Raw genomic sequence first — 84783 nt, 5'->3', positions numbered from 1 at the left:
TAGAGTCTGTCAGACCTACGTTGAAACGTATCCTGCATGCCTGAGATAGGCGGCGCATTCGTGCGGGCTGAACGCCTTGAGAGCTTCGCCGACGCGCCGCCATGTCGCCTCGACGCTACGCTCGTCGGCCTTGCGCAGCAGGGTCTTGAGTTTGGCGAACATCATCTCGATCGGATTGAGGTCGGGGCTGTAGGGCGGCAGGAAGAACAGATGGGCGCCGGCGTCGCGGATGGCGCTGCGCGCCGGCTTGCCCTTGTGGCTGCCGAGATTGTCGAGGATGACGATATCCCCGGGGTTGAGGGTTGGCGCCAGGCATTGCTCGACCCAGGCGGTGAAGGCAATGCCGTTGATCGGGCCGTCGAGCACGAAGGGTGCGACGATGCGGTCGTGACGCAGCCCGGCGAGGAAGGTCAGCGTCTTCCAATGGCCATGCGGTATTCTGGCGATCAGCGGCTGGCCGCGCTGACACCAGCCGCGGCTGCGCGTCATGTTGGTTTTGACCCAGGTTTCGTCAACGAACACCAGGCGGCGCGGATCAAGTCGATGTTGATGGGTCTTCCAGCGGCTTCGGAAGCGCGCCACCTTCGGCCTGTCCTGCTCGCTGGCGATCAGCGTTTTTTTTAAATGTCTTGCCTTCGCGGCGCAGAAACCGCCAAACGGTGTCATGCGAGACATCGATCCCGGCCGCCTTCAGATCGGCGGCAAGCGCCCGCACCGTCCAATCGGTTTTGGCCGCCAGTCGGCGGTGAACCTCATCGGCCGCCGCGCCCCGCAGCATGGGTTTGACATGGCCCCCCATCTTGGCCGGCGCCAAACCGCGGCCGGACCGGTCGAGCTGGCCGATCCGCACCGCCGTCGCCGCCGATATCCCAAAGCGCAAGGCGGCCGCCCGCACCGTCATGCCTCCGGCCAAAGCGGCGGCGACGCGCTGGCGTAAATCAAGAGAAAGAGGTCGCGCCATCATTGCTGGCCTCCTCACCAGCAATGATCTTGAATCACAATCCCAACAAAAAGGGAATCCTGTTTCGATTCAGCTTAACGCTGACCGACTCTAGCGTGCAGCCACAGTAGGCCTTCCCCTGAACATCCCGCCCTCAAAGTGGAAACACGAAAAAGCGGAGAAGATGTTCTGAAGAAGAGCGCCGGGCGTCCCTTTGATAGGCGGGCGCCAGTGGTGCGGGCGGCCCCGGTCGCATGAAGCATGGCCGGTCTTGCCTTCGCGGCATGTCCATCATTTCCCGCAACTTCGTCCGTCGCCTGCAGCGATCGATCCGCTATGTGCGGGAAATCTCACGAGCTCATGTCCGGCGAAGAATGCCGGCCACTCCAGAGGGAGCCCTTCCTTGTCTAAACGATCGAATCTCATGACGCGCATTCTCGTTGCTGCGTCCTGCGTTGTCGTCGGCGCCTTTGCAGGCTTTTCCGTCTATATCGATACGCTGCAGAACAGCGCGACGACAAAAGCTGTCGAGGAAAATATCGCCTCGTCCGGCAACCAAGCGGCCCAGAGCGTCGCCAACTGGCTGAACGGCCGCGTGACGCTGACGGCCATGGCGGCGGATGCCGCCGGCCGCGTCGCCGACGAAGCCGCCGTTCAGAGTGTCTTGAAGAACGATATTCTCACCTCCGAGTTCATCTCCACCTATGTCGGCAACGAAAGCGGCAAGTTCATCACCTGGCCCGAAACGCCGATGCCGGAAGGCTACGATCCGCGGCAGCGCCCGTGGTATCAGCAGGCCGTCAAGGCCGATGCGCGCGTCCTCACCGAACCCTATATCGACGCCTCCAGCGGCGATCTGATCATCAGCGCGGCCGTGCCGGTCAAGCACGATGGCAAGCTCTATGGCGTGGCCGGCAGCGACTTCTCGCTGAAGACCCTGGTCTCCATGGTCAAGGCGATCGACGTCGGCGGCGAAGGCTTTGCGTTCCTTGCCAGCAAGGACGGTCAGATTCTAGTCCACCCGGATGCCAAGCTGGTGACGAAGACGCTTGCCGACGCCTTTCCGGTCAGCACGCCGAAGATCGGCAGCGGCATCGTCAACACCGAACTCGACGGCAAGCCGATGCTGGTCAGCTTTGTTCCGGTGAAGGGGCTCCCCTCGGTCGAGTGGTATGTCGGCTTTGTCGTGGACGCGGACGTCGCCTATTCTACGATCGGTGAGTTTCGCGTCGCTGCTACCGTTGCGACGATCCTTGCCGTCGGTGTCATGATCGCTTTCCTCGCGACGCTGCTCAGCCGTCTGGTCATCCGGCCGATCACCGAAATGACCGGCACGATGGAAAAGCTGGCAGCCGGTAATATCCAGGTCGAAATTCCCTGCGAGGGTCGCCGCGATCAGATCGGCTCGATGGCGGCAGCGGTTGCCGTGTTCCGCGCCAACGCCGTCGAGCGTGCACGGCTCGAGGACGAAGCGGATGCGAACCGGTCGCTCTCCGAGCGCGAGCGTCTGGACCGAGAGGCCCAGAAGGCGCGCGATGCGGCGGAAGTACAGCACGCCGTCGACGCGCTTGCGACCGGCCTTGGCCGGCTCGCCAACGGCGATCTCGCCTTCCGCATCGACAGCCCCTTTGCCGATCGCCTCGACCGTCTGAGGGCCGATTTCAACAATTCGGTCGCCAAGCTGCACGACACACTCCGTGCGGTCGGCGTCAACGCCCGTGCGATTGACGCCGGCGCAAGCGAGATCCGTTCGGCCGCCGACGACCTTGCCCGTCGCACGGAGCAGCAGGCAGCCTCGGTCGAAGAGACCGCTGCAGCGCTCGAGGAGATCACCACGACGGTGAAGGACTCGGCTCATCGGGCGGAAGAGGTGGGAGCACTCGTCGCCCGTACCCGCGCCGGCGCCGAGAAGTCCGGTGAAGTCGTCCAGAACGCCGTGCAGGCGATGCACGCGATCGAGAAGTCCTCCGGCGAGATCTCCAACATCATCGGCGTCATCGACGACATCGCCTTCCAGACCAATCTTCTGGCGCTCAACGCCGGCGTCGAGGCGGCCCGTGCGGGCGAGGCCGGCAAGGGCTTTGCCGTCGTCGCCCAGGAAGTGCGCGAGCTTGCCCAGCGCTCGGCCAATGCCGCCAAGGAAATCAAGGCGCTGATCACGACCTCCGGCGACCAGGTGCGTTCCGGCGTGACGCTCGTCGGAGACACCGGCCGCGCACTGGAAGCGATCGTTGCCGAGGTGCAGGAGATCAACACGCATGTCAGTGCGATCGTGACCGCGACGCGCGAGCAGTCCACGGGTCTTCAGGAGATCAATACCGCCGTCAACACCATGGACCAGGGCACGCAGCAGAACGCGGCAATGGTCGAGGAACAGACGGCGGCAAGCCACGGCCTCGCCCAGGAAGCGGCCGCGCTCAACGCGCTTCTCGCCCAGTTCAATCTCGGCGAAACACAGGTTGCCCATTCGAGCGCCGCAAGCTACCGCCGCCGTGCGGCCTGATCAGAGGCGACTGGGAAACATTTGGAGGCTCTGCATTTTGCCGGGCCTTCGTCATTTCTGGGGTTTTTCGAGGGTCGCGACCGCTTCCACATGCGCTGACCAGAGAAACTGATCGATCGGCGTCACCGACGTGATCCGATATCCCGCGCCGGTCAGAATTGCGAGATCGCGCGCAAGCGTCACTGGATTGCATGAAACGGCTGCAATCTTCTTCACGCCCGAGCGGGCGAGCTCGTGGCATTGAGCCTCGGCACCGGCGCGCGGCGGATCGAACACGACGGCGTCGTAGGATTTCAACTCCTGCGCCATCAACGGTCGGCGGAAAAGGTCACGCTTTTCGATCGTCACCGGCTTCAGGCCTTGCGTGTTGCGCGCGGCAAAGTCCAGCGCCTTCAATGCCTTGTCGTCGCCCTCGACGGCATGCACGCGCGCCCTTTGCGCGATCCTGAGAGCGAAGGTGCCGATGCCGGAGAAGAGGTCGGCGACGTGTTTGGCCTTGCCGACATGCTCAAGCACGAGCTTTGCCATCTCCTCTTCGGCAGGCCGCGTTGCCTGGGTGAAACTTCCCGGCGGCGGTGAAACGGTCACGCCGCTAAAGTCGATCGCCGGTTTTACGGGTTCGACAATGATCTCGCCGTTGAGGCTGACGCGGGCAATGCCGCGTTCTCCGAGCACGGCCTCGACGGTCAGGCGCCGCTGCCGGTCGGCGAGCTTGATGCCTTCGAAGGCAAGATCGAGGCCGGAGTTGGTTTCGAGCACCGTGATGCGGAACGGCTCGGCATTCGTCGCCATTGCGGCCGCGATCTTGCGTATGGTTGCGAGCCGGGAAACGATGCCCGGGCTCGTGATGGGACATTCGCTGATCGACACGATGTGATGGCTCTCTGCCTGGTTGTAGCCAAGCAGCATTTCCTTTTCGGTTCGCCGCGCGGTGAACACGGCACGCCGCCGCTCGCCCACGTGTGCGATCACCAGCGGGGCCACGTCCGGCGTCAGCCCCTTCGACTTCAGGGCGTCGATGACGAGATTGCGCTTGAAGGTGTGATAGAGATCGTCCGAGGCATGCTGCAGCGTGCAGCCGCCGCAGGCGCCGTTGACGCCGTCCGGACCGAAGTGCCGACATTTCGGCTCGGCACGGTCGGGGGACGCCTCTTTCAGCGAGATGAGCGTGCCGTGCGCCTTGTTGACGGCAAGGGCGACGGTTTCGCCGGGGAGCGTGAACGGCGCATAGACCGGACCTGCTTCGGTCTGCGCGATGCCGTCGCCCTGTGCCCCAAGGCGGGTGATCGTGACGGTTTGCGTGCTCATGGCTTCACACCGGCAAGGAGGAATTCTGTATTACCGTCGCCACCGGCGATGGGGGAGGGGATGAGACCGAGGCTTCGCCAGCCCATGTCCGCCACTAGCCAGCGCTCGAGTTCGGCGGCAACGGCAGGGGCGCTCTCCGGATCCTTGAGCAGCCCGGCCTTGCTGATCGCCTCGCGGCCGGCTTCGAATTGCGGCTTGACGAGCAGCACGCAATACGCGCCGGGTTCGGCCATGCCGAGCGCGGGTCGTAGCGCGAGTTTCAACGAGATGAAGGAGACGTCGGAGACGACGAAGGTGATGGCGTGGTTGCCGACGTCCTCCATTGTCATCGCCCGGGCGTTCAGCCCTTCGATATTGGTGACGCGAGGATCTTCCGCGATCCTGGGATGCATCTGCCCGTGGCCGACGTCGACAGCTACGACATGGCGGGCACCGCGCGTGAGCAGAACCTCGGTGAAGCCGCCGGTCGAGGCGCCGATATCGATGCAGGTCTGCCCGGATGGGTCCAAGCCGAAATGGTCGAGGGCAGCGACGAGCTTCAGCGCGGCACGGGAAACATAGGCCTGCGCCGGATCGTCGATCGTGATGGCGACACCTTCGACGAAGCTGGCGGCGGGCTTGGTCACCGTGCGGCCATCGACCTTGACGGTTCCGCGCTGGATGGCGTCGCGCGCACGGGCGCGGCTGGCAACGAGCCCGCTGTTCAGCAGCAACTGGTCAAGACGGATGGATATCTTTGCTTCTTCGGACATGCAGTCTCGTCGCGCCTTGGCGTTGTCTTTTCGTTGAAGCGTATACCGAAAGGGCTCAGCCAGCCGCCCCGAGGCCGACCGCGTGCTTCTGGCCAAGCGCCTTGAAGACGGTCGAGACGATTCCGGCCCGATCGAGCCCGGCCGCCGCATACATGGCTTCGGGTCTCGCCTGTTCCATCCAGGTGTCCGGCATCACCATCGGCCGCACCTTGAGCCCGCCATCGAGCAGGCCGTCCATCGCAAGGAACTGCAGCACGTGGCTTCCAAAGCCGCCGACAGCGCCTTCTTCGATGGTGATCAGCACTTCATGGTGACGGGCAAGCTGGCGGATGAGATCGTGGTCGAGAGGCTTTGCAAAACGCGCGTCGGCAACGGTCGTCGAGAGACCGGCGGCATCCAGATCCTCGGCCGCCATCAGACAGTCGGCAAGCCGCGTGCCGAACGAAAGCAGTGCGATCTTCGAGCCTTCCTTGACGATGCGCCCCTTGCCGATCTGCAGGATCTGCCCGCGTTCCGGCAGGTCGACGCCGACGCCCTCGCCGCGGGGGTAGCGGAAGGAAATCGGGCCTTCGTCATAGGCGGCTGCGGTGCGCACCATGTGTTTCAGTTCCGCCTCGTCGGCGGCGGCCATCACCACGAAGCCGGGTAGTGTCGCGAGATAGGTCGTGTCGAAGGAACCGGCATGCGTCGGCCCGTCGGCGCCGACGAAGCCGGCGCGGTCGATCGGGAAGCGGACCGGCAGCCCCTGGATCGCCACGTCATGAACGACCTGGTCGTAGGCGCGCTGCAGGAAAGTGGAATAGAGCGCCGCGAATGGCTTGTAGCCCTCTGCCGCGAGCCCTGCCGCGAAAGTCACTGCGTGCTGCTCCGCGATGCCGACATCGAAGCACCGCGATGGATGGACCGACGCAAACCTATCGAGACCGGTGCCCGAGGGCATCGCAGCCGTGATCGCGACGATCTTGTCGTCAAGGCTCGCCTCCTGGACGAGCGCTTCCGCGAACACCGACGTGTAGGCCGGCGCATTCGGCTTCGCCTTCGCCTGGGCACCCGTGATCACGTCGAACTTGTTGACGCCGTGGTACTTGTCAGCAGCCGCTTCCGCCGGCGGATAGCCCTTGCCCTTCTGCGTCACCACGTGGATCAGCACCGGTCCTTTGGCGTTGTCCCGGACATTGCGCAGCACGGGCAGCAGGTGATCGAACGAGTGACCGTCGATCGGACCGATGTGATAAAAGCCCATTTCCTCGAAGAGCGTGCCGCCGGTGACGTAGCCGCGGGCATGCTCAACGGCACGCGTGATCGCCCGATCGACGCTCTTGCCGAGATAGGCCGTCAGCTTCTTGCCGACCTCGCGGATGCCCATATAGGTGCGGCCCGAAGCAAGGCGCGCGAGATACGCACTCATCGCGCCGGTAGGCGGCGCGATCGACATGTCGTTGTCGTTGAGGATGACGATGAGGCGTGCGTCGAGCGCACCGGCGTTGTTCAACGCTTCGTAGGCCATGCCGGCCGAGAGCGCGCCGTCACCGATCACGGCAATCACGTTGCGGGACTTGCCGTCGAGATCGGCGGCTACCGCCATGCCGAGACCGGCGGAGATCGAAGTCGAGGAATGCGCCGCGCCGAAGGGGTCGTATTCGCTTTCGGCGCGCCGCGTGAAGCCGGAAAGGCCGCCTTCCTGACGCAGGGTACGGATGCGGTCACGCCGCCCGGTCAGGATCTTGTGCGGATAGCACTGATGGCCGACGTCGAAGATCAGTCGGTCATGCGGCGTGTCGAAAATCTTGTGAATCGCGATCGTCAGTTCGACGACGCCAAGGCCGGCGCCGAGATGGCCACCTGTGCGCGACACTGCATCGATCATTTCCGCGCGCAATTCACTTGCCAGCTGCGGCAGATCCTTGTCCTCGATCTTCTTGAGATCGTCGGGGAACTTAACCTGATCAAGCAGGGGCGTCGCCGGCATAGGATTGGTTGGCAGTTGTGTCACGCTGCATGCCTCATGCGCGCCGAGGACGGCGCGCGAACTGTTGATGGTGTTCGTCGAAGTGGCTCTTTAGACGCAATCGCGGTTGAATGCAAAATTAGGCTTTCCTGCGACTTCAACCAAGAGCTTAACGAAAATTAGCTTTCGGGCAAAGGTATGAACTCTTCCTCGTCCCCCGGCACGATGTCGAAGCGCCCGCTGCGCCACTCTTCCTTTGCCTTGTCGATCCGTTCCTTGGACGAGGAAACGAAGTTCCACCAGATGTGACGCGGCGAGCCGAGAGCGGCGCCACCGAACAGCATGACGTGACAGCCAGCGGGTCCGGCGGTCACCGTAATTTGATCGCCGGGGCGGAAGACGAGCAGCTGGTTGTCGGCAAAGTGATCGCCGGAGATTATCGCTTCCCCGGAGAGGATATAGAGCGCCCGTTCTTCCCAATTGGCGGCAAAGGGGGCGCTCTTGCCCGGTTCGATCATCAGGTCGACATAGATCGTATCGGTAAAGGTGGAGACCGGCGAGGTTGCACCCTCGAAGCCGCCGATGACGACACGCGCTTCTACGCCACCATCGGAAAGAACCGGCAGCATATGCTTTTCGGTGTGATCGAAGAGCGGGTCGATTTCTTCCTTGTGGTCAGGGAGCGCCAGCCAGGTTTGCAGGCCGGACACCGAACGTTCGTGGTCACGCTGATTTTCCGGAGAGCGTTCGGAATGCACGATGCCGCGGCCGGCGGTCATCAGGTTCACGTCTCCGGGTCGGATCACCATTTCGGTGCCGAGGCTGTCGCGATGCTTGATCTCGCCGTCGAAGAGGTAGGTGACGGTCGAAAGGCCGATATGCGGATGCGGGCGAACATCGATCGCCTGGCCGGCCCGAAGCAGCGCCGGCCCCATCCGATCGAAGAAAATGAAGGGTCCGACAAGGCGGCGCTTGGCGGTCGGCAGTGCCCGGCGGACCTCGAGGCCGCCGATGTCGCTGGTGCGCGGAATGATGAGATGTTCGATGGCATCGCAGGCCGGCTTGTCACCGGCGAGCGGATCGGGACCAGGAAAAAACGACATGGCAATCACTCCGTTGGTGCGCGTCCTTTCGGGAGAGTAGCGCCAATCCCGCCGGGGCGGTAGCGGGCGTCGGAAGACACTGCGTTTATCGTTCCGCGTCAACGATCGCGGTCATTCGCAAAGGCAGAAAACATGAAGGCGCGCTTCGCCCCTTACCCCGCGGGCTGGGAAGGAGACCTCGGGGCAGAGAGCCGCCGCGAGTTCCCTTCTCCCCGCTAGCGGGGAGAAGGTGGCCGGCAGGCCGGATGAGGGGCGAAGATCGGCTCAACCCCTCCCGCCAACTCACTGATCCGCGTCGAGCGGTTCCACGCCCTGCGGCCTGCCGGCGCGGTCGAGCCGGATCTTCTCGATGCGGTCCTCGGCGGCCTTCAAAAGCATCTCGCAATGCTTCTTCAGCGCCTCACCGCGCTCGTAGATCTCGATCGACTTGTCAAGTGCGACGTCGCCGCGTTCGAGCGCCGAGACGATGCGCTCCAATTCTTCGACGGCCTGCTCGAAGGAGAGGGCGGAAACGTCCTGTTGCGTGGTGGTGTTCATCAATTACCCTCTCATCAATCTCAGAATATGCATGCCCGCCGACTCGGCGAGTCCCTGCAGGTCATAGCCGCCCTCGAGCAGGCTGACGATACGGTCGCCGGCAGTCCTGCCGGCAACTTCCATGAGGCGGCCCGTTGCCCAGTCGAAATCCTCGGCCACGAGGTTGATCTGCGCCAGCGGATCGCGGTGGTGGGCATCGAAACCGGCGGAGATCAGCACGAAGTCGGGACGGAAATCATCAAGCGCCGTGAGCACCCGCGTGCGGAAAGCGTCGCGGAAATGCTCGCTGCCGCTGTTCGGCGAAAGCGGAGCATTGACGATATTGCCATCGGCACCCGTCTCGTCCTTGGCGCCTGTGCCGGGATAGAGCGGCATCTGGTGGGTCGAGCAGAAGAGCACCGACGGGTCGTCCCAGAAAATGTCCTGCGTGCCGTTGCCGTGATGGACGTCCCAGTCGACGATCGCGACGCGCTCGGCTCCGTGCGCCTTTTGCGCATGGCGCGCGGCAATCGCGATCGTATTGAAGAAGCAGAAACCCATCGCCCTCTTTTTTTCAGCATGGTGTCCCGGCGGACGTGCTGCGACGAAGGCGTTGTGTGCCTCTCCGGCGAAGACGGCGTCCACCGCCGCGACGGCGCCGCCGATACCCGTCAGCGCCGCGACAAGGCTCTGCGGACTGGCACAGGTATCCGCCTCGAACTGGTTTATATCTTCTTCGGGAATCTCCCGGACGATCGACCTCAGATGTTCTTCCGGATGGGCGAGCAGAACAAGATCCTCGCTGCCCCTTGGCGCCCTGATCCGTTTGAGTTCGGCGAAATTCGGGTGCTCAAGCGCCAGGTTCAGCGCCCTCAGCCGGTCCGGCCGCTCCGGATGCCCCTCGGGAACCTGGTGCTCCAGGAAGACCGGATTTTCGTAGAGGAACGTAGCCATGGCGGAAAACTAGTGCGCAGACTGCCAGAGGTCCATGGTACACGCGGTGAAAGTGCCGATTTTCAACAGCGCGGATCGAGCAGAATCTTGCCATCGCGGCGCGGGTCCTCCTGATGCGCCAGGGCTTCGGCGAGACGGCTCAACGGATAAATGGCTGCGATCGGACTCGCAAACAGCCCATCACGCAGACCCGCAAAGCTTCGCTCGAAGGCGACTTCGAGCGGATTGCGGCCGGCCGAATGCACCCAGGTCCTAAGCCAAAAGAAGGTGAAACGCACATCGGGCCGGCCGCTGATTGCCGCCTGCGGCACCGGCACACCGCTCAAGGCACCGTACTGGATGAAGATCCCACCAGGTTGAACGCAGCGTGCGATCAACTCGCCGGCCAAATTCCCGCCGACGGCATCGAGCGCGGCGTCGAAAGTGAGCCGCGGCGGAAGGTTGACGCCATCCGCGACAATGACCCGGTCCGCATCGCCAAGGTGGCGCACGCTCTTTTCGCTTCGAACGATGGCGGTGGTCGTCACGTCCTCCATTGCGAGCAGGCGCAGCAACATGCCGCCAATTGCAGAGCCGGCCGCAGTCACGCCGACGCTGCGGCCCTTCAGCGACCCGAAATGCTCCCGCAGTTGCTCGAAGAGCCTCAAAGCCGTCAGCGGGTTGACGTAGCTGGTGGCGGCCTGCTGGTCGTCGATGTCGTCAGGAACGGCAAAACACCATTCGGCCGGGCGGACGAGAAACTGCTGCCACAGGCCGCTCGCGCCGATCGGAACGACCCGATCTCCGGGCTTCAGATCCCTTACGCCCGCCCCGATCCGGGTGACGACCCCGACGCCCTCGAAACCGGGAACGAAGGGCAGCACGGTACGTGCGCTGTAGGCTCCCGTGACGGGGATCAGGTCCGATGGATTGATGGCCGAAAGCGAGATGGCGATCTCGACTTCCCCGGCCCCCGGCGCGGCGCGATCGATATCGACGAGCTCGATCACTTGTCCGGGATCCCCAAACTGTCTAACCAGAGAAGAACGCATCGTGAGGGCCTCGCATGGACGGCACGCAACGGGAAAATGTCACGGAAATCCGCATTCCGTTTCGCGATATAGACATGCACGGCCATATGCACAATGCGGCCTACTACGCCCATGCCGAGGCCGCCTTGTCCGGCCTGTGGCGCCACCGGCCGACCGTCAGGAACGAGCCTAGCTATCTCGTGCGCCGATCGGCCTGCGTCTTCCATCGCGGTCTGCGTTACGACGAGCCGGCCCGTTTCATCGTCAATGTCTCGAAGATCGGCGGCAGTTCGGTGAGCTTTGCGGTGCGCGTGGAGGCTGCCGGCCAGCTTGTCGCCGAGGTCGAGATTGTCTGGGTGGCGGTCGATCCCGCCCGTCATGCCCCGGTACCGCTGCCTGTCGCCACACGCGAATGGCTGACCACCTATCTTGCGTGACCGGGCCCAAGGCTGCGGAAGTGAGCGACCGCGCCCATGCCGCCGCCGATCCCGATCATCGCCAGGCCCTCTGTGTCGGATGGGGCCGCAAGCATCTGTGAAAACAGCCTGACGACGAGTATTGTCCCCGACGCGCCGTAGGGGTGACCAAGCGCAATCGCCCCGCCGTCGAGATTGACGCGCGCCGGCGCAATATCGAGTTGATCGAGGCTGCCGAGAAGCTGCGAGGCGAATGCCTCGTTGAACTCGATGAACTCGACTGCGGCGATCTCGAGCGCCGGATTGCGTGCGCGTAGTCTCGCCATCGCCGGAACAGGACCGAGCCCGAGGAGGTTCGGGTCAACACCCGCCGTCGCCGCGTCAACGAATTCCATGGCAAAGGGAACACCAAGCCGGCGCGCCTCGGCGAGGCTCGTCACCAACACCATGGCGGCCCCGTCATTGATCGGACAGGCATTGCCGGCTGTCACGGTGCCATCCTTGACGAAAACCGGCTTCAGCCGCGCAAGCGTCTCCGGCGCCGCGTTTGCCCGAGGGCATTCATCGCTGGAGACGAGACCAGTTGGTGTCGAGACCGGCACGATCTCGCGCTGGAACCTGCCGGCCGCCGCGGCCGCAACGGCGCGTCGGTGGCTTTCCAGCGCGAACTGGTCTTGCCGTTCGCGGGAAATGCCGCAGGCAGCAGCGACGTTCTCGGCGGCAACGCCCATGTCCGGATCGCCGATCGAATCGGGCGCCATCCGTGCCCGCCTGACCGGCTGAAGTTCCTCGTCGCGCTGAAGCGGCGGGCGAAGCCGGATATGGGCGCGGCTGGCGCTTTCGCTGCCGCCGGCGAGATAGAACCGGCCCGCTCCTGCCTGGATCTGCCGCGCCGCGAGGATGACGGCTTCGAGGCCAGAGCCGCATTGCCGGTCGACGGTGACGCCGGGGATCGCGACAGGCAGGCCGGCTTCAAGTGCGGCAAGCCGTGCGAGGTTGCCGGCACTGTTAGCGGCGTTGCCGAGCAGCACGTCGTCGATTTCATCGCGGTCGATGCCGATGTCGGCGATGATCCGGTCAATCAGCGGGGCGGCAAGCGTCGCCGGTTCAATCTTGGCCAGGCTGCCATTCACACGGCCGATCGGCGTGCGCAATGCGGCGATGATGACGGGTGTGCGGGCCGGGTCAGATGAGGCGTTCAAGGGCACCGTTTCCCTCCGCGATCCATTGCCGGAGCTCCTTGGTGGCGATCTTGCCGGAGGCCGTCATCGGCATTTCACGGCAGAGCCAGATCTTGCGTGGATGCTTGTAGCGCGGCAGGGCGGCGGCAAGATGACGTTCGAATGCAAGATGGTCGACAGCCTCGCCGTGCGGTTGGATGATGGCAACGAGCTCGCTGCCGAGGTCGGGGTGGTCGAGACCCAGCACCTGGACGGCGCTCACATTGTCGGCGGCCATGATAACGGCTTCGACCTCGGATGGATAAATGTTGTTGCCACCTGAGAGCACCATCCCTCCGGCACGGCCGATCAGATGCAGTGTGCCGTCGGGGTCGAGGAAGCCGAGATCGCCGACCGTCGCGAGATCGCCGTGCCGACGAAACCCTGCGCCATCGCCGCCCGCAACATAGCCATCGGAAATGAGCGCGCTTTCGACGAAGATTGTGCCGGTCTCGCCCGCTGGGAGGCTGTTTCCCGCCTCGTCGAGAATCTGGACTCGGACGCCGGGGAAGGCCTTGCCGACGGCTGTGGGCGTGTGTTTGTCCGCTGCACCGGCGACGGTAATGAAGCCGAGCTCGGACGCGCCGTAGTATTCGAGGACGCGCGCCTCCGGAAAGGCAAGGCGCGCGGCCTCCCGGTCCGCGGGCGTGAGCTTCGCGCCGGCGACGGTGATTGCTTCGACCGAGGGCAGGATGCTGGAGCCCCGCACCTGTTCGCACAGCCGCCGCAGCATCGTCGGCACCAGGACGAGCCGCTTGGCCTTTCTGGCCGTGATCGTCGCCACGGCTTGTCGGGGGTCGAAATGCCGGGCGCCGATAAATTCGGCGCCTGCCTTCAGGCTTTCGGCCAGCGCGTAGAGCGTCAGGCCGTGGGCAAGCGGCCCCGGAGCATAGGTTGTCGTTTCGACCCCGATGCCGAAAAAACGCTGGCCGGTTTCGAGGCTGAGACGCCAGGACCGGCGATCGCGGATGATTGCTTTCGGTTCTCCCGTCGTGCCGGACGTGAATACGATGAGGAAAGGTTCGCCGCCCTCTCCGACAGGGATGGTACCAACGCGATCGGGGGCGGTGTCGATGAGAGCGGTTTCTCCCGTCGCCGGCTGTTCGAGCCGCAGCGCATCGCCCTCCGGATGGACGACGATGTCGGGCCGCAGCTGCGCGATCATCCGCCGGCGCGTCGGCTCAGGCAGATGCGGATCGATGAGCGCGGCGCAATTGCCGCCGGCGGTCGCGGCGATGAAGGCAGCAGCAAAGAGCGGGTGATTTCCGGTCTGGAGCGCGATCAGCCGGGCGCGGCCGGACAGAATGCTGCTATCCGTCTCGGCCGATGACCGCTGCTCGATCTCGCGGAGGATGCGGCCCGCGTCGGCTGCAAGGTCTCCGAAAGAGAAGACCCGGTCTTCGAAGCGGAAAGCCGGGTCATGCGGGCGCTCACCCGCATGACGCATGATTGCTTCGGCGAGCGGCATTGGTTCAGGCGCGGACCGGCAGCAGCGGATAGCCGGCGTAGACGGCGCGGGCGGCAAGGGTCGCGATCGCCGCCTTCAAAAGGTCTCCGGGGATGAAGGCGAGCGAACCTGTCGCGGCTGCGAGCAGCGGCGTGCCGGTGACGGCGGACAGCCATGGCACGCCGATCCCGTAGAGCACGACGATGCCGCCGACGACCGAGGCCAGGAAGAACCCGCCGAACTGACGGCTCTCCGGCTGGTCCTCATGAATGAAGCGCTCGGCGATAAGGCCCGTGACGTAGGCGGCGACCGCCCAGCCGAGGATGAAGCCGCCCGAAGGGCCAGCCAGAACAGCGAGACCGCCGCGTCCGCCGGAAAGCACGGGCAGGCCGATGGCGACCAGGAGGACGAACAGCAGGAAGGCAAGTGCCCCGCGTTTTGCGCCGATGATGCAGCCGGCAAGCATCACGCCCATCGACTGCGCCGTGATCGGAACAGGGATGAAACCGAGCGTGATCGGCGGGATGAGGCCAAGTACGACGACGATCGCGGCAAAAAGCGCGACGAGGACGAGATCTCTGGTGTTCATGTGGTCCTACCCTTTTATTAGAAAGCGCGAATTTATTGCCGCCGAAATCCGCGAGCGTCAATGGCCGCGGCAATCGTATCCGCATCTTTGAGCGTGAGGATGATAAGCGGCCCGATGATCGTCAGCGGCCGTATCGGCAGGCCCCGCGCGCGATGCGCCTCGCGGATCGCCTCATAGCGGGCGAAGATGTCGGGAACGAAGCGTAGCACGAGGCCGAGCGCCAGGCTGACATCGGCGGCATTGAGCAAGCCGATGCGCTCGAGCGGCTTCAGAAGGATCGTGATCTCGTCCATGAAGGCGCTGATTGTCGTCGTTGCCGTCACCGCGGCGGCGAAGAACACCAGCGCCATCAGCCGCAGCATCAGCGCGGCGACTTCGGGGAGGGGCAGAAGGAAAAAGTTGACGGCAGCAAGGACGAGGATGGTGAAAAAAACGAGACCGATCCGCGCGAGTGCCTGGCGCAACGTCATGCCAAGCGAAAAGTAGAGCCATCCGCAGAGCAGGAAGGCGGGCACGAGCAGGTAGAGCGATTGCGTCGCGAAGAGCGAGAGGCTGAGGAGCAGGAGGGCAATGAGTTTCACGCGCACCGGCAGACGGTGAAACCAGCTATTGCCCTCCACGTAGAGGCTCGTCAGCATCCGGCCACCTCGTGATACCGCCGGATCGTTTCGGCGGGTTTGCCATCGGCGAGCAGCCGACCCTCGTGGAAGAGCAACAGCCTTTCGACGCCTTCGACAAGCGCAAGGTCGTGGGTGATGACGATGGTATCTTCGTCGAGCGTGTCGATCGTATCCGCGACCATGCGGCGGTTGCGGAGGTCGAGCTGGTTGGTCGGCTCATCGAGAATCAGGATCTTCGGCCCGGTAACGACGACGCTCGCCATGGCGACGAGTTGCGTTTCGCCACCCGAAAGCTCATGCACACGGCGCCGGCCAAGATGCGTGACGCCGAAGCGCGTCAGCGCCGCCTCGGTGCGTGCGGCGACTTCGTGCTGAGGCAAGCCGCGATTCTTCAGTCCGAATGCGATATCGTCGCAGACGATCGGCATGATCAACTGGTGCTGCGGATTCTGGAAGATGAAGCCTGCCTCGGCGAGAACGGCCTTCTCGTCCTTGACCGTATCGAGGCCATTGACCATCACCCGGCCCCTGGTCGGCTTGACGAGCCCGTTGATCAGCCGCGCGAAGGTCGTCTTGCCGGAGCCGTTGAGGCCAATGATGCCGATGCGGCGTTCGTCAAGGGCGAGTGTCAGGGGATGGAGCGCGACTCGTTCGCCGAAGCTGACCGAGCAATCGGTAAAGCGAATATCCAAGCCTTGTTCCTCGCGGTTTGCGTGGTGGCTCTATAGGCAAGTCGCTCAGGAAGGGCAATGCAGCCAAGCCTTTGCATCACGCATTTCAAAATTGGGAATAAAAGCCTACTCTTTCAAACCATGACGATTCGCCTCTCCAATCGCGATGCCCGGCGCATCTTCCTTGCAAAACAGGGCCTTTCCGCCGCGCCGCAACGAGCGCTCGGCAAGGACGGGCTGTTGAAGCTCATCCGCGACCTCGGTTTCATCCAGGTCGACAGCATCCAGACGGTCGAGCGGGCCCATCACCAGATCCTCTTTTCCCGCAACCAGACCTATCGTCGCGAACACCTCACCGAATTGTTGGAGAAGGACGGCGAGCTTTTCGAACACTGGACCCATGACGCCTCGATCATTCCGAGCGCCTTTTTCATCTATTGGAAACATCGCTTCAAATGGGAAAGCGAGACGCTGCGCGAGCGCTGGATCAAATGGCGGGGCGAGGGGTTCGACGACGGTTGCGAGGAAACCTACGAACGCATCGTCAGCAATGGTGCGGTGATGGCGCGTGATCTCAAGGTGGACGGCCACGCATCCGGCGGCTGGTGGAACTGGCATCCGTCGAAGACTGCGCTTGAAGTGTTGTGGCGCCAGGGCAGGCTGGCGATCGCACGGCGGGAGAACTTCCAGAAGGTCTACGATCTTACGGAGCGCGTCATACCTGCGCACCACTACGAGGGCGAGGTGAGCCACACGGAGTTCATCGACTGGGCCTGCCGCAGCGCTCTCGATCGACTGGGCTTCGCCACCCATGGAGAGATCGCCGCCTTCTGGGATCTGGTGTCGCCGGATGAGGCGAAAGCCTGGGTCGCCGCGCATCGGGACGAGCTTTCAGACGTCCTGATCGAATCCGCCAACGGCGGCAAGCCACGCCCGTCCTATGCGTTTTCCGGATTCCCCGACAATCTTGGCGACATTGCCGAGCCGCCGGCGCGCATTCGCGTGCTCAGCCCGTTCGATCCGTTGCTGCGCGATCGCAATCGAACGGAGCGTCTTTTCGGCTTCTTCTATCGTATAGAGATTTTTTTGTGCCGGAGCCGAAGCGGGAATACGGCTATTACGTCTTCCCGTTAATCGAAGGCGACCGCTTGATCGGCCGCATCGACATGAAAGCAGACCGAAAGCTCGGGCGCCTCGATGTTCGCCGCCTCTGGCTGGAGCCGGGCGTCAGGGCTTCGTCCGGCCGCATGGAAAAGCTGGCTGCAGAACTCGACCGCATCGCCCGGTTCACCGGCGTCGAAGAGGTCAACCTTCTCGACGGCTGGAATGCGTCCTTTTCCTGAGAATTTCCTTGGCTTGCGGTCCCTTGCTTCCTAAATGGAGGGCATACAGCGCCGCGCGTCTCATCAGACGTGCAAAGGTCGCTGTAGCACTTTGATTTGCTGCATGTTTCTTTCCTTAAATCGACTACGGTTTAAGGAAACATGCAGTGAGACCTCGAACCAGCGGGAGCGGACGACCATGAACACCGATCTGATAAGCCTCTTCGATGCGGACGAGGCTACGGTCCGCAAGGTTCTGTCCGACACGCTTTCCGGCGCAGATGATGGCGAGCTCTTTCTGGAACACGCGCAGGCCGAGGTCCTCTCCTTCGACAACGGACGCCTCAAGGGTGGCAGCTTCAACACCGACCAGGGTTTCGGCTTGCGCGCCGTCGCCGGTGAATCGGTCGGCTACGCGCATGCCGGCGAATTGTCGCTGGCCGCCTTGCGCAGGGCAGCAGACGCCGTTGGCCAGGTGACGCGCGGCTATGCCGGCTCCTATGCCGCAGCCCCTCAGCGCACCAACAAGAAACTCTATGGCGACGAAAACCCGATCGGTGAGCCGAGCTTCGAGTCCAAGGTCGCGTTGCTCCAGGAGGTTGACGCCTATCTGCGTGCCAAGGATCCGAAAGTCAGGCAGGTGACGGCTTCGATCTCCGCAAGTTGGCAGGTGGTCGACATTCTGCGGGCTGACGGTCATCGCGTCCACGATGTGAGGCCGATGACCCGTATCAACTTCTCGGTCGTCGTTGGCGACGGCGATCGGCAGGAAACGGGGTCGTTCGGGACTGGCGGGCGCTGTGGGTTCGGTGACTTCGTCACGGAGGAGAACTGGAAGCGCGGTGCCGACGAAGCGTTGCGGCAGGCGCTCGTCAACCTCGAAGCCATCGATGCCCCCGCGGGCACGATGGACGTGGTGCTCGCCTCCGGCTGGCCCGGCGTCATGTTGCATGAAGCGGTCGGCCACGGGCTCGAGGGCGATTTCAATCGCAAGAAAACGTCGGCCTTCGCCGGCCTCCTGGGTGAGCAGGTGGCGGCCAAGGGGGTCACCGTCGTCGACGACGGCACGATCGAGGCGCGGCGCGGCTCGATCTCGGTCGATGATGAGGGCACCCCGTCAGGCTACAACGTCCTGATCGAGGGCGGCAAATTGGTCGGCTATATGCAGGACCGGCAGAATGCACGGCTGATGGGCATGAAGGCTACCGGCAATGGCCGCCGACAGGGCTATGCGCACGTGCCGATGCCCCGCATGACCAACACCTACATGCTTTCCGGCGATCGCACGCCCGAGGAAATCATCGCTTCGGTCAAGAAGGGCATCTACGCCGTCTCCTTTGGCGGCGGTCAGGTGGACATCACCTCCGGCAAGTTCGTGTTCGGCTGCACCGAGGCCTATTTGATCGAGAACGGCAAGGTCGGCGCGCCCGTCAAGGTGGCGATGCTGATCGGCAATGGGCCGGATGCGATGAAGCGGGTGACGATGGTCGGCAACGACACGAAACTCGATACCGGCATCGGCAATTGCGGCAAGGCTGGCCAATGGGTGCCGGTCGGCGTCGGCCAGCCGCATCTCAGGATGGATCAGATCACCGTCGGCGGCACGCAGGCGTGAGCGAAGCGCCGGTTGAGGGATGAGGGATGACGCCATGACCGATGAGGCACCTGGAGCGGTGGAGATCCGCCGCTTTGCAGCTGCGGACGAACAGGGCGTCATCGACGTCATTCTGCCGATCCAGCGCGAAGAATTCGGCATTGCAATCACCATCGACGATCAGCCGGATCTGCGCTCGATCGCCGATTTCTATCAGAGCGGGACCGGAGATTTCTGGGTTGCCACCATGGACGACCGGATCGTCGGCACCCTTGGACTCAAGGATATCGGCGGTTCTCAAGCGGCAATCCGCAAGATGTTCGTCGCTCCCGATTTTCGTGGACGCAGCCATGGCGTGGCGGCGCGCCTGCTCGAAAACCTGCTTGCCCACGCCGAGCACCGCAAGATCGCAGCCCTCTTTCTCGGCACCACGGACAAGTTCCTCGCCGCGCATCGTTTCTATGAGAAGAACGGCTTTGCCGAGATCGCGAAGGATGATCTGCCGGCTGGCTTTCCCGTCATGAGCGTCGACACGAAATTCTACGTTCGCCGGCTCTCGCCCGCCGCATAGTTTGCGGCGCGCAAGATCCTCTTTCGGCAGCTAACCGCGGTCGGGCAGCAACGTGCAATCGTAGGATCGCTTCCTGAGAATGGCGCAGGCGGAATTGGCGGCCTCCCGGCTGGCGAAGCCGATGAAACGCGCCCGGTATTGCTTGGCGCTGCCGGTGCCGGACACTTCCGTATGAGGGGAGGCGCCGAGCAGGACCGCGCCACCGGCCGATTGCGCTTCGACCAGAATCTTCTTGGCGCCTTCTGCCGTTGCTGCCGTGGAGAGCTGAATTTGCCAGTGGCCGCTAGCGGCCGGTGTTACGCCTGCGGTGCCGTCGACGGCCGTGGGGCGATCCGCCGGCATCGCGGGTGCGGTGGATGCGGCAATGGCGAGGCCGCTTTCACTCGTCCGATCGGTATCGGTATAGGATAGCCGGACGCCCGGCAGCCCAGCCACTTCAACCGCGCCTTGCGAACTCGCTGCCGCGACCGGCCGGCTGCCGGCGGGCGCCGCCGCCCTGCCCAAATGCTGGTCGAGCAGGGAAGCCATCTTGTCATCCCGACCCTTCGCCGACCGACCACCAAGAACCACGCCGACGATGCGGCGGTTGCCATCCCTGACAGCGCTCACAATGTTGTAGCCCGATGCATTGGTGTAGCCGGTCTTGATGCCGTCCATGCCCGCGTATCGATACATCAGGTTGTTGTGACCACGAATCTTGCGGCCGCGAAAGGTGAATCCCTGGGCCGCGAACATGCGGTACTCGCCAGGAAAATCCCTCATGAGTGCAATTGCAAGCCGCGCCATGTCGCGCGCAGTCGTTACCTGCTCGCGTGCCGGCAATCCGGAAGCGTTGACGAAATACGTGCGGCTCATGCCGAGACGTCGCGCTCTTGCGTTCATCATCTGCGCAAAGCCGGCCTCCGAGCCCCCGAGCGCTTCGGCGACCGCCGCCGCCGCATCGTTGGCGGAGCGAACGATCATGCCGTAGACGGCCTCCTGAACTGTGATTGTATCGCCGGGCTTAACTCCGAGCTTGGTCGGCGGTTTGCGCGCGGCTGTCGGCGACATCACCACCCGGGTGCTCCAGCCGATCTTGCCCTGATGCAACGCCTCGAAGGTCAGGTAGAGCGTCATCATCTTCGTCAGCGACGCCGGATGATTGAGTGTGTCGGCATTTTCGGCAGAAAGAACCCTGCCTGTCCGCGCATCAAGAACGAGGGACGCGCTACCCGCCAGCGCATGCGCGGCACCGAACACGAAAGCGGCGATCGCCGCCAGGGCAAATCGAAAGCTTTTCATCGGATTTCCCTCTCCAAAGCACGCTCGTTAGGAACGGTGTTTCGCTTTGTGACAGGGTAGCCGCTCTGTTGCAATATCGAGGCTTATAACTGCTCCCCAAAATGCAGAACTTTGGCGGCAAATGCAGCGAAGTCAGCCAGATTCAGCAAGGCTTAACCGGCCGGCGCTAGTTTCGCTCCGCAGGGCAGGGTAACCGGATGAAGCAGGGCATCGCGCGGGTGGTCAGAAACCGAGTGAGGCGCGTCGCCATTGGCGGCGGGCTCGAAATCGCGCAACTCCTGGCGCGCTCCGGATTGATGACGGGTGCGCGTGGAAGCGGCGCGATCTTCACCCTGCATCATGTTCGCCCCAGGGCCCCGCGGGCCTTTGACCCGAACGCCCACCTGGAAATTACGCCCACGTTTCTCGAGGAGGCAATCCTCACACTGAAACGCGACGGTTATCGCTTCGTCGCGTTGCAGGATCTGCCGGAAAGCCTGGTGCTCGGCGACCCACGGCCCGTCGCTTGCTTCACGCTCGATGACGGCTACCGCAACAATCTCGAATATGCACTGCCGGTTTTCGAGCAACACGGCGTGCCATTCACCGTCTTCGTCTCCGGCGGCTATGTCGATCGCACCCACACGCTCTGGTGGGAAACGCTTGCCGACATGCTCTCACCCGTAAGGGATTTCCGTTTCGACTTCGGCTCCGGTATCGAGGCCATGAGAGCCGTAAGCAATGCCGAAAAGCAGGCCGTGTTCGACCGCATCTCCGCCTATGTTCGAGGTCACGACGAGGAGGGCGCCGTCGGCAAACTGAATGAGCTGGCGTGTGCCCAAGGCATTGATCCCCTTGCGATCACCACACGTCTGACGCTCGATGCCGCAGGGCTGCGTTGCCTGCTGCAGAACCCGCTGGCAAACCTCGGCGCGCATACGATCAGCCATCGCGCACTGGCGCCGCTGAGCGACGCGGAGGCGCAGCGGGAGATGTCGGAATCCGCCGCGCGTGTCGAGGCCATCGCCGGCCGTTGGCCGGCGACCTTCGCCTATCCCTATGGGGACAGGCATGCCGTCTCGGAACGCGACTGTCGTCTGGCCGAACGGCTCGGCTTCACGGTGGCGGTGACGACACAGCCCGCCACGCTTTCAGCCGACACCGTTTCAAATCTCCATACGCTGCCGCGAATCTCGCTCAATGGGCATTTCCAGAGCCGCCGCCACGTCACGGCGCTTGCCTCCGGAATTCCCTTTCGGCTGATGGCGGGATAATCCGTCGGCGCATCACGAATACATCTTCACGGATACATCCGAACCTTTGCCCAGCCGCCCTCCGGTGTTTGGCGACGGAACTCCACGCGGTCATGCAGCCGGAAGGGCCGGTCGTGCCAGAATTCGATCGAGGTTGGGCAGATGCGGAAGCCGGACCAGTATTCCGGGCGCGGGATTTCGCCGATGGCGTGGCGTGCCGTGTATTCGGCGACCGCCTTTTCCAGAGCGAAACGGCTTTCCAGCGGACGCGATTGCTTCGAAGCCCAGGCGCCGATGCGGCTCCCGCGCGGCCGGCTCCTGAAATACTCGTCCGCTTCTTCGTCGGAGACGATTTCGACCGGACCGCGAATTCGCACCTGCCGGCGCAACGATTTCCAGTGGAAGCACATGGCGGCTTTCCGGGCGGAAAGAATTTCACGGCCTTTCTGACTTTCGAAATTCGTGTAGAAGACGAAACCGCGTTCATCGAATCCCTTGAGCAGCACCATGCGGACGTTGGGCAGCCCATCCGGATCGACGGTCGCAAGCGCCACGGCGTTCGGATCGTTGATCTCGTTCTCTTCGGCGTCTTTCAACCATGTGCCAAAAAGGGAAAAAGGTTCGTTTGCTTCGGTGAAGTCACCGGTTATTAACTCATTCGCGGTCATAGTGCCTTCCAATGCCGTGATATCTGGCGCGGGACGCCTCGGGATGAGCCCGGTCGGTGTTTCCGCATCGAAAAGTGTCAGAGCCTGCCTGTGGACTTCCTCGGAAAACGTGCAGCTCTTGCGAGTCTGACAGGATTGCCGTGCAAGACATAGCAAAGTCGATCGATGGCAAGAAGGGATTTTCCTTCGCCTTGCTGCGCAGTGGAATGCTTTGCATGACACTTCTCGCCCTGCCGGGGTGCATGGGCGCGGGCCTCGACCTCTTTGGCGGTCCAAGCGTCGACCGTGTATCGACGGGAACCGTACCGGTCGCGAAAACCGCGGATGGTCTCTCGGACGCCGTCGCCGTGCGCAACGCCGTTTCCTCCGCCGATATCAGTCAGGGTGGCGACAGCCCGATTCCGTGGGCGAACGCGAGGTCCGGCAGCGCAGGCGTGATCAGTGCCATCCAGGAAGACCGTGCAAGCGGAATGCTCTGCCGGCGCTTCACCACGACCCGTCACTCCTTTGAAGGCATAGCGAAGTTTGATGGCAGCGCTTGCCAGCTCGGCAATGGCGAGTGGTACCTGACGAGCTTCGGCCCCCAGGACTGAAAATCCTCGATTAACCACGTTGTTTCAAAGCCGCGGAAAAGCGTCGCGACCGAAACGCTCGCTCCGACGCCGCATGCGTCGACTAACCGATATTTAGCAACTTCTCCAGATCATCGCCGAGAGAAGAAAACGGCAAGCCCGGCGTTCTTCCAATGGTCAGCACAAGGCGAGCATCAGGGAGAGGCCGCCGGTCGGAGAAGATGGTGACGAACCATGCGTGATCCCTATGCAATTCTCGGCGTGCGCCGCAATGCCGGGCAGGATGAGATCAAGGCCGCTTGGCGATCCGTGGCCAAAGCCGTGCACCCGGACCACAACCAGGACGATCCCTTGGCAACACAGCGCTTTGCCGAGGCGGGAAAGGCTTACGAACTGCTGCGCGATCCGGTGCTGAGGAGCCGTTACGATCGCGTTCGGCGTGAAGCCGAGCTGCGCCGCATGGAAGCGATGAAGCAGAAGATGCGTGGGCCGGAACCTGCCGAGGAACCGGTCGATGCCGAAACGGCGGAAGAGGCGATCTCGCGCATCTTCGGTGTCGAACCGCAGGCTCAGCCATCTCCCTCAAAACCAAAAGCAGCGCCTCAGCGGCCAGTCGACAAGGGCGAGGCGCCGGCGGACACCAGGACCGAGGCGGTCGCGGATTCGAAACGCGAGGAAGCGTCCAGGCTCGAAGCAACGGCCCTCCGGCGCTCCGCTGCACCGGCGGCGGATTTGGTCGCCGCGATCGTACGGCGAATTCGCGGTCGCATTGCAAAGCCTGCCGAGAAGGTGCCGGATCTGGCGGTCGACGTGAATGTGAGCATCGAGCAAGTCGTCAATCGCGCCCGGCTATCCGTCGAGCTTCCGGACGGCGAAACCGTGAAGCTCTCGATCCCGCCCGGCACAACCGACGGCCAGGCCATCCGGCTCAAGGAGCAGGGATACCGGGTGACGGGCATGGCGCGCGGCGATGTCCTGGCGACATTGCGGATCAACCAGGAGGGGCCGTTTCGAACGCAAGGTCTCGACCTGGTGACCACCCTGCCGCTCGATCTTGAAGATGCGGTGCTCGGCTGTGACACTGTCTTAGAAACGCCAAGCGGGTCGGTTACGGTTACCGTCCCGGCGTGGTCCGGATCCGACAAGGTGATCCGAATTGCCGGCGCGGGCTTGCGCGGTGCGGATGGAGAAGCCGGGGATCTGCTTGTCGAACTGCGACTGATGCTTCGCGAAAAGCCGGACGACAAGGTAACGGACCTGATGCGGTCCTTGCGCCATGGCCTTTATCTGTGACGGTTTTCTGACAAGCTGAACCAATATTACGGGGACTAACAGTTCCTGATCTGCGCCGCGCTTGAACCGTTTTAACGGCTATGCCATAGGCAAATGCTCGACAATTTGCCGCACTGCACAGACGCTTGTGCGGCGGCGTTGACATTCATGAACTCTCGCATCGGCGGCGGCCGGTGCAGCAGACAGTATTGGGGACATTCCATGGCTCAGGCATCGGGTCTGATGAATGGCAAGCGCGGCGTCATCATGGGCGTCGCAAACAACCGCTCGATTGCATGGGGCATCGCAAAGGCTTGCTCGGAAGCGGGCGCTGAAATCGCACTGACCTGGCAGGGCGACGCACTGAAGAAGCGTGTCGAACCATTGGCGCAGGAACTGGGCGCCTTCATGGCGGGTCACTGCGATGTGACCGACCTTGCAACAATAGACGCCGTTTTCTCAACCCTCGAAGAGAAGTGGGGCAAGATCGACTTCGTCGTGCATGCCATCGCCTTCTCCGACAAGGATGAACTGACAGGGCGCTACCTCGAAACGAGCCGCGACAACTTCGCGCGTACGATGGATATTTCCGTCTATTCCTTCACGGCTGTTGCCGCACGTGCCGAGCGCATCATGAACGACGGCGGCTCGATGCTGACGCTGACCTACTACGGTGCTGAGAAGGTGATGCCGCATTACAATGTCATGGGCGTTGCCAAGGCGGCGCTCGAGGCGAGCGTGCGCTATCTTGCAGTCGATGTGGGCAACCGCGGTATCCGCGTCAACGCGATCTCGGCCGGTCCGATCAAGACGCTTGCCGCATCCGGCATCGGCGACTTCCGCTACATACTCAAATGGAACGAGTACAATGCGCCGTTGAAGCGTACCGTCTCGATCGAGGAAGTCGGCAATTCGGCGCTCTATCTGCTCTCCGATCTTTCGAGCGGCGTCACCGGCGAAGTGCACCACGTCGATTCCGGTTATCATACGGTCGGCATGAAGGCTGTCGATGCACCGGACATTTCCGTTCTGAAGGACTGATTTCCTTTTTTGATGCGACGGCGGTGGTGACAGCTCGCCCGGAGTGAACGCTGTGCTCGTCTACATGGTTCGGCATGGACAAACGGATTGGAATGCCGAAAGCCGTCTGCAGGGACAAAAGGACATCCCCCTCAACGAAACCGGTCGCCGGCAGGCGACCGGGAACGGCCTCGCCCTGGCAGAGATCCTAGGGCGCGAAGCCAACAACTTCGATTTCGTTGCCAGTCCGCTCGGCCGCACACGCGAGACGATGGAGCGCCTGCGGCACGCCATGGGGCTCGACCCGCTCTCCTACCGGACCGACGACAGGCTGAAGGAAGTCTCCTTCGGCGACTGGGAAGGTTACACCCTGCCCGAATTGAAGCGCCAGGTACCACAGCGCATCGCCGAACGGCGCGTTGCCAAATGGGATTTCATCCCGCCCGGCCAAGACGCGGAAAGCTACGAAATTCTCTCATGGCGCGTCGGCGCCTGGTTGAAGGGCGTGATGCGGCCGACGGTCTGCGTCACGCATGGCGGCGTCATTCGCGTGCTGTTCAAGCTTCTCGGAGAAATGAGCGCCGACGAAGCGGCGGCTTCCGCCATTCCGCAAGACCGGCTGCTGAAGATAGCTGACGGGTCGATCGGCTGGGTCTAAAGCGCGTCGCGTTCAATCGGACATGCGACGCGCGCTTCTTGCAAAGGTGCTACAGCAGCGTCCTTGGTGCATCTTTTGAGACGCGCGGCGCTAAAAGACGGGCCTGATCACGGCTACTGGACGATCTCCAGGTCGTTGATGACGCGTTTGCCATCGATTTCGGTATAGAAGACGAGAACCTTGACGCCTGCCTCGAGGCCTTCAAAGTTGAATTCCTCGGGAGCCTGATAGCTCTTGCCGTCATCGAGCGAGAGGCTCAGGCGCTCGGTGTCCACGCTGGTGATCACCGCCTCCACATCGGCGCTTTCGGCATGCGCGGAAAGCGGAGAGAGCAAACCTGCAGTGGCCATGAGTGCGGCAATGACAAATCGCATCTTTCTTGCCCTCCTCAATGATTCCGCGAATATTTTTGTCATCACCATTTGATCCCTGATTGTGGCAAAAGTTGCCTTAAACCGTTGCTTTAGCGCAACTGTCGGCTGGTTTAGGACAGTGCAGCCGACGATCGGAGAGTGGACGCCGCCGCGGCGAATTTCAAGCCAACGAGGCTGATCGGCTGCCCGGCGGATGGACGTTGTCGCCACGTTTTCCAGTGAAATTTTTGCGAAAGCCTATTTTAAGACTCCAAGGCTACCGTGCGCCGCGGGGATTGGGGAAATCAATTGAGTATCATCGTCGCTCTGTGCCGCCGCGTTCGTGCGATTGCCGATTTTGCGAAGCCGTCGTTCATTCCGGCGTTGATCGCAGGTGCCGTGGTCTTCATCGGTGGCAATATCTATGAGCGCCAACACCGCGAGAACTTCCGCAAAGACCTCAAGGTCGATGTCGAAAACGAATTAAGCCTGATTGCGGGGCGTTTCCGCGGGGTATTCAACACCAATATCGCTGCACTCAATGGGCTGGCGAATGCGATCGCCGTCCAACCGGCGATGACGGAAGGCGATTTCAGCAAGCTGGCTTCGAAGCTGCTCCTGCAAAATCCTCAGCTCATTCGTGTTTCTGCGGCACCGGCGGGCGTCGTCACGATGACACTTTCGCAAGCGCGCCAACAATCCTTTGTCGGCACGGATCTGGGCAGATTCCGAGCGATGCGAGCGGCGCTCGATCGTGCTGCTTCAACGACAAAGCCCGTGGTCGTCGGACCGGTACGCCTGCCAAGCGGCCACGATGGCTTCGAAATCTTTGTGCCGGTCACCTCCAATGTCGGGGGACGAAATGCGTTCTGGGGCTTCGTTGAGGCCGTCCTTGATGAAGAGGCGCTCTATCGGTCGGCACGCCTCAATGAGGAAAGCATGGAAATTCACGAGGCTGACGGCCGCGACCCTCGGCATGTGCCTATTCATCTCGCCATTCGCGACGTTTCGGTCAGCGACAACGTTCTGGAACCGTTTCTCGACGAAACGGGCGTGTTCCTGAACTCGCCGATCGTCCGGGAGCTCTCTTTGCCCGGTGGCGTGTGGGAATTGGCCGCGACTCCCGTCGCTGGGTGGGCGCAGGAACCGGCAGATAGCCGCGACATCATGCTTGCGACCATCGCCGCTGTCGTGATCGTTGTCGTACCTATTCTTCTTGCCGGTGGTCTCGTCAATGAGCGGCAGCGCAACATCGCCAAGCTGAAGGCGCGCGAAGGCGAGGTGATGGCCCTGTCCCATCGGCTCAACCTGGCTCTCGACGCTTCGAAGATCGGGATCTGGGAAATCGACATCGCCACGCAGGAACGGTCCTGGGATGACCGGATGTTCCACCTGCATGGGCTTGTCCGCACCGGCCGCGATCCCACCCATGCGGAATGGCGCGCGACGGTGCACCCTGATGACACCGCCGCTGCCTCCAACGCCTTGTTCCGCAGCCTGGACGAAGGGCTTGAACATCGCTCGCAGTACCGCGTCGTGATGGCGGATGGCTCCATCCGTCACGTCCGCCATGTGGGCTCGGCCCACGACGGGCCGGACGGCCGGGCGAAAATCACCGGCATTAGCTGGGACGTCACCGACGACGTGCTGATGACCGAGCAGCTTAGGGCGGCCAAGGCGATCGCTGACATGAAGAATGCCGAGCTCGCGGATGCGAAGGATCGCATCGAGCACAATGCCCTGCATGATCCGCTGACGGGACTCGGCAATCGGCGGATGCTCGACAAGGCGCTGGATCGGCTCTTCGCGGCGAGCGCCGTAAAGTCGGAGAGCATCGCCATCCTCCATATCGATCTCGATCGCTTCAAGCAGATCAACGACACGCTTGGACATGCCGCCGGCGACGCCATGCTTGTTCATGCTTCCGAGATCCTGCGGTCGAGCGTCTCGGCAGATGACATCGTCGCCCGCATCGGCGGAGACGAGTTCGTCGTCGTGATCTCCGGAGCGCCGGACGATACGGCCTTGGCCGCGCTATGCGACCAAATAATCGCTCAGATGCGGCAACCGGTGGACTATGACGGCTTTCCTTGCCGCTTCGGCGTCAGCATCGGCGTTGCGGTGGCGCATCGTTCCACGGCGGACGCGCGCAAGCTGCTCGTCAATGCCGACATCGCCCTCTATCGAGCCAAGGAAAGTGGACGCAACCGCTACCAGTTCTTTACGCAGGCGTTGGAAGCCGAAGTGGTCACCAACAAGCGCATCGCCGATGAAATCCTGGAAGGGATCGAGCGCGACGAGTTCGTGCCGTGGTACCAGCCGCAGTTCGACGCCTCGACGCTGGCACTGTCCGGTGTCGAGGCGCTGATCCGTTGGCAGCACCCGCGCGAGGGAATCCTGACGCCGGACCGGTTCCTGAGCATTGCCGAAGAGCTGAACGTGACGGCGACGCTCGATCGGCTGGTTCTGCAAAAGGCTCTTGCCGACCGGATGCGCTGGGCCGCGGCCGGTCTCCAGGTACCGAAGATTTCCGTGAACGTCTCTGCCAAGCGCCTGCAGGAAAAGGATCTGCTCGCCTCGCTCAAGGGACTGAGCATCGTGCCCGGGCAGATTTCGTTCGAACTGGTGGAGTCAATCTTCCTCGACGAAAGCGACGACGTCGTCACCGCCAATATCGACGGGATCAAGAAGCTCGGCATCGACATCGAGATCGATGACTTCGGCACCGGGCACACCTCGATCGTCAGCCTCTTGAGGATCAAGCCGAAGCGCTTGAAGATCGATCGCCAGCTGGTGGCGCCGGTGCTTGGCGCCCGAACCGAGCAGGCGCTCGTGCGCTCGATCATCGACATCGGCCGCTCGCTCGGCATCGAAACCGTTGCCGAAGGCGTGGAAACCATGGCGCATGCGGAAATGCTCGGCATCCTTGGTTGCGACCTTCTGCAGGGCTACGCCTTTTCCAAGCCGTTGAGCAGCGAAAGTTTCATCGCCTTCGCCATGGACCGCGGATTCCGCCTCGCTTCCTGATCGATTTGGCGACAAAGCCAGCCGGTGCCGCAGAAAGTCTTTTCCCTTTGACGGCTTTCCACTAAGAGAGGGCGCGCGCCTGTTTTTGCGCGCGGTTGTCAGCAATTGGTTGTCGTCATGTCGCACAATAGCTTCGGTCACCTCTTCCGCGTCACCACCTGGGGCGAAAGCCATGGGCCGGCGCTCGGCTGCGTTGTCGACGGATGCCCGCCCGGCATTCGCTTCTCGCTTGCCGAAATCCAGGCCTGGCTCGACAAGCGCAAGCCCGGGCAATCCCGCTTCGTGACCCAGCGCCGCGAGGACGACCTGGTCAAGGTCCTGTCCGGCGTGATGTTCGACGAGGACGGCGAGACGATGATCTCGACCGGTACGCCGATCTCGATGATGATCGAGAACACCGACCAGCGCTCGAAAGACTATTCCGAGATCGCCAAGCGTTACCGGCCCGGCCACGCGGATTACACCTACGACGTCAAGTACGGCATTCGCGATTATCGTGGCGGCGGCCGCTCTTCGGCGCGCGAAACGGCAGCACGCGTCGCAGCCGGCGGCATCGCCCGCAAAGTGGTGCCCGGCCTGGTCGTCCGCGGCGCACTCGTGCAGATCGGCAAGCACAGAATTAATCGCGCCAACTGGGACTGGGCCGAGGTGAACAACAACCCGTTCTTCGCTCCGGACCCGGCGATCGTCCCCGTTTGGGAGGAATATCTCGATGGCATCCGCAATGCCGGTTCATCGATCGGGGCGGTCGTCGAGGTGGTTGCCGAGGGGGTACCCGCGGGGATCGGCGCGCCGATCTACGGCAAGCTCGACCAGGACATCGCCTCGAACCTCATGTCGATCAACGCGGTCAAGGGTGTCGAGATCGGCAACGGTTTTGCCGCGGCCGAGATCAGTGGCGAGGAAAACGCCGACGAGATGCGCATCGGGCCCGGCGGCGAGCCGGTTTTCCTTTCCAACAATGCGGGCGGCATCCTGGGCGGCATCGCCACGGGTCAGCCGGTCGTTGCACGCTTCGCGATCAAGCCGACGTCATCCATCCTGACCGAACGGCGCTCGATCGATAGCGACGGCAAGGAAGTTGATGTGCGCACCAAGGGTCGCCACGATCCTTGTGTCGGAATTCGGGCCGTGCCGATCGGCGAGGCAATGCTCGCCTGCACGATCGCTGACCATTACCTGCGCGACCGGGGTCAGACCGGGCGTCTGAAGTAGTTTGCGGGAGAATTTTGATGTCTTATGACCAGAAGCGCGTCGTCGACGCCATTCGCGCCTTCGAGGCCGGCGAGATCGTCGTCGTGACCGATGACGGCGGCCGCGAGAACGAGGGCGACCTGATCGTCGCAGCCGTGCATTGCACGCCCGAAAAGATGGCCTTCATCGTGCGCCACACCTCCGGCATCGTCTGTGCGCCGATGCCGCGCGAGGAGGCAAAGCGGCTCAATCTGAATGCGATGGTGGCGGAGAACGATTCCGCGCATACGACGGCATTCACCGTTTCGGTCGATTTCAGGCACGGAACCACCACCGGCATCTCGGCCGACGACCGGACGTTGACCGTTCGTAACCTTGCCAATCCGAACATCGGGCCGGCCGATTTCGTCCGCCCGGGCCATATCTTCCCGCTGGTGGCGCGCGAGGGCGGCGTGCTGATGCGTTCGGGCCATACCGAGGCTGCCGTGGATCTCTGCAAGCTCGCGAGCCTCCCGCCGGTCGGCGTCATCTGCGAACTCGTCAACGACGACGGCACCGTGATGCGCGGCCCACAGGTCGAGAGCTTCGCCGAGGCCCATGGCCTGAAACAGGTCTCGGTCGCGGATCTGATCGCCTATCGCCAGCGCAAGGAAACACTGATCGAGCAGGGCAGTTGCTTCGAGATCGATACGCCATACGGCAAGGCGAAGGGCCACACCTATTCGCTGCCCTGGGATCCGATGCAGCATCTTGCCGTCGTCTTCGGCGACATTCGCGACGGCGTCGACATCCCCGTCCGTCTGCACCTTGAGAATGTCGGGGCGGACGTCTTCGGCGGGGATCGTCACATCGACGCCATCATGAAACGCCTCGCCGGCGAGGGCAGGGGGGTCATCGTCTACCTCCGCGAGGGTTCCGTCGGTGTCGGCGTTTCGCAAACGGCGCGCAAGGGCAAGCATGACCGCGAGGTCCATTCGGAAGCCCAGGTGCGCGAAAGCGAATGGCTGGAAATCGGTCTCGGAGCGCAGATCCTGAAAGACCTCGGCATCTCCTCGATCCGCCTCATTTCCTCGCGCGAGCGCCACTATGTCGGCCTTGAAGGTTTCGGCATCAAGATTGCAGCGACCGAGATCCTGTAGGGACCTGTCTTTGCGCACCGCAAGAAAAAGCCGCGCTCTGAGCGCGGCTTTTTGATATCAGCGCCTCTAATGCAGCATCACTTCCCAAATCAGGGGAGGGCGTCGTAGCCCTCGCCGAAACCCTTGAGGTCGACCGGGATGCCGATACCTTCTTCCGGCGACTGGAAGACGATGAAGGTCGCGGTCGCTCCAGCGCGGAACGTCTTCAGGAGCTCGTCTTCGAGCACCACTTCAGCATAGCATCCGTCAGAGAAGCAGCGCACGAAATAGGCGCGACCAATATCTTTGCCGTCGACATTGAGACCAAGGCCGTTCGGCAGGAGCACGCCGAGCGGCGCCAGGACGCGAAGGATCTTTGCCTTGCGATCGGCGGTCTTCAGAACGACGACCGAAAGCCCGACTTCCGGCCTGTCCTCGGCGATGACGTTCTGCATCAGCGCGCATTGCTCAGCCGACGCACCCGCCGGCTGATCGCAGACGATCGACCAGGCACCGTGGTTTGACTTCACCGTTCCGGGCGTGCCGCCGGATTGCTGGGCCATGCTTGCGGTGGGGAAGGCGAGGGTGGCAATTCCGAGCGCGGCCAGAACCGGCAGCCGGGAGAAGAGGGACAGGCCCATGTAAACCTCAAAACGTCGAATCATCAGGGCTATTCTTGATGCGCGCGAAGATAAATGAAAAGCCCTGCGGGCTACATTCCAGCGCCATATGGCGGAAATTGGGCCCCTCGGGAAGCTCTGGAATGCAAATCCGAGACTGTCCGTCGCGCGGGCCGCGACAGGCCTAACCCAATTCGCGGACCGGGGCGAGGGTCGCCTGTGCGAAAAGCGGCCTTTGTGCAAAAATGCCGCACGGCGTCGATTGGACAGATGTTGCGGCGCTGGTCAAACTGTGGTTTGAAGCGCTGCAGCATCGCAGGGATTCTGCGATTTCGGTTTGATCCTGATCAAAGCGCATTGGGGAGACACATTGTGAAAAACAAGGCTTATGCAGTTCTGGCAGCGCTTGCCTGTCTGCTTTTTGCTTCGAGCGCCTTTGCTGACAAGCCTGTCGAATGGCAGACGCGTCTTCAATCGGCCGCTACGGGCATCATGGAAGAAATCACGTGGTTTGAACAATATACCCTGTGGTTCATCATTCCGATCACACTCCTGGTTCTCCTCCTGCTGATTGTCATCGTGGTCAGGTTCCGCGAGGGTGCCAACCCGATTCCGTCCAGGACCAGCCACAACACTCTGATCGAAGTCATCTGGACCGTCGGTCCGGTTATCGTTCTGCTTTTCCTTGCCATCCCGTCGTTCCAGCTTCTGACGGCGCAGCTGACGCCGCCGCAGAACCCTGACCTGACCGTCAAGGCGACTGGCAACCAGTGGTATTGGTCCTACGAGTATGAGGTTGGGGAAAACCCGCTTTCGTTCGACAGCCTGCTGATGAAGGAAGAGGATCGCGCAAGCCTCGGCAAGGAAGACAAGACCCAGTATCCGCGTCTTCTCGCCGTCGACAACGAAGTGGTCGTGCCCGTCGGCAAGACCGTGCGCATGCTCGTGACGGCTGCGGACGTTATCCATGCCTTCGCCATGCCGGCTTTCGGTGTAAAGATCGACGCCGTCCCGGGCCGCCTCAACGAAACCTGGTTCAAGGCGGACCGTGAAGGGCTCTATTATGGCCAGTGTTCCGAGCTCTGCGGCAAGGATCACGCCTTTATGCCGATCGCCATTCGCGTAGTCGCGCAGGATAAATACGACGCCTGGCTCGCTGCCGCCGCAACCAATATCGGCGAAGCGAACAAGGCGCTCATGGCGTCCATCGACGGCGCGGCCAAGGCCGTTGACGTCGCTGCCAACGCCGCAAAGTAATCGGAAGGGGAGCTTGACCCATGGCTGGAACAGCCGTTCATCACGATCACCGGCATGATCATTCCGATCATGCCCATGCGGACCATGCGCACAAGCCGTTGAGCTTCTTCCAGCGCTGGTTCCTGTCGACCAACCACAAGGACATCGGTACGCTCTATCTGCTGTTCGCGATCTGCGCGGGCCTCATCGGCGGCACCCTGTCTGTCTTCATGCGCGCCGAGCTGCAGGAGCCGGGCATCCAGATCTTCCATGGTCTGGCCCAGATGGTCTACGGCTTCGAGGGCGATGCTGCCATCGACGGCGGCAAGCACATGTTCAACGTGTTCACGACCGCGCACGCCCTGATCATGATCTTCTTCATGGTCATGCCGGCGCTCATCGGCGGTTTTGCCAACTGGATGGTGCCGATCATGATCGGCGCACCGGACATGGCTTTCCCGCGCATGAACAACATCTCTTTCTGGCTGCTCGTGCCGGCGTTCCTGCTCGTCTTCCTTTCGATGTTTGTCGAGGGTCCGGCGGGTGCCTATGGTGCTGGCGGCGGCTGGACGATCTATCCGCCGTTCTCGACCGCCGGCATGCCCGGGCCGGCGATGGACCTCGCGATTCTCGGCCTTCATATCGCCGGCGCGTCGTCGATCCTCGGTGCGATCAACTTCATCACGACGATCCTCAACATGCGCGCTCCGGGCATGACGCTGCACAAGATGCCGCTCTTTGCCTGGTCGGTGCTGATCACCGCCTTCCTGCTCCTGCTCTCGCTGCCGGTGCTCGCAGGCGGCATCACCATGCTGCTCACCGACCGCAACTTCGGCACGGCCTTCTTCGCGCCGGAAGGCGGCGGTGATCCGATCCTGTTCCAGCACCTGTTCTGGTTCTTCGGTCATCCGGAAGTGTACATCCTTATTCTGCCGGGCTTCGGCATCATCAGCCACATCGTCTCGACCTTCTCGCGCAAGCCGATCTTCGGTTATCTCGGCATGGCCTACGCCATGGTCGCGATCGGCGCGGTCGGCTTCATCGTGTGGGCGCACCACATGTACACGGTCGGCATGTCGCTCGACACGCAGCGTTACTTCGTCTTCGCGACGATGGTCATTGCGGTTCCGACCGGCGTGAAGATCTTCTCCTGGATCGCGACGATGTGGGGCGGCTCGATCCGCTTCACGACCCCGATGGTCTGGGCGATCGGCTTCATCTTCCTCTTCACGGTCGGCGGCGTTACGGGCGTTCAGCTCGCCAATGCCGGTCTCGATCGCGCGCTGCACGACACCTACTACGTGGTTGCTCACTTCCACTACGTGCTGTCGCTCGGCGCCGTCTTCGCGATCTTCGCTGCCTGGTACTACTGGTTTCCGAAGATGACCGGCTACATGTACTCGGAATTCATCGGCAAGCTGCATTTCTGGGTCATGTTCATCGGCGTGAACCTGATCTTCTTCCCGCAGCACTTCCTCGGCCTCGCTGGCATGCCGCGCCGCTACATCGACTATCCGGATGCCTATGCCGGCTGGAACATGGTGTCGTCCTACGGCTCCTACATCGCCGCCGTCGGCGTGCTCATCTTCCTCTTCGGCGTCGCTGAAGCCTTTGCGCGCAAGCGCGTTGCCGGCGACAACCCGTGGGGGGAGGGTGCGAACACGCTCGAATGGCAACTCTCGTCGCCGCCGCCGTTCCACCAGTGGGAACAGCTCCCGCGGATCAAGTGACGGGGAACGAACAGAAGCCGCCGGTTCCGGCGGCTTCACCCCGCCGGCCTGCCGGCAGAATGCGGCTGCCATGGCCGCAGCAGTTTCAAGGACCAGACATGACGCTCATCGACAATCACGAAGCAGTCGGCATGGAAGGCGCACCGCGCCTGTCCGAGGCCTCTGCGCGCGATTATTTCGAGCTCTTGAAGCCGCGCGTCATGTCGCTTGTCGTCTTTACCGCATTTGCCGGGCTCGTCCTTGCGCCAGGACAAATCAATCCGTTTATCGGCTTCATCGCCATCCTGTGCATCGCCGTCGGTGCCGGAGCCTCCGGTGCGCTGAACATGTGGTACGACGCCGATATCGATGCGGTGATGAGCCGTACCGCCAAGCGTCCGATTCCCGCTGGCAAGATCCTGCCTGAGGAGGCGCTCGCCTTCGGCCTGACGCTGTCAGCCTTTTCCGTGATCATCCTCGGGCTCGCCGTCAATTGGCTCGCAGCCGGGTTGCTCGCCTTCACGATTTTCTTCTACGCCGTGATCTACACCATGTGGCTGAAGCGCTCGACGCCGCAGAACATCGTTATCGGCGGTGCTGCAGGGGCCTTCCCGCCGATGATCGGCTGGGCCTGTGTGACCGGCGGTGTGTCGATCGAAAGCATTGTGCTCTTTCTCATCACATTCCTCTGGACACCGGCCCATTTCTGGGCGCTCGCCCTGTTCAAGATGCGGGACTATGGTGCCGTCGGCGTGCCGATGATGCCCAATGTCTGCGGCGAGGCGACGACGAAGAAGCAGATCGTCATCTACGCCGTCCTGACCGCTCTCATCGGCATCTGTCCCACCTTGCTCGGCTTCGCGAGCCTTGGCTATGGGGCGTTCGCGACCGTCATGGGCCTGGGCTTCGTCTGGTATTCGATCGGTGTCCTGCGCATGCCGGAGGGAGACGAGAAAATGGTTCCGGCCAAGAAACTCTTCGCCTTTTCGATTGCCTATCTTTTCGCGATCTTCTCGGCCCTGGTGGTCGACTACGTGATCGCGCAGATCTGGCTCAACGCCGGAGGTATCGCCTGATGGAAACCGTTAAACTCAGCGAGGCACAGCGCAAGTCACGGCGCAGCCGCAACATCGCTCTTGGTCTCGTACTCGCCGGCCTTGTGGCACTTTTCTACGTCGTCACGCTGATTAAATTCGGCAACGGCATGGTCCATTGAGAATGCCGCGCATGACCAACACTCCGCAATCGCAATCGAGCCGGAAAGAGCGCGCAAATGGCGTGATCGTCGGCGCGTGCATTGCCTTCGTGGTAGGTATGGTGGGCATGGCCTATGCCGCCGTGCCGCTCTACGACATGTTCTGCCGGGTGACGGGGTATAACGGCACGACGCAGCGGGTCGAGCAGGCCTCGGACGTCATCCTCGACGAGAAGGTCAAGGTTACCTTCGACGCCAATACGTCGGGCCTGCCGTGGGAATTCAAGCCTGTGCAACGCGACATCGACGTCAGGATCGGCGAGACGGTACAGGTCAGCTACCGGGCGAAGAACCTGTCATCGAAACCGACGACCGGCCAGGCAACCTTCAACGTGACGCCAATGGCGGCAGGCGCCTATTTCAACAAGGTGCAATGCTTCTGCTTCACGGAAATCACCCTTCAGCCGGGCGAAGAGCTGGAGATGCCGGTCGTCTTCTTCGTCGATCCGGAGATCGTCAAGGCGGTCGAGACCAAGGGCATCAAGACACTTACGCTGTCCTACACCTTCTACCCGCGCGAGCCGTCCAAGCCGCTCGCCGAAGTGAAGGCTAAGGCAGGGGAAGCTCAGAACAAACTTTGACACAGGGCCCGTTTCGGCTATGTCGGGCGGGCGACACGAGAAAGACCTATCGGGGATTACTGACATGGCCGATGCGCATCAGAAGAATCACGACTACCACATCATAGACCCGAGCCCGTGGCCGCTGCTCGCCTCCATCGGCGCCTTCGTCATGGCTTTGGGCGGCGTTGGCTTCATGCGCTTTGTCGCCGGTGGTTCGTTCAAGCTGTTCGGTGCAGAGCTTGCCACCCCCTGGGTTTTCTTCATCGGCCTGGCGGTCGTACTCTACACCATGTTCGGTTGGTGGTCGGACACGATCAAGGAAGCGCATGAGGGGCATCACACCCGCGTCGTGTCGCTGCACCTGCGCTACGGCATGATCATGTTCATCGCCTCGGAGGTGATGTTCTTCGTAGCCTGGTTCTGGGCCTTCTTCGACGCGAGCCTCTTTCCAGGCGAAGCGATCCAGGCCGCGCGCGCGACCTACACTGGCGGCGTCTGGCCGCCGAAGGGCATCGAGGTCCTCGATCCCTGGCACCTGCCGCTCTACAACACCGTCATCCTGCTGCTGTCCGGCACGACCGTTACCTGGGCGCACCATGCCCTGCTGCACAATGACCGCAAGGGTCTGGTTTCCGGCCTGACGCTGACGGTCCTGCTCGGCGTCCTGTTCTCGAGCGTACAGGCCTACGAATATGCGCACGCGCCGTTCGCCTTCAGGGACTCGATCTATGGTGCAACCTTCTTCATGGCGACGGGCTTCCACGGTTTCCACGTTCTGATCGGCACGATCTTCCTGCTGGTCTGCCTGTTGCGCGCAATTCGTGGTGACTTCACGCCGAAGCACCATTTCGGCCTCGAGGCGGCTGCCTGGTACTGGCACTTCGTTGACGTGGTCTGGCTGTTCCTCTTCTTCTCCATCTACATCTGGGGCAGCTGGGGTGCGCCGGTCGCCCACGGCTAACAGGCCGGCGACGGTGTACTGAATTCGGGGCGGCCTGCGGAAACGCGGCCGCCCCTCGCATTTGGAGGTTGAGCAATGACTGACGACAAGGCGCTCTATCCGCCAGTCGACCCGATCTTGACCGGCATCAGGGGGCACTGCCCGCGTTGCGGCCAGGGTCAACTCTTCGAGGGGTTTCTGAAGCTGCGCCCGGCTTGCAGCAATTGCGAACTCGACTATCGCTTCGCCGATTCCGGCGACGGACCTGTTGTCTTCGTCATTCTGATCGTCGGCTTCATCGTCGTCGGCGCGGCGCTGTGGATGGAGGTCAACGTCAATCCGCCGCTGTGGCTGCACTTCCTGCTCTGGATACCGCTCGCGACGATCCTTAGCCTCGCTCTGACGCGGATGCTGAAGGGCGTGCTGATCAATCTGCAATACCGCAACAGCGCGCGTCCGGGTGAGATCGATCGTGGTTGAAGAGCGCAAGCCGGCGGGGCGTGGCCGCCTCGGCAGGATTGCCGGCCTCATCCTGGTCGTTGCGGCTTTTGGCGTGCTCGTGTCGCTCGGCACTTGGCAGGTGCAGCGGCTTCAGTGGAAGGAAGGGCTGCTGGCTGCAATCGCAGAGCGGCGCACGGCGCCCCCGGTCTCGCTCAAGGAGATCGAGGCGATGGCTGCCGCGGGCGACGACATCGATTACCGCACCGTTAGCGTGTCGGGCACCTACGATCACGGCAAGGAGCGCCATTTCTTCGCCACCCACGAAGGCCGCACCGGCTACTATGTCTTCACCCCGCTGATGCTCGATGATGGCCGCGCCCTTTTCGTCAACCGCGGCTTCGTGCCGTTCGAGAAGAAGGATGCATCGACTCGCCCCGAAGGGCAGGTTGCCGGAACGGTAACGGTGAACGGCCTTGCCCGTCCGAGACTTTCGGAAAAGCCTTCCTCTCTCGTTCCCGATAACGACATCGCCAAGAACATCTTCTACTGGAAGGACCTCGATGCGATGGCTGGCTCGGCCGGCCTTCCGGCCGATCGGGTGGTTTCTTTCTTCGTGGACGCCGATGCCACCGCGAACCCCGGCGGACTGCCGATCGGCGGCGTCACGCAATTCGACCTCCCAAACAACCATCTGCAATATGCTCTTACGTGGTACGGCCTTGCGGCGGCGCTGGTGGTGGTGAGTGGCGTCTACTTCTATCGCCGCAGGCGGCAGCCCGACCAGGAAAATCCGGCCTCGGAGGTCTGATCCGGAGATGAGGCGCATGCGATCTGGTCAGGCGATCCCCGACACCGCATTTGCCCGGTTGAGGTGTTCTTTCTTGTGTGCGTTACCGTTGCCGCTATATATGGCGCATGGCCGGGGTAGCCCGGCTATGTTCGCCCCTGTTTGTTCTACCGTTTTGTGACTCATGGCCTCATCCGCGGCAGCAAAATCTCCGGTTACCATTCGCCTCTGCGGCCCGCGCGGCTTCTGCGCCGGCGTCGATCGGGCGATCCAGATCGTCGTTCTGGCGTTGAAAGAGTTTGGCGCCCCGGTCTACGTTCGCCATGAAATCGTGCACAACCGTTATGTTGTCGAGGGCCTCGAAGCCAAGGGCGCGATTTTCGTCGAGGAACTGGACGAGATCCCGCCGGAGCATCGTAAGCAGCCGGTGGTCTTTTCGGCCCATGGCGTGCCGAAGTCCGTGCCGGCGGACGCGGACGCGCGCAATCTCTTCTATCTCGATGCGACCTGCCCGCTGGTGTCGAAAGTGCACAAGCAGGCGATGCGCCACCATCGGCTGGGACGCCATGTCGTGCTCATCGGCCATGCCGGGCACCCGGAGGTCATCGGCACGATGGGGCAACTGCCCGAAGGCGCCGTGTCGCTTGTCGAAACCGTCGAAGATGCGGACGTCTACGTCCCCCCGGACCCCGACAATCTCGGATTCGTGACCCAGACGACGCTGTCGGTCGACGACACCGCCGGCGTCATCAAGAGGCTGCACGAGCGCTTCCCGAATCTGACGGCGCCGGCGGCCGATTCGATCTGCTACGCGACCACGAACCGCCAGGAAGCGGTAAAGCAGGCGGCGCCCGGCTGCGACCTGTTCCTGATCGTCGGCGCGCCGAATTCATCCAATTCCAAGCGCCTCGTCGAAGTGGCGCTAAGAGCCGGCGCAAAGAAATCGGTTCTGGTCCAGCGCGCGTCGGAAATCGACTGGGACGCGATCGGGGACATCTCTACGGTCGGCCTGTCGGCCGGCGCATCTGCGCCGGAAGTCATCGTCAACGAAATCATCGAGGCGTTCCGCGAACGTTACGATGCGGCGGTGGAGCTTGCCGATACGGTCGAGGAAAATGAGAACTTCCTTGTCAACCGGGAGCTCCGCCACGTCGAATTGACCGCTGCCGACATGGCCTTCGTCAACGGCGAATAATCAAGGTGCGGTCTTCCGCCCCCGGCCTGCTCCGACTACTCGACTTGCATTTCTGAAAGTGGCGAACCTTGGCAGTTTATACCGACATTACGGAAGACGATCTGATCCGTTTTCTGGCAGCTTATGACGTGGGTGCCCTGACCTCCTACAAGGGCATTGCGGAAGGGGTCGAAAATTCGAACTTCCTTCTCCACACGACCAAAGGCTCCTACATCCTCACGCTTTACGAAAAGCGTGTGAACGCGGACGATCTGCCGTTCTTCCTTGGCCTGATGCACCATCTGGCCGAACGGGGGCTGTCGTGCCCGCTGCCGCTGCCGCGCGCTGACGGCAAGCTTCTCGGAGAACTGTCCGGCCGTCCGGCCGCCGTGATCTCCTTCCTCGAAGGCATGTGGCTGAGAAAGCCCGAGGCGCAGCATTGCCGCGAGGTCGGCCGCGCACTCGCGGCCATGCATGTCGCCGGCCAGGACTTTCCCTTGAAGCGCGCCAACGCGCTCTCGGTTTCCGGCTGGCGTCCGCTCTGGCAGAACTCGGAGGCCCGCGCCGATGAGGTGCAGGCCGGCTTGAAGGATGAGATCGCGGCGGAGCTGAGCTATCTGGAGGCACGTTGGCCGAAGAACCTGCCCGAAGGCGTCATCCACGCGGATCTTTTCCCCGACAACGTCTTCTTCCTTGGCGATCGCCTGTCGGGGCTCATCGATTTCTATTTCGCCTGCAACGATTTCCTCGCCTATGATATCGCAGTCTGCCTGAATTCCTGGTGCTTCGAGAAGAATGGCTCCTACAACATCACCAAAGGCATGGCGCTGCTGTCGGGTTACCAGAGTGTGCGAAGGCTGACGGCGGAAGAAGTGGCGGCCCTGCCGTTGCTTGCACGGGGCTCGGCCCTGCGCTTCTTCCTGACCCGGCTCTATGACTGGCTGATGACGCCGCCCGGCGCGCTCGTCGTGAAGAAAGATCCGCTCGAATACCTGACGAAGATCCGCTTTCATCGCGCTATCCTGTCGAGCGCCGAATACGGTCTCACACGTCAAGAGGCATCGGCATGAAGCACGTCGACATCTTTACGGATGGCGCCTGTTCGGGAAATCCCGGCCCGGGGGGCTGGGGCGCAGTGCTACGCTATGGCGACGTCGAGAAGGAAATGTCCGGTGGAGAGGCGGAGACCACCAACAACCGCATGGAACTGCTTGCCGCGATTTCGGCGCTGAATGCGCTGAAACAGCCTTGCGAGGTCGATCTTCATACCGACAGCAAATACGTCATGGACGGCATCTCAAAGTGGATTCACGGCTGGAAGCGCAACGGCTGGAGGACCGGAGACAAGAAGCCGGTGAAGAACGGCGAGCTTTGGCAGGCGCTCGATGAGGCGAGGGGGCGCCACAACGTGACCTGGCACTGGGTCAAGGGCCATGCCGGGCACCCCGAGAACGAGCGTGCCGACGAACTCGCGCGCAAGGGCATGGAGCCATTCAAGAAATCGCGCCGCGCCGATGCGGTGAAATGAAACAGGCCCGCGCGGCCCGTATCAGCCCCTCAACCGCCTGCCGGCACCTTCTCCCCGCAAGCGGGGCGAAGGAGATCCGCGGCGCCCTCTCAAGTTCCCTCGCCCCCGCACGCGGGGAGAGGGTGAGGGGCAATTCCGCTCCAATTCTTGCGAGCGCGGCTTCACATCAAAGCTGTTCCAGCATGGCGGCGGCGCCCGAAACAGTCGCCTGGCCGGGGCTCTCCTCGACGTTCAGCGTCTTCACCACCCCATCTTCGACCAGCATCGAGTAGCGCTTGGAGCGGATGCCCAGCGTGCCGGCAGAAAGATCGATATCCATGCCGAGCGCCTTCGTGAATGCGGCGTTCCAGTCCGAGAGGAAATGGATCTTGCCCATGCCGCCGGACGCGGTTGCCCAGGCGCCCATGACGTGCAGGTCGTTGACTGCGACCACGGCAATCTCGTCGACGCCGCGGGCAAGGATCGCGTCTCGATTTTCGAGATAGCCGGGAAGGTGGTTGAGCGAGCAGGTCGGCGTGAAGGCACCCGGGACGGCAAAAAGAACGACACGCTTGCCCTTGAAGAGCTGGTCCGTCGTCACCTCAACCGGGCCGTCGGCAGTCTTTTCCTTGAAGGTTGTGGTGGGCAGCTTGTCTCCGACGGAAATAGTCACGGTTCTCTCCCTGATATGAGCGAAGTTCGGTGCGGTGGGAGCGACCGAACGCGTCAGGGACTATAGGTCGCCATCACTCAAAGGCAAGGGTCGTTTCCATGCTGCGGCTGCCGGCGCGCACAGTCAGCGCGATCGGCTTTCCGTTGATGTCCTTGTCCTTGCCGGAGAACTTCACCGGAATGTCCGCCGTGCGTTGAATGCCCGTTTCCACCCCGAACGCCGGCTTGCCGAAGCTGATACCGGAGGGGCCGGCGAGAAAGAGCTCCGGCTGGTCTGCCTTTGCTTCTGGCGGCAATTGAAGCCGGACCCGGATCGCTCCTGCAGCCGCATCGAAGCTTGCTGTCGCGACATTGAATTCGCTCGACGGGGCTTGCGGCAGCGCCGCTACGGCATCGGCGATGCGTGCCCCGTCGAGGGGATTGTCGAACTCGCCCTGCTTCAGGATAAGGTTCAGTTCGCCCTGGACCGGAATGCAGATCTCCTCGCAGATGCCCAGAAAGACCGACGCCCGGATGGCGAGATCGCCGTCGCCACGCGTCCTTTTCAGCACCAGTGGAAAAGCGACGGGCGTGTCGTAGCCGACATAGCGGCCCGCCCCCTCGCCGAATGTCTTCGGTGCGGGGAAATTGATAGCCTGGAGGACAACGCCGGAGGAAGGGTCGATCGTAATCTGTGGGGGGATTCCACTTGTGCCCGGATCTCGCCAGTAGGTCTTCCAGCCGGGCTTTAGCTTGACCTCGAGAATAGCCGGTATGGTGCCGTCCCCTTCGGGCTGCGCGGCGACGAGACGGATCGTGCCGCCGGCCGACGTCACCCAGTCGCTGGCGGCCGCATATGTTTTGGCTGGAAGAAAAAATAAAATCAGAAGACTTGCCGCAGCGACGCGTTGGGCCATCTTCTCTAGTGGAGGGCGCTTGGTCATGGGCTAAGCATTACCGTTCTTCGCCCCGTACCGCCAGCCGCCCTTGACTATGCCGGCGATCATAATCGCTTGATTGGCACGCGTGAGCGGCGCGCGTGCAAATTTTCGCAGCCGCCACGTAGAGGCGCTTTTCATTTCGCGACGAATTGGTAGGCTATACCCATTATGGCGACAACGGTGCTGCACAAGACACGCGAACGTGGTTTCCTTGACGGTCAATTCCTGATCGCCATGCCGAGCATGTTCGACGCCAATTTTGCCCGCACGGTCATTTTCGTCTGCGCCCATTCCGAGGATGGGGCGATGGGCTTCGTTCTTAATCGGCCCCAGCGGCTGACCTTCCCGGATGTCCTCTTGCATCTGCAGCTCCTTGACGAGGAGGAGGCGATCCGCCTCCCTCCGACGGCCAGGGACTTTCAGATACAGGCAGGCGGTCCGGTCGAGACCGGCCGCGGCTTCGTGCTGCATTCAGACGATTATCTGAGCGACTCCAGCATTCCTGTGAGCGATGACATCTGCCTGACGGCGACGCTCGATATCGTCAGAGCCATTTCGCGCGGCGAGGGGCCGCTCAAGGCGACGATGCTGCTCGGCTATGCTGGATGGGGTCCCGGCCAGCTCGAGGCCGAGATCGCCCAAAACGGCTGGCTGACGTGCCCCGCACGCGAAGAGCTCATCTTCGACCGCGCCTTGGACGAGAAATATGACCGAGCGCTTGAGCTGATGGGCGTCAGTTCCGCCATGCTTTCCACAGACGCCGGCCACGCCTGACCTTCCCCGCTTCGTCGCGGGCTACGCCCTCTTCATCAAGGGAAATCGTTCCTTCAGCAGGCGCAGGATCGATTCCGATCCGACCGGCGGACCGAAGAGGAAACTCTGGCCGTAATCGCAACCCATCTGCGCGAGTTGGATCGCATCTTCTTCGGACTCGATGCCCTCGGCCACCACTTGCATATCGAGTTCGCGAGCCATCGTGATCACGGAACGCAAGAGGATACCGCGCTTGTCGCTCGGATCGCGAACGAGCGCCTTGTCGATCTTGATCGTGTCGAAGGGGAAACGCGTCAGGTAGGAGAGCGACGAGTGGCCGGTGCCGAAATCGTCGAGCGCCAGCCGCAGGCCCGCCTCCTTGAGTTTTTCGAGGACGAGCCGCGCCTGTTCCGGGTTTTCCATCACCAGCGATTCCGTCAGCTCCATCTTGACTTTTGCGGGATCGCAGCGGTTCTTGTTGAGAACGGCGCGGATGTCGTCATAGAGCTCGTTGTTCAGAAGCTGTGCGCTCGAAAGATTGATCGCAACGAAAATCGGCAGGTCGCCCGTCTGTATCTGCCAATCGGTAAGATCGTTGGTCGCCTTTTCGAAGGCGAACATGCCAAGCTGATTGATGAGATCGGAATTCTCGGCGATCGGGATAAACTCCGTCGGCGAGACATTGCCACGCTTCGGATGATCCCAGCGCATCAGCGCCTCGAAGCCGGCGATTTCAGCATCGTTGAGCCGAACGATCGGCTGGTAGACCAGCGAAAGTTCCTTGCGCTCGATCGCCCGCTTGAGGTCCGCCTCGAGCTGCAGGCGGTCCGATCCCGATGTTCTGAAGGCCGGACGGAACGGTTCGACGCGGTTGCCGCCCGCCTTCTTGGCGCGGAACATCGCCAGCTCCGCGTCGTCCAGAAGCCCGGCTGCGCTCTGCTCCTGGTCGAGCCAGGAAACCAGGCCGATCGAGGCGGTGAGATTGATCTCGCGATTGCCGTAGTTGAGCGGGACCATGATCGCCTTGCTGACCGCATCGGCAAAGTCGGCGATTTTCGCCGGATCGCGCTCGGAGAGAAGGATGAGGCCGAACTGGTCGCCGCCGAGGCGTGCCAGAGTGTCCTGCGGGCGCAATAGACGGCGCAGACGGCGCGTCAACGCGATGAGAATGTTGTCGCCAGCCGCGATGCCGAGCAAATCGTTGACCTGCTTGTAGCGATCGATGTCGATCGCAAGAACGGTCGGCCGCACTGTGCTGGATCCGTCTGCCATCAGCAGGATTGCCTGCAAGCGGTCGAGAAACACCTGCCTGTTCGGAAGGCCGGTCAGATTGTCGTGGAGCGCGTTGTGCAGCAGCCGCTCGATCGAATTGCGCTGTTCGGTGATGTCGACGATGGTCCCGACGCAGCGGATGATCTCGCCGTTTGCGCCGAGCACGGGGCGCGCGCGGATCGACAGCCAATGATAGTGGCCATCTTCAGCACGCACGCGGAACTCATGGTTCAGCCGGCCGCGCCTATGCTCCAGCAGCACGTCGAGTGTCGCGCGGAACCGGTCGCGGTCGTCCGGGTGGAGGCGCGGCACCCAGTTGCGGACGGGGCCGTTCATGGTTCCGAGCGACAGCCCGAGCTGGTGCGAGATGTCCGGGATGGTCACGACGCGGTCGCGCGCGACGTCCCAATCCCACACGGTGTCGCCCGATCCGGTAAGCGCGAGCGACTGCCGCTCCAGATCGGAGAAAAGGCCCTGCTGATAGGCGCCGCCCGCAAAGGCATGTTGCATCACGGTGAAGCCGATCAAGAGCACGATCAGCACGAGGCCGCCGCCGAGCGCCGGCTGGACGATATCGTTGGCGAGCTGGCCCGTGACCGCGAGCCATGCACCGAAAAGCCAGACAAGGATCAATAGCCAGGCCGGAACCAGAAGGATTGCGCGGTCGTAGCGGTTGAAGCCGAGATAAGCGATCAGCACGATGCCGACGCTTGCCGTCAGCGCGAAGGAGAGGCGGGCAATGCCCGAGGCGATCGCAGGGTCATAGACGGCGACGCCGAAGAGCAGTGCCAGTCCGAGAATCCAGGCGAGCGTTGCATAGCCGAGATGCTGATGCCAGCGATTGAGGTTGAGGTAGGTGAACAGGAAAACGACCAGTCCCGCCGCCAGGAAGACTTCGGTACCCGCTCGCCATATTCGCTCATCGCCGGCGGTAACGCTGATCAGTTTCGACAGGAAACCGAAATCGACGCAGATATAGGCAAGCACTGCCCAGGCAAGCGCCGCCGTCGCCGGAAGCATCGAGGTTCCCTTGACGACGAAGAGGATGGTGAGGAACACCGCCAGGAGACCGGCGATCCCGAGCACGATCCCACGGTAGAGCGTGAACGCGTTGACCGTGTCCTTGTAGGCATCGGGCTGCCAAAGATAGATTTGCGGCAGATCGGGGGTGGCAAGCTCGGCGACGAACGTGATGACGGCGCCCGGATTGAGGGTGATGCGGAAGACGTCGGCCTCATCGCTCGGCTGCCGGTCGAGGGCAAAGCCTTCGCTCGGCGTGATAGAGAGGATGCGCTGCGACCCGAGATCCGGCCAGAACAGCTTTGAATTCACGAGCCGGAAATGCGGCGCGACGATCACGCGCTCGAGCTGCTCCTCGGAGACATTTGCGAGCGCGAAAACCGCCCAGTCGCCCTGGTGATTTTCGGTACTCGATCGCACCTCGATGCGGCGCACGATGCCGTCGGTGCCGGGCGCGGTCGAAACCTGGAACGCCTCGCCCCTTCCACTGTAGATCTCGGTCGTCGCCGTCAGATCGAGTGCCGTATCTTCGCGAGAGATCTTCACCGGTTCGAGCGCATGCGCAACGCCGCCGGCAAGGCCAATGGCGAAGACGGCGAATGCGACCAGAAACGCCGCCAGCTTTGCGGCTGGTCGCGCGAACGGCTTAGAGGTCAGGGGCATCAAAGGGGCATATTCCTGTTCGGTACGGCGTCTGCGGGCAGGAGGGAAAACATCAGATGGTCCCGCCACTGCCCGTTTATCTTCAAGTACTGTCTCAAATAGCCTTCACGCTCAAAGCCGGCCTTTTCAAGGAGCCGGATGCTCCGAGCATTCTCTGGAATACAGGCTGCTTCAATACGGTGCAACTCAAGGACCGAAAAGATGTAGGGAATCGTCAGCTTGAGGGCCTCGTACATGTGACCCTGGCCCGCAAATTTCTGCCCCATCCAATAGCCGATCATGCAGTTCTGGGCGGCGCCGCGCCGGATATGTCCGATGGTGAGGCCGCCGAGGAGTGTTTCGTCGGGCTTCTGGAAAAGGAACAGGGGAACGGCCTGGCCGGAGGCATATTCCTGCTCGTTGCGGATGACGCGGCCGCGAAACGCGCTCTCGGTCATTTCGTCGGCACGCCAGCTGGGCTCCCACGGCTCCAGAAAGGCGCGGCTCTCGCTGCGCAGCTGATACCATTGGCGATAGTCGGCGTATCGGGGAAGGCGGAGCAGATAGTCCCGGTTGGCGATCTCGATCGACTCGGGCTGCCGCGACAGAAACCGAAAAACCGATCGTGCCATATGTCCCTCCAGACCAGGATCGCGGCGGGGCGGGGCTGAAAGCCGTCTGGATTTTCCTCGTCCGTCCCAGCCATTTACGCGCGACGGGACGTATGCCTCCCGTCAACGGCGCCGCCGATCAAGCTTTCCGGTAGCGCCGCCGCACTTCTGAAACGTTGCACAACTTCGCGCTCGAATCGAATCCGATTTTCAGGAATTGTACAAGAAAAACACTTCGGTTTCGCCAGGTTAGGCCGTTGCTCGGCGGCAGATCCGGTCAGATCGCCACGGCATGAGTCTCGGCCGCCCTGGGGCTGAGAGACGACAGGATGTCGCCCATAGGAGCCAGATGTTCAAGCGGGCCGATCGCCGACAACGTCGGGACCGTATCGAAGAACAAGCGACCGGCGAGATCGGTAAGGCGCTCCTTCGTGATGCCGGAGAGCCGTTCCATCAATTCCTCATTGGGGATGGGGCGGCCGTAGAGCATCATCTGGCGGGCGATCTGTCCTGCGCGCGCCGCAGGGCTTTCCTGCCCCATGAGCAACTGCGCGCGGATCTGCGCACGGGCGCGCTCGATTTCCTGCTGCTCGATGCTCATCGATGATTTGCGCAGTTCGTCGACGATCACCGGCATCAGTTCCGGCAGGTTTTCACCGCCGGTGGCAGCATGGACGCCGAAAATGCCGGTGTCGGAGAAGCCCCAGTGAAAGGCATAGACGGAATAACAGAGGCCCCGGTGCTCGCGCACTTCCTGGAACAGGCGCGAAGACATTCCCCCGCCGAGAATGTTGGCGAGGATCTGCGAGCAGTAGAAGTCGCGTGCATGGTAGGCTTTCCCCTCGAAGCCGAGCAGGACCTGCGCATCCATGAGGTCGCGGCTCTCACGGCTGTCGCCGCCGGTGTAACGCGCGGTATCGAGAACGGGAGAGGAGTGCGGCAGGCGCGGCAGGGCGGAAAAGCGTGTTTCGACCTCGCGTACGAAGGCGTCGTGCTCGACCGCGCCGGCTGCCACGATGAAGATCCGGTCGGTCGTGTAGTTGCGGCCGAGGTAATGGCGAATCTGGTCGGGCGAAAACGACATGACGGTGTCCGGCGTGCCGAGGATCGGGCGGCCGACCGTCTGGTCGCGATAGGCCGTCTCGGCGAAGCGGTCGAAGACGACGTCGTCCGGTGTGTCGTCCGCGGCACCGATTTCCTGCAGAATGACGTGTTTCTCACGCCTGAGTTCCTCGGCGTCGAAGGTCGAGTCCGTCAGGATGTCGGCGAGGATGTCGACAGCCAGCGGCACATGATCCTTGAGAACGCGGGCGTAGTAGGAGGTCGTTTCGGTGGAGGTGGCGGCGTTGAGTTCGCCGCCGACATTTTCGATTTCCTCAGCGATCTGGCGGGCACTGCGCCGCCGGGTCCCCTTGAAAGCCATGTGCTCCAGCAGGTGCGCTATGCCGTGTTCATCCACGGTTTCGTTGCGCGAACCGGACTTGATCCAGACGCCGAGCGCCACGCTTTCGAGATGCGGCATTCGCTCGGTCACCACCGTCAGCCCGGAAGGGAGCTGGGTGCACTTAACTTTCATCATACGTTTCTTCTCGTTCTACTCCCGAACGCGGGTACGCTCGCCGATGAAGGTTTCGACGTTCTTAAGCTCCGGGTCCAGGATATCGAAACGCTCCGCCCTATTCATGAGATCAGCAAGCCACGTTGGAAGCGCGGGGTCAATACCACTTGCCGATTTTACTGCGTCGGGGAATTTCGCCGGATGGGCCGTCGCAAGCGTCACCATCGGTGCAGAGGATTTCTCGTGTTTGGCCGCCACGAACACGCCGATTGCTGTATGCGGATCAAGGAGATAGCCGCTGCCCTCAAAGGTCTTGCGGATTGTCTTCGCCACTTCTTTTTCCGAGGCGCGGGCCGCGCGGAACTCCTTGCGAATTTTTTTCAAGGCACCGTCGTCGATCGCGAAGGAGCCCGATTGCTTGAGGCCTGCCATGGCAGCACGCACCATGGCCGGATCGCGATCGTAAGCCTCGAACAACAGTCTTTCGAAGTTGGAGGAGATCTGGATGTCCATCGAGGGCGATGTGGTTGCCTTGACCTCGCGCATTTCGTATCGGCCGGTTTTCAGCGTGCGTGCAAGAATGTCGTTCTCGTTGGTCGCAATGATCAGCTTGTCGATCGGCAAGCCCATACGCTTGGCCACGTAGCCTGCGAAGATGTCGCCGAAATTGCCGGTCGGGACGGTGAAGGAAATCTTGCGGTCGGGGCCGCCAAGCGAGATCGCGGCGGTGAAATAGTAGACGATCTGGGCCATGATGCGGGCCCAGTTGATCGAGTTGACGCCCGAGAGCTTGACGCCGTCGCGGAAGCTCTGGTCGTTGAACATCGCTTTGACGAGATTCTGGCAGTCGTCGAAATTACCCTTGATCGCAATCGCATGCACGTTCGCGGCCGTGGACGTGGTCATCTGCCTTTGCTGCACCGGCGAGACCTTGCCGTGCGGGAAGAGAATGAAGATGTCGGTGCGTTCCCTGCCGGCAAAAGCGTCGATTGCCGCGCCACCGGTATCGCCGGACGTCGCGCCGACGATGGTCGCCCGTTCGCCGCGCTCCGCAAGCACATGATCCATCAGGCGGGCGAGCAACTGCATGGCCACGTCCTTGAAGGCGAGCGTCGAGCCGTGGAAGAGCTCCAGCACGAAGGAATTCGCCCCGGTCTGCACCAGCGGCACGACGGCCGGATGCCGGAAGGTGGCATAGGCTTCGTCGATCATCTCGCGAAACTTCGTGGCCGGAATTTCGCCGTTGGTGAAGGGCTCGAGCACGGCAAAGGCGATTTCCTGATAGGACTTGCCGCGCAGCGCCCGTATCTCCTTCTTCGAGAGCGTCGGCCATTCCTTCGGCAGGTAGAGCCCGCCGTCACGCGCGAGCCCTGCGAGGAGGGCGTCGCAGAAACCGAGGGGCGCCGCTTCTCCCCGTGTCGAAACATACTTCACCATTTTCACCCCTTCGTCCTGTCCACGCGTACGGCCCTGAGGTCCGCCCGACCCGGCCGCCTTATTGCGTCAATCCCCGGCAAAACACCCCGTCAATCTTGTCACCATGGCAATTCCGGCTGGCCACGCTCCCCCGGAATCTTCTTCATAGGACCGCTGACTGGATCGATTTTTCAAAACGCCGCTGCTATAGACGATGCCCGTGGGCCGTGAAAGGCCCTGACCGAACGTTTTCGGTCTACGGTGCCGCGCGCCTTAATCAGACGCGCAAAGGCCGCACTTTTGAATTGCTGCATGTCTTGGCCCTAGATCGGGTGCATCTAGGGAAACATGCAGTGGAGGCGCGATTGGGATAAAGGGGGGTCACTGCTCCATCGCGCTCTAACCTATTGAAATCGATCACGATGATTTTGGATTGATCCAGTCCAAACTCATCGTGATCTGGTGTTTAACCGGGTTCAGCAGAGGTTGTGTAACGTGTTTGGCAAAGTATCTCGCCGTGTTCTCGCCGTATCGCTTCTTGCGGCGCTCGCCGGCTGTAACAAGACGCAAACGGGCGGCGCCATCGAATCTGGCGGAAGTGCGTCCGCTGCTACGCCGGCGGTAATACAGGCGGCCTGCCCTCAGATTACGCTTCGGGACGGGACGTCCAGCTACCGCACCTATGCGAAGGGCGCGAAGGACGATCCGACCAAGGTCGTCTATCAGGCGTCGCTCGCCGACACCACGCGTCAATGCGTGCAGAGTGAAGATGCGCTCAAGGTAACGGTGGTGGTGCAGGGACGTGTCGTGGCGGGCCCCGCTGGAGGACCCGGCAAGGTGACCCTGCCGATCCGCGTTGCCGCGACGGACGGTAAAAAAACGCTTTATTCCGAACTCACCCAATTTCCGGTCGAGGTTCCGCAGGGCAGCGCCTCGACCCAGTTTGTTTTCACCAAGGCCGACGTGACGATTCCCGCTGGTGCCGGCGCCGAGGCCAAGGTTTTCGTCGGCTTCGATGAGGGACCGTACCGGACGCAGTGACTACTGCATGTTTCCTTAAATCGTAGCCGATTTAAGGATAAAAACATGCAGCAAAGCGCTACAGCGTCCTTTGCGCGTCTGGCAAGACGCGCGGCGCTGTAGGTGGACGCGAAATCCCACAGCGCGCAACAAAAAACGCCGGGGCATGCCCCGGCGTTTTTTTATCCGTTCGCGGCCGCCTTATTCGGCCGGGACGCTCTGGCCGGCTTCCCATTTGTAGAGCGAGAAGCTCGGCGAGGTGAGATCGCCGGTTTCGCCGTAGGTCAGCTTGCCAATGACGGTATCGATCGCGTCGCCGGACTTGATTGCCGTCGCGACTGCGTTCGGGTCCTCGGCGGAGCCCGCTTTTTCGATGCCGGCCTTGAGGACCTGCACGGCGGCATAGGCATTGAGCGTGAAGGCTTCTGCGGGGATGTTCTTGGCCTTGAGGGCCTCGATCACCGGAGCGGCTGCCGGGTTGCGGGTCGCGTCGCTTGCATTGGTGTAAACCGTGCCGCTCGCCGCTTCGCCGCCGATTGCCCAGAACTCGGTATTAGAGAGGCCATCGCCGCCGAGAAGCTGGGCGTTTACGCCCTGGTCGCGCATCTGGCGAACGAGCAGGCCGCCTTCGGCATGATAGCCGCCGAAATAGACGACGTCGACGTTCTCGGCCTTGAGGCGCGTGACGATGGCGCCGAAGTCCTTTTCGCCGGGGGTCAGGCCCTCGTAGACGACTTCGGTGATGCCGCCCGCGTTGATCGCGGCCTTGAACCCGTCGGCAAGCCCCTTGCCATAGGCGGCCTTGTCGTGCAGCACGGCGACGCGCTTGTCCTTTAGGTTCTTGATGACATAGTCGGCGGCAACGACCGCCTGCTGGTCATCCCGCCCGCAGGTACGCAGCACGTTCCACAGGCCGCGGGTCGTGAGGTCCGGCGTCGTCGCCGTCGGCGTGACCATCAGGATGCCGTTTTCCGCGAGCACGTCCGATGCCGGCATCGAGGTGCCGGAGGTTACCGGGCCGACAACATAGCGCAGGCCTTCGCCGGCAAGCTGGTTTGCAACGGATACGGCTTGCTTGGGCTCACCGGCGTCATCGACGATCTTGATGACGATCTTTTCGCCATTGATGCCGCCGGCATTGTTGATGGCCTCGACCGCCGCTTCGGCGCCGTTCTTGACCTGCTCGCCGAAGGCGGCGACCGGGCCCGTGAGCGGGGTGATCACGCCAATCGTGATATCGGCATGGGCGAGCGGTGCGAAAGCGACACTGGCCGCCAACGTCAAACCGGTCAATATCGAAAGACGCATAATGTCTCCTCCTTGGAAGTAACGCTTGTAGACTGCTTGATATAGCCCCTGGGCGCAGTGCGAAAGCCATGATTTTGAAGGAAGGTCAAGCGCAATCAATGCGGCATGGCGTCCTTGTGCAAAGTGAACGCGCCCCCATCGCAACCCGCGGGATTTTCCGTCCCGGCAGCAGCCGGGGCGAAAAGGATCGCACGGCCGTCAGGCCGTCATGGACTCCGACCATTCGGCGAGCGCGGCGATCACGCCGGGCAAAACCGCCATGCGGGAAATCACCGTCTCGGCGCCAGCTTCGGTCAATTTGTCCGCGTGCGAAGGATAGGTATGGGCACCGCCGGTGAAGCCGAGGACCCGCATCCCTGCGGCGCGTGCGCCATGAATACCATGCACCGAGTCCTCGATAACGAGGACGCGCGAGGGTTCGATACCGAATTGGGCGGCACCGTGCAGGAAGATATCTGGCTTCGGCTTGACGCGGTCCGGGCCGAGATCGCGCGCGGAATAGATATGCTTGCCGAAATGGTCCTTGATGCCGACCTTGCCGAGCATGATGGCAAGGCGCTCGGAGGTGGAGTTGGAGCAGACGCAGTGCGGCAGCGTCAGCTGCATCAGTGCCGGCTTGACGCCCTCGATGATCTTGACATCGCGGGCGAGCCGCTTGTCGAGAATGGCATCGACCTTGTCGATCAGCGATGCCGACAGTGGAATACTCGCCTCTTTCTCGATCGCCAGCAGCGTGTTGTGCCAGGTCATGCCGGCGAAACGCTCGGCCATTTCCTCGACACTGATCGGGTAGCCCGCTTCCGTCAGCAATCCGGCCTCGACTTCCGAGGCGATGATTTCCGAGTCGACGAGCACGCCGTCGCAATCGAAGATAATGAGATCGATACCGGTCATTTGGGGGTCAGTTCCTTGGGAGAAAATACGCCAGCGGCAGGGGGAGGAGTCTGGATCGCGGCGAAAGCGGCAGTCGAGCGAGCTTTATACGATGGCGGTCCAAAGCTCAACCTTTGGAAATCGCCGGATGCGCATGCGAGCTTGCTCGACAGCGTCGGGATGCACCTCTATCTGTAGCGCATGAACAAGGAACGTGACGACACGCTTGCGAGCCGCATCAGCCGCGTGCTTGCCGAAAGGATCATCTCCGGAGTGCTGCCGCCAGGCGAGCGGCTGCGGCAGGATCACGTTGCAGAGGAATTCGGCGCCAGCCATGTTCCCGTTCGCGAGGCCTTTCGTAGGCTGGAGGCGCAGGGGCTTGCCGTGAGCGAGCCGCGCCGCGGCGTGCGTGTCGCTGCTTTCGACCTCAAGGAGGTGCGTGAAGTGGCCGAGATGCGGGCCGCCCTGGAAGTCCTGGCGCTGCGCCACGCCGTGCCTCACCTGACGCCGGCGATCCTGGACAGGGCCGAGGCGGCAACGGCCGCGGCAGACAGTTCCAGAGATGTGCGCTCCTGGGAGGCGGCGAACCGTGCCTTTCACCGGATCATTCTCGAGCCCTGCGGTATGCCGCGCCTGCTCGCCGCGATTGACGATCTTCACGCGGCAAGTGCCCGATTTCTCTTCTCGGCCTGGCGGTCGAGTTGGGAGGCGCGCACGGATCATGATCATCGCGCGATCCTGACGGCTCTCCGTCAGGGGAAGGGCGACGAGGCGGCCGCCATTCTCGAGCGTCATGTCGGATGGATCGGCAAGACTCCGGTAAGGACGGCCTCAGGCGAAGTTCGCGACGCCTTTTCGATCGTCGGCTAGCGCACGCCCGACCGGGGTGGAGTGTTTCGAATTATCTATAATTTTAGAGCGAGGGCTCGCTGAAGGTCCGCCGGGGCCTTCCGGTAGCCTACTGCATGATTCCTCAAGTGGGAACCGATTGAGGAAAAAATCATGCAGTGATTCAAAGCTCTACGGCGCGATTTTGCGCGTCTCAAAAGATGCGCGGCATGTAGGGGCCGGCGATTTCGTGGCCTCTAGCTATTGATTGCACCTCTGCTTACGGGTATTGAGCGAATTATAGATAGTTCTAGAAATTATCTATAATCGTGAAATACTGGTTTAGGAGAACCCATGTCCGAACTCGTTTCTGCGTCTGCCTTCGATCCGCTTCGTCTCGGCGGTAAGGCGTTGCCGCTCAAGGCCCTGTTCGTGCTGGCAGGCACCGGCTTTCTTGCGCTTTCTTCGCAGATCAGCGTGCCGATGGTGCCGGTGCCGATCACCATGCAGACGTTCGCAGTCACCATGATCGGTGTTATCTACGGCTGGCGCCTCGGCGTGGTCGCGATCCTCGCCTGGTTGGCGGAAGCCATCGTCGGCTTGCCGGTGCTTGCAAACGGCGCCGGCGGCATCGCCCATTTCGCCGGTCCGACCGCCGGCTATCTTGTCTCTTTTCCGTTGATCGGCGGCCTTGCTGGTTGGCTGGCTGGCCGGGGCTGGACGGGCGATCGGGTGGTGCTGAGCTTCCTCGCGCACTTTTCCGCCAACATACTCTGCCTCGTCATCGGCGCGGCCTGGCTCGCGACGCTGATCGGCCTCGACAAGGCGGTCATGTTGGGTGTCGTCCCGTTCCTGCTCGGTGCCGTCCTGAAATCGGCGCTCGCCGCCGCAGTTCTGAAGGGAATCCAGGACCGTGTTCGTGAGCCGGCGGACCTGCTGTGACGGTTCGCCTGCGCGGGCATCACCTTCTGTGCCTGCTGACTTTCGTGGGCGAGGGCTATACGCCCTCGTTCACCCGCAACTACCAAGTCGTTGCCCGTCGCCTTTCCGCCGGCGAGCCGATCGAGATCGTCGAAGGGCCGGACGATATCTGTGCGCCGATGCTGGGTTTGGCCGAAGCTCATTGCCGCAACGAGAATATCCGCGGTCGCGACAGTCGGGCCTTGGCTGCAGTAGCCGACCTGCTTGGGTTTCCGCTTGGCCCAGGCTCCGTTCTCATTCTCGACGACCGGCGTCTTCAGGACATGCGCGGCGCCTTTGCGCTTGGTTCTGTCCGTGGTGCCTGCGATGAATGCGAATGGTCCGCCCTCTGCACGCGCGTCGCGCGCGATGGCTTTGCCGGCGCGGTCGTTCGAGCCGGGTGGGCGCCGCCTGCCTTATTGCGGGAAGAGCTCTGAGAAGGCTTTTTCGCCGGTATCGGTAAAGCGAATGGCGCGGCTGTTCTGCTCGCGCCTCGCCCACCCCTTGTCGATGAAGAGGGTCAGGAGTGCCTCGCCGAGCGAGCCGGCAAGATGCGAGCGGCGCTCGCTCCAGTCGAGGCAGGTCCGGCAGATCGGCCGCCGGGATTTCTTGAGCGCGGCATAGTCGATGCCCAGGGCCTCGACGCGCGCCTGACCGGCATCGGTCAGCACAAGGTCATCACCGGTTACGTCGATTTGGCGCGCGGCGACCAGGCTGTCGAGCATGCGTACCCCGTAGTCACCAGCGAGGTGATTGTAGCAGACACGCGCCTTTCTGAGCGCCGGGTCCTTCGGTCCCGGTCGATGCCGCGTCAACCCACGGCTTGCCGCAAAGCCCATGATGCTTTCGAGCATCAGCCCGACCTCGTCCTCGCTCAAGGCATAATAACGGTGGCGGCCCTGCTTGCGCTGCGTGAGCAACCCGCCGGCCTCCAGCTTGGCAAGATGCGAGCTTGCGGTCTGCAGCGTTATTCCGGCATGCGTCGCAAGCTCCGTGGCCGTCAAAGCCCGGCCGCCCATCAACGCGGTCAGCATGTTGGCGCGCGCAGGATCGCCGATGAGCGAGCCGATCAGGGCAATGTCCGGACCTTCCTTCATACTTCGATCATAATCGAAGCATTCGCGCCGAACAAGGCGGCATAGTTGTCTTCATCACGAAGGAGACGACCATGATCACCTGTTTCATCCGTTACGAGATCGACCCGTTCCGCAAGGACGATTTCGCGGCCTATGCCCGCAATTGGGGCGAAGCCATTCCCCGCTGCGGTGCCGATCTCATCGGCTATTTTGGCCCGCACGAGGGGTCGGCTACGATTGGCTACGGCGTCTATAACATCGAGAGTCTTGCCGCCTACGAAGCCTATCGAGCGCGGCTCGCCGCCGATCCGCTCGGTCGCGAGAACTACGAATTCGCCAGGCGTGAGCGCTTCATTCTCAAGGAGGACCGTATCTTTTTGAGGAACGTCTCTCTGCCGCAAGGAAAGGAATGACGCGATGATTGCGGTAATATTCGAAGTCGCGCCGTCCGAGGACGAGCGTGACACCTATCTTGGCCTTGCCGCCGATCTGCGTCCTCTGCTGGACGGGATCGACGGCTTCATTTCGATCGAGCGGTTTCAAAGCCTTGCCGATCCGAACAAGTTGCTGTCGCTTTCCTTCTGGCGAGACGAGGCGGCGGTAAAGGCCTGGCGTAACGGTGCCGAACATCGCGCAGCCCAGGAGGCGGGCCGGCGGGGAGTCTTTGCCGATTATCGGCTGAGGATCGCGACGGTCGTCCGGGACTACGGCCTCAACGATCGCGATCAGGCGCCGCCGGATAGCCGGCAATGGCACGATCGAGCCCAAACGACTTGAGCGAGGCGCTTCAAAGCTGGGCCACCGATCGCGGATCGGTCGGCGTAAGCATGGACGCAAATTTTTCCGGAACGGTTTCAGCCTTTGGTAACCATCTTCGGTAACCATAAGCGTATAGTCAGTCCGAGTAAGCGTATTTTGCGAGTTGTCCATGTCTTCAGTTGTTTCGCTTGCCGAAATCTCCCGTGCCGCCCGTCCGTTGAACTGGCTCGACAGCATCATCAAGGGAGATTGCGTGGCCGCGCTGAACGCGCTTCCCGATAATTCCGTCGATGTCGTTTTTGCCGACCCGCCCTACAATCTCCAGCTCGGCGGCATGCTGCACCGGCCTGACCAATCGCTGGTCGATGCCGTCGACGACGACTGGGACCAGTTCGCCTCCTTCGAGGCTTATGACGCCTTTACCCGAGCGTGGCTGCTTGCCTGCCGCCGTGTCCTGAAGCCGACCGGCACGCTCTGGGTGATCGGTTCCTACCACAATATCTTCCGGGTCGGCGCGATCCTGCAGGACCTGCATTTCTGGATCTTGAACGACATCATCTGGCGCAAGACCAATCCGATGCCGAACTTCAAGGGCCGCCGTTTCCAGAATGCACATGAAACGCTGATCTGGGCGACGCCGAACGCAAAGGCCAAGGGCTACACCTTCAACTACGAAGCCATGAAGGCGGCGAACGACGACGTTCAGATGCGCTCCGACTGGCTGTTCCCGATCTGCTCCGGGGCCGAGCGTCTGAAAGGTGACGATGGCAAGAAGGTGCATCCGACGCAAAAGCCCGAGGCGCTTCTCGCCCGTATCCTGATGGCCTCGACAAAGCCGGGCGATATCGTGCTCGATCCGTTCTTCGGCTCCGGCACCACTGGTGCCGTCGCCAAGCGCCTCGGCCGCCATTTCGTCGGCATCGAGCGCGAGCAGGATTATATCGATGCCGCGGCCGAACGCATCGCAGCTGTCGAGCCGCTCGGTAAGGCGACGCTTTCCGTCATGACCGGCAAGAAGGCGGAGCCACGCGTTGCCTTCAACACACTGATCGAAAGCGGACTGATCAAGCCCGGCGCAGTTCTGACCGATGCCAAGCGTCGCTACAGCGCGATCGTGCGCGCGGACGGAACGCTTGCCTCGGGTGGCGAGGCCGGTTCCATCCACCGCCTTGGCGCGAAGGTACAGGGCCTTGATGCCTGCAACGGATGGACGTTCTGGCACTTCGAAGAGGGCAACAGTCTGAAGCCCATCGACGAACTCCGATCCGTCATTCGAAATGACCTGGCAAAACTGAACTGATCAACCAGTTCCGCTCGGGTCTTCGAAAAGCGCTCCATCCGGTTTTTGTACCTTCAGTCCCGGAGGGAGAGCTTTAAACGCCCGGAATCCGATGAGGATTCCGGGCGTTTGTATGAAGTAGGAACGGCCCTTCATCCGGCCTGCCGGCCACCTTCTCCCCGCTTTTGCGGGGAGACGATCGCATACGCTCCGGGCCATAGAATCGCTGGTTTTTGGAACAGCGAGGCCCCGGCTGCTGTTCGCAGCCAGGGCTCCATGCCAAAAAGCAAACAATCAGAGAAAGAAGTCGTCGACCCGCAGGCTGGACACGCCGTTTACCTTGATCTGGAAATCGGCGTAGCCGTCGCCATTGACATCGCCCGAGACGACGCCGGAGCGGAAATTCAACTCGCCCGCCTCGCCGGAAAAGCCGCGGCTGCCGATGAAGGTAAAACTCTGGTTTCCGCTCCAGGTCGTGTCGGCGTCGATCGTCGAAAGGTCGATGACGTCCCATTCCGACCGGTGGAAGTCGGCGATCACGTCGCGCCGGCTGCCGACGGCCGATTCGCTGATCGAGTTGAAATCGAAGCTGTCGGTGCCGGTGCCGCCGTTGAGATAGTCGAAGCCGGTGCCGCCGCGCAGGATATCGGCGCCCGAACCACCATAGAGATCGTCGTCGCCGGTGCCGCCATCGAGGAAATCGTCGCCGCCGAGGCCTTCGAGAATGTCGTGGCCGCCGAGCCCACGCAGCACATTGGCGACCGAGCTGCCGGTAATGTCGTCATGGCCGTAGTTGGTGCCCGTCGCATTCTCGATGCTGATCAGGTCTTCCCGGCGGCCGGTGCCGGTGGTCGCATATTTGTAGCCGAGGTCGATCGTCACGCCCCGGCCGCGCTCCGAACCGAAGCTGTCCTGCAGTTGATAGCTGATGGTGTCGACGCCGGTGCCGCCGTTGAAGTAGTTCTTGAACCCGACGGAAAGGAAGGTGTCGTTGCCGCTATCGCCGTAATAGTCGCTGGCGTAGGTTTCGATCTCGAAGCGGTCGTTGCCGCTGCCGCCGTAAACCACGTCGTAGGAGCTGGCGTCACGGACACGGGCGTCGGCGATATAAAGATCGTCGCCGGCGCCCATGAAGATATCGTTGCCGCCCTCGAAGTAATTAACGACAACGTCGTTGCCGTATCCCGCATCGACGAAGTTATATCCGCCGTAACTGTCGGTCCTGTTCAGATAAATCTGGTCATTTCCATCAAGGGCATAGATCTCTACCGAGATATAGCCGTTCTGGACGATCTTGTCGCTGTAGTTCGTGCCGTAGATACGCGTGGCCATGGAACAGAACCTTTCAGAGTGGGCGTCGAATTCTGGTCCTGATCATGAACGGCGCGAGCTGAATGGCGGCTGAACCGATTGTGGCGCTTTGATGATTTTACAGCCAGTACGGGCATCCCCGAACGGTCTTAGTGCTGAATGCCATAGCAGGCGAGATCGACCTTCAGCTTCTCGGCGTCAGTGAAGTGAACCGCGTGCCAACCCGCACTGCGCGCGCCCTCCACATTGGCCATGCTGTCGTCGATGAAGAGCGTGGCGGCGGGCTCCAGATCGAAGGCTTTCGCATGGGCCCGATAGATCGCGACTTCCGGCTTGATCAGGCCGACATCGCCGGAGACCGTCACGCCGCGTGCCAGCGTCAGGAAGGGATAAAGCTTCTGGGCCTCGCGGAAGGTGTCCGACGCAAAATTGGTAAGCATGGTGACGTCGCGCCCTTCGGCGATCAGTCCCTCCATCAGGGAAACGGTCTCGACATAGGCATGCGGCACCATCTCGTGCCAGCATTTGCGAAACGCCCGAATCTGGTCCTCGCGATCCGGGTGTACCCGAACCAAAATCTCCTCCGCTTCTTCCCACGAGCGTCCTCGATCCTGCTCGACGTTCCAGTCATGGGTGCAGACATTGGCGAAGAACCAGTTGCGCTCGGCTTCATCCGGAATGATGCGGCAGTAGGGAAGACGCGGATCGTAATGGATCAACACCTTGCCGATGTCGAAGACGATGTGGCGGATGTTTGCGCTGCTCATCGGCAATCCTTAGATGTTTCAAAGTCCTGTGCGGGGAAACTGATGAAAACGCTTCTCGCCTGAGCCTAGCTTCGCTCGGTCTTGAAGGCGTTTGGTATAGCCTGGGCGATTGCCTTTTTCATGACGGTTGGCAATGCTTGCGCCCCGAGCGATGCGACCGGCTCCCACCATCCGTTCGTTCCCGTCTCGGGGCGCTGAACATTGGCGCGGTAGACCGACAGGCGCAACTCGAAATGCGTAAAAACATGCGTGATCGTTCCGCAGGCCTGCCAAGGCGCGGCAAACGGTTGGGCATCGACCGAGGTTTCGCCGTCGTGGCGGGCGGTCCATCCCGTTCCGGGCACCTCGGTCATACCGCCGAGAAGGCCGGTGCCGGCGCGCTTCTGCAGATAGACGGCGTTCGAGCGGTCGATCGCCACGAATGCGGCGCCGAGGCGCAGCGGTTTTTGCCTCTTTTCCGCCTTGCGTGGAAATGTTTCGGGGTCGGCCGTTGCAAGCGCCATACAGCTTGCGCGGAAGGGACAGAGCGAGCAGGCCGGCCGCTTCGGCGTGCAGATCGTCGCGCCGAGATCCATCATCGCCTGCGCGAAGTCACCCGGGCGGTCCTCAGGCGTCAGGGCAAGGACTCGCGCCCGCATTTCCGGCTTGGCCGCCGGCAGTGGCGTTTCGATGGCGTAGAGCCGCGAGATCACGCGCTCGACATTGCCGTCGAGAACGGCGCTTCGGCGGTTGAAGGCGATCGCCGCGACTGCCGCCGCCGTGTAGCCGCCGATACCGGGAAGTGCTTTCAGCGTGTCCTCACCGTCCGGAAAGCGTCCGCCGTGCTCGGCCGCCACCGCTTCGGCACATTTCTTCAGGTTGCGCGCACGGGCGTAATAGCCGAGCCCAGCCCAAGCTTTCATCACGTCTTCGGTATCAGCAGCGGCAAGATCGTTGATCGTCGGCCACAGCGTCAGGAACTTGTTGAAATAGGCCTTGACCGCCTGGACGGTGGTCTGCTGCAGCATGACCTCGGACAGCCAGACGTGGTAAGGATCGGCGATGACGCCCTTTCGCGCCATTGGCGGCGAGACCCGCCAAGGAAGATCGCGGTGGTGGCGATCGTACCAGTCGAGAAGAAGAAAGGTGGCGTCCGCCGCCGGGGTGTCGTGCTTCATTTGCCGGGGAATCCTTTTCCGGCCTATAGTTGGATGACGTCACTACAGCGCCGCGCGACTTATGAGACGCGCAAAGGACGCTGTAGCACTTTGAATTGCTGCATGTTTTTATCCTTAAATCGGCTACGATTTAAGGAAACATGCAGTAGGCTTCAAGGCGCAATCGGAACTGCAAACAGAAAGTCGTGCCGGTGAATCAAGAGAAGGCCCGCAGGGGCGTCGTCCAGATCAGCGAGGTCGCAAACAGCCTGATCGATCCGGTGCTCGCCAAGCGCGCGGGCATCAACACCATGCTGCTCGGCTCCTGGGACGAAATCGCCGGTCCGGAGTTTGCCGACTGTACACGGCCGGAAAAAATCGCCTGGCCACGTCGTGCTTCTGAAATGGGCGGCGAGGGCGGCCATCAGCCTGGCGTTCTGACCGTCGCCTGCGAGGGCGCGAGAGCGCTTTTCCTGACCCACGCCCAGGGCGAACTGATCCAGCGGATCAACGGGTTTTTCGGTTTCTACGCGATCGGTCAGGTCCGGATCGTGCAGAAGCCGGTTGCGGCCGCACCCAAGCCGTCCCGTCGTCAGCGTCCGCTCGTCGGCGAGCCTGCGCGAAAGCTCGAAGCCATGGTGGAAGGTGTGGAAAGCGAGGCGCTGAAGGCCGCGCTCCGGCGTCTTGGCACATCAGTGTTTTCGTCGCGCAGGAAGGAAACGTGATCTTCAAGCGGTCACGTTTCTTTGAATTCAGTTGAGACGGCGCCCCTTGTCGCCTCCAGCAAGGCAAGTTATCGAATTCGCAATTTAATTTTCCCTCACAGAACACGGGTCACATTCATGTCCGCTTCCGAAAAGAGCCTTTCGAAACGCCTTCTGGGCGGTGCCGCCGTCGCCGCGCTCGCCCTGATGCTCGCCGCCTGCAGCGAGGAAAAGAAGGAGACGGCTTCGACTGCGCCGACTGAAACCAGCGCGACCACGGAGGCTACGACAACTGCGTCCACGCCGGCAGCGCCCGCCGCCACCGGCGAGGCGAAGCCTGCTGAAACCGAGGTCGCCCAGGCAGCCACGCCCCCGGCGGCCAAGGTTGAACTGCCGCAGTCGGAAGGCAGCGTCGACGTGAAGAAGCTGCTCGAACCGGGAGCGCTGCCGGAAATGGCTCTGGGCGAAGCCAATGCGCCGGTGACGATCGTCGAATACATGTCGATGACCTGCCCGCACTGCGCGAACTTCCACAACAAGACCTTCGACGCGATCAAGGCGAAATATGTCGACAGCGGCAAGGTCCGCTTCATCGTGCGCGAATTCCCGTTCGATCCGCGCGCCGCCGCGGCTTTCATGCTGGCACGCTGCGCGCCCGAAGGGCAGTATTTCCCGATGATCTCGATGCTGTTCAAGCAGCAGGAGCAGTGGGCCGCAGCGCAGAACGGCCGCGATGCGCTCCTGCAGATGTCGAAACTCGCCGGTTTTACACAGGAGAGCTTCGAGGCCTGCTTGACGAACCAAAAACTTCTGGATGATGTGAATGCAGTGATGCAGAGGGGCGCCAAGGATTTCGGCGTCAAGTCGACGCCGACCTTCTTCGTCAATGGTGAGCACTATTCGGGGGACATGTCGGTTGACGTTATGTCGGCCCTCATCGACAGCAAGCTCTGATCCTTCGCTTATTCGAATGGCGGGCGACGGCGGCAGCCGTGCGCCCGTTTTTTGCATTCGGTGCTTACAGCAAGTGAGGGCATCGCATGCCTCACGTTGATGTTTTGCCGAGAACCCGCGCCAATGCGCGCCGCATGCGCAGTGCGATGACAGATGCAGAACTCAAGCTCTGGAACGAGTTGCGTGCGCACCGCCTGATGGGGCTAGGCTTTCGCCGGCAGGTTCCGATTGCCGGCTACGTTGTTGATTTTGCATGCGCCGAGCATCGGCTGATCGTCGAGATAGACGGTTCACAGCATGCGAGAGCAGGGGATATCGATTACGACCGGCAGCGTAGCCAGCGTCTGGAGGCGGATGGCTGGACGGTGCTGCGTTTCTGGAATGATGACGTGCTGCGCGATATCGATAATGTGTGTGAGCACATCGTGCGCGTGATCGGGGGAGGGGGCATTCGAGTGATGCATTCGTGGCCCACCCCCCTCTGCCCTGCCGGGCATCTCCCCCACAACGGGGGAGATCGGCGAGCGGCAACGCCCCGCTTCACCAGCAGGCCACCGTATTGGTTCATCCCTGGCGTGGTCTCGGCACACGCGATGTTATCGCGGGGCAGGGCTGCGCTTCTGGCCAATCTCCCTCCTTGTGGGGGAGATGCCCGGCAGGGCAGAGGGGGGTACCGCACGGCTCCTGCAGCCGATGTATTCGGCAGAGGGGGGTACCTGCCGTCCGCCCCAGCGTCCCGCCCATGAAGTTCAACAAGCTCCGCCTGCTCGGCTTCAAGTCCTTCGTCGAACCGACCGAATTCGTTATCGAGCGCGGCCTGACCGGCGTCGTCGGGCCAAACGGCTGCGGCAAGTCGAACCTTGTCGAGGCGCTGCGCTGGGTGATGGGCGAAAACTCCTACAAGAACATGCGCGCCTCCGGCATGGACGACGTGATCTTTTCCGGCTCGGGCAACCGGCCGGCGCGCAACACCGCTGAAGTAGGTCTCTATCTCGACAACGCCGATCGCACGGCGCCTGCCGCCTTCAACGACAGCGACGAGATCCAGGTGACCCGCCGCATCGAGCGCGAGCAGGGTTCGGTCTACCGCATCAACGGCAAGGAAGCGCGTGCCAAGGACGTGCAGCTGCTGTTTGCCGACGCATCGACCGGCGCCCGCTCGCCATCGATGGTCGGGCAGGGGCGGATCGGCGAACTGATCGCCGCCAAGCCTCAGGCCCGCCGTCAGCTGCTCGAAGAGGCGGCCGGTATCTCCGGCCTGCATTCCCGCCGCCATGAGGCGGAACTGCGCTTGCGGGCGGCCGAGACCAATCTCGAGCGGCTCGACGACGTGACGTCCCAGCTCGAAAGCCAGATCGAGAGCCTGAAGCGCCAGTCCCGCCAGGCCAACCGCTTCAAGATGCTGTCGGCCGATATTCGCCGGCACGAGGCGATCCTCTTCCATATCCGCTGGGTGCAGGCCAAAGAGGCGGAAGCCGAGGCGACAAGCCAGTTGAACCAGATCACCGCTGTGGTCGCCGAAAAGGCGCAAATACAGATGGAAGCGGCGAAGGCACAAGCGATCGCGAGCCTCAAACTGCCGGAGTTGCGCGAGAACGAGGCCAAACTCGCGGCGGCGCTACAGCGCCTGCAGATCGCCCGTTCGCAGCTTGAAGAGGATGCCGGCCGGATCCTCAGGCGCCGCGATGAATTGCAGCGCCGTCTGGCGCAACTCGCCGAGGATATTGCGCGCGAGGAGCGGCTGGTTGCAGACAATGCCGGCATTCTCGCACGCCTCGACGAGGAGGAAGCGGAGCTTCGTGACGTGCTGGCGGAGGCGGATGACCGCGCCGGCGAGACGCGCGAACGGCTCGATGCTGCCAACGAGGCTTTGGCGATCAGCGAAGCCGAGCTCGCACGGCTGACGGCCGAGCGTGCCGAGGCGCAGGCGGGTCGTAATCAGATCGAAAGAACGCTTCGCGATCTCTCAGAACGCCAGGCGCGCCTCGTCCGCCAGCTTTCCGACCAGACGCGCGACCTCGATGATCTCGACCGGCAGATGGCCGCGCTTCCCGATCCGCATGAAAAGCAGGGACAGGTGGAGGTCGCGGAGGCTGCGCTCGATGAAGCCGAAGCGGCTGTCGTCTCCATTGAGGAGGCGCTCACCGACGCTCGCGCCGACGAGGCTGCTGCCCGCCCGCCGGTCGATGAGGCGCGTGCGGCGTTGAACGGCATCGAAGCCGAGGCACGCACGATCCGCCGGATGCTGGAGGCGGCCGGCGGCGGCGCCTATCCGGCGATCGTCGAGGAGATGAAGGTCGAACGCGGCTTCGAGACGGCCCTTGGTGCGGCGCTCGGCGACGACCTCGATTCGCCTTTGGATCAGGCGGCGCCCGCACATTGGCGAATGCCCGGCGATCATTCTGCCGATCCGCCCTTACCGGCGGGTGCCGTGCCGCTTGACGGCTATGTACGCGCGCCGGATGCGCTCAAGCGGGCGCTTGGCCAGATCGGGATCATCGAAAGCGAAGCGGAGGCGGAGCGCCTGCTACCGCTTTTGAAGACCGGCCAGCGCCTTGTGACAAAGGAAGGCGCGGTCTGGCGCTGGGACGGGCACGTGACGGGGTCGGAGGCACCGAGCGCCGCAGCCTTGCGGCTCGCGCAGAAGAACCGGCTTCTCGAACTCGAGAGCGAGACCGAGGATGCGACCGAAGCGCTGCGGCGGGCCGAAGCCGATCTCACCGCGGCCGGTGCACGCATCCGTGCCGAGGATGAGCGGCTGCGACTTGCGCGCGATGCCCAACGCATGATCGGCCGTCAACTTGCCGAGGCGCGGGAAGCGCTGGCTGCAGCCGAGCGTGCCTCGGGCGATCTCGCCCGCCGCCGCGCCGTTCTTGCCGAAACCAAGCTTCAACTGCAGGGGCAGGTCGAGGAGGCGGCAGAACAGATCGAGGCGGCCAACGACGCGCTCGCCACAACCCCGGATCTCTCCGAACTTGAGCTCAATCTGCGCAACCAGACGACGGCGGTTGCCGCCGATCGCGCCGCAGTCGCGGAGGCGCGTGCTGCCCATGATAGCCTCGCCCGCGAGAACGAGATGCGCTTGCGCCGCCTTTCGGCAATCGCTGCGGAGCGCGAGACGTGGCGGGCGAGGGCGGCCAGTGCCGAGGAACACATCGGTACGCTGCGCGAGCGCGAGGCGGAAGCGCGGGACGAAGTCGAGGAGTTGGTGGATGCGCCCGATGAGTTCGAGGACAAGCGCCGCGCGTTGATGAACGAACTGCAGAAGGCGGAGGCTTCGCGCCGCGAAGCGGCCGACGTTCTCGCCGAAGCTGAAGGCCGCCAGCGGGAGGCGGATCGAGCTGCCGCTGCTGCGCTTTCGGATCTAGCCGAGGCCCGGGAAAAGCGCGGTCGCGCGGAAGAGCGCCTGGTCTCGGCCCGCGAGCGTCGCGTCGAGATCGAGGCGCGCATTCACGAGGGCCTTGCCTGCGCGCCGCATGAAGTGATGCGCCTGACCGGGCTCGCCGCCGATGAGGCACTGCCCGGCATGCACGGCATCGAGCGCGAACTCGAAAGGCTGAAGGTCGAGCGGGAACGGCTCGGCGCCGTCAATCTTCGCGCTGAGGAAGAGCAGAAGGAGCTCTCCGAACGCCTGGCGGCGATTCTCAAGGAGCGCGACGACGTCATCGAGGCGATCCGTAAGCTCCGCAGCGCCATCCAGAACCTCAATCGCGAGGGGCGCGAGCGGCTGATCGCCGCCTTCGATGTGGTCAACGGGCAGTTCCAGCGGCTGTTCACCCACCTCTTCGGCGGCGGTACCGCGGAACTGCAACTGATCGAGAGCGACGATCCGCTGGAGGCCGGCCTCGAGATCCTCGCCCGTCCGCCCGGCAAGAAGCCGCAGACGATGACGCTGCTCTCGGGCGGCGAGCAGGCGCTGACGGCGATGGCGCTGATCTTCGCCGTCTTCCTCACCAATCCGGCTCCGATCTGCGTGCTTGACGAAGTCGACGCCCCGCTCGACGACCACAATGTCGAGCGCTATTGCAACCTGATGGACGAAATGGCGGCCTCGACCGAGACCCGCTTCATCATCATCACCCATAACCCGATCACCATGGCGCGCATGAATCGTCTCTTCGGCGTTACCATGGCCGAGCAGGGCGTCTCGCAACTCGTCTCCGTCGACCTGCAGACGGCCGAACGCCTGCGGGAAGTGGTCTGAACAGCCCGCCGCAACTAGGTCAGGCGACGTCGAATGACGCGGCTGTCTTGGCTTGGCCTGGTGTTCGTTTCAATTTTGATGCACCGCAGCAAAAATCTTCGTCGAGTGCATTTTCAGTCCGAAACATATACTGTAGACCGTCATCAAAGCTGTTTCTGGGTGGAGAGCAGGCATGACGAAATGGGTATATACCTTCGGCGGAGGCAAGGCCGAAGGGCGTGCGGGGGATCGCAACAAGCTCGGCGGCAAGGGAGCAAACCTCGCGGAGATGTGCAATCTCGGCCTGCCGGTGCCGCCCGGGCTTACGATCGTCACGGATGCCTGCAACAGCTATTTCGAAAATGACAGGGCCATGCCCGACGGCCTGCGCGAGCAGGTGCGGGAGGGCATTACCCGAATGGAAAAAATTACCGGCCGCACCTTCGGTGACACGGTCCGTCCGCTTCTCCTGTCCGTCCGTTCCGGAGCGCGCGCGTCGATGCCCGGCATGATGGACACGGTTCTCAATCTTGGCCTCAACGACAAGTCCGTGCATGCACTCGGGCACGACGCCGGCGATGCGCGCTTCGCCTGGGACAGTTACCGGCGCTTCATCCAGATGTATGGTGATGTCGTCATGGGCGTCGACCACGAGGTCTTCGAGGAAATCCTGGAGGACGAGAAGGGGCGGCTTGGCCACGAGCAGGACACGGAACTTTCGGCCGTCGAGTGGCAGCACGTCATTTCGCGCTTCAAGGAAGCGATCGAAGAGGTGCTTGGCGAGCCCTTTCCGCAGGATCCCGAGGTTCAGCTCTGGGGCGCGATCGGCGCGGTCTTTTCGAGCTGGATGAACCCGCGCGCGATAACCTACCGGCATCTTCACGGAATTCCGGCCGGTTGGGGTACTGCGGTCAACGTGCAGGCGATGGTCTTCGGCAACCTCGGAAATTCGTCGGCGACAGGCGTCGCCTTCACCCGCAATCCATCGACGGGCGAGAGCGAGCTCTATGGCGAGTTTCTGGTGAACGCCCAGGGCGAGGACGTCGTCGCCGGCATTCGCACGCCGCAGAACATCACCGAGGCCGCACGCATCGCGTCGGGCTCCGACAAGCCGTCTCTGGAAAAGCTGATGCCCGAGGCTTTCGCCGAATTCGAGGCGATCTGCAGCAAGCTCGAGCGGCATTACCGCGACATGCAGGACCTGGAATTCACGATCGAGCGCGGCAAGCTATGGATGCTGCAGACCCGGTCGGGCAAGCGCACCGCCAAGGCGGCCCTGAGGATTGCGGTCGACATGGCCGAACAGGGGCTCATTTCCAAGAACGAGGCCGTGGCGCGGATCGACCCAGCCTCGCTCGACCAGCTCCTGCATCCGACGATCGACCCCCATGCGCGGCGAGACATCATCGGTTCCGGTCTGCCGGCCTCGCCGGGCGCGGCAACCGGCGAGATCGTCTTCTCCTCCGAGGAGGCGGTCCAGGCCGTCAAGGAGGGGCGCAAGGTCATTCTGGTCCGCATCGAGACGAGCCCCGAGGATATCCACGGCATGCATGCGGCGCAGGGTATCCTGACAACCCGCGGAGGCATGACCAGCCATGCGGCAGTCGTTGCCCGCGGCATGGGGACGCCTTGCGTATCCGGGGCGGGCAATATCCGCGTCGACCCGCGCAACGAGCTCCTGATTGCCGCGAGCGTGACACTGAAGAAGGGCGACATCATCACGATCGACGGGTCTTCCGGCCAGGTGCTGAAGGGCGAAATCCCGATGCTTCAGCCCGAGCTTTCGGGCGATTTCGGCCGGATCATGGAATGGGCCGATCAGAGCCGCCGGATGACCGTTCGCACCAACGCCGAAACGCCGGCGGATGCGCGCGCCGCCCGTTCCTTCGGCGCCGAAGGCATCGGCCTCTGCCGCACCGAGCATATGTTCTTCGAGGACGACCGCATCAATGTGATGCGCGAGATGATTCTCGCTGAGAACGAGGCGGGCCGGCGCAAGGCGCTCGCCAAACTGCTGCCGATGCAGCGCTCGGATTTCATCGAGCTCTTCTCGATCATGCACGGCCTGCCGGTCACGATCCGTCTTCTTGACCCGCCGCTCCACGAGTTCCTGCCGAAGACGGACGACGAGATCGCCGACGTCGCGGGGGTCCTCTCGATCGATCCTTCGGAGCTGCGCCAACGGGTCGACGCTCTGCACGAGTTCAACCCGATGCTTGGGCATCGCGGATGCCGTTTGGCGATTTCCTATCCGGAAATTGCCGAAATGCAGGCGCGCGCGATCTTCGAGGCCGCGGTCGAGGCCGCGCACAAGACCGGTGCTGCCGTGGTCCCGGAGATTATGGTTCCGCTCGTAGGGCTTCGCTCCGAGCTCGACTACGTCAAGGAACGCATAGAGGCCGTGGCGAAGGACGTCATCGGCGAGGCCGGCGTGAATATCGACTACCTGATCGGCACGATGATCGAGCTGCCCCGCGCGGCGCTCCGGGCCGACACGATTGCCGAGTCGGCTGATTTCTTCTCCTTCGGTACCAACGACCTGACGCAGACCACCTTCGGCATCTCTCGCGATGACGCCGCCCTGTTTCTCGCCACCTACCAGCAGAAGGGCATCATCGAGCAGGATCCGTTCGTTTCTCTCGATTTCGACGGTGTCGGTGAACTGATCCAGATTGCGACCGAGCGCGGCCGGCGGACCAAGAACGGCTTGAAACTCGGGATATGCGGTGAACATGGCGGCGATCCTGCGTCCATCCGCTTCTGCGAGGAGGCGGGTCTCGACTATGTTTCCTGTTCGCCGTTCCGCGTGCCGATCGCCCGGCTGGCAGCGGCGCAGGCGGCGATCAACGTCAGCGGCAAAACCGAGACCGCGGCGGCAGCGAGCTGATTTCTGCCGCCCCGTGTCCGTAAGTCGGGAACACCTTGTTGGCCAGCATCATTTCGGCCTGACGATCAGAGGCCGCTCGACGACGATCGGCCGGCTCCAACCCCACATCATTAGGTCGTTGCTGTAGCGCATGCTGCGCGCCTCGGCGCGGCGGTCGAGTTCGATGCGTTGCAGGCAGGTGGCGAAGGCATCGGTACCGCGGCGGAAGCCGTAGGAAGCACAGGTGTTGCTGTCGGCCGCCCGCCGTTCCTCCGGCGTCTGGCACGCGACAAGCAGCAGCCCAGCCGCGGCGAGGGTCAGCAGTCTCAAAGGTTTCATCACTACCTCCTGGATCGCACTTTTCCTCATCCCGCTCAAATCGACACGCGCGGCACGCGACGATCAATCGAGCACAGCAGATGTTGCGTAGCGCCGATCTTGGTGCGGGCCGCCGGCGCCGGCGTGCGGGAACAAAGATCGGCCGAAAGGCGGGGCATATTCACGGCGGGGCGAGGGAGAGGGTTCGTCGCGCTTCTGCACGCAGAGGGCACAAGCATGCACCGGTAACGCATAAAGCAAGTCCGCAAGGCGCAGTTCAATTAGGCCGCGATATCATGCGCCCGCCGCTGCCGACCGGTCAACCGCCGTTGGGCCGTTGTTCAGATTCGCTCGAGGACGCCGACAAAGGCCTCGGCAAAGCTTTTCAGATCCGCGGTTTGCGCGCCTGGCTGCTCGACGCGGATCTCGGTTCCGTCTCCGCCAAGGCAGACGAACAGGATCGTCGGCGCCTTTCCGGCATCGCTGTAACGAATGGCGGCGATCGTGAGGCAATCCTCGATCAGACCGGAGGCAGGCAGAGTGAAAAGCAGCTCGCCACCGATATCGGCAGCGACCGTGCGCACAAAGGCGGAAAATTCATCCTTGGTTCCGGAAAAGCCATCGAGAGAAAGTTCCAGTTCGAGCAGTGCCATCGGTATGGCAGCGTCGCCGGGTTGAGGCAGGAGGGTGGGGGCAGCCTTCGTCACGCTTGTTTCCGGTGCGACCATGATATCCTCTCCGATTGATTGCCGCGCGTTGTTCACTGTCGACGCCGGCCGATGCCTCCGGTTGAACTCCTTCCCGCCGGAAAACGTTTGGCGAGAATCCTTAATGCCGAAATACCTGTTTAACGAGAATGGCGAATTTGCGGCACCGCCGCAAGCGCAGTTTTCGTCGGCAGATGGGCGAGCATTGGCTGTTCCCACGCTTGGCGCCATGGTCTAAGAAGGCCGTGGTCTGTTCCGCTTCGGGGATTGATTCCGTTAGATGATTATCCGCTACGAGCGTCCCTATTCCTACGCCGCGCACTGGGCGCGCGGGCTCGCCCGCATCGCATTTGCAATCTTTGCGCTGTCGCTGCTGGCGCACCGTTTCGGTCCGTTGACCACACCGCATTTTCTGGCGCTTGCCTCACTGTCGGGCGTTTTTGCTCTGGCTGGCGTGCTGCTTGCGGCGATCGGGCTCACGCGCCTTTGGCAGGTGGCGGCGATCGGCGGCATCGCGTCGCTGTCGGCGCTTGCCTATGCCGCCCCTCCGCTCGGCTTCTTCGGCTTCGGCGCCGTGCAATATCTGATGCGGCCCAAGATCTACGATGTCACGACCGACACGGTGACACCGCCACCGTGGATCAAGACTCCTGTGGCGGAAAGGAGTTGGCTCACGCGAAGCCCGACGGTCACGCCGCAGGATCGGGAGGCGCAAATCGCCGCCTATCCGGGATTGACGGGGAGGCGTTACGACGGCGCCCTCGACCGCGTATTCCAGGGCGTGCGCAAGGTCGCCGGGGAAACGCGTATCGCCACCACGGCGGAACTCGGCGTCGAGAACGCCCGCGCGGACCTCGGGGATCTGGCGGTTCAGGGCGGCGCTGGGGCGGACACGAACAGAGAGCCGGACGTCATTCCGGTTCCGGCTGCGCGTCCCGCGCCGGATTTCGACCCGCTTCCAGGAAGGCGCTCCACCGACGTCGTGCTGCAGGGCGAATGGCGTACGCTTATTGTCGGCTTCCGCTTCGATGTACTGATCAGGCTCCGGGAGGAGGCGGAGACCACTTTCGTCGATGTGCGCGTGGCCTCTCGTTATGGCGCCCATGATCTCGGCATGGGCGCCGCCTTTGCCGAGGAGTTCCTGCGGGCGCTTGACGCCGAACTTCTGGGCATTGCCGGCGATTGACCGCACTGCCGGCTACAGCGCCGCGCGTCCTATCAGACGTGCAAAGGGCGCTGCAGCACTTTAAGCGACTGCAACATGCAGCAGTCAGCCGGCGCCGCCCGGCACGAGCCGATAGTCGCCGAAGAGCGACGGCGGACCGTCGGTCTCGACGCGGCCCTGTTCCACGAGGTCTTCGAGATGCGCCAGCACTGAAAGTGCCGCGGCCCCATGGAGACGCGGGTCGGTGGAAGCGTAGATCACCTTCACCATGTCCGGGATCTTTCGGTCACCGGCGCGGATGCGTTCAAGCACGGAGCGCTCGCGCATCTTGCGGTGTGCCCGAAGTGCGCGGAGGAATGCCCCTGGGTCGGTGACCGGACCGCCATGGCCCGGCAGATAGAGCCGATCGTCCCGCTGCATCAGCTTTTCGAGCGAGGCCATATAGTCGGCCATGGCGCCGTCCGGGGGTGCGACGATGCTCGTCGCCCAGGCCATAACATGGTCGGCGGAAAAGAGGATGCCGGTGCCGTCGAGCGCGAAAGCGGCGTGATTTGCGGTGTGGCCAGGCGTCATCACGGCCGTCAGGCCCCAGCCGTCGCCCTCGACCCGCCCGCCTTCGGAAAGCGCGATGTCGGGCATGAAATCCATGTCCGAGCTTTCGGCGAAGGGATTGGTTTCGCCGGCATGCAAGGGGCGGGCCGCGCGGTGCGGTCCTTCGGCAACGATCGTGGCCCCGGTCGCGGCCTTCAGCCGCCGGGCGAGGGGGGAATGATCGCGGTGTGTATGGCTGACGGCGATGTGCGTCACCTCACGGCCATCGAGCGCGGCCATCAGGGCACGGAAATGTGCGTCGTCGTCGGGTCCCGGATCGATCACTGCGACCGAACCTTTGCCGACGATATAGCTATTCGTTCCGTGGAACGTGAAGGGACCGGGATTGTTGACCGTAATGCGCTGCACGCCGTCGGCAACAGGCACCGCCTCACCGTGAGCCGGCTTGAAGTCGAGGTCGAAATCCGGTCCCTGCATACGTCTCTTCCTGGCTTTCACGTGTACTCGATCTCGATGATGACTGTCGGCTCCGCGCCTGCCTTCATCACATTGCGCAGGCGCGCCGCGACAATAGGCCAAAGGGCCATGGGAAGAAACCACTCCCGGCGCTGGAAGTTTGCGCCAATGTCGGCCGCGTGCGTCGAACCGGCTGAAGGCGGGCGAAAGAATTCTGCGTCGAAGGCGAAGTTAAGCATTGTGACGGGCGACGAGCTTTGCTAATCAGGCGCTCGATTTGGCACGGCGATTTCTCGCCAGCTTAAGTTGGGGCGTAGCCAAGCGGTAAGGCAGCGGTTTTTGGTACCGCCATTCCCTGGTTCGAATCCAGGCGCCCCAGCCAACCTCCAATGTTGGTGTGTTTTCAATCGGTTAGCATACATTAGCGAGAGCTAAGTGTTACAGCCTTGCGGATGATACACGTGCTATGCGCGTTGTATGCGGCCATGAACGCGCACCGTCAGCGGCGAGATCATCACCGCATGCGAATAATTTTGAATGCAACATTATGCGGGCAGAATGCGTTAGTGGCGCGTTTGTCGCAGTTGCAAAATATGCAACAAATTCGCTGCAACCGTCTTGAAACCGTCTTGACAATAGGGCATCTAATTCAACAAAGAGGTGTAGAAATAAGGGATATCGAGCAGCGTATCAATCTTTCGATAACGAAAGATCGATACGATGAGCACCCGTGCTACATTTTAACCAAAACCACAAGGAGATAGCTTATGAGAGAGATGGACCGTCTCACAAAATTGCTGTTTCCCGAAGGAACTGAGGGTTCAAAGATCATTGACCTGAAATTCTTTCCCGGGGAGCAGGCCGTGACCGTGGAAGAATTCTGCAAGGATGTTCATGCGGCATTCGTGCAGGCCGATTCCGGACAGTCAGAGAAGTCGGAATGGTTCCACGAGTCGACCACGAGAGCGCACGTGGATAGGTTTTTGATGACCGCCTAATTCAGTTGCATCACAATCGCATTTTCGCTATCGACGAGAGCTACAAGGCTCTCGTCGATTCGTTTTCAGCAGAAGTTCAACTCCCAGTTCACGTAAACCAAGTATTGGCGTGGATTAGAGAGAACACTGATCATAAGAATATTGCTCTGCACGGTGTAGACAGGGGCAGCAAAAGCTTTCGGGGAGCATTCCGCCGGCGCGCAATCAATACTGGCGGCGTATATTCCCAAGAATACGATATCTATACAGATATCTTTTACGGGCTTGACCTTGAAGACGATTGGAAACGCCTCGTAATTGTCAAAGAAGTAATTCACGTCTTTGACGCGAACGGTTCATGTGTTGATACGCCGGAGAAGCTGGCGAGACTGATCCCGTCGATTATTACGAATCAGCTCAGCGGCAGCCCGTTTGAGCCTGCTCTTAACGATCATTTCGGTCCATTTCGGGCAATGGCGGTTCTCCTTCCGGCGCCGCTTAGGCAGCGCATGAAAGAGTCGATAGACAATGGCAGTCGAACCATTGAAGAAGTTGCCGCCTTCTGCCATCTGCCGTTGCCGTATGTGGACATCTGGATCAACTATGCCCACCAGATAGAGCCGCTTCTATTTGAAATCCCGTAAGATTATACCGTCTGCGCGCAATGAGCGGATGAATTGCCCGCCGATCTTTACAGGCGGGCTTTCTGTTTCGTGTCGGACGGATCAGGCGGTTTCGGCGTTCCGGTAAACGTCAAAAAGCTCTTGCGCAGCCTTTTTCGCAAGTTGATACCCGGCGCTGTCAATCGGTCCCATAGCGTCTATCGCTCCCGCCGCAAAGCCTGCCGCGAACTCAAATTCTGAGGCAAGCTCTGGGACTTCGCGCCCTGCGATCTTCGCAGCCAGTATCAAAGCCATTATTTGCGACTGTGGGCCGGTGAGGCCTTTAAAGTCGGCAATGCCCTTGTGGTTGGGCGCGCACGCCGGATCGATCTTCATTGCAATCTCCTGATTTCTGTCACCGGCCCCTTGCCGTTTCTCGCGCTATAGCGTTCGTTCGTAGGAACAGAGGAAGATTGCGATCACGTATTGTTACAGTCGCTTTTGGCGACGCGCCTGTAGCCGGCATTTGAGCTTCTTGTAGGCAATCATCGCTACGGCGACCGCAAGGATTACAAGGCCGGTCGTTGTGTAGATTTCGGTGAAGGTCATGGCGGCTTCCTTCTAGCTTGCACCGCGAATTCGATCCAAGAGCTTGCTAACAACCGCCTTCGCCTGTCCGAACTCTGCAGGCTTCAAAACCTGACCGGCCATGAAGAATGCAGAGAGGTCGAATTCTTCGGCGCATTCAGGCACGACCTGCCGCGCAATCTGCGCAGCCAGGAGCATATTGACGGCATGAGTTTGAGGGGCTGTCAGCCCCTCGTAATCGTCCAGGATGTTGGTCATCACGCGGCCTGCTTCCTGACCGCTTCGGCGTCCTCTCTGATCGTTTCCGGCCAAATGTCGCCGAACTCTCCGAGTGCGATCTTGATCGCGTCGGCGTCCGGTTCGCCGGTGTAAGGATTGACGCGCGGCGCGGACATGAGCGCTTCAACGAGCCGGTCATATGCGATGCGTTCAAGGTATTGCGTATTAGGCATTTCTGAAATCACTCCGAACGTTGTTAACCCCCGGAGATGTGAATCATTCGGGACTCGCCGTCAAGCAGCAAATTTCATCTAAGTTATTGAATAAACGAGCAAATCAGTCAGTTCTGACTGACTTCTTCGATGTGTGCTTTGTGGCGGCAACCATTCGCCGGGTAGCTGTTGGTATCCGAATCGAGGGATATCGAAATGGCACCTGAACAGATCGACACGCTAATCATCGCCGCACTCATCAATGCAGTTCCCGCCGTGCTGCGAGAAATCCGGCTTTGGTGGTTTGCTAGGAAAGACTCACAGAACGCCGCTGAGAAGCGTTTGCCGCCCGGTGACGCATGACAGCCGGCGAGGTCCAGATGCTCGCCGCTGAGTCACTGTGGCGATTGCCTGCCGCGTGCAGCCTTATGGAGCGCCCGGCGGTGATCGTGGTAGGCACGCGCGCCCGTCAAAAGCTCACGCGACACAAAGGAAATCTTGTCGGTGCCGAGAAGGTCGCGCGTCCGGCTCATGTCTTTCTCGCAGTAGCGGTTCCAGTGGAGGTCTCGAAGCGGCTTCGTCTCCAATTGGAAGGCTGCAGCTTCGCCGTGAATGACGCCAGCCGCCCGCTTGAGAACCTGCCGGAAGGTAACGCGCACCTCTTTGTCGCTGTGCTGAAGAATAGCAGCGCCATGAACGTGCAACGTTCCGGCCTCTGAAAACTCAAAGACGAATGTCATGGGAACCGTAGAACCGAACACCTTCCGGGCAAGCCTGTTGATGGCGTCGGACAGGCAACGAACCGGATCGCCGGAAGCCTGTAGGCGGGAAAGGTGCACTTGGTCGAAGTGAAGGCTGAAGGCCAGCGCTTCGGAAAGGGAAACATACAGGTGAATGGCGTCGTGCCGATCAGAAGCTGACAGGTTCTCAAACTTGCACGTGACAGGCTTCAGCTTGTTGGCGTGGCGTCCGCGAAGGGAAGACATTGCAAGCTTGTGCTTGATGGCGGTGCGACGTGAGGGTGTGGGGTGGTCGTATACTATAGCCTCTTGAGCGACGCTTGCCGGAACCACCTGTTCCGAATGGGTTTGCGCCGCATCCGGCGTGTCAGGATCGGTTGCAAAATCGCCATTTTGAAAAGCGGGTTTGACGCCTTCCAGAAGGCTATCAAATAGGGCTTCAGCTTCGGCTATAGCCGTCCGATCTGCACCGGACATTTCCCTTTTGTCGGGAAAGCCGGCAACCATATCGGCGATTTCCTTAAGAAGAAAATCGATGTCGATCGCTACTTTTTTGTGTAACTGCTCTAAAATATTGCTATAATGCATCGCATGACCAATTCGCCGTTGGTTGTTTTCATGACTGCGTCTCTCGCCCTTCACTAGAACCAATAGTGAAGGGCTTTTTGTTGCTATAATTATAGCGGAATTTTCACGGGCACGACGATTATTTCGTGAGATGCTCTGAAAACTTGCTATAATAAGCGTCGAAAGGGCCTTCGACCTTTCAATCACGAAAAGCCCCGTCTCCTTGTGTAGTGACTGAGACGGGGCTTTTCAGTTTTGAAGATATAGCAAGATCGCGGCGGGCTAGGTCTCGGTCGTGAACGATTGCACAAAGGTCGCCGTCACCTGCCAAGGAAGTTGCGCCGAATGCGTCCATTCCTTGCATGTCCATTTCCGGGGCGTCTGTTCGCCGTAGGGCTGGAAATAGAACGGGCGATTGCCGCCCCTATCCTCAAAGAAGCCGACAACGGCGCGCATCTGGTCGTATGTGAGCGCATCCCATTTCAGCGACACATTCCGGCGAATGTGATTGATGCCCTTCGGCGTCGGCTGCGAATAGCCGTCGCCGAATTCCGCTTCCCAAAGATTCACGGTCGGCGCGTGCGATGTTCCCGGCGATGGAGCGACGGGCGGTGTGAAGGTCGGCAGGGGCATTAGCGGCTCCTAGTGTTCAAAAGGTTGCCGGGGCGCATCTGCCGGCGCAGTTCGTCGGCGACGACGCCGCGCATTGTCGCTTCCATCTGCTTCGCCATCTTGCCGGCAAGGTCCGCGTTCTGTTCCGGCGTGCCGGCGCTGCCGTTGACGGTGACAGGCGCATTGATGGTGACGCTCTGCTGTGCCGGCGCGGTGTTCTGGTTTGCGGCGGCAAGGTTCGGGCGGCTGATCGTCGGCGGTGCGCCGACATGTCCGCCGCTGGCGTATCCTTCAGTGAGGCGTGCAGAGCGTCGAGGTTTCCAACTCCGGCGCGGCGGGTGGCTTCCTTGCTGAAGACGTATTCGCCGCCGTGCACGACGCCCTTCGGCTGATACTTGCCACCGTCGCCGGTATAGCCGCCGCCGGCAAAACCGAACAAACCGCCAAGCTACGCGCCGAACAGCCCGCCGAAACCAACGCCGCCTTCCTTGCCGCCGCCCATGCCGAACATGTCCGCAAGCGGCCCGTCACCCATGAGCGCCGCCTGAAGCGTCACCTTCACCAAAGATTGAAGCAACTGCTGGAGGGCTTCTTCGGCGGTCATGGTGCCGGACAGAATGCCGGTCAGGGCGTCGGTCATGCTCTGACCGAAGAACCGGGCGGATTCCTGCGCCTGTTCCTGCTTCAAGCGCAAGCTGTCAACGCTACCCGGTAGACGGGTGCGCCGGTCAGCTTGTCCTTGAGGATCGTAACCGTTGAAGGGTCCAGCCGGTCCAGCGCATAGGGTCGCCCGTCATCATAGGGGATGACGCGAGCGAAGCCGTTGCCGTGCTTGAGCGCGTCAACGGTCAGCGCCATGCGAAGCTCGCCAGCACCGGTCCATTCGTTCGCCCGCTTGTGAACGATCCGATAGGCGGAATGATCCTTGGCCGCTTCCTTGCCATCTTTGGCTTCCCGATAGAGCTTGCAAGGAAGCGAGCCAATCGTTTCCGAAATCAAGCGCACAGCTTGAAGAACAGCCGGAACATAGAGCGCCGATTGGCCGCTAATGCTCACGCCTGAGTAAGTCGGACGAACGCCAAACAGTTCGAACGCTGCCGGATCAGTGAGGGAAAAGGCCTTCTGTTCTGAAAATGAACTGAAGGCCTTCTTCACTCGATTTACGAGGGAAAGATTCAATTATCACGTCCTCTTACGCAAAACTTGACAATAGTGTCTCATGGCCGGATTCGGCGCGCAAGAAAAATGTTATGAAATAACATAACATGAGCTAACAAATTTGTAGAACGAGCGGGTTTGCTCTTGGCAAGATCGCGATTTTGGATAGGCTCTTGAAATGAGAACCCGATGGCGGTCCTCAAGTTGCCCTTGCTCTTACACAGGGGGCACCAGCCGAACAGGCACTAGGTGCGAGACAGTGACTTTAAGGCGTTGCCGCGCCGGTCACTGTCTCCCATCGCGTTCAGCACATCCAGTAACCGTGAATCGGCTTAGACCGTCAAGGGGTGGTTTGTGACGGAAGTTTGAGCGCCCCATGTTGTGTGGATTAACTGTGGAATACGGGGACGCCGCATTTAACCTTCCGCGACCTGTGCATTCCGTGATTCGTCCTGAAGGTGATCAAGCTTTAGATCGGGGTAGGCAATGGCATTGATCAGTTCCACGCGATGCTCAATCATTCCTTGTGCCAGGACGCCATAGCCGCGCGTCACCTTGTTTCCACTGACATGGCCGAAGATGAAATTGAATTGCTCATCCATATAGCCGGCGCGTCGAAGGGCGTCGAATGCACCATGGCGGAAGGAATAGAGGGACACGCCGCGCCCTTTTTTTAGCCCGATCCGGGTGAGGTAACGGCCAAACTCCCGGCTGTAGTCCGCGATCATCTGTCCGCGTGAGTTTCGTTCGGCGAGCGGGAAGAGGCGGGACTGTCCCGCCTTTTTCATTTCGGCGTGGTAGTCGAGGAAACCGAGCTTCACTAGTTCCTTGTGAACCGGCACAACGCGCCGCGAACCTTCAGTCTTCACGCTCTTCACGCTTTCGTCGTCGTCATCATCGCTTGTTTCGGTAATATCCATGATCCAATGTCCGTGATCCTGCCGGACGTCCGAAATCGCAAGCTGCGCAATCTCTGCCGGGCGAGCGCCGGAATAGAGCATGACAAGCGGAACCCAATAGCGATGATCACGAACAAGCACGTCGCCGGGCTTGTTCCAGAAGCGGGGTGCTTCGTCACTCTGGCATCCGGTGAACAGCGGCGAGTTGAACAGGGTTCATTTGGTCGGTCGTGAAAGGGAAAACCTTCTTCTTCTTGTCCTTCGCCAACGACATCCCATCGGTCGGGTTTGGCTCGATATAGCCGTGCGCCACAAGCCAACTACAGAACGCGCCAAGGCTGGACAGGTAACGGTTGACCGTGCGCGGCGTTAGAACTGGCTTGCCGACCTTCTCATTGTGCTTGACGATCTGTGCAATCTTCATGCCTTCGAAGGCCTTCGTTTCGGTCGCCTTGACGGGGTATTTCATCAACAGCGCCTTCCACTCGCGAACGGCCTTCTTATCGATACGGTGGGCAGGGCAGGTGTTGCCGACGTGGTCAACAAACGTCCCCACGTCGCGGCGCGCCTGATTGAGCGTATCGGCGGAAATGCTCTTAGGATTCTCGCCAGCGTAAACCTCGAATAGCTCCATGATCGTCTCGCCCGGGGCGGCACTTTCGCGGGCGGTGCCGGTCGCCGGCTTGACAATGGGGTCTTTGGGAGCGCCGCTATAGTTGCCCTGATCGCGCTCGAATGTCCGCTCCAAGTGTTCAATGTCGGAGCGCATCATGCGAAGGCAAAGGTCGCGATAGTCATCGGAACCGACTTCGATCAAGAGCCGGTTCGTTTCGATGTAATCCTTCGCCGCGTCTTCAATGAGAAACGTTTCTCCGGTGATCAGATGGCGCTTCAGGGCATTAAGCCGCTGCTTCCGAAGGTTTGCATCGTGCGCTCGCTTGCTCCGAAGTAGCTCAAGTTCGGTGTTCGCGTTGATCATGCCTACGAAATCGCGCGAGCTTATCTCGCCGGCATCGATTTTCGACCAAACCTTTCGTTCTTCGGCCTCTATGTCGGACGGCGTCGGCATGGCGCGGCGTGTCTGTTCGTCACGCTGCAGGCTCGCGTTGTAGTGCTGCCATACGGCGTCGGCCTTGTCGTCGGCAGTTAGGGCGCGGCGGGCGCGAAGGTCGTCAAAATGCTGCTCCCACTGGCGCACGACGGAACCCAAGAGCCGCTTGGCAACGGTTTCATCCTTTGTGCCAAGCGCCTTGACCAACTCTTTCTTGCCGACCATTTCGACAAGTTCGAGCGGCACGCGCATCCGTGCGTAGTAGCTTGCGCCGCGTCGAAGAAGGTGGCTCCATCGTGCCATGACTGCCCCATGTGGAAGGTCCGTGTGTTACAGCCATGTGTTACAAGTTCGCCCAGAATCAGTCAACAATTTCAATTGTCTAATTTCGTTCAAGCGCTTAGAGAAAGCTGGATTTTGTTCCAGGCGCCCCAGCCAGTTCCAAAGGGTCCATACCGGACACATGGCTTACGGTTTCGCCGCCCCTCATTCGCGGCTCGCGGATCACTGGTCCTCCGTTGGCAATCCCTCAACCATTGCGCTCAGCGCTTGCGGACTCTCGACTACGACGTCGGCTCAAGATGTCCAAGTAATGCCGACGGATTAAGCCATTCGGCGGATGCCTAATCCTATTGGACCCGCATCGCTACGAACTGGCTGTGCTAGACTGAACACCCTTGAGGATCACCAGTGCTGTGCGCCCATGACTTTTCAAGTCGCGCCTAGCCGGAGGATCAGTCATGGATATCAAGCTATCCGAGCCGACCTACGGCAGCCCAGCATTCCCCTCCAAGGACCGTCGAACCGCGGGAGTCCCGTGGCGTCGCGTGCGGCACAGGTCCGTCAGGATCGTCCTCTTCTTCACTCCCCTCTGCCTTGCTCTGCTGCTCGGATCTCCGGCAGTAAGCGATCCGGCATCGTATCCCGGAAGCGGCAGGCGAGAAGGCGAGGTCATGATCGCCCAACGACCAATGCCGGCGCCAGTGGGCCAGCCATCGCCCGCCGATGCCGGAAGGCGCCCGCCCGTGGCACAATTGCCTGTGGCGAAGCCGTCGGTGGCGGAGCTGTTGTCCGCTCTGAAGCGAGAACGGTCGACGGTCGAAACTCTGCGTCACGACTTGGCTGCCACTCGCAGGGAACTCGAAGCGTCTCGCCGGGAAACACAGACTGAGCGCGAACTGGGCGCCACGTTAACGAAGGAACTCAGTGCTGCCTTGGCTGACCTGAAAGCAATGAGCGTTGAACTCGATCAGGCGGCGAATACGATGGTACAGGCAAGGCAAGCCACGGACGCAGTGGCCAAGGCCAACGAGAAAGCCGCGCATGAACGCGCCAGGAGCGCCGCGCTGGAACAAAAGCTCCTCGTGGCCCGCAAAGACATCGCCGCAATCAAGGATGGTGCCCAAGCGGCCAATGGTGCGCGTGAGGAAATTCTCCGCCGGGATCTGGCGGCCGCCAGGCGGGATCTCGATGCGATGCGGCGCGCAGGCGACGACGCCGCGCAAGCGCGCAATGTTGCCGATACAGTGGCTGAAAAGGAACGAGCCCTGGAACAGCAGCGCGAAAGAGCCGAAGGGCTTGCTCGTGATCTGACGGCTGTGCGGCGCGAGATGGAAGATCTGAGGGCCAAGGCCGCTGACACGATCCGATCGAAGGCAGCCGCGCTGAGAGCGCAGCAAGCCGGGGAGGTGGCCCTGGCGGATGCGAAACGTGCCCTTGATGAGGAGCGAAACAAGCTCGGAGCCTACGAACGCGAGCTCGCGGCTGCCCGCCAATCGGTAGCAGCGCTGGAGGCGCGCGCCAGCCTCGCCGCGGCTGAGCAGGCGGCCGCGGTAGATGCCAGGAAGCTCGCCGAGACGACGGCCAGCCGGGCAGGCGAGGTGCTCTCATCGGAGTCCGAGAAGGGGCGATCGCTTGCGCGCGACCTCGACGCCGCTCTGCGGGAGCGGGCTGAGGCAAGACAAGCCCTCGATGAAGAGCGGCAGAAGCTTGCCGCCTACGAGCGCGATCTAGCGGCTGTCCGCCAATCGGTAGCAGCGCTGGAGGCGCGCGCCAATCTCGCCGAAGCTGAGCAGGTGGCAGCGGTAAAGGCTCGAAAGCTCGCCGAGGGGGCTGCAAGCCGAGCAGGCGAGGCACTCTCATTGGAGTCCGAAAAGGGAAGATCGCTTGCGCGCGACCTCGACGCCGCTCGCCGGGAACTGGCTGATGCGAAACGGACGCTTGATGAGGAGCGGCAGAAGCGTGCAGCCTTCGAACGCGATCTCGCAGCTGCCCGCCAATCGGTAGCAGCCCTCAAGGCGCGCGCCGATCTCGCCGCGGGTGAGCAGGCGGCCGCGATGGAGGCTCGAAAGCTCGCCGAGGTAGCGGCAGCGCGGGCAGGCGAGGCGCTCGCACTGGAGTCCGAGAAGGGAAAATCGCTCGCGCGTGACCTCGACGCTGCGCGCCGGGAGCGCGACACGGCAAAGGAAGAGTTGACCCGGGTCTTGGCGGCGCAGCGCACGGCGCTGGAGCAGCGCGAGCGCGCCAACAGCCGTGATCTGGCGAGGCGTCAGAAAAATGACGACCTCAAAGCCCGAAGCGAGCGCCGCGTGGCGGATAACGAGCCTCTATCGAAGGCGCGCCTCGGCAATCGCGCAAATGAACGTGCAAAGGCTGTCCAACCGACGGCTGCCCGATCCGCCCGTGATCAGGGGTCTAAGAAGATTCGCAGGGTGCAGGTCCGCAACCCAACGCGAGCCGTTCGACCGGCGACGATCGCGCTCCCCGACGCGCTGCTGCCCGAGCATTTGCCAGTGAGTGGGCTTTGGTAACGGAGGTGGAGGGCAATCGAAGGCTCGTTTGCCTGGAGATGAGGAACACGGCAATGCACGCGAATCTAGCGGTCACATTGTTGATTACAGTTGCGATCGGCCCTGCCTCGGCCCTTGGCGCCGGCATTAGGGTTGGTGGTACCGGAGTCAG

81 protein-coding genes, 1 tRNA gene and 2 pseudogenes are annotated in these 84783 nt (G+C 61.9%); 43 read left to right on the top strand and 41 right to left on the bottom strand.

The genetic code is table 11. The features are described 5' to 3' along the window. Positions 1-15 precede the first annotated feature (15 nt). Positions 16-961, bottom strand: a protein-coding gene (locus GHK62_RS28290) for an IS630 family transposase (RefSeq protein ID WP_167528167.1) whose coding sequence is annotated in 2 segments (ribosomal slippage) — positions 16-621 and positions 623-961 — 945 coding nt in all. Because the reading frame shifts where the segments join, the coding sequence is not laid out codon by codon here. Positions 962-1343: 382 nt separating this feature from the next. Here GHK62_RS28290 and mcpU point away from each other — a divergent pair. After that, positions 1344-3443, top strand: a complete 2100-nt coding sequence (mcpU, locus tag GHK62_RS28285; protein WP_153442247.1) for a methyl-accepting chemotaxis protein McpU — start codon at positions 1344-1346, stop codon at positions 3441-3443. A 51-nt stretch (positions 3444-3494) separates the two neighbouring features. Here mcpU and GHK62_RS28280 read toward each other — a convergent pair whose 3' ends face one another. From GHK62_RS28280 to GHK62_RS28250, 7 genes are all read right to left on the bottom strand, one after another. Beyond that, positions 3495-4751 (bottom strand): class I SAM-dependent RNA methyltransferase, encoded by a 1257-nt coding sequence (locus tag GHK62_RS28280; RefSeq protein WP_153442246.1) that lies wholly within the window; start codon positions 4749-4751, stop codon positions 3495-3497. Continuing rightward, the gene (locus GHK62_RS28275) at positions 4748-5503 is read right to left on the bottom strand and encodes a TlyA family RNA methyltransferase (protein WP_153442245.1); all 756 of its coding nucleotides are present in this window, start codon (positions 5501-5503) and stop codon (positions 4748-4750) included. The genes GHK62_RS28280 and GHK62_RS28275 overlap by 4 nt, the downstream gene beginning before the upstream one ends. 55 nt (positions 5504-5558) lie before the next feature. Beyond that, on the bottom strand, positions 5559-7472 hold the full coding sequence (gene dxs / locus GHK62_RS28270; protein ID WP_153442269.1) for a 1-deoxy-D-xylulose-5-phosphate synthase: 1914 nt from the start codon (positions 7470-7472) through the stop codon (positions 5559-5561). Between the two features lie 158 nt (positions 7473-7630). Continuing rightward, positions 7631-8554 carry a pirin family protein gene (locus tag GHK62_RS28265; RefSeq protein ID WP_153442244.1) on the bottom strand — a complete coding sequence of 308 codons (924 nt, stop codon included), beginning with the start codon at positions 8552-8554 and terminating at the stop codon, positions 7631-7633. A gap of 282 nt (positions 8555-8836) precedes the next feature. Continuing rightward, on the bottom strand, positions 8837-9091 hold the full coding sequence (locus GHK62_RS28260) for an exodeoxyribonuclease VII small subunit (RefSeq protein WP_153442243.1): 255 nt from the start codon (positions 9089-9091) through the stop codon (positions 8837-8839). Positions 9092-9094: 3 nt separating this feature from the next. After that, complete coding sequence (locus tag GHK62_RS28255) at positions 9095-10024, bottom strand: histone deacetylase family protein (RefSeq protein ID WP_153442242.1); 930 nt, start codon at positions 10022-10024, stop codon at positions 9095-9097. Between the two features lie 62 nt (positions 10025-10086). Next, positions 10087-11055, bottom strand: coding sequence for a zinc-dependent alcohol dehydrogenase family protein (locus GHK62_RS28250; RefSeq protein WP_153442241.1), 969 nt, complete (start codon positions 11053-11055; stop codon positions 10087-10089). Positions 11056-11069: 14 nt separating this feature from the next. On the opposite strand from GHK62_RS28250, the gene GHK62_RS28245 reads away from it, so the two are divergent. Further along, positions 11070-11471 (top strand): acyl-CoA thioesterase, encoded by a 402-nt coding sequence (locus GHK62_RS28245; protein WP_153442240.1) that lies wholly within the window; start codon positions 11070-11072, stop codon positions 11469-11471. Here GHK62_RS28245 and GHK62_RS28240 read toward each other — a convergent pair. From GHK62_RS28240 to GHK62_RS28220, 5 genes are read right to left on the bottom strand one after another with little or no spacing between them, the layout of a single operon-like run. Further along, positions 11459-12652 (bottom strand): thiolase family protein, encoded by a 1194-nt coding sequence (locus tag GHK62_RS28240; RefSeq protein ID WP_153442239.1) that lies wholly within the window; start codon positions 12650-12652, stop codon positions 11459-11461. The genes GHK62_RS28245 and GHK62_RS28240 overlap by 13 nt on opposite strands. After that, complete coding sequence (locus GHK62_RS28235; RefSeq protein ID WP_153442238.1) at positions 12636-14138, bottom strand: class I adenylate-forming enzyme family protein; 1503 nt, start codon at positions 14136-14138, stop codon at positions 12636-12638. Before GHK62_RS28235 ends, GHK62_RS28240 begins: the two co-directional genes overlap by 17 nt. 4 nt (positions 14139-14142) lie before the next feature. After that, the gene (locus GHK62_RS28230; protein ID WP_153442237.1) at positions 14143-14706 is read right to left on the bottom strand and encodes a biotin transporter BioY; all 564 of its coding nucleotides are present in this window, start codon (positions 14704-14706) and stop codon (positions 14143-14145) included. A gap of 32 nt (positions 14707-14738) precedes the next feature. After that, positions 14739-15344 (bottom strand): CbiQ family ECF transporter T component, encoded by a 606-nt coding sequence (locus tag GHK62_RS28225; RefSeq protein ID WP_153442236.1) that lies wholly within the window; start codon positions 15342-15344, stop codon positions 14739-14741. Next, entirely contained in the window at positions 15338-16018 is a 681-nt protein-coding gene (locus GHK62_RS28220) for an energy-coupling factor ABC transporter ATP-binding protein (protein ID WP_153442235.1), read from the bottom strand. Before GHK62_RS28220 ends, GHK62_RS28225 begins: the two co-directional genes overlap by 7 nt. A gap of 120 nt (positions 16019-16138) precedes the next feature. On the opposite strand from GHK62_RS28220, the pseudogene GHK62_RS28215 reads away from it, so the two are divergent. The 3 genes and pseudogenes from GHK62_RS28215 (at position 16139) to GHK62_RS28205 (ending at position 19484) form a co-directional block, all read left to right on the top strand. Beyond that, positions 16139-17340, top strand: a pseudogene (locus GHK62_RS28215) (winged helix-turn-helix domain-containing protein). Positions 17341-17518: 178 nt separating this feature from the next. Further along, positions 17519-18934, top strand: a complete 1416-nt coding sequence (tldD, locus tag GHK62_RS28210; protein WP_153442234.1) for a metalloprotease TldD — start codon at positions 17519-17521, stop codon at positions 18932-18934. Positions 18935-18968: 34 nt separating this feature from the next. Next, on the top strand, positions 18969-19484 hold the full coding sequence (locus GHK62_RS28205; protein ID WP_153442233.1) for a GNAT family N-acetyltransferase: 516 nt from the start codon (positions 18969-18971) through the stop codon (positions 19482-19484). A gap of 30 nt (positions 19485-19514) precedes the next feature. Here GHK62_RS28205 and GHK62_RS28200 read toward each other — a convergent pair whose 3' ends face one another. Continuing rightward, on the bottom strand, positions 19515-20765 hold the full coding sequence (locus tag GHK62_RS28200; RefSeq protein ID WP_153442232.1) for a D-alanyl-D-alanine carboxypeptidase family protein: 1251 nt from the start codon (positions 20763-20765) through the stop codon (positions 19515-19517). A 197-nt stretch (positions 20766-20962) separates the two neighbouring features. On the opposite strand from GHK62_RS28200, the gene GHK62_RS28195 reads away from it, so the two are divergent. Beyond that, positions 20963-22018 carry a polysaccharide deacetylase family protein gene (locus tag GHK62_RS28195; protein ID WP_153442231.1) on the top strand — a complete coding sequence of 352 codons (1056 nt, stop codon included), beginning with the start codon at positions 20963-20965 and terminating at the stop codon, positions 22016-22018. A 26-nt stretch (positions 22019-22044) separates the two neighbouring features. Here GHK62_RS28195 and pdxH read toward each other — a convergent pair whose 3' ends face one another. Further along, positions 22045-22665, bottom strand: coding sequence for a pyridoxamine 5'-phosphate oxidase (pdxH, locus tag GHK62_RS28190; RefSeq protein WP_153442230.1), 621 nt, complete (start codon positions 22663-22665; stop codon positions 22045-22047). A gap of 140 nt (positions 22666-22805) precedes the next feature. Between pdxH and GHK62_RS28185 the strand changes: the two genes are divergently transcribed. From GHK62_RS28185 to GHK62_RS28170, 4 genes are all read left to right on the top strand, one after another. Then, a complete protein-coding gene (locus GHK62_RS28185; RefSeq protein WP_184108499.1) occupies positions 22806-23258 on the top strand; it encodes an RT0821/Lpp0805 family surface protein in 453 nt (150 codons plus the stop codon). Between the two features lie 213 nt (positions 23259-23471). Beyond that, positions 23472-24530: a DnaJ C-terminal domain-containing protein gene (locus tag GHK62_RS28180; RefSeq protein WP_153442229.1), complete on the top strand. Its 1059-nt coding sequence runs from the start codon at positions 23472-23474 to the stop codon at positions 24528-24530. Positions 24531-24731: 201 nt separating this feature from the next. Next, positions 24732-25550 carry an enoyl-ACP reductase FabI gene (fabI, locus tag GHK62_RS28175; protein WP_153442228.1) on the top strand — a complete coding sequence of 273 codons (819 nt, stop codon included), beginning with the start codon at positions 24732-24734 and terminating at the stop codon, positions 25548-25550. Between the two features lie 52 nt (positions 25551-25602). Next, complete coding sequence (locus GHK62_RS28170; protein WP_184108500.1) at positions 25603-26187, top strand: histidine phosphatase family protein; 585 nt, start codon at positions 25603-25605, stop codon at positions 26185-26187. Between the two features lie 113 nt (positions 26188-26300). Here the strand turns inward: GHK62_RS28170 and GHK62_RS28165 are convergent, their stop codons facing one another. Next, positions 26301-26561, bottom strand: coding sequence for a DUF1344 domain-containing protein (locus GHK62_RS28165; protein WP_153442227.1), 261 nt, complete (start codon positions 26559-26561; stop codon positions 26301-26303). A 288-nt stretch (positions 26562-26849) separates the two neighbouring features. Here GHK62_RS28165 and GHK62_RS28160 point away from each other — a divergent pair, with 288 nt between their 5' ends. The 3 genes from GHK62_RS28160 to ribB all read left to right on the top strand — a co-directional run bounded on the left by GHK62_RS28160 (position 26850) and on the right by ribB (position 31900). After that, entirely contained in the window at positions 26850-29567 is a 2718-nt protein-coding gene (locus GHK62_RS28160; protein WP_153442226.1) for a bifunctional diguanylate cyclase/phosphodiesterase, read from the top strand. A 117-nt stretch (positions 29568-29684) separates the two neighbouring features. Then, positions 29685-30782: a chorismate synthase gene (aroC, locus tag GHK62_RS28155; protein WP_153442225.1), complete on the top strand. Its 1098-nt coding sequence runs from the start codon at positions 29685-29687 to the stop codon at positions 30780-30782. Between the two features lie 17 nt (positions 30783-30799). Further along, positions 30800-31900 (top strand): 3,4-dihydroxy-2-butanone-4-phosphate synthase, encoded by a 1101-nt coding sequence (gene ribB, locus GHK62_RS28150; RefSeq protein WP_153442224.1) that lies wholly within the window; start codon positions 30800-30802, stop codon positions 31898-31900. A gap of 89 nt (positions 31901-31989) precedes the next feature. Here the strand turns inward: ribB and GHK62_RS28145 are convergent, their stop codons facing one another. Beyond that, positions 31990-32520: an invasion associated locus B family protein gene (locus GHK62_RS28145; protein ID WP_153442266.1), complete on the bottom strand. Its 531-nt coding sequence runs from the start codon at positions 32518-32520 to the stop codon at positions 31990-31992. Between the two features lie 351 nt (positions 32521-32871). Here GHK62_RS28145 and coxB point away from each other — a divergent pair, with 351 nt between their 5' ends. From coxB to rnhA, 11 genes are all read left to right on the top strand, one after another. Further along, positions 32872-33756, top strand: a complete 885-nt coding sequence (gene coxB / locus GHK62_RS28140) for a cytochrome c oxidase subunit II (protein ID WP_184108501.1) — start codon at positions 32872-32874, stop codon at positions 33754-33756. A gap of 20 nt (positions 33757-33776) precedes the next feature. Beyond that, positions 33777-35465, top strand: a complete 1689-nt coding sequence (ctaD, locus tag GHK62_RS28135) for a cytochrome c oxidase subunit I (protein WP_153442222.1) — start codon at positions 33777-33779, stop codon at positions 35463-35465. Between the two features lie 98 nt (positions 35466-35563). Further along, positions 35564-36520: a heme o synthase gene (locus GHK62_RS28130; protein WP_153442221.1), complete on the top strand. Its 957-nt coding sequence runs from the start codon at positions 35564-35566 to the stop codon at positions 36518-36520. Then, positions 36520-36660 (top strand): hypothetical protein, encoded by a 141-nt coding sequence (locus GHK62_RS28125; RefSeq protein ID WP_153442220.1) that lies wholly within the window; start codon positions 36520-36522, stop codon positions 36658-36660. The genes GHK62_RS28130 and GHK62_RS28125 overlap by 1 nt, the downstream gene beginning before the upstream one ends. 11 nt (positions 36661-36671) lie before the next feature. After that, the gene (locus GHK62_RS28120; RefSeq protein WP_153442219.1) at positions 36672-37280 is read left to right on the top strand and encodes a cytochrome c oxidase assembly protein; all 609 of its coding nucleotides are present in this window, start codon (positions 36672-36674) and stop codon (positions 37278-37280) included. 64 nt (positions 37281-37344) lie between these two features. After that, entirely contained in the window at positions 37345-38223 is an 879-nt protein-coding gene (locus tag GHK62_RS28115; RefSeq protein ID WP_153442218.1) for a cytochrome c oxidase subunit 3, read from the top strand. A 75-nt stretch (positions 38224-38298) separates the two neighbouring features. Then, on the top strand, positions 38299-38682 hold the full coding sequence (locus GHK62_RS28110; RefSeq protein ID WP_153442217.1) for a DUF983 domain-containing protein: 384 nt from the start codon (positions 38299-38301) through the stop codon (positions 38680-38682). Next, on the top strand, positions 38675-39451 hold the full coding sequence (locus GHK62_RS28105) for an SURF1 family protein (RefSeq protein WP_184108502.1): 777 nt from the start codon (positions 38675-38677) through the stop codon (positions 39449-39451). The genes GHK62_RS28110 and GHK62_RS28105 overlap by 8 nt, the downstream gene beginning before the upstream one ends. Positions 39452-39614: 163 nt before the next feature. Further along, a complete protein-coding gene (gene ispH, locus GHK62_RS28100; protein WP_153442216.1) occupies positions 39615-40625 on the top strand; it encodes a 4-hydroxy-3-methylbut-2-enyl diphosphate reductase in 1011 nt (336 codons plus the stop codon). 68 nt (positions 40626-40693) lie between these two features. Beyond that, a complete protein-coding gene (locus GHK62_RS28095) occupies positions 40694-41674 on the top strand; it encodes a homoserine kinase (RefSeq protein WP_153442215.1) in 981 nt (326 codons plus the stop codon). After that, the gene (rnhA, locus tag GHK62_RS28090; RefSeq protein ID WP_153442214.1) at positions 41671-42132 is read left to right on the top strand and encodes a ribonuclease HI; all 462 of its coding nucleotides are present in this window, start codon (positions 41671-41673) and stop codon (positions 42130-42132) included. Before GHK62_RS28095 ends, rnhA begins: the two co-directional genes overlap by 4 nt. A 166-nt stretch (positions 42133-42298) precedes the next feature. Here rnhA and GHK62_RS28085 read toward each other — a convergent pair whose 3' ends face one another. Beyond that, positions 42299-42784, bottom strand: a complete 486-nt coding sequence (locus tag GHK62_RS28085; RefSeq protein ID WP_184108503.1) for a peroxiredoxin — start codon at positions 42782-42784, stop codon at positions 42299-42301. Between the two features lie 73 nt (positions 42785-42857). Then, the gene (locus GHK62_RS28080) at positions 42858-43706 is read right to left on the bottom strand and encodes a protein-disulfide reductase DsbD domain-containing protein (protein ID WP_153442212.1); all 849 of its coding nucleotides are present in this window, start codon (positions 43704-43706) and stop codon (positions 42858-42860) included. Between the two features lie 165 nt (positions 43707-43871). On the opposite strand from GHK62_RS28080, the gene GHK62_RS28075 reads away from it, so the two are divergent. Further along, entirely contained in the window at positions 43872-44477 is a 606-nt protein-coding gene (locus tag GHK62_RS28075) for a YqgE/AlgH family protein (RefSeq protein ID WP_153442211.1), read from the top strand. A 21-nt stretch (positions 44478-44498) separates the two neighbouring features. Here the strand turns inward: GHK62_RS28075 and GHK62_RS28070 are convergent, their stop codons facing one another. The 4 genes from GHK62_RS28070 to thrC form a co-directional block, all read right to left on the bottom strand. Next, a complete protein-coding gene (locus GHK62_RS28070) occupies positions 44499-47411 on the bottom strand; it encodes a sensor domain-containing phosphodiesterase (protein WP_153442210.1) in 2913 nt (970 codons plus the stop codon). Then, positions 47411-48022, bottom strand: coding sequence for a GNAT family N-acetyltransferase (locus GHK62_RS28065; protein WP_153442209.1), 612 nt, complete (start codon positions 48020-48022; stop codon positions 47411-47413). The genes GHK62_RS28070 and GHK62_RS28065 overlap by 1 nt, the downstream gene beginning before the upstream one ends. A gap of 256 nt (positions 48023-48278) precedes the next feature. Beyond that, entirely contained in the window at positions 48279-49580 is a 1302-nt protein-coding gene (locus GHK62_RS28060) for a M16 family metallopeptidase (RefSeq protein WP_153442208.1), read from the bottom strand. Between the two features lie 15 nt (positions 49581-49595). After that, the gene (thrC, locus tag GHK62_RS28055; protein WP_153442264.1) at positions 49596-50996 is read right to left on the bottom strand and encodes a threonine synthase; all 1401 of its coding nucleotides are present in this window, start codon (positions 50994-50996) and stop codon (positions 49596-49598) included. Between the two features lie 474 nt (positions 50997-51470). On the opposite strand from thrC, the gene GHK62_RS28050 reads away from it, so the two are divergent. Then, positions 51471-52016 carry a hypothetical protein gene (locus tag GHK62_RS28050; RefSeq protein WP_184108504.1) on the top strand — a complete coding sequence of 182 codons (546 nt, stop codon included), beginning with the start codon at positions 51471-51473 and terminating at the stop codon, positions 52014-52016. A 180-nt stretch (positions 52017-52196) separates the two neighbouring features. Here GHK62_RS28050 and GHK62_RS28045 read toward each other — a convergent pair whose 3' ends face one another. Next, positions 52197-53303, bottom strand: a complete 1107-nt coding sequence (locus GHK62_RS28045) for a branched-chain amino acid ABC transporter substrate-binding protein (RefSeq protein ID WP_153442207.1) — start codon at positions 53301-53303, stop codon at positions 52197-52199. Between the two features lie 198 nt (positions 53304-53501). After that, on the bottom strand, positions 53502-54197 hold the full coding sequence (locus GHK62_RS28040) for an HAD family hydrolase (protein WP_153442206.1): 696 nt from the start codon (positions 54195-54197) through the stop codon (positions 53502-53504). Between the two features lie 180 nt (positions 54198-54377). Between GHK62_RS28040 and GHK62_RS28035 the strand changes: the two genes are divergently transcribed. The 3 genes from GHK62_RS28035 (at position 54378) to GHK62_RS28025 (ending at position 56401) form a co-directional block, all read left to right on the top strand. Next, on the top strand, positions 54378-55046 hold the full coding sequence (locus tag GHK62_RS28035) for a GntR family transcriptional regulator (RefSeq protein WP_153442205.1): 669 nt from the start codon (positions 54378-54380) through the stop codon (positions 55044-55046). A gap of 312 nt (positions 55047-55358) precedes the next feature. Further along, positions 55359-55946 (top strand): biotin transporter BioY, encoded by a 588-nt coding sequence (locus tag GHK62_RS28030; protein WP_153442204.1) that lies wholly within the window; start codon positions 55359-55361, stop codon positions 55944-55946. Next, a complete protein-coding gene (locus GHK62_RS28025; RefSeq protein WP_184108505.1) occupies positions 55943-56401 on the top strand; it encodes a DUF1284 domain-containing protein in 459 nt (152 codons plus the stop codon). Before GHK62_RS28030 ends, GHK62_RS28025 begins: the two co-directional genes overlap by 4 nt. On the opposite strand, the gene GHK62_RS28020 is transcribed toward GHK62_RS28025, so the two are convergent. After that, complete coding sequence (locus GHK62_RS28020; protein ID WP_153442203.1) at positions 56381-57061, bottom strand: ArsR/SmtB family transcription factor; 681 nt, start codon at positions 57059-57061, stop codon at positions 56381-56383. The two genes, GHK62_RS28025 and GHK62_RS28020, sit on opposite strands and share 21 nt — an antisense overlap. A 71-nt stretch (positions 57062-57132) precedes the next feature. Here GHK62_RS28020 and GHK62_RS28015 point away from each other — a divergent pair, with 71 nt between their 5' ends. The 3 genes from GHK62_RS28015 (at position 57133) to GHK62_RS28005 (ending at position 59099) form a co-directional block, all read left to right on the top strand. After that, positions 57133-57453: an NIPSNAP family protein gene (locus GHK62_RS28015; protein WP_153442202.1), complete on the top strand. Its 321-nt coding sequence runs from the start codon at positions 57133-57135 to the stop codon at positions 57451-57453. 4 nt (positions 57454-57457) lie between these two features. Continuing rightward, positions 57458-57817: an antibiotic biosynthesis monooxygenase family protein gene (locus tag GHK62_RS28010; protein ID WP_153442201.1), complete on the top strand. Its 360-nt coding sequence runs from the start codon at positions 57458-57460 to the stop codon at positions 57815-57817. A 151-nt stretch (positions 57818-57968) separates the two neighbouring features. Further along, on the top strand, positions 57969-59099 hold the full coding sequence (locus tag GHK62_RS28005) for a site-specific DNA-methyltransferase (protein WP_153442200.1): 1131 nt from the start codon (positions 57969-57971) through the stop codon (positions 59097-59099). A gap of 273 nt (positions 59100-59372) precedes the next feature. On the opposite strand, the gene GHK62_RS28000 is transcribed toward GHK62_RS28005, so the two are convergent. The 3 genes from GHK62_RS28000 to mutY form a co-directional block, all read right to left on the bottom strand. Continuing rightward, positions 59373-60410, bottom strand: coding sequence for a calcium-binding protein (locus GHK62_RS28000; protein WP_153442199.1), 1038 nt, complete (start codon positions 60408-60410; stop codon positions 59373-59375). A 128-nt stretch (positions 60411-60538) separates the two neighbouring features. Then, a complete protein-coding gene (locus tag GHK62_RS27995; RefSeq protein ID WP_153442198.1) occupies positions 60539-61156 on the bottom strand; it encodes an HAD family hydrolase in 618 nt (205 codons plus the stop codon). A gap of 65 nt (positions 61157-61221) precedes the next feature. Then, positions 61222-62313 carry an A/G-specific adenine glycosylase gene (gene mutY, locus GHK62_RS27990; RefSeq protein WP_153442197.1) on the bottom strand — a complete coding sequence of 364 codons (1092 nt, stop codon included), beginning with the start codon at positions 62311-62313 and terminating at the stop codon, positions 61222-61224. 191 nt (positions 62314-62504) lie between these two features. On the opposite strand from mutY, the gene GHK62_RS27985 reads away from it, so the two are divergent. The 5 genes and pseudogenes from GHK62_RS27985 (at position 62505) to ppdK (ending at position 71020) form a co-directional block, all read left to right on the top strand. Continuing rightward, a complete protein-coding gene (locus GHK62_RS27985; RefSeq protein WP_184108506.1) occupies positions 62505-63017 on the top strand; it encodes a DUF721 domain-containing protein in 513 nt (170 codons plus the stop codon). Positions 63018-63134: 117 nt separating this feature from the next. Further along, a complete protein-coding gene (locus tag GHK62_RS27980) occupies positions 63135-63950 on the top strand; it encodes a DsbA family protein (RefSeq protein WP_153442196.1) in 816 nt (271 codons plus the stop codon). A gap of 86 nt (positions 63951-64036) precedes the next feature. Continuing rightward, positions 64037-64396, top strand: a pseudogene (locus GHK62_RS27975) (endonuclease domain-containing protein); the annotation flags it as partial. Positions 64397-64692: 296 nt separating this feature from the next. Next, on the top strand, positions 64693-68154 hold the full coding sequence (locus GHK62_RS27970; protein WP_153442195.1) for a chromosome segregation SMC family protein: 3462 nt from the start codon (positions 64693-64695) through the stop codon (positions 68152-68154). A gap of 172 nt (positions 68155-68326) precedes the next feature. Further along, positions 68327-71020 carry a pyruvate, phosphate dikinase gene (gene ppdK / locus GHK62_RS27965; RefSeq protein WP_153442194.1) on the top strand — a complete coding sequence of 898 codons (2694 nt, stop codon included), beginning with the start codon at positions 68327-68329 and terminating at the stop codon, positions 71018-71020. A 48-nt stretch (positions 71021-71068) separates the two neighbouring features. Here ppdK and GHK62_RS27960 read toward each other — a convergent pair whose 3' ends face one another. Together GHK62_RS27960 and GHK62_RS27955 are read right to left on the bottom strand one after the other, a co-directional pair. Next, positions 71069-71368, bottom strand: coding sequence for a hypothetical protein (locus GHK62_RS27960; protein ID WP_380784888.1), 300 nt, complete (start codon positions 71366-71368; stop codon positions 71069-71071). Between the two features lie 290 nt (positions 71369-71658). Next, the gene (locus GHK62_RS27955) at positions 71659-72045 is read right to left on the bottom strand and encodes a hypothetical protein (protein ID WP_153442192.1); all 387 of its coding nucleotides are present in this window, start codon (positions 72043-72045) and stop codon (positions 71659-71661) included. A gap of 259 nt (positions 72046-72304) precedes the next feature. Between GHK62_RS27955 and GHK62_RS27950 the strand changes: the two genes are divergently transcribed. Beyond that, positions 72305-73210, top strand: a complete 906-nt coding sequence (locus GHK62_RS27950; protein WP_153442191.1) for a DUF1499 domain-containing protein — start codon at positions 72305-72307, stop codon at positions 73208-73210. 84 nt (positions 73211-73294) lie between these two features. On the opposite strand, the gene GHK62_RS27945 is transcribed toward GHK62_RS27950, so the two are convergent. Continuing rightward, the gene (locus GHK62_RS27945; protein ID WP_153442190.1) at positions 73295-74218 is read right to left on the bottom strand and encodes an MBL fold metallo-hydrolase; all 924 of its coding nucleotides are present in this window, start codon (positions 74216-74218) and stop codon (positions 73295-73297) included. Positions 74219-74504: 286 nt separating this feature from the next. On the opposite strand from GHK62_RS27945, the gene GHK62_RS27940 reads away from it, so the two are divergent. The 3 genes from GHK62_RS27940 to GHK62_RS27930 all read left to right on the top strand — a co-directional run bounded on the left by GHK62_RS27940 (position 74505) and on the right by GHK62_RS27930 (position 75818). Further along, positions 74505-74579, top strand: a tRNA-Gln gene (locus tag GHK62_RS27940). Positions 74580-74964: 385 nt separating this feature from the next. Continuing rightward, entirely contained in the window at positions 74965-75195 is a 231-nt protein-coding gene (locus GHK62_RS27935; protein ID WP_153442189.1) for a hypothetical protein, read from the top strand. A 5-nt stretch (positions 75196-75200) separates the two neighbouring features. Further along, positions 75201-75818: a hypothetical protein gene (locus GHK62_RS27930; RefSeq protein ID WP_153442188.1), complete on the top strand. Its 618-nt coding sequence runs from the start codon at positions 75201-75203 to the stop codon at positions 75816-75818. Between the two features lie 81 nt (positions 75819-75899). Here the strand turns inward: GHK62_RS27930 and GHK62_RS27925 are convergent, their stop codons facing one another. The 3 genes from GHK62_RS27925 to GHK62_RS27915 all read right to left on the bottom strand — a co-directional run bounded on the left by GHK62_RS27925 (position 75900) and on the right by GHK62_RS27915 (position 76816). Then, a complete protein-coding gene (locus GHK62_RS27925) occupies positions 75900-76172 on the bottom strand; it encodes a hypothetical protein (RefSeq protein WP_153442187.1) in 273 nt (90 codons plus the stop codon). 225 nt (positions 76173-76397) lie between these two features. After that, entirely contained in the window at positions 76398-76622 is a 225-nt protein-coding gene (locus GHK62_RS27920; RefSeq protein WP_153442186.1) for a hypothetical protein, read from the bottom strand. Then, on the bottom strand, positions 76622-76816 hold the full coding sequence (locus GHK62_RS27915; protein WP_153442185.1) for a hypothetical protein: 195 nt from the start codon (positions 76814-76816) through the stop codon (positions 76622-76624). Before GHK62_RS27915 ends, GHK62_RS27920 begins: the two co-directional genes overlap by 1 nt. Positions 76817-77011: 195 nt before the next feature. On the opposite strand from GHK62_RS27915, the gene GHK62_RS27910 reads away from it, so the two are divergent. Beyond that, positions 77012-77158 carry a hypothetical protein gene (locus tag GHK62_RS27910; RefSeq protein ID WP_153442184.1) on the top strand — a complete coding sequence of 49 codons (147 nt, stop codon included), beginning with the start codon at positions 77012-77014 and terminating at the stop codon, positions 77156-77158. A gap of 32 nt (positions 77159-77190) precedes the next feature. Here GHK62_RS27910 and GHK62_RS27905 read toward each other — a convergent pair whose 3' ends face one another. From GHK62_RS27905 to GHK62_RS34610, 6 genes are all read right to left on the bottom strand, one after another. Next, the gene (locus GHK62_RS27905; protein WP_153442183.1) at positions 77191-78309 is read right to left on the bottom strand and encodes a hypothetical protein; all 1119 of its coding nucleotides are present in this window, start codon (positions 78307-78309) and stop codon (positions 77191-77193) included. Positions 78310-78384: 75 nt separating this feature from the next. Next, complete coding sequence (locus GHK62_RS27900; protein ID WP_153442182.1) at positions 78385-78735, bottom strand: phage tail protein; 351 nt, start codon at positions 78733-78735, stop codon at positions 78385-78387. A 427-nt stretch (positions 78736-79162) separates the two neighbouring features. Continuing rightward, entirely contained in the window at positions 79163-79402 is a 240-nt protein-coding gene (locus GHK62_RS34620; RefSeq protein WP_234887085.1) for a hypothetical protein, read from the bottom strand. Then, positions 79399-79893 (bottom strand): phage portal protein, encoded by a 495-nt coding sequence (locus GHK62_RS27890; RefSeq protein ID WP_234887084.1) that lies wholly within the window; start codon positions 79891-79893, stop codon positions 79399-79401. The genes GHK62_RS34620 and GHK62_RS27890 overlap by 4 nt, the downstream gene beginning before the upstream one ends. A gap of 395 nt (positions 79894-80288) precedes the next feature. Next, positions 80289-80873, bottom strand: coding sequence for a site-specific integrase (locus GHK62_RS34615; protein WP_234887083.1), 585 nt, complete (start codon positions 80871-80873; stop codon positions 80289-80291). A gap of 73 nt (positions 80874-80946) precedes the next feature. Beyond that, positions 80947-82074 (bottom strand): DUF6538 domain-containing protein, encoded by a 1128-nt coding sequence (locus tag GHK62_RS34610; RefSeq protein WP_234887082.1) that lies wholly within the window; start codon positions 82072-82074, stop codon positions 80947-80949. Positions 82075-82847: 773 nt separating this feature from the next. On the opposite strand from GHK62_RS34610, the gene GHK62_RS27880 reads away from it, so the two are divergent. Then, complete coding sequence (locus tag GHK62_RS27880; RefSeq protein ID WP_153442181.1) at positions 82848-84632, top strand: coiled-coil domain-containing protein; 1785 nt, start codon at positions 82848-82850, stop codon at positions 84630-84632. Positions 84633-84783: the final 151 nt, after the last annotated feature.

Source organism: Sinorhizobium terangae (assembly GCF_009601505.1).
Taxonomy (GTDB): domain Bacteria; phylum Pseudomonadota; class Alphaproteobacteria; order Rhizobiales; family Rhizobiaceae; genus Sinorhizobium; species Sinorhizobium terangae.
The sequence above is the reverse complement of the archived record's forward strand: the minus strand, read 5'-3'. Positions and strand labels throughout refer to the sequence as shown.

What these genes read in the sequence shown, in the direction of transcription:
- fabI (WP_153442228.1), top strand. Translation starts at nt 24,732, where the DNA reads ATGGCTCAGGCATCGGGTCTGATGAATGGCAAGCGCGGCGTCATCATG.
- GHK62_RS28040 (WP_153442206.1), bottom strand. Translation starts at nt 54,197, where the DNA reads ATGACCGGTATCGATCTCATTATCTTCGATTGCGACGGCGTGCTCGTC.
- GHK62_RS28115 (WP_153442218.1), top strand. Translation starts at nt 37,345, where the DNA reads ATGGCCGATGCGCATCAGAAGAATCACGACTACCACATCATAGACCCG.
- GHK62_RS27950 (WP_153442191.1), top strand. Translation starts at nt 72,305, where the DNA reads ATGATTATCCGCTACGAGCGTCCCTATTCCTACGCCGCGCACTGGGCG.
- GHK62_RS28125 (WP_153442220.1), top strand. Translation starts at nt 36,520, where the DNA reads ATGGAAACCGTTAAACTCAGCGAGGCACAGCGCAAGTCACGGCGCAGC.
- GHK62_RS34615 (WP_234887083.1), bottom strand. Translation starts at nt 80,873, where the DNA reads ATGCTCTATTCCGGCGCTCGCCCGGCAGAGATTGCGCAGCTTGCGATT.
- GHK62_RS28060 (WP_153442208.1), bottom strand. Translation starts at nt 49,580, where the DNA reads ATGATGAAAGTTAAGTGCACCCAGCTCCCTTCCGGGCTGACGGTGGTG.
- GHK62_RS28005 (WP_153442200.1), top strand. Translation starts at nt 57,969, where the DNA reads ATGTCTTCAGTTGTTTCGCTTGCCGAAATCTCCCGTGCCGCCCGTCCG.
- aroC (WP_153442225.1), top strand. Translation starts at nt 29,685, where the DNA reads ATGTCGCACAATAGCTTCGGTCACCTCTTCCGCGTCACCACCTGGGGC.
- dxs (WP_153442269.1), bottom strand. Translation starts at nt 7,472, where the DNA reads ATGCCGGCGACGCCCCTGCTTGATCAGGTTAAGTTCCCCGACGATCTC.
- ispH (WP_153442216.1), top strand. Translation starts at nt 39,615, where the DNA reads ATGGCCTCATCCGCGGCAGCAAAATCTCCGGTTACCATTCGCCTCTGC.
- GHK62_RS28080 (WP_153442212.1), bottom strand. Translation starts at nt 43,706, where the DNA reads ATGACCAAGCGCCCTCCACTAGAGAAGATGGCCCAACGCGTCGCTGCG.
- pdxH (WP_153442230.1), bottom strand. Translation starts at nt 22,665, where the DNA reads ATGACCGCGAATGAGTTAATAACCGGTGACTTCACCGAAGCAAACGAA.
- GHK62_RS28130 (WP_153442221.1), top strand. Translation starts at nt 35,564, where the DNA reads ATGACGCTCATCGACAATCACGAAGCAGTCGGCATGGAAGGCGCACCG.
- GHK62_RS27920 (WP_153442186.1), bottom strand. Translation starts at nt 76,622, where the DNA reads ATGACCAACATCCTGGACGATTACGAGGGGCTGACAGCCCCTCAAACT.
- GHK62_RS27925 (WP_153442187.1), bottom strand. Translation starts at nt 76,172, where the DNA reads ATGAAGATCGATCCGGCGTGCGCGCCCAACCACAAGGGCATTGCCGAC.
- GHK62_RS28205 (WP_153442233.1), top strand. Translation starts at nt 18,969, where the DNA reads ATGACCGATGAGGCACCTGGAGCGGTGGAGATCCGCCGCTTTGCAGCT.
- GHK62_RS28230 (WP_153442237.1), bottom strand. Translation starts at nt 14,706, where the DNA reads ATGAACACCAGAGATCTCGTCCTCGTCGCGCTTTTTGCCGCGATCGTC.
- GHK62_RS28145 (WP_153442266.1), bottom strand. Translation starts at nt 32,520, where the DNA reads ATGGGCCTGTCCCTCTTCTCCCGGCTGCCGGTTCTGGCCGCGCTCGGA.
- GHK62_RS28015 (WP_153442202.1), top strand. Translation starts at nt 57,133, where the DNA reads ATGATCACCTGTTTCATCCGTTACGAGATCGACCCGTTCCGCAAGGAC.
- GHK62_RS28045 (WP_153442207.1), bottom strand. Translation starts at nt 53,303, where the DNA reads ATGCGTCTTTCGATATTGACCGGTTTGACGTTGGCGGCCAGTGTCGCT.
- rnhA (WP_153442214.1), top strand. Translation starts at nt 41,671, where the DNA reads ATGAAGCACGTCGACATCTTTACGGATGGCGCCTGTTCGGGAAATCCC.
- GHK62_RS34610 (WP_234887082.1), bottom strand. Translation starts at nt 82,074, where the DNA reads ATGCGCGTGCCGCTCGAACTTGTCGAAATGGTCGGCAAGAAAGAGTTG.
- GHK62_RS27945 (WP_153442190.1), bottom strand. Translation starts at nt 74,218, where the DNA reads ATGCAGGGACCGGATTTCGACCTCGACTTCAAGCCGGCTCACGGTGAG.
- GHK62_RS27960 (WP_380784888.1), bottom strand. Translation starts at nt 71,368, where the DNA reads ATGAGGAAAAGTGCGATCCAGGAGGTAGTGATGAAACCTTTGAGACTG.
- GHK62_RS28195 (WP_153442231.1), top strand. Translation starts at nt 20,963, where the DNA reads ATGAAGCAGGGCATCGCGCGGGTGGTCAGAAACCGAGTGAGGCGCGTC.
- GHK62_RS28180 (WP_153442229.1), top strand. Translation starts at nt 23,472, where the DNA reads ATGCGTGATCCCTATGCAATTCTCGGCGTGCGCCGCAATGCCGGGCAG.
- GHK62_RS28200 (WP_153442232.1), bottom strand. Translation starts at nt 20,765, where the DNA reads ATGAAAAGCTTTCGATTTGCCCTGGCGGCGATCGCCGCTTTCGTGTTC.
- GHK62_RS28275 (WP_153442245.1), bottom strand. Translation starts at nt 5,503, where the DNA reads ATGTCCGAAGAAGCAAAGATATCCATCCGTCTTGACCAGTTGCTGCTG.
- GHK62_RS28010 (WP_153442201.1), top strand. Translation starts at nt 57,458, where the DNA reads ATGATTGCGGTAATATTCGAAGTCGCGCCGTCCGAGGACGAGCGTGAC.
- GHK62_RS28235 (WP_153442238.1), bottom strand. Translation starts at nt 14,138, where the DNA reads ATGCCGCTCGCCGAAGCAATCATGCGTCATGCGGGTGAGCGCCCGCAT.
- mutY (WP_153442197.1), bottom strand. Translation starts at nt 62,313, where the DNA reads ATGAAGCACGACACCCCGGCGGCGGACGCCACCTTTCTTCTTCTCGAC.
- ppdK (WP_153442194.1), top strand. Translation starts at nt 68,327, where the DNA reads ATGACGAAATGGGTATATACCTTCGGCGGAGGCAAGGCCGAAGGGCGT.
- GHK62_RS28075 (WP_153442211.1), top strand. Translation starts at nt 43,872, where the DNA reads ATGGCGACAACGGTGCTGCACAAGACACGCGAACGTGGTTTCCTTGAC.
- GHK62_RS27910 (WP_153442184.1), top strand. Translation starts at nt 77,012, where the DNA reads ATGGCACCTGAACAGATCGACACGCTAATCATCGCCGCACTCATCAAT.
- thrC (WP_153442264.1), bottom strand. Translation starts at nt 50,996, where the DNA reads ATGGTGAAGTATGTTTCGACACGGGGAGAAGCGGCGCCCCTCGGTTTC.
- GHK62_RS28255 (WP_153442242.1), bottom strand. Translation starts at nt 10,024, where the DNA reads ATGGCTACGTTCCTCTACGAAAATCCGGTCTTCCTGGAGCACCAGGTT.
- GHK62_RS28120 (WP_153442219.1), top strand. Translation starts at nt 36,672, where the DNA reads ATGACCAACACTCCGCAATCGCAATCGAGCCGGAAAGAGCGCGCAAAT.
- GHK62_RS28030 (WP_153442204.1), top strand. Translation starts at nt 55,359, where the DNA reads ATGTCCGAACTCGTTTCTGCGTCTGCCTTCGATCCGCTTCGTCTCGGC.
- GHK62_RS28245 (WP_153442240.1), top strand. Translation starts at nt 11,070, where the DNA reads ATGGACGGCACGCAACGGGAAAATGTCACGGAAATCCGCATTCCGTTT.
- GHK62_RS27970 (WP_153442195.1), top strand. Translation starts at nt 64,693, where the DNA reads ATGAAGTTCAACAAGCTCCGCCTGCTCGGCTTCAAGTCCTTCGTCGAA.
- GHK62_RS27935 (WP_153442189.1), top strand. Translation starts at nt 74,965, where the DNA reads ATGAGAGAGATGGACCGTCTCACAAAATTGCTGTTTCCCGAAGGAACT.
- ctaD (WP_153442222.1), top strand. Translation starts at nt 33,777, where the DNA reads ATGGCTGGAACAGCCGTTCATCACGATCACCGGCATGATCATTCCGAT.
- GHK62_RS27955 (WP_153442192.1), bottom strand. Translation starts at nt 72,045, where the DNA reads ATGGTCGCACCGGAAACAAGCGTGACGAAGGCTGCCCCCACCCTCCTG.
- GHK62_RS27900 (WP_153442182.1), bottom strand. Translation starts at nt 78,735, where the DNA reads ATGCCCCTGCCGACCTTCACACCGCCCGTCGCTCCATCGCCGGGAACA.
- GHK62_RS28250 (WP_153442241.1), bottom strand. Translation starts at nt 11,055, where the DNA reads ATGCGTTCTTCTCTGGTTAGACAGTTTGGGGATCCCGGACAAGTGATC.
- GHK62_RS28035 (WP_153442205.1), top strand. Translation starts at nt 54,378, where the DNA reads ATGAACAAGGAACGTGACGACACGCTTGCGAGCCGCATCAGCCGCGTG.
- GHK62_RS28070 (WP_153442210.1), bottom strand. Translation starts at nt 47,411, where the DNA reads ATGCCCCTGACCTCTAAGCCGTTCGCGCGACCAGCCGCAAAGCTGGCG.
- GHK62_RS28000 (WP_153442199.1), bottom strand. Translation starts at nt 60,410, where the DNA reads ATGGCCACGCGTATCTACGGCACGAACTACAGCGACAAGATCGTCCAG.
- GHK62_RS28020 (WP_153442203.1), bottom strand. Translation starts at nt 57,061, where the DNA reads ATGAAGGAAGGTCCGGACATTGCCCTGATCGGCTCGCTCATCGGCGAT.
- ribB (WP_153442224.1), top strand. Translation starts at nt 30,800, where the DNA reads ATGTCTTATGACCAGAAGCGCGTCGTCGACGCCATTCGCGCCTTCGAG.
- GHK62_RS27980 (WP_153442196.1), top strand. Translation starts at nt 63,135, where the DNA reads ATGTCCGCTTCCGAAAAGAGCCTTTCGAAACGCCTTCTGGGCGGTGCC.
- GHK62_RS27915 (WP_153442185.1), bottom strand. Translation starts at nt 76,816, where the DNA reads ATGCCTAATACGCAATACCTTGAACGCATCGCATATGACCGGCTCGTT.
- GHK62_RS28260 (WP_153442243.1), bottom strand. Translation starts at nt 9,091, where the DNA reads ATGAACACCACCACGCAACAGGACGTTTCCGCCCTCTCCTTCGAGCAG.
- GHK62_RS28065 (WP_153442209.1), bottom strand. Translation starts at nt 48,022, where the DNA reads ATGGCACGATCGGTTTTTCGGTTTCTGTCGCGGCAGCCCGAGTCGATC.
- GHK62_RS28265 (WP_153442244.1), bottom strand. Translation starts at nt 8,554, where the DNA reads ATGTCGTTTTTTCCTGGTCCCGATCCGCTCGCCGGTGACAAGCCGGCC.
- GHK62_RS28165 (WP_153442227.1), bottom strand. Translation starts at nt 26,561, where the DNA reads ATGCGATTTGTCATTGCCGCACTCATGGCCACTGCAGGTTTGCTCTCT.
- GHK62_RS28225 (WP_153442236.1), bottom strand. Translation starts at nt 15,344, where the DNA reads ATGCTGACGAGCCTCTACGTGGAGGGCAATAGCTGGTTTCACCGTCTG.
- tldD (WP_153442234.1), top strand. Translation starts at nt 17,519, where the DNA reads ATGAACACCGATCTGATAAGCCTCTTCGATGCGGACGAGGCTACGGTC.
- GHK62_RS27995 (WP_153442198.1), bottom strand. Translation starts at nt 61,156, where the DNA reads ATGAGCAGCGCAAACATCCGCCACATCGTCTTCGACATCGGCAAGGTG.
- GHK62_RS28280 (WP_153442246.1), bottom strand. Translation starts at nt 4,751, where the DNA reads ATGAGCACGCAAACCGTCACGATCACCCGCCTTGGGGCACAGGGCGAC.
- GHK62_RS28110 (WP_153442217.1), top strand. Translation starts at nt 38,299, where the DNA reads ATGACTGACGACAAGGCGCTCTATCCGCCAGTCGACCCGATCTTGACC.